Genomic DNA, 113,793 nt, shown 5'->3' with positions numbered 1-113,793 from the left:
TCGGCATTCAGAGTTTCAACGAAGCGCATCTAAAGGCGCTCGGCCGCATTCACGATGCGACGCAGGCGAGAAAAGCCGTCGAAATCGCCGCGAAGCACTTCGACAACTTCAATCTCGATCTGATGTTCGCGCTGCCGCAGCAGTCGCTCGACGAGTGCAGGCACGATATCGAGACCGCCATTTCGTTCGCGCCGCCGCATCTGTCGCTCTATCACCTGACGATGGAGCCGAACACGGTCTTCGCCAAGTATCCGCCCGCGCTTCCCGACGACGACGCCTCCGCCGACATGCAGGACTGGATTCACGAGCGCACGCGCGCGGCCGGCTACGGACGCTATGAAGTGTCGGCGTATGCGAAGCCGCATCGGCAAAGCAGGCACAACCTCAATTACTGGCGCTTCGGCGACTATCTCGGCATCGGAGCGGGCGCGCATACGAAGCTGTCGTTTCCGTCCAGGATTCTGCGTCAGGCGCGCTTCAAGCATCCCGCGAGCTACATGGACCACGCGCTTTCGCCCACCGAAACCGCTATTCAGGAAGAACGCGAAGTCGGACCGCGCGATCTGCCGTTCGAGTTCATGCTGAACACGCTGCGGCTCGTCGAAGGCTTTCCGGTGCATGCGTTCGTCGAGCGCACGGGACTGGCGCTGTCCGCGATCGAGCCCGCGCTCGTCGCAGCGGAGAAGCGCGGGCTCATCACGCGCGACATCGACCGCATTGCGCCGACCGAGCTCGGCCAGCGCTTTCTCAACGATCTGCAGGAGCTGTTCTTGAAGGATCCGCACAATTGAGCGCGCCGACGATGGCGCCGGGCTCGGTGATGCGGCATCGCCCGTTTGCGCTTTTCTGGAGCGCGCGGGTGATGTCGTCGGTGGCGTTCCAGATGATGTCGGTCGCGATCGGATGGCAGGTCTATTCGATCACGCATAGCGCCTATGCGCTCGGCCTCGTCGGACTCGCGCAATTCCTGCCGATGTTCGTGCTGACGCTCGTCGTCGGACACGTCGCGGATCGCTACGACAGGCGCGTGATCGCGTACGTCTGCCAGTCGATCGAAGGCGTCGCCGCGCTCGTGCTGTGTCTGGGCGCGTGGCACGGCTGGCACGATGTCGCTCCGATTTACGCAATCGCCGCGATCACCGGCGCGGCGCGCGCGTTCGAATCGCCGTCGATGGCCGCGCTCCTGCCCAATCTCGTCGCGCGCAATCAGTTGCAGCATGCGAGCGCGTGGTCGACGTCGGCGAACCAGACCGCGCAGATTCTCGGCCCCGCGATGGGCGGCGTGCTTTACGGGCTCGGCGCGCTGACGGTATACGGCGCGGTGGCGGTGGCGTTTCTGGTCGCGGCGTGCGCGGTTGCCGCGATCAGTATCGACGAAGCCGTGCGTATGCGCGCGCCGTTGTCGTTCGAGGCGCTTTTCTCGGGCATCGGTTTCATCCGCAGCAAGCCGGTGATTCTTGGCGCGCTGTCGCTCGATCTATTCGCCGTGCTGCTCGGCGGCGCGACCGCGCTCTTGCCGGTGTACGCGCGCGACATCCTCCATACCGGGCCGTGGGGACTCGGCGTGCTGCGCGCGGCGCCCGCGGTCGGCGCGCTCGCCGGATCGATCTGGCTCGCGCATTTTCCGCTGCGGCAGCGCGCGGGCACGGCGCTTTTCGGCGGCGTGATCGCGTTCGGGATCGCGACTATCGTGTTCGGGCTGTCGCGCGATATCTATGTGTCGCTGGTTGCGCTCGCGGCGCTGGGCGCATCGGATGTGATCAGCGTCGTCGTGCGCATGTCGCTCGTGCAGTTGCAGACGCCCGATGAAATGCGCGGGCGCGTCGGCGCGATCAATTCGCTGTTCATCGGCACGTCGAATCAGCTTGGCGAGTTCGAATCGGGGATGACGGCGGGGCTGTTCGGCGCGGTGCCGGCGGTGCTGATCGGCGGGATCGGCACGATCGCCGTCGCGCTGTTATGGATGCGCCTTTTTCCCGCGCTCAGGGCAACGAAAACGCTCGAAGGCTGAGCATTCCTGCACGCGATGAGTTGCGCTACAATACGCGCCTTGCTGGAGGTGTGGCCGAGTGGTTTAAGGCACCGGTCTTGAAAACCGGCGAAGGAGCGATCCTTCCGTGAGTTCGAATCTCACCGCCTCCGCCAGAACGACATAAAAGCCCCGTAAGTGCGCAAACTTACGGGGCTTTTGCGTTAACCGGCGCAGTCGCACCTTTTGCTTCGAAATCCTCATCGACTTCCACCCGCCGCCCAGAATTTAAGATAAAACGCCTTCCAGATGCGCCCGGACCCGCGTATCGTCCGCGTGCCTCCTTCCCGAGTTCCCCCATTCTCGATCGAAGGAGGGCTTCAATGGGTAAAGGTTGGACTTTGGCCTCGCAGCGAGCGAGGCCTTTTTTTGCCCTCGCGGCCGCGCCCTCGCGCGCGGGGGAAAATCGATATGAACACGGCGGCCGCAACGCCATCTAACCGCCTCATCGATAACAACGCGGAGAATCGCCCATGAAGCCAGGCCGAATCCTGCCCTTCCTCGTCGGCTGCGTCGCCGCTGCGAGCCTGCCGGCGCATGCCCAGCCTCAGCCCAACGCGCAGTGGCGCCCAACTGAAGCTACCCTTTTCGATCTGATTCAAAACGGCTATGGAATCGTCGGCGTGACGAGCGTCGCCGCGCGCAACTCCGGACTTCCCGAAGACACTTACGTGCTTCAGAAAAATAACAGCCTCTATCGATGCGTCGAAACGCGCGCAGCCGAAACCGGCGCGACGCGCTCGTCCGCGCCGATGCACTGCGCCGAACTCGTCAAACCGTACGTCGAATGACGCCGTTCAGTTGTCGTCGGATCTGACCGGCGGCCGAACATGCGGAACGGGTTCGGCACGCGCCGCGTCTGGCTTCACTGCGGCGCGTTTCGATTCGCCCCTCGACGGCGTCGAGGTAGCCGGCTGCTGTTGCCGCGCGGGCGCACCCGACGGCGCAGGTTGATTTCTGCGTGACATGACATTCTCCCGAGACTCGGGGACATCCCCTTCTTACGGTATCACTGTCGCAACTACGCCGCACAGGGGCGCGCGGCTCAACCCACCGGTGCTTCGCCTTCGCCCGATTGCTTGCCGGGCCGGTCATTCGGGCCTTGCTTGCGATTGTCGTCGTCGCGCTCGGGCAGCTTGCTTTTCTCGTTATCGCTATGCTCGGCGGTCTTGCCGTCTTCCGGTCGATTGGTCTCATTGCTCATGGCGCCCTCCTGGTGTCTTTCGTGCTCTCGAATGAAAGCATCGGCAGCAAGCGCCGCGCCCGAACGCGCGCAAGCGCACGTATTTGTCCCGCTTCCGCCGTCGCAGCGACTACCATTAATGTAACGACCTCTGCTTTTCCCCTGCGATGTACGCACCACGTTCTGGCTGGCTCGCCGTCGCGCTCATCGGCGTAATCATGATGAGCGCCTGCACGATCACGCCGCCGCCCGGCGGCGTGGCCGCGCGCACGCCCGCGCCGGCCGTCTCCGCACAGACGCTCGACGAATACAAGGCGCGCATCGCGCAGCGCATCTTCGAGCGCAATCCGTCGCTCGTCCTGAAAGGCACGCCGCAGGCAATGCTGCGCTCGTTCGTACTCGTGTCGTTCACGGTGGATCGCGGCGGGCGGCTCGTCGAATCGTCGGTGTATCGGACAAATGGCGACGACGAAGCCGAAGCCACCGCGCTCGCCTCGCTACGCCGCGCCGCGCCCTTGCCCGCGCCGCCCGCGCGACTCCTCGACGGCCACGGTCAGCTCGAACTCTTCGAAGGCTGGATGTTCAACGACAACGGCCAGTTCCAGTTGCAAACCTCGCATTCGCCTCAGGCGACGACCATCGATTGATTGGCGCTCGGACCGCACGCTCGTTATAATTTTTTGCACCCCGGCCGGACCCGCTTCCGGCGCGGCCTTCGCCTCGCGCACACCCTGCGCGCCGCGCGAAGCGCCTGAGCGCAGCCCACTGCGCCGTGACATCGCCCGCTACTCGCGCGCCGTCGAACTCTGGCTTTCCTGCCAGACGCATCGCAATCCCTACAAAAAGCCGACGCGCGCCGGGCGACGACATCGCCCGCCATTTCGATCGCTCTTGCCCGGCGATGCGCGCGACAATGCTTCGCACCACGGCAACACGACAACGGAGACGACATGTCCTCAACCTCGCTTTCCGCCGCAAAGCCCGGCGACGGATCACAAAGCGCTTCTCGCGTGATTTTCGCGAGCTTCATCGGCACCGCCATCGAGTTCTACGATTTCTATGTCTACGCGACGGCCGCCGCGCTCGTCATCGGACCGGTGTTCTTTCCGCACGACTCGCCCGCCGCGCAGGCGCTCTCGGCGTTCGTCACGTTCGGCATCGCATTCTTCGCCCGGCCGATCGGCTCGTTTCTCTTCGGTCACTTCGGCGATCGCATCGGCCGCAAATCGACGCTCGTCGCCTCGCTGCTCGTGATGGGCGTCTCGACGACGCTCATCGGCCTCGTGCCCGGCTACGATTCGATCGGCAGTCTCGCGCCGATCCTGCTGTGCATCCTGCGCTTTGGGCAAGGCATCGGTCTCGGCGGCGAATGGGGCGGCGCGGCGCTGCTCGCGACCGAATACGCGCCCAAAGGCAAACGCGGTCTCTTTGGCATGTTTCCGCAGCTCGGACCGTCGATCGGCTTTCTCGCATCGAATGGTCTCTTCTTCGGCCTCGCGCTCTCGCTCTCCGACGAGCAGTTCCGCAGCTGGGGCTGGCGCGTGCCGTTTCTCGTGAGCGCGGTGCTCGTCGCGCTCGGCCTCTACGTGCGGCTCAAGATCGCGGAAACGCCCGCGTTCCGCGCCGCCGTCGAGCGCGAGGAGCGCGTGAAGGTGCCCGTCGCGACGCTGCTGTCCAGCCATCTCGTGCCGATGCTGCTCGGCGCGTTCGCGATGGTCGTCTGCTACACGCTCTTCTATATCTCGACGGTGTTCTCGCTGTCCTACGGCGTCGCCAAGCTGCATTTCGCGCGCGAGACGTTCCTCGGCCTCTTGTGCTTCGCCGTGCTGTTCATGGCGATCGCCACGCCGATTTCGGCCATCGCGAGCGATCGCTTCGGACGCAAGCCGGTGCTGATCGCCGGCTGTCTGCTCGCCATTCTTTCCGGCTTCGCGATGGCGCCGCTTCTCGGCAGCGGCGACACGATCCAGGTCGCGCTGTTCCTCACCATCGAACTGTTCCTGATGGGCGTCACGTTCGCCCCGATGGGCGCGCTTCTGCCCGAGCTGTTCCCGACCAACGTGCGCTACACGGGCGCGGGCGTCGCCTACAACTTGGGCGGCATTCTGGGCGCGTCGGTGGCGCCTTACATCGCGCAACTGCTCGCGAATCGCGGCGGTCTGACGTGGGTCGGCGGATATGTGTCGGCGGCGGCGGCGGTCAGCCTGATCGCCGTGCTGTGCATGCGCGAGACGCGCCACATCGCGCTGGAGTGAGACGCGGAAGTACGGCGCGCTTGCTCAGCGATCGCGCCGGTTCGTGACATGCGCCGGAACCGGCCGGCGCTCGATGACGGGAAGGCGCGGCACGGGCCGTTCCGCGCTTTTCGCACGCGCGGCCTTCGCTGCCTTGCGATCGGCCCAGAAACGTGCGAGCGCGAGCAGGCTGACGATGGCGATGCCGTCGGCGATGAGTCCGAGAATCCAGTGCGACGGATAGCGCCCGAGCCCGAGCACGCCCATCGCGCGCAATGCCGAATCCAGCACGAGCGACACGCACGTGCCCGCGATGAAGCACACGAGTCCTTGTTGCCCGATCGTCACGATGCCCGGCAGCTTGCGCGCGAGCTTGCCGACCCAGCCCGCATACACGCCCCGCGCCACGATCCACGCGATCGCCGCGAAGCTGACGATGCGCAGTGTCGCCAGATTCTGCTTCAGGTATCCCGGCGGCGCCTGGGTTTCGAGGAACAGCTTGAAGAAAGCGAAAGTCAGCGCGACGGCGATCGCGCCCGCGGTCAGCCAGCGCGCGAGCTTGCCGGCGTGGAATTCGCCGCTGATCGGCTGCACGCGCGCGAGCACGCCGGTCACGAACATGAGTTGCCACGCGAACGGGTTGAACGACCACGCTTCGGCGTAGCTGCCTGGCAGGAAGCGCAAGAGCGGCATCGCCGCGAGCCACACGAGCAGGCTGCCGAATATCGCGACGACGGGCCGTTTCTGCGCAAGCGGCACGATCACCGGCACGGCGAGCGCGAACACGGAGTACATCGGCAAGACGGCGGAGAGATACGGCTGCTGGCGCAGCAGCGCGATATCGACGGCGAGACCGAACGGCCGCGTGAGGAAATTGGGCCATTCGGTGTACTGGACCATCGGCGTATCGATTTTGAGCGCCATCAGAAGCGCACCACCGATCAGCATCAGGAACGCCGTGAACAGATACGCGCGATAAATCTCCCAGCTGCGTTTGAAAAAGCGTCGGCGGGCGGCTGAATCGCTACGGCGAGTCGCAAGCGCCGTATAAGCCGCCGCCGACGCATAACCTCCGAGAAACACGAATACTTCCGCGGAATCGCAAAACGCATATTGATGCAGCGTAACGCGCGACAGGACGCTTCCCGTTATATGGTCCACCGCGATAATGAGCAGCACGATTCCTCGAAAGAAATCGACTTCGAGAGAACGTGTCGTCGGGGAAGTCATCTGGCGAATGCTCCACGAACCTGCGGTTTTGGCGCGGTGCCGGCCGGCTCGCGCACACACGGGGTTTGTACCTAGTCTAGAAAGAAAATTCCCTTAATCAACGAGTATTTAAATTAACACTCGATGGCAGTCGGCAAGCTGGCGGCAAAATGACTTTTTTGTCCGCTTTCCAGTAAATATGCCGCTGCCTATACTCGACGCACGTTCGACAAAAAAACGACTGGCGGAAACTTGTTCCGCGAATCTTCGGGAGGCCGGAAATGCGTATTCATCTGCAGAGCGCTCATCTCGTCGCAATCATCGGCATCGCGTTATTGACGGCCTTGCTGCTTGCAGTCAGATTCCGGCCCGCGACATGGCGCGGCGTCGTGTTCGAAGCGGTCATCGCGAACGTTGGCGCGTTCCTCGCCGTGCTTGCCTTCGAGATGCTCACGGCGTGACGCTGCGGCGAGTATCGAATCGGCAAAAAAATTTCAAGCCGGTTGAACTTTCTCCCATGCGCGCGCTCTGAGCAGGTATTGCTGTGCGTGCGGCTTCAGACAAGCCGCCCGGACGGCTCTCTTCTCCTCTCCGCTCCTGCGTATATCGGGAGCGTTTCCTGGGCGCCCGGCGAAAGCCTCGCGCCTGTTCTTTTTTCTGCTGCCCGATTCTTCCGCTTCGCAGTTGCGCGCGCACGATAGCGCCAATGAAAAAGCCAGAATCTCGCGATCCTGGCTTCTGGCTTTTCCGAACTCACGCGCGAGCGCAGCAGACACGCCGCCGCGCATGCACGCGTGTTGTTACGTCTGCGGAATTTCGATCTTTACTTCCAGCACTTCGAGATCGTCCTGACGTTCGAGGCTGACTCGAATATCGTCGTCGGAAATTTTCACGTACTTCGAAATCACGGCAACCAGTTCCCGTTGCAACGCCGGCAGATAATCGGCGGCGGCTTTGCCACCCGCGCGCTCGTGCGCAATGATCAGCTGCAAGCGTTCCTTCGCGACCGTAGCGGACTTCTTCTTTTCGCCCAGCAAAAACGAAAGAATCGACATTGCGTCCCCTTACTTGGTGCCGAAGATGCGTTGCAGCAAACCGGGCTTCTGGTAATCGGTGAAGCGCAGCGTCTTTTCCTCGCCGAGGAAACGCGACACCACGTCCTTGTACGATTCGGCGACATCCGTGCCGTCCAGATACACCGCCGGCAGACCTTGATTCGATGCATGCAGCACCGCTTCCGATTCCGGAATCACGCCGATAAGATCGATGCGGAGAATCTCCTGAATATCGGACAGCGACAGCATCTCGCCCTCGCTCACGCGCTTCGGGTTGTAGCGCGTGATGAGCAGATGTTCCTTGACCGGCTCCTTGCCTTCGATCGCGCGCTTGGTCTTCGACGACAGAATCCCGAGAATGCGGTCCGAGTCGCGCACGGACGACACTTCCGGATTCGTCACGATGAGCGCTTCGTCGGCGAAGTGCATCGCCATCAGCGCGCCGGATTCGATCCCCGCCGGCGAATCGCAGACGATGTACTCGAAGTCCATCTTGATGAGCTCGTTGATGACCTTCTCGACACCTTCGAGCGTGAGCGCGTCTTTATCGCGCGTCTGCGAGGCCGGCAGGATGTACAGCTCTTCGCACTTCTTGTCCTTGATGAGCGCCTGATGCAGGTTCGCTTCGCCCTGAATGACGTTGATGAGGTCGTACACCACGCGGCGTTCGCAACCCATGATGAGGTCGAGATTGCGCAGACCGACGTCGAAGTCGATCACGGCCGTCTTATGGCCGCGCAATGCGAGCGCCGATGCGAAGCTCGCGCTGGTGGTCGTCTTGCCGACGCCGCCCTTTCCCGAAGTCACCACAATGATTTTTGCCATACAAGTACCTTGTGTTCGTCAATAGGTCCGCTCGCGTTGCCTTCGAGCGCGCGCCGGGGCATCGGGCGCGCGTGTTGGTGCGACTCGTCAGGTCAGCCGCAGCGGTTCGATCATGAGTTTTTCTTCGTTCAGCCAGATCTGCACCGGCTTGCTGAGCACGTCGGCCGGCAGCGGGTTCTCGGTCGTCCGATAGATACCCGCGATGGAGATGAGTTCCGGCTCGAGACAGGTGCAGAAGATGCGCGCGTCGAGATTGCCATGCACGCCCGCGAGCGCGCGGCCTCGCAACGGCGCATAGATATGGATATTGCCTTCCGCGATCACCTCGGCCCCGTACGACACGAGCCCGAGCACGACGAGATCGCCCTTCGCGTAGACCTGCTGCCCTGAGCGCAACGGACGATCGATGATGGTCGCGGGCGCCGGCGGCGCGGGCGGCGGCGGCGTGTTCGCGACCGCGGCTTCGATCACGGCGGCGGCTTCGGTGTTGGGCTTCGCTTCATCGACCGATGGCTTGGGCGCGCCGCGCCGGTCGCGTGCTTCGAGAATCGGCAGGCCGCCCGCGTTCGCCCATTGAATCGCCCACGTCTGCGCGGGCAGCGCGACGATGCCGATGGGGCGCATACGCACGTCTCTAAGCACCTTCTCCAGTTCGGGCAGCGAGACGCGCTCGCCTTCAGCGAGACGGCGCACGTCGATCGCGACGACATCGCCTGCGAAGAATTCGGGAGTCGCTTCGAAGCGCCGCGTGAGTTCGTTGCGCAGGGCATCGAGGTCGGGAGTCTTGACGACGAAGAGAAGCGTGTCGACGGAGCCGCTGCGCAGTTCGAAGAAGGGCGTTTTGTTGAGCGACATAGGAACGGCCAAAAATTTTGCGTATTTTACAGGCGTTGTCGCACACGGCCATAATTTTTAGGGCCGATTTCAGCGAGCGGAAACGGAAAGTGCGCATGACGCGCGCGCAGGACGAAAGCGCGCGTGAAGATGAACGCCGCAGCCGATGCGCGTCAGGCGTCTTCGTCGGGATGGATGTGACGCACGAAGAGCGACTCGGCTTCTTGTTCGTGCGACGGCATCGCGCGGCGATCGCCCGTGGGACCGAAACCGAGGCGCTCGTAGAAGCGCACCGCGGTACGGTTCTCCTCGGATATCCACGCGTGCACTTCGGAGACGCCCTGCTGTGCGAGCCACTGCGACGCGACGTTCACGAGCAGTTCGCCGCCGCGCAGATGACGCACGGCCGGCGCGACCCACAACGCGTTCACGAAGGCGCGCCCGTTCGGCGCCTCTTCGATGTACGCGTGCACGAGACCGCAGGAGTGACCTTCCGTGTAGAGCAGAAATGTCGCGAGCCGGGGCGACGTGGCGTGCAACGCCGCGGTGTCGTCGAAGGACGACGGGTCGACGAGCAGCGTGTCCTCCAGCGTTTCGCCGAATGCGTACGGCGCTTCGCGCAGCGACGCCGTGCGAAGCTCGCGCAGAACCGAACCTTGATGCGCGGCGATGCGGCTGACGGTCAATGAGGGACTCATGCGTGCGCTCATGCAGACTATTTCTCTCTGGCTTGCAGGCTCTTGCGCGTGCGGCTCTGTCGGCCGGTGCGGCGCTTGGGGCCACTGGCATAGCTTCAACCGAACGGGCGAACCCGTCAATTCCTAAATCCCGGAAAGTGCTTTACAACGCACACGGCACGCGCACGCGCGCTCACGGCTCGGCGTAGCTGCCGATGCCGTCCGGCCACGCCGTCAGCACTTCGAAGCCATCGTCGGTGACGGCGATCATATGTTCCCATTGCGCCGACAGCGAGCGGTCCTTCGTCGTCACCGTCCAGCCGTCTCGCGACTGCTGCGTGGCGGCGCGGCCCGCGTTGATCATCGGCTCGATCGTGAAGACGAGTCCCGGCTTCAGGCGCAGGCCCGCGCCGCGCTGGCCATAATGCAGCACCTGCGGATCTTCGTGATAGACGCGGCCGATGCCGTGGCCGCAATACTCGCGCACCACCGAAAAGCCTTCGCGGTGCGCGACGCCCATGATCGCGAAGCCGACGTCGCCTAGCGTCGCGCCCGGACGCACTTCGCGGATGCCGGCGACCATCGCTTCGTAGGTCGTCTCGGTCAGACGGCGCGCCTGCTCGCTCGGCGTCCCGGCGTAGTACATGCGGCTCGTATCGCCGTAGTAGCCGTCCTTGATGATGGCGACGTCGATGTTGATGATGTCGCCGTCCTTCAATTCCTTCGGCCCGGGAATGCCGTGACACACGACATGATTCACCGACGTGCAGACGGTCTTTGGAAAGCCCATGTACCCGACATTCGCGGGGACGGCCTTCAGTTCGTCGACGATGAAGCGATTGCAGATGGCGTCGAGTTCGTCGGTGGTGACGCCCGGGCGGACGTGTTCGCCGATCATCGCGAGGACTTCGGCGGCCATGCGGCCGGAGATGCGCAACTTTTCGAGGTCGGCGGGTGTCTTGAGCGTGATGGCCATTGAGCAATGCGAATGGGTTCGTGCCGCCTCGCGCACGCGTTTTCGCCGGGATTCTAAGCGCTCGGCGCGCGAGGACAATGGGCCCGATGATAGCACTCCCGCGCAGGGTCTCCGCTTGGAAAGCCGCATGGGCACTGCATTTCGCGGCTTCGCACGCGTGGCTGCGCGCGCGCCGCGATGGTTCTTCGCCCTTGTGATGAAGGCGCGTTTATGTTTTAGTGGCCCGTTTTTGAACTTGCCGGAGCGCCATGAACTTGCATCGATGTGCCCTGTTTTACGCTGTGGTCGCGGGTGTCGCGACGCTTGCCGCCTGCGGCTCGACGAGCGATCCCGAGTTGCGCGCGTCGAAGCCAGTGATTCATGTGTCGTCGGCGCGGGCGGCGTCGGATATATCGAGTTGCCTGCAGCGCATGATTCCGTCGGCGCAGGCTAGACGCGATCAGGGATCGACGGAGTTGCTGGTCGGATCGAACGCCTGGCTCGTGACGCTCACGCCTTCGGCTTATGGATCGATCGTGAAGGTGCAGCAGTCATCGAACGACGATGGCGGCGTGCCGGAGCCGGAACTGCGCTTCGATATCGCGCGGTGCACGACTTGAGAATGTGCCCCTCTTCCGCTTCGTCTCACTGAAGCGGAAGCGCAAAAAAGGAAGCTCAAATGCAAAACCCCGCAAGTCTCGCGACTTGCGGGGTTTTTATGTTTTGGCGGAGAGGGTGGGATTCGAACCCACGGTACGGGAAAACCGTACGCCTGATTTCGAGTCAGGTACATTCGACCACTCTGCCACCTCTCCGTCTACCCTTGCGGGTCCTCGTCGGCTGGTCGGTGCTCAACGAAGAACGAAAGTATATCGAACCCTTTCGTGCTTTCCAAGCCCCTTTTTGAAAATAAACGTCACGCCGATGCGGAAACTTCGATTTTTTCCGCGCCGCGCATATACGGACGCAGCACCGCCGGAATCGTCACCGAGCCGTCCGCATTCTGGAAGTTTTCCAGCACCGCGACGAGCGTGCGACCGACCGCCAGACCCGAGCCATTGAGCGTATGCACGAACTCCGGCTTGCCCTGCGCGTTGCGAAACCGCGCCTGCATGCGGCGCGCCTGGAACGCCTCGGTGTTCGAGCAGCTCGAGATCTCGCGGTACGTGTTCTGCGCCGGCAGCCACACTTCGAGATCGAACGTCTTCGCCGCCGAAAAGCCCATGTCGCCCGTGCACAGCGTAATCACGCGGTACGGCAGTTCCAGCTTCTGCAGGATTGTCTCCGCCTGGCCGACCATCTCGTCGAGCGCGGCATACGAGTGTTCCGGCGACACGATCTGAACCATCTCGACCTTATCGAACTGATGCTGGCGGATCAGGCCGCGTGTATCGCGCCCGTACGAGCCCGCTTCCGAGCGAAAGCACGGCGAATGCGCGGTCAGCTTCACCGGCAGCGCGTCGGCTTCGAGGATGCTGTCGCGCACCGTGTTGGTGAGCGAGATTTCCGATGTCGAGATGAGGTACTGCGTGACCGTGTTCTCGTCGCCGCCCTTCTCGACGCGGAACATGTCATCGGCAAATTTGGGCAACTGGCCGGTGCCGTACAGAATCTCCGGATTCACGATGTACGGCGTGTACGCCTCGGTGTAGCCGTGCTGCTCCGTGTGCGTGTCGATCATGAACTGCGCGAGCGCACGATGCAGCCGTGCGATCGGCCCGCGCAGCAGCGTGAAGCGCGCGCCCGAGAGCTTCGCGCCCGTTTCGAAATCAAGACCGAGCGGCGCGCCGACATCGACGTGATCCTTGACCTCGAAGTCGAACGAACGCGGCGCGCCCCAGCGCCGCACTTCGACGTTCTGCGTCTCGTCGTTGCCGACCGGCACGCTCTCGTGCGGCAGGTTCGGCACCGTCAGCATCAGGTCCGACAGACGCTTCTGGATATCGTCGAGCTTCGCGGCCGATTCCTTCATCGTGTCGCCGATGCCGCTCACTTCCGCCATTACCGCCGATGTGTCCTCGCCGCGTCCCTTCATCGCGCCGATCTGCTTCGACAGGCTGTTGCGGCGCGCCTGCAGTTCTTCGGTGCGCGTCTGGATCTCGCGGCGCTCGGCTTCGAGCGCGGCGAAGGCGGCGACGTCGAGCGTATAGCCTCGATCGGCGAGACGTTTCGCGACGCCGTCCAGGTCTTTGCGGAGGGTTTGGATGTCGAGCATGGCGGGGGCTGCTTTATTAAGTAATCGGAAACGCCGATTTTAGCGCACGGTCATCGCGGGCCGGGCGGGAACGGCGAAACGCCGCCGGTCCGCGCGTGAAACGAACACCGGCGCTTTCAGCGCTTCTTATCGTCGCGATGCTCGCGCCGCCACGCATCGTCGAGCTCGGCAAGCCGCGCGAGCTTCTCGCCGATCTTGCCCTCGAGCCCGCGCGGCGTCGGCTTGTACCAGGTCGGATCGCGCATGCCGTCGGGCAAGTAGGTTTCGCCGGCGGCATAGGCATCAGGCTCGTCGTGCGCATAGCGATATTCGTGGCCGTAGCCGAGTTCCTTCATCAGCTTGGTCGGCGCGTTGCGCAGATGCACGGGCACGCCGCGCGACTGATCCTTGCCCACGAAGCGCCGCGCTTCGTTGTACGCGTTGTAACCGGCGTTCGATTTCGGCGCGACCGCCAGATAGATGAGCGCCTGCGCGAGTGCCAGTTCGCCTTCCGGCGAGCCGAGCCGTTCGTAGGTTTCGGCGGCATCGAGCGTGATGCGCGCGGCGCGCGGATCGGCAAGCCCGATGTCCTCCCACGCCATGCGCACGATGCGCCGCGCCATGTAGCGCGGGTCCGCGCCGCCGTCGAGCATGCGGCAGAACCAGTAGAGCGCGGCGTCCGGATTGCTGCCGCGCACCGATTTGTGCAGCGCGCTGATCTGGTCGTAGAACGCGTCGCCGCCCTTGTCGAAGCGGCGCAGGTTTTCAGCGAGCGCGCTGCCGAGCAAGGCGCCGTCGACATCCGTCTGCTTCTGCTGCGCTGCCGCGCGCGCGACGATTTCGAGGTTGTTCAGGAGCTTGCGCCCGTCGCCGTCGGCGGAACCGATGAGCGCGTCGCGGGCTTCGTCGGTGAACGTGAGGCCGCCGAGCTCCTTCGTCGCGCGTTCGAGCAGTTCCTTGAGTTCATCGGCATCGAGGCTTTTCAGCACGTACACCGCCGCGCGCGACAGCAACGCGCTGTTCACCTCGAACGACGGATTTTCCGTGGTCGCACCGACGAACACGAACAAGCCCGACTCCACATGCGGCAAGAACGCATCCTGCTGGCTCTTGTTGAAGCGATGCACTTCATCGACGAAGACGAGCGTCTGATGTCCGTTCGCGCGATGGATCTGCGCCGTTTCCACCGCCTCGCGGATATCCTTGACACCGGAGAGCACCGCCGAGAGCGAGATGAACTGCGCGTGGAAGGCATCGGCCATGAGGCGCGCGAGCGTGGTCTTGCCGACGCCGGGCGGACCCCAGAGAATCATCGAATGCGCCTCGCCCGATTCGAACGCGACGCGCAGCGGCTTCGCCTGCCCGAGCAGATGCTTCTGGCCGATCACGTCGTCGATGGTGCGGGGGCGCAGGCGTTCCGCGAGCGGAACGATGCCACGATTTTCTTCGAACATGTGCTGTGCGATGCAGGTTGACGCAGTTGGGTGGATCGCGGCGATAATCTCGCGCTTCACGAAGGCGCGGCCGCGGCCGCGGAATCGGATCATTATGACAGCCCGAGGGCCGCGACCCGCGCCGGCCATGCCTGAACAATCCATATAAGGACGCAATCCGATGGGGCAAGAGCACACCACGAACGCCGCAGCGCACGGCGAAACCTCCACTTACGCGCCGCTTACGCCGGTGCCGCCCGAACGGCGCGCATTCGGCACGAGCGATGCCTTCGCGCTCTGGTTCTCGCTCGGCATCGGCCTCCTGGTCGCGCAGGCGGGCGCGCTGCTGGTGCCGGGATTGTCGCTGCCGCACGCGCTCGCGGCGATCGCCATCGGCACGGCGATCGGCGTCGTGCTGCTCGCGCTCGCGGGCGTCGTCGGCACGGATACGGGGCTCGCGGCGATGTCGTCGCTGCGCCCGACGCTCGGCGTGCGCGGCGCCTCGGTGCCCGCGGTGCTCAACGCGATCCAGCTCGTCGGCTGGGGCTCGTTCGAGATCATCGTGATGCGCGATTCCGCCGATGCCCTTGCGAAGCAATCCTTCAATCTCTCGATGCCGCTCGTCTGGACGCTCATCTTCGGCGCGCTCGCCACCGCGCTCGCGGTGAGCGGCCCGCTCTCCTTCGTGCGCCGCTTTCTGCGGACCTGGGGCATCTGGCTGCTGCTCGGCGGCGCGGGCTGGCTCACTTGGAATCTGCTCGCGAAGCACGATCTCGCCGCGTTGATGGCGCGCCCCGGCACCGGCGAGATGGCGTTCGGCGCGGGCATCGATCTCGTCGTCGCGATGCCGCTCTCGTGGCTGCCGCTGATCGCCGATTACACGCGTTTCGGCAGGAGCGCGGGCGGCGCGTTTCGCGGCACGCTGTTCGGCTACGGCATCGCGAACCTGTGGTTCTACGCGCTCGGCGCGATCTACGGGCTCGCGGCGGGCGGCGGCGATGCGCTGCTCACGACCGCGTTCGCGCAGGCGGGCGGCGGGCTCGCGCTGTTCCTGATCCTGATCGACGAAACCGACAACGCCTTCGCCGATATCCATTCCGCCGCCGTATCGACGGGCACGTTCTGGGCGCGCGCCAGCGTGCCGATGCTCTCGTGCGCGTTCGGCGCGCTGTGCACGCTCGTTGCGCTCGTGGTCGAGATGGGCAAGTATCAGAACTTCCTGCTGCTGATCGGCTCGGTGTTCGCGCCGCTCTTCGGTGTCGTGCTGGCCGATCACTTCATCGTGCGCAAGCGCCGCATCGAAGCAGCCGTGCTCGCCGACGTCAACGGGCGCTACGGCTTTTCCGGCGGCTGGCACGTGAGCGCGTTCATCGCGTGGGGCATCGGCATCGCGGCGTACCACGCGATCAATCAATGGCTGCCGAATCTCGGCGCGACGCTGCCCGCACTCGCGCTCGGCGCGGTGTGCTATCTGCTGCTCGTGTCGGGCGGACGCCGCGCTTACGCGTAAGCGTTGCAGCACTATTTCGCCGCGCGATACTCGACGCCCGGCAGCACGCACAGCAGCTCGAACGCGAGGTTCGCGCCAAGCAGCGCGGTCGTGCCGAATGGGTCGTAAGGCGGCGCGACTTCCACCAGATCCGCGCCGACGATGTTCAACCCGCGCGCGCCGCGCACGATTTCCAGCGCCTGCGGCACCGTCAGCCCGGCGATTTCCGGCGTGCCGGTGCCGGGCGCGAACGCGGGATCGATGCCGTCGATATCGAACGTGATGTAGACCGGGCCATCGCCCATCTGCGCGCGCACTTCGTCCATCAACGGCGCGAGCGACTTGTTCCAGCATTCCTCCGTCTGCACGACGCGGAAGCCCTGCTCGCGGCACCAGTCGAAATCGCCGGCTTCGTAGCCCGTGCCGCGCAGTCCGATCTGCACGACGCGCGAGCAATCGAGCAAACCCTCTTCCACCGCGCGGCGAAACGGCGTGCCGTGCGCGATCTTTTCGCCGAACATCGTGTCGTTGACGTCCGCGTGGGCGTCGATATGAATCAGCCCGACCTTGCCGTGCTTCGCGTGAATCGCGCGCAGGATCGGCAGCGCGATGGTGTGATCGCCGCCGAGCGTAAGCGGTTTGCAGCCGTGCTCGAGAATCTCGCGATACGCCCGCTCGATACGGTCGATCGAATCGAGCAGGTTGTACGGATTGATCGCGACATCGCCGATATCCGCGACGCGCAGCGAATCGAACGGCGCGGCGCGCGTTGCCATGTTGTACGGGCGCAGCAGCACGGACTCGCTGCGCACCTGACGCGGGCCGAAGCGCGCGCCCGTGCGGTTCGACGTGCCGAGATCGAACGGCACGCCGACGAAACACGCATCCAGCCCTTGGGCCGATTGAACGTGCGGCAGACGCATCATCGTCGTGATGCCGCCGCAGCGCGGCATCTGGTTGCCCGAAAGCGGCTGGGGGCGCTCGGCGCGCTGTTCGAGGAAATGCGAATCGAAGTGTTCGGCGGGAGCAAACAACGAAGTTGTATTCATGGCGTCAGATGATTTCACGTTGCGATGCGGTCATTAATAGCCGCTTTCCGCCGAAGAAGAAATGGCAATGAAATTAACTTAACATCGATATTCATCGATGTTTGGCGGCGACCATGTTCACTCATCTTTCCGATCTCGACCTGCGCCTGATCCGCGTGTTCCTCGCCATCGTCGATGCCGGCGGCGTCTCGTCCGCGCAGGCCACGCTCAACGTCGGGCAATCGACCATCAGCACGCAGCTCGCGACGCTCGAAACGCGGCTCGGTTATCGGCTGTGCGAACGCGGGCGCGGCGGCTTCGCGCTGACGTCGCGCGGCGAGCAGTTCATCGAGGCGAGCCGTTCCTTGCTCGCGGCCATCGATACGTTCGATGCCACCGCGCGCAACGTCGGCAAGACGCTCGTCGGCACGCTCACGCTCGGGATGATCGGCAATACGCCGGTGAGCGCGAACGCGCGCGTCAGTCAGGCGATCGCGCGTTTCCGGCAGCGCGACGAATCCGTGCGTTTCGCCGTGCTCGTGCGCTCGCCGGGCGAACTCGAAGAGATGCTGCTGGCCGGGCGCATCCAGATGGCGATCGGGTATTTCTGGCATCGCGTGCCGTCGCTCGACTACACCGAAATCTTCGCGGAAGAACAGCTCGCGTATTGCGCGCGTGAGCATCCGCTATTCGCGCGGGCGGGACGCGTCTCCACGGCCCAGGCGTTCGAGCACGACTGGGCGTGGCGCAGCTATCCGCTGCCCGAAGCGGGCGAGCTCACGCCGCGTAACATCGGCGCGGTCGCGGACAACATGGAGGCGGTCGCGATGCTCGTGCTGTCGGGCCGGCATCTCGGCTATCTGCCCGAACACTTCGCCGCGCCGTACGTGAAGGATGGCTTGCTCGCGCCGCTGAATCCGAAAACGATGCGCTATCGCGTCGCGTTCCAGATGGTCACGCGCGCGCAGCGTTCGAGCAGCGCGCGCGGAACGAGGCGGGAAATCGTGGAGGCGTTTCTGGAGGACATGGCCGCGGCGCACGCGGCCATCGAATGAAACGGATGTCAGCCGTTGATGACGTCAGCGCCCTTCGGCACGGCGAACTTGAAGGTGTCGCTCTTGATCGGCGGGTTCTTCTGGATGTTCGAGAACGTCAGCAGCGTGACGTTGCCGAAGACGTCGTGCAGTTCCATCGCCTGGAGATTGCCGTCCTTGAAGCCGATGCCGACCGTCTCGAACTGCGTGTCCTTCGCCTTCGGCGTGAGTTCGAGCCAGTCGATGCCGCCCTTCTCGCCCGCATCGCGCAGATTGAAGTTCTTTTCCAGGTCGTTGCTGCCGAAGAGAATCGCGGCCGGGCTTGCACCGAGCGCGCCGCCGAGCGTGCGCACGGTGACCTGATTCAGATCTTTATCGTAGACGTAGAGCTTGTCGCCGTCGGCCTGAAGGATTTGCGAGTACGGTTTCTGATACGACCAGATGAACTTGCCCGGCCGCGCGAACATGAACGTGCCGCTGGAGGTTGCGCCCCTGGTCGGCACTTGCGTGGACGTCGCGCCGTTGTTCGTCTTGCCGGGCGCCTTGATTTCCTGCTGCGTGAAGTCGCCGCGCGCCGCGTGGACTTGCGACACGAACGCCTTCAATTGCTCCGTGCCGCTCGCGAATGCGTGCGATGCGACCAGCATCGACGCCGAAACCAGCGCCGTGCCGAATGCCTTGACGAAACTGCGCCCCGTAAACTGCTTCATGCTTGTGTTCTCCATATAACGCGCGGTCATTCCGCGTCGCGCGCCGGCGTGAGGATTTCGCGATTGCCGTTCGACGACATCGCCGAAACGAGACCGGAGTTCTCCATCTGCTCGAGCAGCCGCGCCGCGCGGTTGTAGCCGATGCGCAAGTGCCGCTGCACGAGCGAGATCGACGCGCGCCGGTTCTTGATGACGACCTCGACCGCCTGATCGTATAGAGGATCGGACTCGCCATCGGCGGCGCCGGTTCCGCCCGCGCCCGCCGAGCCTTCATCGCCGTCGCCCGCGAGGCCGCCTTCCAGAATGCCCTCGATATAGTTCGGCTCGCCGTGCTCCTTCAGCTTGTCGACGACGCGATGCACTTCCTCATCCGACACGAACGCGCCGTGCACGCGCACCGGCAGGCCCGAGCCCGGCGGCAGATAGAGCATGTCGCCCATGCCAAGCAGCGATTCGGCGCCCTGCTGATCGAGAATCGTGCGCGAATCGATCTTCGACGACACCTGGAACGCCATGCGCGTCGGCACGTTCGCTTTGATGAGGCCGGTGATGACATCGACCGAAGGGCGCTGCGTCGCGAGAATCAGGTGAATGCCCGCCGCGCGCGCCTTCTGTGCGATACGCGCGATCAGCTCTTCGACCTTCTTGCCGACGACCATCATCAGGTCGGCCAGCTCGTCGATCACGACGACGATATTCGGCAGGCGCGTGAGCGGCTCGGGCGCGTCGGGCGTGAGGCTGAACGGGTTCGGGATGGTCTCGTCGCGCTTTTTCGCGTCGTCGATCTTCGTGTTGAAGCTCGCAAGATTGCGCACGCCCATCTTGCTCATCAGCTTGTAGCGGCGCTCCATTTCGGCGACCGCCCAGTTGAGCGCGTGGCCCGCCTGGCGCATGTCGGTGACGACCGGACACAGCAAGTGCGGAATGCCTTCGTAGACGCTCATTTCGAGCATCTTCGGATCGATGAGGATGAGGCGCACCTGATCCGCGCTCGCCTTGTACAGGAGCGAGAGGATCATCGCGTTGATGCCGACGGACTTGCCCGAGCCCGTGGTGCCCGCGACGAGCAAGTGCGGCATCTTCGCGAGATCAGCGCAGACCGGGTTGCCGCCGATGTCCTTGCCGAGGCCCATCGTCAGCGGCGATGCGCCGTTCGCGTAGACCTCGGAGCCGAGAATCTCGGAGAGCTTGACCGTCTGACGGCGCTGGTTCGGCAATTCGAGCGCCATGTAGTTCTTGCCCGGAATCGTCTCGACGACGCGGATCGACACGAGCGACAGCGAACGCGCGAGATCCTTCGCAAGCCCGACGATCTGGCTGCCCTTCACGCCCGTCGCCGGCTCGATTTCATAGCGCGTGACGACCGGCCCCGGATACGCCGCGACCACGCTCACCTCGACGCCGAAATCCTTCAGCTTCTTTTCGATGAGACGCGACGTGTATTCGAGCGTATCGGCGGCGATGGTTTCCTGCGTCTTCGGCGGCGGATCGAGCAGCGCGAGCGGCGGCAAGGTGGAATCGCCCGGCAGGTCCTTGAAAAGCGGCACCTGCTTTTCCTTCTCGGCGCGCTCCGAGCGCGCGGGCGCGGGCGCGGCGGGCACGATCATCACCGGCTCGTGCTCCTCGCTCTTTTCGCGCGAGCGCACGACCTTGCCTTCGCGCTTGACCGCGGCCGCCTCGCCGAGCTTGCGATCGCGTCCGGCTTCGCGGCGCAGTTGCGCGCCGGTAATGGCGTTGAGAATGCCGTCGCCGACCTTCTCGCACACGGACAGCCACGAAAAGCGGAAATAGAGCGAGAGACCGATCGCGAGGGCGATCAGCAGGAACAGGGTCGCGCCCGTGAAACCGAGCGCATGCGACACGTGACGCGCGACCACATCGCCGACGACGCCGCCCGGTGCACGCGGCAGCTGCACCTTGAGCGACCACATGCGCAGCGCCTCGATGCCGTCGGAGGCTAGCAGCACGAGCACGAACGCAAAGGCTTCGGCGAGCCAGGTGCGATCCTTGGGCGCGTCGTCATCGACGACCGGCGGATGCGTGATCTTCCGATAATTCGCGACGATGCGCCGCGCGAGCAGCACGATCAGCCAGTAGGAAGACAGCCCGAAGACGAGCAGCAGGATGTCGGACGTGTATGCGCCGACGCGCCCCGCCCAGTTCGCGATGCGATCGACGCCGACCGCGTGGGTCCAGCTCGGATCCTTGCGGCTGTACGAGAGCAGCGCCATCACGAGAAAGAGTCCGAGCGCGACCTGGAGTATCCAGCGAATCTCGGTGAAGAGCCGCGACATGCGGTGCGGCAATGCCTGCGGGCTCGCGGAATAAGTAGCTTTGGCCATTGATTCGGTGTCGCTTGGTGTCGCTTGCTTGCGGCGCACGCGTCTCGCGCGAAGGGCCGCCTGAACGGTGGCCCATTGTAAACGCTGCGTTGCGGTGAAAGGCGCAAAACGGGCGGCTTCTTGCAACCTGTAACACTCGTCACGCACGCGTCATGGGGCGTTCCGCGCCCGGCGCGGCTATCAATCCCATTGAAAGGTTCATTCGGAAGGCTTTTTCCACCGCCTTTATAATCGTCGTTTTGCACCTAAATACGGTTCATCGGAAGCGTGGAGTCGGTATTGCTGCGTTGCGGGCATCGACCGGACGCTTTCCAGGCGCGCTTCCGACACCATCAATAACGGACCATCATCATGTCTTCGCCCAAACACGCCAAAGTGCTGATTCTCGGTTCCGGCCCCGCCGGCTACTCCGCCGCCGTTTATGCCGCGCGCGCGAACCTGTCGCCGCTGCTCGTCACCGGTCTCGCGCAAGGCGGCCAGTTGATGACCACCACGGACGTCGAGAACTGGCCAGGCGATCCTTCCGGCGTGCAGGGCCCGGAACTGATGCAGCGTCTCGAGGAACACGCGCGCCGCTTCAACACCGACATCGTCTTCGATCACATTCACACCGCGAAGCTCAACGAGCGCCCTTTCCGTCTGATCGGCGATTCGGGCGAGTACACGTGCGATTCGCTCGTCATCGCGACGGGCGCATCGGCGCAATATCTCGGCGTGCCGTCGGAAGAAGCGTTCATGGGCAAAGGCGTCTCGGCTTGCGCGACCTGCGACGGCTTCTTCTATCGCAACGGTGAAGTCGCGGTGATCGGCGGCGGCAATACGGCCGTCGAGGAAGCCATCTACCTCGCGGGCATCGCGAAGAAGGTGACGGTCGTGCATCGCCGCGACAAGTTCCGCGCCGAGCCGATCCTGATCGACCGCCTGCTCGCGAAGGAAAAAGAAGGCATCGTCGATATCAAATGGAATCACGTGCTCGACGAAGTCACCGGCGACCAGTCCGGCGTCACCGGCCTGCGCGTGAAGAACACGCAGTCGGGCGAGACGACAGACATCGCGCTGCAAGGCGTGTTCGTCGCGATCGGCCACAAGCCGAACACCGATCTCTTCGTGAACCAGTTGGAGATGAAGAACGGCTACATCATCACGAAGGGCGGCACGAGCGGCGATGCGACCGCCACGAGCATCCCCGGCGTGTTCGCCGCGGGCGACGTGCAGGATCACATCTACCGCCAGGCGATCACGAGCGCGGGCACGGGCTGCATGGCCGCGCTCGACGCGCAACGCTACCTCGAGACCATCGACGAGACGCCGACGCCGCATTCGATGAGCCACGAAGCGGATCGCTGATCGGACATCGCGACCCGCCGGCGTCAGCAACGACGGGCCGCGGCTCACGCCGCCGGCCCGTTTTCGTTTCGGCGCGCACGTGCCGCCGTTTCATGCGGCGGCGTCCGGTGCCAGGCCCGAGCGTGGCACAATCGGCGCGCCACGCGTCGAGTCCGAACCGACCCCGCCCCCATCCGCTCGCCGAACGATGCCGAAGAATCTTCCTCATCCGAACGAACCGAAAGTCCGCCGCAAGGAAGCGCCGCGCCCGGTCGCGCCCGCGCCGGAACCGGTCGATGCGCGCCATGTCGCCGCCGCCGTGAAGCGCGAAGGTCTGGCGGGTTTGTCGTCGCTCAAGAGCGCACTGAAAGCCGATGCCGAAAAGCGCGAAGTGCAGCGCGTCGCGGCGGCACGCGCGGAACGCGAAGCTGTCGAGGATGCCGGCGAGTTTCGTCGAGCGATCGGCGAAGTCGAGCCGCTCAAGACGCCGCCGCGCACGACCATCACGCGCATGCCGCCGCCGCCCGTGCCGCTGCAAAGCCGCCGCGACGAGGAAGCGGTGCTGCAGGAAGCGCTTTCCGACGAATACGATCCCGAAAGCCTGCTCGACATCGACGAAACGCTGTCCTTCTATCGTCCCGGCATCAGCCAGGAAGTGGTCAGAAAGCTGAGGCGCGGCGCGTGGATCGTGCAGGCACAGCTCGATCTGCACGGCATGCGCCGCGAGGAAGCGCGCGAGGCGCTCGCGGAGTTCATCCGCGAATCGGTGAAGCGCGGGCTGCGCTGCCTGCGCGTGATTCACGGCAAGGGGCTCGGCTCCATCGGCAAGGAACCGGTGTTGAAGGGCAAGGTGCGCGCGTGGCTCGTACAGAAGTCGGAGGTGATCGCGTTCTGCCAGGCGCGGCCGCACGACGGCGGCGCGGGCGCGGTGCTCGTGCTGCTGCAGCCGGGCGGCGCGCCGCGTCATCACAATCACCCGCAGGACAAGAGCCCGCGCAAGTTCCACCACGCGGGGCCGGACAGTGCATCCTAGACTGACCCTCGCCATCACCGTCATGGAGGCGCTCGCGATTTTCGCGTACGCGTTCTCCGGACTCATCGAGGCGCGCAAGCGCCGGCTCGACGCGGTCGGCGCGTTCCTCGTCGCGCTCGTGACCGCGTTCGGCGGCGGCACGGTGCGCGACGTGCTGCTCTCGCGCCGCCCCTTCTACTGGGTCGAGCATCAGGACTACGTGCTCTTCATCTTCGCGATGGCGATCTTCGCGCCGCTCTTTCTGCGCGTTACGTCACGCCTTTTCGACCAGCGCGCGCTCCTCGTCACCGATGCGATCGGGCTCGGCCTCTTCAGCGTGTCGGGCACGTCGATCGCGCTCGACGCGCAAATGCCCGCCTTCACCGCGACGATGATGGGCGTCGTCACGGGCGTGTTCGGCGGCGTGATGCGCGACGTGCTCTGCAACGAGATTCCGCTGATCCTGCGCGATTCACGTCCGTACGCCGTCTGCGCGTTCGCCGGCTGCTGGATTTATCTCGGACTGGAGCGGCTCGACGTCGACACGATCTACAACGTGCTCATTTCGACGGCGTTCATCCTGATCGCGCGGCTCATCACGTTCAAGCTCGACATCCGCTTGCCGCATTAGCCGCCTGGCAAGCGCGGCGCGCTGCGCGATACAGGCGGTAAAACCCTTCCATTTGCTACAATCGCGTAGTTTTCTAGCCCCGCATCCGGCCGCGATGCAGCCCGCTCCGGTCGCCATCACGCACACAGAACATGAACATCGAGCAAGCGCGTTTCAACATGATCGAGCAACAGATTCGTCCGTGGGAAGTGCTGGACCAGGACGTGCTGAACCTGCTCGCGATCGTCAAGCGCGAGAACTTCGTTCCCGCCGCGTACCGCAACATCGCTTTCGCGGACCTCGAAGTGCCGCTGGAAGGCGGCGAGCGCATGCTGTCGCCGAAGGTCGAAGCCCGCGTCCTGCAGGAACTCGCGATTCACAAGGGCGAAACCGTGCTGGAAATCGGCACCGGCTCGGGTTACATGGCGGCGCTGCTCGCGCATCGCGGCCGCAGCGTGACGACGGTCGAAATCTCGCCCGCACTCGCCGCTTTCGCGCAGCAGAATCTGGCCGCCAACGGCGTGACGAACGTGGAAGTCATCACCGGCGACGGCGCGCTCGGCTGGCAGCAAGGCGCACCTTACGACGTCATCTGCGTGTCGGGCGGTCTGCCGGTCATGCCGCAGGAATTCCTCGAGCAACTGAAGATCGGCGGGCGCATCGCGGCGTTCGTCGGCGCGGCGCCGGTCATGAAGGCGCAGATCATCACGCGTGTCGACGAAAAGCAGTTCCGCGTGTCGGATGTGTTCGAAACGCTCGTCGCGCCGCTGAAAAACGCGGTGCATCCGTCGCAGTTCAAGTTCTAAGCTGAAAGCGCGCCGCCGGCCATGCCGGCGCCGCGCGTCTTGCCGGAATCTCCATGCAAAACCTCACCGCATCCGACCTCGCCGCGTGGCTCGCCGATTCGTCGCGCCCCGCTCCCGTCCTGCTCGACGTGCGCGAGCCCTGGGAAATCCAGACGGCAGCGATGAACGGCATCGTATCGATTCCGATGCGCGACATCCCCGCGCGCAGCGAAGAACTCGACGACGAAGCGCAGATCGTCTGCATCTGCCATCACGGCGCGCGCAGCGCGCAGGTCGCGATGTTCCTCGAATCGCGCGGCTTCACGCAGATGTTCAATCTGTACGGCGGCATCGACGCGTGGTCGCGTCAGGTCGATCCGTCGGTGCCTACTTACTGATTTCGCGCGCGGCGCGAACGCTCATCCTTCGCTGGACCAGAGCGCCGTGCCGTTCGCCGAAAAGATCGCGAGATAGCCGTTCGGCAGGATGTACGCGTAGGCGCCCGGATTGCCCGAGGTGTGCGTCTGCCAGACCATCGCGCCGTTGCTGTCGTACATCGCGAGATTGCCGTCCTCCTGCATGCGGACTTCGATGCCCGGCGTGCCGCTCACCTTCGATGACCAGATCGTCGCGCCATTCCTGACCGCGACGAGATAACCGTCGCCCTGCAAGTTCAACTGCACATTCCCGCTGCACGCCGCGAGCGATCCGCCCGCCGCGATGCCCTCGCCCATCGCGATGCGCCCGCACGACGTCGGCGCGTTGATCGGCGGCAGCGCGGCGAACCAGCCGAGATCGACGGCATTGGCGATCGCCAGCATGCCGGCATCGTTCGGATGGAGGTCGTCGCCGCTGTTGAAGGCGCGCGCGAAAGCGGCGGAGTCGGTTGCGCCCACCGGATTGCCCAGCGCCGCAGCCAGATCGAGCACTGCGTCGCAGCCGCTTTCCCTGGTGCGCAGATACGCGTTCACGGTCTGCCGCGTGTTCTCGATCTTGGGCGTCCATTCGTCGAGACCCTCGAACGGCGTGAGCGTCGAGCAGATGAGACCCACTCTCGCCGCGGCCGTCTGCTGAACGAGTTGCTGATAAGCGGCGATCAGTTGCTGCGCGCTCGGCGGATTGCCGCTGATGAGATTGTTCACGGCGTCGTCGGAGACGATCACCCATTTGACGTTGGTCTGCGCGAGCACGTCGCGGTTAAAGCGCGTGAGCCCCGCCTGACCCGAGCCGTCCGTGAAGAAATTGTTGCCGCTGATACCCTGGTTCAGCACGCCGACCGTCATGCCCGCGCGGATCAGCCGTTCCGCGAGCCGGTTCGGCCAGCGCCGGTTCGCGTTGGGCGTCGATGCAAGCCCGTCCGTGATCGACGCGCCGAACGTGACCACCGCGCCCGTCGCGGCGGCGTTCATCACGTCGACGTTGGTGAGAAAGTAGTACGACTGCTCGCCCGCCGCGTTGACAACGCCACCGGTGAACGCCGGGTCCGCGCTGACATCGCCCGGTGCGATCCAGTTGTCCTGCAAGCCTTCGATATGTCCGGTCGATCCCGGCGGCGTACGCGACGGAATATGAAAGCTCACGGCGATATCGGCGAGCGCGGGCACCTGAAACGGGATTGCGTCGGTCTGCACCGTGCCGCCGGCGGGAATCGTCACGTAAGGCTGGCCGTTGAAGGTCGCGGCCTTGTCGGTTCCGGCGATCGTGCGCGCGCCGCTCGCCCGGCGCGCGATATGCACGTCGCCGAGCGTGACCGGCTGCGAGCCGAAAAGATTGGAGAAGGTCAGACGCGCGGCCGTGCCGCCGATGCTCGTATGCACGACATGGCGGATCGTCTGGTTGTTGAAGCCGCTATCGGCGGTGACGTCGGGCGCGGCCGACCACGTTCCGGTCCACGGTGCGCTCGTGATGACCCCCTGCGCGAAGTAATGCGACGTGTCCGGCCAGGACAGAAAGACGACGAGCGCCAGGCCGACGAGCTTGTGTAACCCTCGCTTCACGTCCGCCTCCTGTTTCGATCTTCGGATTGGTGGAAGGAAACTAGACCACGCCGCGCGCCCCGCCGTCGTGCGCTAACGTACAGACAACGTCAACCCGTAGCTCCCGCACCGCAAAAAAGAAAGCCGCATGAAAGCGTATCTTCATGCGGCTTTGTCCTGAACAGCGACGCAATGCGGATCAGAGAATCAGACGACGTTCATCGCCAGCGCGCTTGCGCGATAGTGTTCAGCGGCTTTCTCCGTGTCGCCGAGCTGCTCGTGCAGACGGGCGAGCGCGCGATGCGTGCGGATCTTGAGCGGCTCGTTATCGGCGAGTTTGAGCGCCGATTCAAGGAACGCCTGCGCCTTGCCCCACAACTGCTGATGCAGACACAGCCGGCCGAGCGTGAACAGCAGGTCGGCGTCTTCGGTGCGCTCCTTCTGCCACGCTTCGGCGCGCTGAATGAGCGGAAACGCGTCGCCGCCGACGATGCAATCCGGATAGCGCCGCAACAGCCGCGCGTCCCAGTTATGCGCGAGCGCATCTTCGACGATCTTCTTCGCTTCCGCGCGGCGATCCAGCGCGATCAGCAATTCCGCGGCGAGATCGGCGAGACGCGGCGACTGGCGCTCGGTCGCCGAAAGCGATTGCCAGAATTCCATCAGCGCATCGGGATTGTGACGGCGATCGCGCAGCAGGTTTTCCGCCGCGACCTGACGCAGCCGCACCGCGACGGCCGGATGCAGCGCCTCGCGCTTTTCCAGCATGCGCACGAGCTTGAGCACCTCGCCCCAGTTCTTCAACTGTTGCTGCGCGCGCAGCGCGATCTGCTGCGCGTGAATGCGACGGCCGCCCTGCGCCTGCATTTCGGTCAGCGCGACGAGCGCGCCGTCGGCGTCGCGGCCATCGGCGCGCATGTCGGCGGTCGCCATCAGACGCGCGTCCTGCCAGTCCGCGCCCGCGACTTGCGCGAGCCATTCGTCGCGGCGCGCGTATTCATGCAGACGATGCGCCGCGTTCGCACCGATGAGTCCCGCCGCGCCCTTGTTGTCATCGACGGACAACGCATCGCGCGCGGCCTTCTCGGCCTTCGAGAAGCGCCCGGCGTACAGATGCCCGATGGCATCGCGCAGCGACGCATTGGCCTTCGCGAGCTTGCTGCGCGCGCGATACGCAGCGACGCGCGACGGCATCTTCCACACGCCGCGCACCGCGCGAATGATCGCGTACAGCACGATGAACAGCACGACGAGCGCGACCGCGAACAGATTGAGCGACATGTCGACGCGATACGGCGGCATCACGAGCAAGATCTGCCCGCCGTTGAAGCCGCCGACCGTCGCGACGATCACCGCGACCGCGAACAGCAGCGCGAGCCAGATGAGTCCACGAATCGTCATCATCCGCCTCGCTTGAACTGATGGACGGCGGCGAGGCTGGCGTTCAGGTTCGGCACGGCGACGGCGAGCGACGCCTGATCGACCTGCTTCACGAGATCGCGCACGGCCTGCACTTTTTTGGACGACGCATCGAAGTAGCGGCCGAGCGCGGCGTCGGCGGCGCGCAGATCCGACTTGAGCGTCGGTTCGCTGCGCGAAAGCAGCGACAGACGCGCGGACAAGAGGCGCAGCTTCACGTTCTCGCGCACGAAGTAGCCTTGATCGGGCGACGCGAGCATCGCATCGGCGTTATCGATGCGGCGCACGGACACGAGGCTCGACAACTGCTGCCCGATGCCGTTCGTGATCTGATGCCACAGCACCTTCCAGCGCGGCTCGCCGGTGGCCGCCGCGATCGACGCGCTGTTCGCCGGCTCGGCGGCCTGCGCCTGGGCGCGGGCGATCGGCGCCTCGCCCGAGAGCGGCAACTGGTCGATCTGGTCGATGGCCGTGTCGAGTTTGATCGCGAGGCCGGTGAGATCGGTCGACGGCGTGGCTTTGAGCTTGTCGATGTCCTGCGCGATCGCCTTGCGGATCGCGACGACCTGCGGCCCGGTGGTGGCGGCAAGACGCGTGTCGGCGCTTTGCAGCGCGAAAAGCGCGAGTTGCACGTTGCCGGTGAGCTGCAACTGCTGGCTCGCGCTCGACAGAATCTGCTCGACTTCGGCGACGGTCCAGTCGTCGCGATTGCTCGCGAGGTCCTGATACTGCTGCTGCAGCGCCTGGCTGTGCGCTTCGGCATCGGCGAGTTTGCCTTGCAGCTGAATGATCTGCGTGTTGAGCGCGCCAGTCGCGCTCGCGGCCTGATCGGCCTTCGCGCGCAGATCGGCGTTCTGCTCGTCGGACTGCGCGAGGCGCTGGGACATCTCTGCGTCGGCGCGATCGAACTTGCGGTTCAGCACGAAGGCGCCCGCGCCCGCCGCCACCGCCAGAATGACGACGACCAACCACAACAACACGATGCCCGCGCCGCCGCCGCGCCGCTGCTGCTGCTCGAAAGGCGTGAAGGGCGTGTTCGGCGGCAAGGGCGGTGTCACGTTCGGCTGAGGTGAAGCTTTCTTGGAATCGTTCGAATCAGTCATGCGTGATTGAGCCGTTTCATAGGCCGTTTCATAGGCCGTTTGTTGGGCCGGTGCGGTGGCCGGATCGGCGTCCGTCGGCGCGGATGAGGTAGTGGTCGAAGCCGATGCGCTCGCGCTCGCGTGCGCGGTAGTCTCCGGATCGCGTTGGCGCGGGAACAGCGCTTCCAGCGCATGTGCGATGCGCTCGTCGCCCGCGCCGGACACCGTAATCCTATCAAAACCCGCTCCCCGCGCGGCTTCGGCGATGCGCGGGTGCGGGCAGACGAGCGGCGTGCGCTTGAGAAGGACGATTTCGTCGGCGGTGAGATGCTCGTGCGCGAGTTCGGCGAGATTGCGCACGCCTTCGGAACTCGTCAGCAGCCACGCGTGCGGCGCGCCTGCCAGCAGTTCGTGGATGCGCTCCCACTTTTGCATCGACGGTTCCGGCAGCACGCGGCGATACGCGGCGGCCTTCTCGACCTGCGCCCCCGCTCCGGCCAGCCGCTCGGCGAGCCATTCGCGCCCGCCGTCGCCGCGCACGATCAGCACGCGTTTGCCAGCAAGACCGTTCGTGCCGAAATGCGCGCCGATCGCGGCGTAGAGCGCTTCGGAATCGAAACGCGGATCGGCATCTTCGGCCGACGGACTGATCACGCGATGCGACGGCGCATGCACGCCCTGCCGCGAAAGCGCCGCGACCGAGCCGGGACCGACGACCGCAACGGGAAGATCGGCGGGCCACGGCGCGGCGAGCCGGGAGAACGCATGATCGATCGCATTCGGCGACACGAACACGACGAGCGCGTAACGCTCGGGCGCTTCGCGCGGCAGGAAGAGCTCGTCGAGCGCGGCGCGCAGCGGGGCATCGTCGGCAACGGGCGCGATATCGATGAGCGGAAACTCCAGCGTCTCGAAGCCCGCGCCCGCGAGCAGCGCGAGCAAGGCGGACGACTGCCCGTCCGGACGCGTGACGACGATGGTGGCGCGGCGCTCGCTCGCCATCAGGACGCGGGCCCCGAGGGCGCGGTGTTCGGACCGTCGGGGCGGAATATCGTCTTGAGTGCATCGACGATGTCGAATGCGCCTTGTGCCTCGAGATCGGCCGACACGCGCTGCCCGAGCGCGAGCGCGGCGGCGAGATCGGGCGCCTGCACGCTTTCTTCCGCGCGCAGCATGCGCTTGCCATCGGGCATCGATACCGCGCCGCGCAGATGCAGCGCGCCCTCGCGCCACACAGCATGCGCCGCGAGCGGCACTTCGCAACTGCCGCCGAGCGCGCGCGACACCGCGCGTTCCGCCTCGACCGCGAGCGCGGTGCGTTCGTCATGCAGAGGCGCGAGCCACGCGGCGAGATCGGCGCGATCCGCGCGAATCTCGATGCCGAGCGCGCCCTGCCCCGCCGCCGGCAAGCTCTCCGCCGGATCGAGCAGCGCACGGATGCGCGCTTCGAGACCGAGCCGCTTCAGACCGGCCGCCGCGAGAATGATCGCCGCGTACTCGCCGCGATCGAGCTTGGCAAGACGCGTATCGAGATTGCCGCGCAACGGGCGCACTTCGAGCGCGGGAAAACGCGCGCGGATCATCGCTTCCCGGCGCAGGCTCGACGTACCGACGATGCTTCCCGCCGGCAGCGCATCGAGCGATGCGTAATGCGCCGACACGAACGCATCGCGCGGGTCTTCACGCTCCATGATCGCGCCGAGCGTGAACCCTTCGGGCAGTTCCATCGGCACGTCTTTCAGTGAATGCACGGCGAGATCGGCGCGGCCGTCCGCGATGGCGGCTTCGAGTTCCTTCACGAACAATCCCTTGCCGCCGACCTTCGACAGCGTGCGATCCAGAATCTGATCGCCGCGTGTTGTCATTCCGAGGATTTTCACGTCGCAAGATGGATATAATTTGTGCAGCGCACACCGCACGTGCTCGGCCTGCCACATCGCCAGCCGGCTTTCCCGCGAAGCGATGACGATGCTCGCGGGCGGTGTCGTTGAATGCGTCTCGGAATTCATTGATGCTCGATCGAATGACGGGATGGATGAATAGACATTAGCGAATAATGGTAGCACGCACGCCACGGTCCACCGGTTCGCAGGCAGCGCGCGAGAGCCTTGTCCGATGCGCCTTTCGGGGCATCCGGCCGGCCGCATCGCAACGCTGTGCCCCGGCGTGACTTCGGCTTCGCAGCTTTCGAGAGGAACCCAACGTGACGTCTTCCGGATCGGCTCGCCCGGCGCGCCGCAGCGCCGCATTGCCCCAGTCTTCCGCCTCCGACGCGCCGCGCACGGCGTCGTCGCCCATCGTCGCGACGAAGGCCGCCACGGCCGCGAAGGCATCGAAAGCCGCCATCGCGCCGAAGCCGAGGCCGGGCATCAAGGCCGCGTCCCCGCGCGTCGCGGCCAAGACGAGAGCGCCGCGCGCAAACGGCGCGGCCGCCGCCGTCAAATCCGCGACTGCCGTTAAGTCAGCCAAGTCCGCGAAACCCGCGAGCCGCACGCGCGACGACAAGGACCGCCCGCTCTTCGAGGACATCCGCTTCCTCGGACGGCTGCTCGGCGAGGTGCTGCGCGAGCAGGAAGGCGACGCCGTGTTCGATGTCGTCGAGGCCATTCGTCAGACGGCGGTGAAGTTCCGCCGCGAGGACGATGTCGAAGCGTCGCAGACGCTCGAAAAGAAATTGCGCGCGCTGTCGCCGGAACAGACCGTCTCGGTCGTGCGCGCGTTCAGCTATTTCTCGCATCTTGCGAATATCGCGGAGGACCGTCATCACAACCGGCGCCGGCGCATTCACGCGCTCGCGGGCTCGGGTTCGCAGCCGGGCACCATCGCGTATGCCATAGAGCGCATGCGCGAGCACAAGAACATCAGCGCGACGCGCAAGCTGCTGGAAAAGTTTTTCGGCGATGCGCTGATTGTGCCCGTCCTCACCGCGCATCCGACCGAAGTCTCGCGCAAGAGCATTCTCGACGCGCAACACGATATCGCGCGTCTGCTCGCCGAACGCGATCAGGAACTGACCGCACGCGAACGCGCGCAGAACGAAGCCGTGTTGCGCGCGCGCGTGACGTCGCTGTGGCAGACGCGCATGTTGCGCGACGCGCGCCTGTCCGTCACCGACGAAATCGACAACGCGCTCTCGTACTATCGCGCCACGTTCCTCGCGGAAATTCCCGCGCTCTACGCCGATATCGAAGGTGCGCTCGCGGAGCACGGCCTGCCCGTGCGCCTGCCGCCGTTCTTCCAGATGGGAAGCTGGATCGGCGGCGATCGCGACGGCAATCCGTTCGTCACCGGCGAAACGCTCGAAACCGCGATCACGCGTCAGGCGATCGTGATCTTCGAACACTATCTGGAAGAGACGCACAAGCTCGGCGCGGAGCTGTCGGTGTCGGACCTGCTCGCCGGATCGAGCGAGGCATTGAAGGCGCTCGCCGATGCATCGCCCGATCAGTCGCCGCATCGCACGGACGAACCGTACCGGCGCGCGCTCATCGGCATGTACACGCGGCTCGCGGCAAGCGCGCGCGTGCGGCTCGGCGAAGGCGTCGTGACCGTGCGCAGCGCGGGGCCGGGCGCGCCGCAGATTCGCGCGAAGCCCTACGCCGATGCCTCCGAGTTCGTGCTCGACCTGCACGTGCTGATCGATTCGCTCGCGGAGCATCACGGCGCGTCGATGTCGAGCCTGCGCCTGTCGCCGCTCGTGCGCGCCGCCGAAGTGTTCGGCTTCCATCTGGCGAGCATCGACTTGCGGCAAAGCTCGGATATTCACGAGGCGGTGGTGACCGAACTGCTCGCGCGCGCGGGCGTGGTCGAGGAATACGCGGCGCTTTCCGAGGAGCAGAAGCGCGACGTGTTGCTGAAGGAACTGGCGCAGCCGCGTCCGCTGCGTCTGCCGTATGCGCAATATTCCGATCTGGCGAAGAGCGAACTCGGCGTGCTCGAAGCGGCCCGCGAAACGCGCGCGAAGTTCGGCGCGCGCGCGGTGCGCAACTACATCATCTCGCACACGGAAACCGTCAGCGACTTGCTGGAAGTCATGTTGCTGCAGAAGGAAACGGGCGTGCTGCAAGGCTATCTCGGCGCGAAGGACGATTCCCCGCGCGATGGCCTGATGGTGATTCCGCTCTTCGAAACCATCGCCGATTTGCGCAACGCGCCGGTCATCATGGGCGAGTTCTTCGCGCTGCCGGGCATCGACAGGCTCATCGAGAATCAGGGCAACGAGCAGGAAGTGATGCTTGGCTATTCGGACAGCAACAAGGACGGCGGTTTCCTCACGTCGAACTGGGAGCTGTATCGCGCGGAACTGGCGCTTGTCGCGCTCTTCAAGGAACGCGGCACGACGCTGCGCCTCTTTCACGGACGCGGCGGCACGGTCGGTCGCGGCGGCGGCCCGACGTATCAGGCGATTTTGTCGCAGCCGCCCGGCACCGTCGACGGGCAGATCCGTCTGACCGAGCAAGGCGAAGTCATCGCGAGCAAGTTCGGCAATCCGGAAATCGGGCGGCGCAATCTGGAGACGGTCGTCGCCGCGACGCTGGAGGCATCGCTGTTGCCGCACGAAAACGCGCCTGCGCAACTGCCGCAATTCGAAGCGACGATGCAAACGCTCTCCGATTCCGCGATGGCCGCGTATCGCGCGCTCGTCTACGAGACGCCGGGCTTCACCGACTACTTCTTTCTGTCGACGCCGATTTCGGAGATCGCGGAGCTGAACATCGGCAGCCGGCCGGCGTCGCGCAAGCTGCAGGATCCGAAGCAGCGCAAGATCGAAGACTTGCGCGCGATTCCGTGGGGCTTTTCGTGGGGCCAGTGCCGTCTCTTGCTAACCGGCTGGTACGGCTTCGGCAGCGCGGTGTCGGCGTATCTCGACCGCGCCGGTTCCGACGATGAACGCGCAAAACGCCTCGCGACGCTGCGCAAGATGCACAAGACGTGGCCGTTCTTCAAGAACCTGCTGTCGAACATGGACATGGTGCTCGCGAAGACCGACCTCGCGGTCGCGTCGCGCTATGCGCAACTCGTCACCGACAAGAAGCTGCGCAAGACCGTGTTCGACAAGATCGTCGCGGAGCATCAGCGCACGTGCGACGTGCTCGGCGAAATCACCGGCAAGAGCGATCGTCTCGCCGATAACCCGCTGCTCGCGCGTTCGATCAAGAACCGGTTTCCGTATCTCGATCCGCTCAATCACTTGCAGGTGGAGTTGCTGAAGCGCCATCGCGCGGGGGATCAGAATGTGCGGCTGCGGCGCGGGATTCATTTGACGATCAATGGGATTGCCGCGGGGTTGCGGAATACGGGGTGATTTTGCCGCGTGGCGAGGGGTTTTGATTCGGCGTGCGAAGCTGCCTTTGACTTGTGCTTAGGCTTTCGCCGGATCCCGGTTGCTTTGTGGTCTATTAGCACTGCCCCTGTGCGGGGCGGCAGTCACTTTCTTTGCTGCTGCAAAGAAAGTAACCAAAGAAAGCAGCTTTTCAGGCCCGCGGTCACACGCAGTTTGGGTAGTTCTCTCGCCCTAGGCGGCCCTCGCCTAAAGAGTGCCCTCGTAGGACCAAGCGGTCTTGGCTCGCGCACGGTCTGACGTGCCGTAACGCCAAGCGTGCTGGTTCAGCACGAAACGGTTCCGGCACAGCGCTACGCGCTGCCGCCGGGTGTGCGCGGGAAACCGATGGTACGCGTGCGCATCGAGATGGCGGCCTTAGGAAGAAGCACACGCAAACCCGATCAACCCATCGGCCGCGCAGCGGGCCGGAGCTATCTGGTGCTGAACCAGCGAGCCACGCGGCGCGATGTGACGGACCGTGCGCGATCCACGCCCGGTGATTGTGATGAGGGCACTCTTTAGGCGAGTGCCACGATGAAAGAGAGAACTACCCAACGTGCGTGTGACCGCGGGCGTATCAGAAGCTGCTTTCTTTGGTTACTTTCTTTGCAGCAGCAAAGAAAGTGACTGCCGCCCCGCACAGGGGCAGTGCTAATAGACCAAAAAGAAATCAGGATTCCATAAAAGAATCAAATAATGTGACCCGCGAACCAAAAAACTGCTTTCTTTGATCACTTCCTTTGCAGCAGCAAAGAAAGTGACATCCGGCGACGTCGACGGCATTCAATCTCGCCGCTTCGCCTCGATCATCAAAGCATCCAACTCGAACGAACAATCATCCTTCACGGCGAAGTACTGCCGCACTTCATCCGGCGCTCCGCTCCACATCGACCGGATAGCCGTAACACGCTCAGAAGGCGTTCGCATCCGCGTAACCCAAGCCTCGAACTCCAGCGGAATACGCCAGCGCTGCGTGATTTGCGCGTCGAAACCGGCGGCGTCGAGCATCGCGATCCATTCATCCGCGCGATAGTCGCGAATATGCGATGCATCGCGCAAAATTTCGATCGCCTGGATATGCGTGTCGTAAAGCGGATCGTCGATGCCCGCAATATCGATGAACTTGAGCCGCCCGCCCGGCTTCAACACGCGACAAACTTCCTTCAGCGCCGAGGAAACGTCGCGCCAGTGATGCGCGCTCATGCGGCTCACCGCCCAGTCGAACGATGCATCCTCGAACGGCAACGTTTCTGCCGCGCCCAGCCGTGTGCGGATCGTCGTCAGGCCGCGCTCCCTGGCGGCAGCTTCGACCGTCGCGAGCATCTGGGGCGCGATATCGTACACGACGATCTCACGCACGTGCGGCGCGATCGCAAAGCTCGCATGCCCCGCGCCACAGCCCATGTCCAGCACGCGCGCGTTGCCGCACGTGGCCTCGAAAGTCGCTGAAAGATTCTCCAGATCCGCGCCGCTCGCATGGACGGCGCTCGTGAGATAGGCGGCGGCAGTGCTGCCGAATGCATCTGCAACCTGGTCGTGATGTTTCATCGTGGGCTCCGGTTTTATCGTGGTCTCGTGTCGCTACAATAGAGCGCGTCTTGTACCAGTACAAGTTGTGCATTTATTCTGGTATGTACACCACCCGTTTCGCATGAATCACATCCACAAAAACGAATCCCTCGCCGAAACGTCCGCGCATGCGCTCGGCGAATTCATCCGCGCGCATCGCGAAAGGCTCTCGCCGCAAGCGGTCGGTCTCGCGCCCGGCCCGCGCCGCCGCACGCCCGGCCTGCGCCGCGAGGAAGTCGCGCAACTGTGCGGCGTGAGTCCGACCTGGTACACGTGGATCGAGCAAGGGCGTCCCGTGTCCGCTTCCGCCGATGCCCTCGCGCGCATCGCCGTCGCACTGCAACTGTCGCGCGCCGAACGCGCGTATCTGTTCGAACTCGCCGCCCAGCGCGATCCCGCCGAGCCCGACCCCGCCTCGCAGGACGCGCCCGCCGCGCTGCTGCGCACGGTCGGTCTGATCGGCGCGCCCGCCTATGTGCTCGATCGTCAGTGGAACGCGCTGCGCTGGAACGAGCACGCGTCGGCGCTGCTCGTCGGCTGGCTCGACGGCGAGCACGACCGCAATCTGCTCACGTACACGTTCACGTCGCCGGCGGCGAAGGCGTTGATCGTCGATTGGGACACGCGCGCGCGCCGTCTTGCCGCCGAATTTCGCGCCGATTCGATCCGCCATCTGAACGATGCGCCGACGCGCGCGCTCATCGACGATCTCTCCGCCGCGAGCGATGCCTTCGCGCGCTACTGGGCGTCGCAGGACGTCTTCGAGCGCGAGGGCGGCGAGCGCGCGTTCAATCATCCGTCGCGCGGGCGTGTCGTGTTCGACCAGATCACGTTCAAGCCCGCGCATCGCGAGGATTTGAAGCTCGTGATTTTGATCGGATCGGAATAGTGCCGAATGTTAAAATTCTCGACTTCCCGAAGCTCTCATCGTTGAGAACACCATGACGTCCCAACTCCACAAAAAAGGCGAAGCCTGGTCGGCTCGCTTCTCCGAGCCGATGTCGGAGCTCGTCAAGCGCTACACGTCGTCGGTGTTCTTCGACAACCGGCTCGCGCTCGTCGACATTCAAGGCTCGCTCGCGCACGCGTCGATGCTCGCGGCGCAGAAGATCATCAGCGCCGACGATCTCGCGGCCATCGAGCGCGGCATGGCGCAGATCAAGGGCGAAATCGAGCGCGGCGAGTTCGAATGGAAGCTGGATCTGGAAGACGTGCATCTGAACATCGAGGCGCGGCTGACCGCGCTGATCGGCGATGCGGGCAAGCGCCTGCACACGGGGCGCTCGCGCAACGATCAGGTCGCGACCGACATCCGCCTGTGGCTGCGCGGCGAAATCGACCGCATCGGCGAGTTGCTGAAGGAGCTGCGCGTCGCGCTCATCGACATGGCCGAAAAGCATGCCGACACCATCATGCCGGGCTTCACGCACTTGCAGGTCGCGCAGCCGGTGACGTTCGGTCATCACCTCCTGGCGTATGTCGAAATGTTCTCGCGCGATGCCGAGCGCATGCGCGATTTGCGTCGTCGCGTGAACCGTCTGCCGCTCGGCGCCGCGGCGCTCGCGGGCACGAGCTATCCGATCGATCGTCACGCGGTCGCTACGACGCTCGGTTTCGACGGCATCTGCGCGAACTCGCTCGATGCCGTGTCCGACCGCGACTTCGCGATCGAATTCACGGCGGCGGCCGCGCTCGTGATGACGCACGTTTCGCGCTTCTCCGAAGAACTCGTGCTGTGGATGAGCCCGCGCGTCGGTTTCATCGATCTGGCGGACCGTTTCTGCACGGGTTCGTCCATCATGCCGCAGAAGAAGAATCCCGACGTGCCCGAGCTCGCGCGCGGCAAGACCGGGCGCGTGAACGGTCATCTGATGGCGCTGCTCACGCTGATGAAAGGCCAGCCGCTCGCGTACAACAAGGACAATCAGGAAGACAAGGAGCCGCTCTTCGATACCGTCGATACGGTCGCGGACACGTTGCGTATCTTCGCGGAAATGGCGGCGGGCATCACCGTCAAGCCGCAGGCGATGCGCGCGGCTGCGCTACAAGGCTTCTCGACCGCCACCGATCTCGCGGACTACCTCGTGAAGCGCGGCCTGCCCTTTCGCGACGCGCACGAAGCGGTCGCGCACGCGGTGCGCATCTGCGACGATCGCGGCTGCGATATCGCGGACCTGTCGCTCGACGCGATGCGTATGGAATTGCCGAACGTCGCGCATCTGATCGGCGAGGACGTGTTCGAATATCTGACGCTCGAAGGCTCAGTCGCGAGCCGCAATCATCCGGGCGGCACCGCGCCGGATCAGGTGCGCGCGGCGGCAAAGGCGGCACGCGCGGCGCTTTGATCGCCTTGTCGCGTGGCTGATCTCGAAGGCTGTTCGCAAGAACAGCCTTTTTTCTTTCCGGACGCGGCTTCATGTCTCGCACGCGATGCGGCACATTTTCGAGATAATCAGGGATTCATCGCGCGTTCATTGCGTACTCATCGGCAAGTTCGGACATGATCATTCGCCCCAAGCTTCACTGGTTCCGGCTGCTGTTCGTGTGGCGCGGCTCGGTGCTGCCGCAGTTGCTGCCACGCCTCGGGCTGATTTTCGCGCTGTCGATCGCGGCGATCTTCATGCACGATCACATGCGCCACTATCCGATCGGGCTCGGCACGCCGCCGTTCGCGCTCGTCGGCATCGCGCTCGCGGTGTTTCTCGGCTTTCGCAATGGCGCGAGCTACGAGCGCTGGTGGGAAGGCCGCAAACTGTGGGGCGCGCTGCTCAATACGTCGCGCGCGCTGGCGCAACAGGTGTTGTCGTTGCAGGAGCCGCGCGAGCCCGCCGAATCGCGATGCTTCCTCGCCGCGCTGGGGGCGCTGCCCCACGCGTTGAGACATCAGTTGCGCAACACCGATGCACTCGCCGATCTCGCGCCGCGCCTGCCGCCCGAACTGCACGCCCGCGTCGCCGCCGCAACGTTTCGGCCCGCGCTGATTCTGCTCTGGCTCGGCGAATGGGTTGCCGCACGCCGACGCGAAGGCGCACTCGATGGCTATGCCGTGCTCGCGATTCAGCACAATCTGAATGCACTTTCCGATGTGATCGGCGGATGCGAGCGCATCGCGTCGACGCCGTTGCCGTTCTCCTACTCGGTGATGATTCACCGCACCATCTATCTCTTCTGCGTGATGCTGCCGTTCGGGCTCGTCGATGGCGCGGGCTTGCTGACGCCGCTCTTCGCACTGCTCGTCGCGTATGCGTTCATGGCGCTGGAGGCGATCGCGGCGCAGATCGAAGACCCGTTCGGGCTCGAAGAAAACGATCTTGCGCTCAACGCGATGTGCGGCGCGATCGAAGCCGCGCTGCACGACATGGCGGCCGACGCGGGGTTTGCAATGCCGCCCCGGCCCGCTGCGTCTTCGCGCGATTTCATTCTCGACTGATACGGCCGCACGAATTCGATCTTTCGTCGAACGACACAAATCGTTTCGCGATACCGGCTGCTTTGCGCGCACGACATCGTTCATAATCGTGCCGACTCATCCAGGAGAAATTGTTTTGAAACTGTTCTACAAGGCAGGCGCCTGTTCCCTCGCTTCGCACATCGCGCTCGAAGAATCCGGGCTTGCTTACGAAATCGAAACCGTCGATCTCAAGACCAAGCTCACCGCAAGCGGCGCGGACTTCACGAAGATCAACGCGAAAGGCTACGTGCCCGCGCTTCTGCTCGACAGCGGCGAACTGCTGACCGAAGGCCCGGCGATCATGCAATACATCGCCGATCAGGTTCCGGCCAGGCATCTCGCGCCGCTCAACGACGCGATGGCGCGCTATCGCCTGCAAAGCTGGCTCACGTTCATCGGCACGGAACTGCACAAGAACTTCTCGCCGTTCTTCAATCCGGCCGCGAGCAGCGACTGGAAAGCCGCGGCGATGGCCAACCTCGAACGACGTCTCGCTTACGTCGCGCAGCAAGTCGACGACAAGCAGTTCCTGCTCGGCAACGAGTTCAGCATCGGCGACGCGTATCTGTTCACAGTTTTGAGCTGGGCGAAGCACATCGATCTCGACCTCGGCAAGTGGCCGGCGCTCGTCGCGTATCAGGAACGTATCGGCGCGCGCCCCGGCGTGCAGGCCGCGCTCAAGGCCGAAGGCCTGATCTAAGTCGGCCAACGCGCTTCGGATGAAAAAACGGCCCTTTCGGGCCGTTTCGTTTTTGGATCGTCTCAGGTACGCACGCAATCGACGAAATACTCGATGCGCCCGTTGATCATCTCGCCGACGAGGCCGTGGATGTCCGTGTGGAAACCCGGGAAGCGCTCGTTGAACTCGCGCGCGAAGCGCAGATAATCGACGATCGTGCGATTGAAGCGCTCGCCCGGAATCAGCAACGGAATGCCCGGCGGATACGGCGTCAGCAAGATAGACGTCACGCGGCCTTCGAGTTCGTCGATGGGCACGCGGTCGATCTCGCGGTGCGCGAGCTTCGCGAACGCTTCGGACGGCTTCATCGCCGGTTCCATGCTCGACAGATACATCTCGGTCGTCAGACGCGCGATGTTGTTCGCGCGATAGACGCTGTGAATCTGCCCGCACAGATCGCGCAGACCGATGCGCTCGTACGACGGATGCTGCGCGACGAACTCCGGCAGCACGCGCCACAGCGGCTGATTGTTGTCGTAGTCGTCCTTGAACTGCTGCAGCTCGGTGACCATCGAGTTCCAGCGGCCCTTCGTAATGCCGATCGTGAACATGATGAAGAACGAGTACAGGCCGGTCTTCTCCACGATGATGCCGTGCTCCGCCAGATACTTCGTCACGATCGCGGCCGGAATGCCGCTCTCGCCGAACTCGCCGTCCACGTCGAGTCCCGGCGTGATGATCGTCGCCTTGATCGGATCGAGCATGTTGAAGTTTTCCGCGAGCGCGCCGAAGCCGTGCCAGCGGTCGTTGGGCTTCAGCATCCAGTCCTCGCGATCGCCGATGCCCTCTTCGGCCAGCGCGTCCGGGCCCCAGACCGTGAAGAACCAGTCGTCGCCGTATTCGGCGTCGACTTTGCGCATCGCGCGGCGGAAGTCGAGCGCTTCCGCAATCGATTCCTCGACGAGCGCCGTGCCGCCCGGCGGCTCCATCATCGCGGCGGCGACGTCGCACGAGGCGATGATCGCGTATTGCGGCGACGTCGACGTATGCATCAGATACGCCTCGTTGAAACGATGGCGGTCGAACGTGCTGTTCTCGCTGTCCTGCACGAGAATCTGCGATGCCTGCGAGATGCCCGCGAGCAGCTTGTGCGTCGAGTGCGTGGCGAACACGAGCGCGCCGGTGCGCGGACGGCCCGCGCCGATCGCGTGCATGTCCTGATAGAACGAATGGAACTCGGCGTGCGGCAGCCAGGCTTCGTCGAAATGCAGCGTGTCGAGCATGTCGCCGAGCAGGTCCTTGATCATCTCGACGTTGTAGATCACGCCGTCGTAGGTGCTTTGCGTGATCGTCAGGATGCGCGGCTTGACCTTCGGGTTCTTCGCGAGCGCCTCGCGCGCGAATGGATTCGCCTCGATCTTCTTGCGGATGTTTTCCGGCTTGAACTCGTCGCGCGGAATCGGCCCGATGATGCCGAAGTGATTGCGCGTCGGCGTGAGGAACACGGGGATCGCGCCGGTCATCGTGATCGCGTGCAGGATCGACTTGTGGCAGTTGCGATCGACGAGCACGATATCGCCCGGCGCGACGGTCGCGTGCCACACGATCTTGTTCGACGTCGACGTGCCGTTGGTCACGAAAAAGAGATGATCCGCGCTGAAGATGCGTGCGGCGTTACGCTCGGACGCCGCGACGGGGCCGGTGTGATCGAGCAGCTGGCCGAGTTCGTCGACGGCGTTGCACACGTCCGCGCGCAGCATGTTCTCGCCGAAGAACTGATGGAACATCTGGCCGAGCGGATTCTTCAGAAACGCGACGCCGCCCGAGTGGCCCGGACAGTGCCACGAATACGAGCCTTCTTCCGCGTACTGCACCAGTTCCTTGAAGAACGGCGGCGCGAGAGAATCGAGATACACCTTCGCCTCGCGGATCACGTGCCGCGCGACGAACTCCGGCGTGTCTTCGAACATGTGGATGAAACCGTGCAGTTCGCGCAGGATGTCGTTCGGCAAGTGACGCGAGGTGCGCGTTTCGCCGTAGAGGAAGATCGGGATATCGGCATTGCGGCGGCGCACGGCGTTGATGAACGCGCGCAGCGCGACGATCGCCGATGCGAGTTCCGGCGTGTCGCCCTCGACGACGACGTTATCGGCGTAAGGCAGCAGTTCGTCGTCATCGATCGACAAAATGAAGCACGACGCGCGGCTCGACTGTTGCGCGAATGCGGCGAGATCGCCGTAGCTCGTCAGGCCGAGGACTTCGGCGCCCTCTTTTTCGATCGCCTCGGCAAGCGCCCGGATGCCGGAACCCGAGATATTCTCGGAGCGAAAGTCTTCGTCGATGATGACGACGGGAAAGCGGAACTTCATGGGGCGAATCTCCAAATGGAAACGACCGCTGCCTTGGGACAGGAACAGCGGTCATTCGACAAGCTTAAGACGTACGCGGTTCGTTTCAGGTTTTGGGCAGCGTCACGCCGTGCTGTCCTTGATACTTCCCGCCTCGATCGGCGTACGAGGTCTCGCAGATTTCATCGCTTTCGAAGAAGAGGACCTGGGCGACGCCTTCGTTCGCGTAGATTTTCGCAGGCAAAGGTGTCGTATTCGAGAATTCGAGCGTCACGTATCCTTCCCATTCCGGCTCGAACGGCGTCACGTTGACGATGATCCCGCAGCGCGCATAAGTGGACTTGCCGAGACACACGGTCAGGCACGAGCGCGGAATGCGGAAATATTCGACCGTGCGCGCGAGCGCGAACGAATTCGGCGGAATGATGCAGACATCGCCCTTGAAGTCGACGAACGATTTTTCGTCGAACGCTTTCGGATCGACGATGGTGGAATTGATGTTGGTGAAGATCTTGAATTCGTCGGCGACGCGGATGTCGTAGCCGTAACTCGACGTGCCGTAGCTCACGATCTTGCGGCCGTCCTCGGCGATGCGCACCTGATCGCGCACGAACGGCTCGATCATCTTGTGCTCTTCGGCCATGCGGCGAATCCACTTGTCGGACTTGATGCTCATAGGGGACGCTACTCAACGGTGAACGGCTCGGTCTTGCGACCGCCGCCTGCGGTGAAACGGGCCCTGGGCCAGCGGCGGTTCGCGCGCGCCGGCCAGGCGAAAGCGGATATTTTACGCGATCGGGCAACCGCGGCGGCTAGCGCCGGATGACGCCGCACGCGAGCGCGGGACCGACGTTGTGCGGCGCGCTCGCGTACGGATCCATTGCTTCGCGATGCAGCATGATGGCGCGCGAGATGATGGACCGCACGCCGTCGAGCGAGACATCGGTCGCGACGATGAAGCCGGTCGCCGCGCCGATCGCGTCCGCGTGAATATTGCCGAGTTCGCCTTCGAGACGCGACGCGGTGCGCCTGCGATCCGAAGGCAGCGCGAAGATCGGACTCGCATCCTGTCCGTTGACCGCGATGCAGTCGCCGCGCTCGTGCACGGTAAGTGCGTGGTCGCTGTTCGGCGGCATGTCGGTGAGGCTGTAGGAAATCTGCACGCCGTCCGCGCGCTCGATCAGCGTGACGGTGCCCCGCGTCGCGTTGCCGGGCGTCGGCTGGAGCACCGCGTCCGCGCGTTTCTCGTGATTCTGGAAGATGAGGCCGCAACCGCTCAGCAAGATGCTGCAAGCGGCCATCGCGATCGAGGCGTGAAGCGCCCTTCCGTCGAATCTGTGTCTCATGCGATCCTCTCGGCGGCCCGCCGGCGCCCAGTGCGCCCACGCTGCCGCCCATCGAAGGCGACATGATACCGCGAGCCGCATCGCACAAGGCTCGCGCGGAATCGATCGTGTGCTCGAAATCAGGTGTTTTGCACGACGATGCTCGGAAACTTCGAGCTCATGTCGCGCTGACGTTCGGCAATCGAGATCGCGACGCGTCGCGCGATCGCCCGATACGTCTCCGCGATGCGGCTGTGCGGCTCCGACACGACGGTCGGCTGACCGGCGTCGGTGCGCTCGCGAATCGCGATATCGAGCGGCAAGGAGCCGAGCACTTCGACGCCGTACTCCTTCGCCATGCGCTCGCCGCCGCCCGCGCCGAAGATGTGCTCCTCGTGGCCGCAGTTCGAGCAGACATGCGTGCTCATGTTCTCGACGATGCCGAGAATCGGAATGCCGACCTTCTCGAACATCTTCAGGCCTTTCTTCGCGTCGAGCAGCGCGATGTCCTGCGGCGTCGTCACGATCACCGCGCCCGTCACCGGCACTTTCTGCGAGAGCGTGAGCTGGATGTCGCCCGTGCCCGGCGGCATGTCGACGACGAGGTAATCGAGCTCGCGCCAGTTGGTCTGCCGCAGCAATTGTTCGAGCGCGGACGTGACCATCGGGCCGCGCCAGACCATCGGGTTGTCCTGCTCGATCAGAAAGCCGATCGAATTCGCCTGGATGCCGTGGCCTTCGAGCGGATTCATCGTCTGGTTGTCGGGCGATTCGGGACGGCCGGAGATGCCGAGCATCATCGGCAGCGAGGGACCGTAGATGTCCGCGTCGAGCATGCCGACCGATGCGCCTTCCGCCGCGAGCGCGAGCGCGAGATTCGCCGCCGTCGTGCTCTTGCCGACCCCGCCCTTGCCCGATGCCACCGCGATGATGTTCTTGACGTTCGGCATCAATTTCACGCCGCGCTGCACGGCATGCGCGACGACCTGCGACGAAACGTCAACGCTCACGTTCGCGACGCCGGGCACGCGGCGCACTGCGCCTTCGACCAGTTCGCGGATCGCGCCGAACTGCGTTTTCGCCGGATAACCCAGCACGACGCTCACCGCGACGTTCGCACCGTCGACGCCGACATTACGGATGCTCTTCGTGTCGACGAACTTGCGGTTGGTATTGGGATCGGTCAGTGTGGCGAGTGCGGCGTCGATCGTCGCGCGGTCAATGCTCATCGAAACTCCATGGAACGCTTGTTGCTATCGGCCATCGGCGCGCCGCAACAAACTGAAGAAATTGAAAGTAATTGTTAGCGCCGTTGCGTTGTAAGGCTTACCCATTGCACTATCCCGCTGCAAATCTTTCCGGGGACGCATCCCGCCGGGCAGCCGGGCGCATTTCTCATTATTGTAGAGGCTCGCCCGGAGGCTCGTCCGAAGACCCTTTCGCACTGTCGGCGCTGCGCCGAATCGCTTGTTGAAACAAAGGAGCTCGAACATGAATACGAAGTTGATGACCCGCCTCTCCGTCGTTGCCCTGGTGGGCGCACTCCTCGCCGGCTGCCAGACGCAGCAGGGCACCAACGCCGCAGTCGGCACCGGCGCGGGCGCCGCAACCGGCGCGGCGATCGGCGCCATCTTCGGCGGCGGCAAGGGCGCGGCGATCGGCGCGGCGGCGGGCGCAGCGACGGGCGGCATCGTCGGCTACAACTGGCAGTCGATCAAGAACAAGATTTCGGGCGACTCGAAGGGCACCGGCACGCAGGTGACCGAGCAGCAGGACGGCTCGCTGAAGGTCAACATTCCCAACTCGATCTCGTTCGATACGAATAGCTACGCGATCAAGCCGTCGTTCGATCCGGTGCTGAATTCCGTCACGCAGACGATGCAGCAGCATCCCGAACTGATCGCGAGCGTCGTCGGCCATACGGACAACACGGGGCAGGCCGCCTACAACCAGACGCTGTCGCAAAACCGCGCGCAGAGCGTGGCTTCGTACATCTCGACGCACGGCGTCGCGGCGCAGCGTCTTGCAGCGTCGGGCATGGGCCAGACGCAGCCGATCGCGGATAACTCGACGGAAGCCGGCCGTGCGCAGAATCGTCGCGTGGAAATCTATCTGCGGGCTACGGCGCAGCCGGGTCAAGTGCAGTAAAGCTTCTGATTTGAAAGAGGAATTCGCCGCCGCATCTGCGGCGGCGTGAGTACGGCGGGAACGGCGTTCAGTCGTCTGAAAAAAATTTGAAACTTGGACGCAGTGCCGCTGTCTGTCTCTATGGTAGGTGGATGGCGAGGCCATCACCTGCCATTCTCCTCTTGTCGTTGTTGCTCCGGGGCCCGATTGGACCCCGGTTTTTTTTGTGCGCTCGAAACGCACGCTGCCCCGCCCATCCCCGCCGCCCGCACCCCGGCCCCGCCCGCCCTTCCCCGCCCTGCTAAAATCGAACTCCGCGTTTTTTTCAGAAACCCAAGCACTCCCACCGGGCCGCGCCTTTATGTCAGCACCGATTTCAGCCACTGCCACCGCCGCACCTGCCGCTCAAGCCTTTGAAGGCGGCCGCCGCCAGATCCTCGTCACGTCCGCGTTGCCGTATGCGAACGGTCAGATTCATATCGGCCATATGGTCGAATACATTCAGACGGATATCTGGGTTCGGACGCTGCGAATGCATGGCCATGAGGTCTACTACGTCGGCGCGGACGATACCCACGGCACGCCGATCATGCTGCGCGCCGAAAAGGAAGGCATCACGCCCAAGCAGCTGATCGAACGCGTATGGAAAGAGCACAAGCGCGATTTCGACAGCTTCGGCATTTCGTTCGATAACTACTATTCGACCGATGCCGAGGAAAACCGCGCCCTTTGCGATTCGATCTACGGCGCGCTCGAACAAGCCGGCCTGATCGAGTCGCGCGACATCGAACAAGCCTACGATCCGGTCAAGGAAATGTTCCTGCCGGACCGCTTCATCAAGGGCCAATGCCCGAAGTGCGGCGCGAAGGACCAATACGGCGACAACTGCGAGGTCTGCGGCTCGACCTATCAGCCGACCGAACTCATCAATCCGTATTCGGTCGTCTCCGGCGCGACGCCGATTCGCAAGACATCGACGCACTATTTCTTCAAGCTCTCCGATCCGCGCTGCGAGGAATTCCTGCGCGGCTGGGTCAGCGGCCTCGCGCAACCCGAAGCCACCAACAAGATGCGCGAATGGCTCGGCGACAAGGGCGAAGCCAAACTCGCCGACTGGGACATCTCGCGCGACGCGCCCTACTTCGGCTTCGAAATTCCCGGCGCGCCGGGCAAGTACTTCTACGTCTGGGTCGATGCGCCCGTCGGCTACTACGCGAGCTTCAAGAATCTCGCGGACCGCATCGGCGTGAATTTCGACGAATGGGTGAAGCCGGGCTCGAAGGCCGAGCAGTATCACTTCATCGGCAAGGACATCCTGTATTTCCATACGCTGTTCTGGCCGGCGATGCTGGAATTCTCCGGCCATCGCACGCCGACGAACGTGTTCGCACACGGCTTTCTGACCGTCGACGGCGCGAAGATGTCGAAGTCGCGCGGCACGTTCATCACCGCGCAAAGCGTGATCGACACGGGCATCAATCCCGAGTGGCTGCGCTACTACTTCGCGGCCAAGCTGAACAGCACGATGGAAGACATCGACCTGAATCTCGAGGACTTTCAGGCGCGCGTGAACAGCGATCTCGTCGGCAAGTACGTGAATATCGCGAGCCGCGCGGCGGGCTTTCTCATCAAGCGTTTCGACGGCCGCGTGCAGGACAGCGCGATGCATCATCCGCTCGTCGCGCAACTGCGTGCGGCGATTCCGCAGATCGCGGGCTTTTACGAGTCGCGCGAATACGGCCGCGCGCTGCGCACGACGATGGAACTCGCCGATGCCGTGAACGCCTACGTCGATACCGCGAAGCCGTGGGAACAGGCGAAGGACCCGGCGAACGCCGTCGCGCTGCACGAGACCTGTAGCGTGAGCCTCGAAGCGTTCCGTCTGCTGTCGCTTGCGCTCAAGCCGGTGCTGCCGAAGCTCATCGAAGCCGTGGAAGCGTTCCTCGGCGTCGCGCCGCTCGTCTGGGCCGATGCCGGCAAGCCGCTGTCGTCGGTCAATGCAATCAACGCGTACAAGCATCTGACGACGCGCGTCGATCCGAAGCAGATCGAGGCGCTGCTCGCCGCGAATCGCGAATCGCTCGCGCCGGCTGCGGAACCGGCCGCGGCTGCCGGGAAGGCCGCGGCGAAGGCGCCCGCGAAGAAAGAGGAAGAAGCGGGCGTAATCTCCATCGACGACTTCGCGAAGGTCGATCTGCGTATCGCGAAGATCGTCGATTGCAAGGCCGTCGAAGGTTCCGAGAAGCTGCTGCAACTCACGCTCGACGTCGGCGAAGAGAAGACGCGCAACGTGTTTTCGGGCATCAAGTCGGCGTATCAGCCGCAGGATCTGATCGGCAAGCTCACCGTGATGGTCGTCAATCTCGCGCCGCGCAAGATGAAGTTCGGTCTGTCGGAAGGCATGGTGCTGGCGGCGTCCGCCACGGATGAAAAGGCCGAACCGGGGCTGTACATTCTCGAGCCGCACAGCGGCGCGAAGCCGGGCATGCGCGTGAAGTAAAGCCTTCGGTCATCGGTCGGCGGTCGGACCGGAAGCTATCGGCGCAGTGACGCCGATCGTTTCCGGTCTGCTAAGAGAGCGTGCGAGCGGATTCTCCGCGCGTACAGCGCTGTGTCACTGATAACTCATCGTGAAGGTGGCCAGCGCGTTGACCACACCCGCGATCACGGTGCCGGTGGCGAGATACCGTGCGCTTAGTGGGATCGTCGTCAGCCCTTTTGAAGCCCCGACGAACCACTGGTTCATGTTTCCTGGGAGCGCCGAGGCCCGGCCATATCTGACGGGAACGTCCTGGCTGTTGAGCAGTTGCACGACCACACCAGAAGCGGTGGATCCGCTTGCCAGGCTCAAGTTGCTGGAAGTGTTGCTGGGCGCGGTGGAGTCAGTGAACGTCACGTGAACCGAAGAGCCGGGCTGACAGTCCAGATTGAGGTTGAACGGCGTTTTGCCCGCCGTCGAATTACTCGCCAGCATGGTCGCCGGAAGCGTCGGTAGCGTCACCGTCACGTTGGGCGTCGTCACGGTGCACGCGGATGCCGTAATGGTCGAGCTTGTTGAAGCCGAAGCAAGCAAGCCGGAGGTTGTGTTTCGTGGGACATCGTGGACCCACATCGAGTAAAAGTTGGTCAGATAGACCGGACCGCTATAGATCACCTGAGCGGCAGTCTTCACGAGTTGGAACGTGAACGTATAGACCTGACTGTATGCGGACGTTGTTGCGACCAACGGGCCGAAATCTACCGTACCGGTCGTGCCCGAAACTACCTGGTCGTTGAACGTCACGTCGATGACGCGAATGCCGATGCCGGCAGTGCCCGTCGCCGACACGCCGGCGACGGCGCTGTTCGCCAAAACAGTGGCAGACTGCAGATAGAAACCCCCATAGCCTCCCGGTGCAGGGTTCGCGGGACAATAAACGCTGACGTTCGCGGAGATCAACGGTCCAATTGCCGATCCAACGGGCGCGTCGCGAGGGACGACTACATTACCAAACGAAATGTTCGGAAATGCGCTGATGCTGCACACAGCCGCGCGTGCATCAAGGCCGAAACCGAGGGCCAAGGTACCGAGCAGGCTCAGCAAGCAGCGTCGGTGACGACGCCTGATTCCGAGGGTGATCTTGCACCACAGTTCATCAATCTTATTCACAATCAGCATTCGTCCAGAAAGTTGTAGGTGAGATACGCACCGCTCATGCGCGGCTGCCCAACTCGTCATGCTCCGGTTGGTATCCGGCTTCATTGGCAGTTCACGTCTGCGAAGCTCGTCGACGCAACGTTGTCCTTCTGCGCTGGCGGCAGGTCGTAACGCACCCTGCAACTCTGCTGCGCACCCGCTCCCCACTTGACCGTGAGATCGCCCGCTTGAGTTCTGCTGTAGAACATCGTGCGGCTGCCCTGACCGACGTTGCCTACGATATCGCCGTCCGCGCTCAACACGTCCGCGCCGAACGGCACCGCTTCCCCGCTCAGGCGGCGCAGGCGCATGACAACCGCCTGACCACGGTTTACGGTGTCGAACTTCACGCGCACCACTGAACCTGCCGTCGGTGCGAAACGCTGCTCCGTGCTCTTGATCTGAATGCCCATCGGCAAGCCCTTCGTGTCGATTTCCACCGTGTTGAGCGCGTACGGATCCATTCCCGAGATCAGCGCATGACCGGCGCTATCGACGCGCACGCCCGGCGAGGTCGCCACGCGCGCCCCCGCCGCGTCCTTCGCTTCGACAAGTGCGAACGTGTCGCCCGTCTGCGGCGAGAACACCACCCCGCCGCCATAGGCGACGACCGACCCCGTCAGCCCGCCGCCCCCTTGCTTGTAGCCGTTGGCGCTACCCGCGTTGGTACGGATCTGCGTGACCGGCGATAGGTAACCGGCGTTGGCGTTCAGGCTGGTGCCACTTGTACCGCCCCACTGTTTGCCAGCCGTGACGCCGTAGTTGAACGCGTGATCCTTGCCCGCGCTACCCGTCAAGGTCTCCTGAATCAGGTTGCTGTGGTCGCGCGAGTCATGTGTGTAGCTGGTTATCGAGTTGGCGGTGGTCGCGCCGATATCGAGCGGGATGCTCAGATTCAACATGAAGCGGTTGTCCCACCTGGCGGTTTTCGTATCCAGTTCGCGCGATGCCGACACGCCGAAGCCTACCCGGCCGAAGCTCGCGTTGTAGCCGACCGTAAAAGAGGTGTCGCGACTCTCCTTGTTCCAGTAGTTCTGCGTAAAGCCGGACGCATAGAGCGAGCCGTGCTGGCCCAGATTCTGGTTCAACGTGACCTGCAGACGCCCCTTCTGAATACCTTGATCCGTGAACGCGGTTCCCTGCATCGCGAGATCGCGCAGGGTCATTGCATCGTTGAGGCCCAGGAAGCCGCTTGTCGAATAGCGGTATGCGGCCAGCGTTACGTCAGTATCGGTCGGCGTGAAAGTCCGCGAATACGACAAGCGCATGCTCTGCCCATTTCGGCTGGGCAGGTTCCCCAGGTTCGCATCCGCCTGCGTCACGTCGAGGGCAAACGCGCCGACAGGCGTATTCAGCGCGACGCCGGCAGCCGCGGACACATAGTCCCTGGCGAGAATCGCACCTCCGTACAGGGTTACGAAATTGTTCAGACCGCGCGACACGCCCGCTTCGAACACGAACGGCTCGTGCCGTAGACGCGAATTGCGATACTGGCCGGCGGCGACGTTATAGCGCCAGCGCCCTGCGCGCAAAGCGTTGATCGGGGCCGCATATGGAACGGCCGTGACATGCTGGCTGCCGTCTGCTTCGGTCACGACCACCTGCAGGTCGCCGCCATACCCGGTCGGGTACAGATCGTCGATCTGGAACGGCCCCGGGGCAACCGTGGTTTCGTAGATGACGTTGCCGTTCTGCCTGACCTCGACCTTCGCGTTCGTGTTTGCGATGCCTCGCACCGTCGGCGCGTAACCGCGCTGCGACTCGGGGTACATGCGGTCGTCAGTGGCCAGCTGTACACCGCGCACGCCAAACGAATCGAAGATCGATCCATCGGTGTACGAATCGCCCGCCGTGAACTCGCTTTTGATCGGCGTAAAAGAGCGCTGCAGGTAGGTCTGCATGCTCTGAACGTGCGTGCCCGAACCCGTGCCGTTCGTGATGTTGCCGTTATAGCGAAAACGCCACGGACCGATATTGACACCGGTGTTCAGGCCGAGATAGCTCTCGGTGCTGGAGAATCCCTTTCCGCTCGAATGGTAGACGTTCGCGTTGTACTGCAGCACGGCGGCGGTTATGCCATTGTCCCAGAACTTCGGGTCGACCCAGCCACGCGCATTGCGGGCCATCACGGCCTGCGGCACGCTGACGTCCAGGCGCTGCTCGCCCATGTCGAACACGGCCGTCGCCTGCGGAATCACTTCCGACACCACGACACCACGCTCTCCCGCGGCATCCAACCTCGCGTTCGCTTCCGGACTCAGATGACTCATATCCACGCCGATACGCGTCAGCAGGTCGCGGTTGAACATCGGTTGTGCGGCCTTGCCTGGACCGTTGACATCACGCAGCGCGATGTCGGCACTTCCGATCCACGTTTGGTTGGCGTACAAGCCCGCGCGATAATTGCCTGCCGCGGCGATGTTCCCTCTGTCGAAGCGGCTGATGTCGAGGTTTCCCGCGCCGCTGCCCGAAAGAAAACTCGAGTTGAACCGTACAGTAACGGGCTCGGGCGGCTGCGGCGCAGCGAACGGCGCAGTATCGCGAGCAATCTTCGACACAAGATCGGACGCCGAATTGCGATTGCCCGATACCGCTGACTCCCCGGCATCGGACGGCTGTGCGTCCGTCAAAGCCATGGTGCCTTGCAGCGCCGGAACGGGCACGCTCAGCGCAGCATCTGCTCTTGCGTGTGCTGCGGCGAACGCTAGCAACACAGCCACGCTCGCCTGGCTCAGCGACGAGACGTCGCTGCTCAATAGCCTGGATTTCGATTTCAAGTATCGGTTATTCATATTGAGCCGGATTCGCAGGCAACGCTAGGCCGCTGCCGATGCGCAAACGCATTGGCATCAAGGCCTATTAGCTCGCGATAAATGGGATGCAGTTCCTCTTGGGGCAACGGGCATCTCCCCCGTTCGATCGATGCCTCGATCGCCTGAGAGCCCGTCTTGCTTTGAACTACTCAACGATCGATAGCTCGATGGCGACTCACCAAACGCTCAGTGCAAATGCGCTTCATGCTGCATCGCTCCGCCGTAGTCGTTCAATGTGGTGAAGGAGACCTTGCCGTCCTCAAGCGCCGCACCGGACAGCGGCAACAGGAGCTCGCCGCCGGGTGTGACCATGCCGCCTTCGTCGAACCTGGGCGCTTTGTCACCGGTACCGACTCGTGCTTCAGTGATCGTGACGTGGTAGGGCGTGGGGTTCGAGACCTTCAGTGCAGACTTGCCGTTCTCAGTCGTCAGCTTCCATAGGAGCTTGTCCGGCGCCGCATCGGCGGTTCCGGGTAATCCGGTCGGACGAAAAAAGAACTTGATGCGTGAGCGAAACGCGAGCTGCATGTAATTCGTGCCCGCCTCGGCCTGTTCGGGCTTCGGTGGCACCTCGAGCAAGTTGAACCAAAGCACGCTTTCACGGTTCTTCGGCAACGCCTCGCCGGTGTATGAGATGCGAACGGTTTGCGACTTGGCGGGATCGATGCGCGCGAGCGCCGGGGTCAGCATGAAAGGCAGATCGATCTTGGCCGGATCTTCTTTTGCATCACCTTTGTCGAGCCACACCTGGGTTAGCGCCGGATGCTTGCCCACATTGGACAGCTTGAGCGTGACCTCACTATCCGCGGCGTTGTACACCACACGCGTACCGGCGATGACGACAGAAGCAGGACTCGAGATCGAGCACGAAATGCCAGCGGAAAGTACGCCCGCCGTCAATAATCTGGATACGACCTTTCGAATATTCATGGAACTCAGCCGCAGAAGAAACAGCATTCGGTGACATTGGCCACAGTTTCGACATCAAACGCACCGACGACAGCACGAAGAACTGCGCATGGGGTAATTTGCGCCGCCCTGGAAGAGCTCATGATGTGTCGGACTTTTTATATGTCGCACTGCTTAGTTATTTTCGGATTCGAAAATACCTCTGACTTATCCGATCGCGGCGGCACACGCGTGCCACCGCCCATCAGACGAGCGTTATCAGCAAGACAATGATTACTCGTACACGATCGAATACGTGACGTTGGTCGTCACGCTACCTGCACCCGCGCCTCCTCCCGGCGACACATATTGCGCGGCATACTGGAGGCCAGCCTTGCCGCTCGCGATTGCAACACTCTGCGAACCTTGTGCGCCGTCGGCCTTGCTCACATCCACGACCCTTTTCGAACCGTTGTAGTCAAGGAGCTGAACCTCGACAGCGGTAGCCGTGCCGCTGTTCTTCAGGTTGCCGTCGGCAAGCGTATTCACGCCGTATTCCCAGAACGTGTGCACGTTGCCCGATGACGGCGTGCAGTTCGAAAGCGCGATATTGAAACCCGTGGCACCGGCGGTCGAGCCAGCAGCCGACAAAGCGGAAGCGGAGAGGGACGGCAGGGTAACCGTGAAGTTGGTTCCTTGACCGTTTCCGCTTACATCGCACGTATTGGCCGTCAGCTTGCCGTTGATAGTCACGACACCACCGTTGCTCGACGAAGCTGCGTGTGCTACGCCAGCCACAGCCATCGACGCGGCGATCAGCGAAACAGCAATTTTCTTCATATCAAAGTTGTCCTAATCAAAGCGAGGTTTTTAACGAAAGGCGGGGAAGCCGGTCTGGTTCTAACTCGAACCGGACTACCTTCCCTTTTGTTGTTCGACAGTGAGCTGACGGATTCAGTACGAGCGCACTAGCCTTCACACCATAGAGAATCTTCAGGTAGTGATCGCCTGTGAAATTCCAAAGAGACTTGTGTCTCTTTTGATTCTCGGATCGAATCTTAAAGACAATGGAGAACAGCGAGGTGATGATCAGCCACTACTCTTCCTGTTAACCAAGCATTGCTGAGTAAATGACCGAATGCGACCTTAGCCTTCGATGAATCGCGTAAGCCGTTTCACTATCTCGATGGACACACGTGGACATGGTCAAGCCGGTACTGAACGACCGGTTGTGGACACGCGTCGAACCGTTGCGCGCTAACCGCTCAAAATGGTGCGGCGCTCGCCATGAACAAGGCCCCCGAAGGTCGGATCGGTATCCAACTTTTTGGGGTGCAGTTCCAGACCGTGGCTTTTTTATCGAACGAAAGCGGCGCTCAGTCCGACTCGATTTCCGTCGCCGATGCCCCAAACGGTGCGCTCACGCCCGACGCTCCCGACGCCGCCGATGGCTGCACGGCCGTCGTCGACGATGACGAGGACGATGACAGTCCCCACAGCCGCGCCCACGAATTGAAGCGCCGCGTATAGGACAGATCGACGCCCTGATACGTGCCGCCATATGCCGTCACGGCCCAGAACCGAGACAGGTTCAGCGTCGCCTTGACCGCGTTGCTCGCCGATTGCAAGCCTTGCTCGTAGCCGATCACGAGCCGCTCGTTGATCGCTTTCGACAAGAGCACGACTTGCGGATCGGTCAGACCGACTTCGCTCGAACCGACGGTGAACTCGTCCAGCCCGACCGTCTGCGCAATCTTCGCGCCGCCCCGGCTGCCGAGCAGCGCGAGCGCGCTCGTCATCGCGCTCTGCTGGCCGACGTTGTTGCCCTGGTCCGTGCCGTGTCCAAAGAGCAGCCACGAGAGCTTCTCGTTATCGGTCACGCTCGGCTCGGAAATCAGCTTGGCGACCGGCGCCTGCACGGTGCCCGTCACCTGCACGCCCGCCTCGACTTCCTGATTGCGCCGCATCGCGAGGATATTGATGCCCGGATTCGCCACCGGCCCGTTGAACGTGAAGTAACCGTTTTCGATGTTCAGCTTGCGCCCGAACGCCGTGTACGACGAACCCGGCGTCGTCACGCGCACGTTGCCGACCGCGCGCAGCGGCATGTTCGGCGCGCTCATCGCGGTGATCGTGCCGGCGAGGCCGAGGTCCGCGCCCGCGCCCTTGAAGCGGAACTTCTGGCCCAGATTGATCTCGATGTTCGCGCGCGGCGTGAACGGCCCGACCGGCTTGCCCGTCGCCGCCGTCAGTTGCTGGTTGTCGCCCTTGATCGTGCCGTCGGGACGCTCGATCACCACGTCGTCGCCGAGCGAGGGCGCGGACGATTCCGGCAGATCGATGAGCGCGTGATCGACGGTGAACTTGCCGTCGATCGCCATGCCGCCCTGCAAGCCCGCATTGGCGATCGTCGCGCTGCCCGAGAGCATCAGTTCGCGATCCGGCGACGCGAACAGCTCCAGCTTGTCCGCGATGATGCTCGCGGTCAGATCGGGCTGCTGCTGGTCGAGCCGCACCTTGCCGGTCGCGCGCAGCGTGCCGCTCGCGCCATGAAACTCGACGCGCTGGAAATCCACCAGATTCTCCGACAGCGCGATGCGGATGATGCCGTCCTTCAGTTGCACGCCCTGGTCGACGACCGTCGCGGAGAGATTGTCGCCCGTGAGCGAGCCCGACAGATTCGGCTTCGCGACGATGCCCGCGATCACCAGCTTCAGCGCGATCCTGCCGCCAAGCAGATAGTTCGCGCCGAGCAGCCCGCCCGTCGTGCGCAGTTCGGGAATGTTCGCGTCGACGGCGCCGGTGAGCGGCGCGTTGTCGTCGATGGTTAGCATGCCGTCGCGATTGACGAGCGGCGTGTGCACCTTCGCATCGATCACGCCGATACGGCTCGCCTGCGCATGCAGCGACGCGTTCAGCCGGTTGCCGCCGGTAAAGTCCGCGCGCGCGGCGATATCGGTGATGCCGAGCGCGGAGAGGCCGCGCGTGCCGTCGATCGTCACGTCGCCGGCGCGGCGCTTGATCTGCGCATAGCCCGTCGCGGTGGATCCGAGCGTGAAATTCCAGTCGCCGTCGAAGACGAGGTCGGTGCGGATCGGCGGCTCCGCGCCCGTCAGTTCCTGACGCACGTCGAGCAGATGCGGCACCGACAGATTCGTGAGCGCGCCCGCCGATTGCAAGCGGCCGTTTTCCATCGCGAACGATTTCAGATTAAGCACCGCGCCTTCCGCGACGAGCCGGGTCGCGCCGAGCACGAGCCGCTTCGGGCCGTAGCTCACCGAGAGCGGCGATTCGAGATTCAGCGACGGCGTGCCCTTGTTCGACAGCTTCGTGATCGAGCCGTCCCAATGCGGGCCGTCGGGCGCATCGGTGAACTTGCCGTTCGCGCCGAGCGCGAGATTCACCGGCTGGCCGCGCACCTTGCCGGTTGCGGTCACGTCGAGCGTGTGATGCGCGCGCGTGCCGTTCAGATTCGCGTCGAGACTGGCGATGTCGATGCCTTCCGTGCTCGCCTCGCGCGCCTTCAGCGTGAAGAGCAGCGCGCCGTTCGCGCCGTCGCGGATATCGGCGCGGCCTTCCGCGTGACCGAGCCGGTTCGCGCCGAACACGACGCCATCGGCCTGATAATTCGCCGCGATATTCGGATGCGCGATCGAGCCGGTCAGATCGCCGTCCGCCTTCACCGTGCCCGCGATGCCGAAGCCGAGCCGCTCGAGCGCGGGCGCATCGATGTTGAAGCGCAGCCGGTCGCCGGGCGCGCCGAAGCTGCCGTTCAGATCGACGTCGTTGCCCGCCACCGACAGCGCCGCCTTGCTCGGCAACAGACGCGTGCCCGCGATCTGCACGGTGCCCTCGCCCGTCAGCGGCAGGTTGTCGTACATGCTGTCGGTGAGCTTGAAGGTCGCCCTGGTCGTGAGCGTCGGCGCGAGTTGCCCGGATGCGGCGAGCGTGCCGTTCACCCGCGCCTCCACGACGCGCGGCGCGGCGGCGGGCTTGTTCGCCGGCTTCGCGCCCTTCTTCACCGGCGCGGGCTTCTGCGCGATCAACTGCTGCTGCAGCAAGAGCGGATTGAAGTCGACGATCTTCGCCTTCAGGTCGTAGCTCGAATTGGCGTCCTTCTTCAGCACGCCGCTTGCCTCGACCCGACCCTTGCCAACCGTGAGCTTCACGTCGTCGAGGGTGGTTTGCTTCGGATCGAGCTTCACTTTGGCTTGCGCGCGGATCGCGGCTTTCGGATCGTTGAGATCGGCGGCGATGCTTTGCGTGTCGCCATCCAGCACGATGCCGACCGGTCCCGCGAAATCCGTCGGGCGCAGCGTCGGCTCGATCGCGTTCAGATCGAGCTTCGCCACTTTCAGGTCGAACTTGCCCTTGCCGCCCTTCAGCGCGCCGCCGCCCGTCACGGTCGCGTTTTTCAGAAGACGCACGTCGAGATCGGTGATGCTTTGCGCGGACGCGTCGAGCCGCACGTTCGCGTGCGCGTCGATGAGCGGCAGCAATTTCTTGTCGATGGAACCGGGCTTCGCATTCATGATCGACACGGGCCCCGCCACGATGAACGCCTTCGGGTCCGCGCCTTCGACCGGCTTCACTTCGGCGCGCGCCGCGAGATCGGCCTCGGGCGCGCCCGGCGCGAATGCCTGCGGATTGACGTGATCGAAGGTGACGAGCGCGGATTTGAGCGGCACGTCGGCGAACGGCAGCGCTTCGACGTGGGCGCGTCCGTTGAGTTTCATGCCGCTCGCGTCGACGTCCGCGATCAGGTCTTCGAGCGAGCCGGAAAGCCGCGCGCTCACGTTCACCGTTTCGTTGTTGACCTTGCCGGAGTAGCCCGCGTCGCCGGAAAGCGGAAACGGGCGCGCGCCACCGTCGAGTTTCGCCGATGCCGTCACCGCGCCGAACGGCGTATCGAGGCGCTGGACGGTCGCGTCGTGATGCTGGCCGTCGCTATGACCGTTGAAGAGCAGGCGCGAGAATTCGGTCGTCGTCGTGCCCTGATGCAGGCGCAATTTATCGACGGCGAGATCGTTGATCGCGAGCTGGATCGGTATGCGCAGGTCCTTCGGCAACGCCGTCTTCTTGCTCGGCTCGTTCGACGGCGCGATGCGCGCATCGACCGTCCCGATATGCAGATAGTCGATCGTGAAGCGCAGCGGCTCGCGAGTAAGCGCCCAGCGGCCCGAGACGCTGTCCACCGCGATATCCGTGCCCTTGCCGTCTTTCCAGCGCACGTCGCGCAGTTGCAGGCCGGTCGCGATCGCGCCGCCGTCGAGCTTGCCGGTGAGCTGCCCTTTGAGCACCGAGGTCGCCGCGTTCCATGCGTAGCGCGTGCCGCGTTCGGTCGTGAGCACATAGAAGACCGTGCCGACGGCGATCCCCGCGATCAGCACGACGACGAGCACGAGCACGCCGATCCAGCGCGCGAGACGGCGCCAGCCGCTTCTGCGCGGCGGCGGTTGCCGAGCGCCGCCATCGCCGCCCTTGCCGCCGGGCTGCGGTGCTTCAGCGTCCGCCTGTGTAGTCGGGTCCGTCATGCCGGTTCAAAGTCCTTCATCGTTCTCACGCCCGTCAGAACGCGATGCCGAGCGTCAGATACGGCTTGATGCTCTTGTTCTTCAGTCCATACGCCAGGTCGACGTTCACCGGGCCGACCGGGCTGCGCCAGCGCGCGCCGACGCCCACGCCCGGATCGAACACGCGCTCGCTCCAGTTGTCGGTTGCGGTGCCGATATCGAAGAACACCGCGCCGCCCCAGTCGTGCGTGAACCAGTGCTGATATTCGCTGCTGCCGGTCACCATATATTTGGTCGGCAGGATCGAGCCGGCCACATTGTTGCCGATACTCAGATAGCTGTAACCGCGCACCGAATTCGCGCCGCCCGCGCGGAACAGCAGCGAGGCCGGCACGCCGCTCGACGGCCCGCTCGTGAACACGCCGCCGAACTCCGCGCGGAACACGAGCAGGTCGTTCTTGCCAAGCGGCACGTATTGCAGCGCGTTGGTGTAGAGGCGCGCGAAGGTCTGATCGGACATCACGCCCTTGACGGCGAAGCCCGCCTCCGCGCGCACGATGTTGCCGCGGCGCGGAAAGAGCGGATCGTCGACGTCGCGGCGCACCCAGCTCCACGCGGGCACGAGCGCGCGCGCCGTCGACGGATTCGGCTCGTTTTGCGTGAGGCGGTCGTCGTAGAAGGTCAGCGAATAGGTCGTGTCGATGTTCTGTCGCGACCGCGTGCGCTGTACGCCCACGCGCGCGCTGTAGATTTTCGTGCTCGAAACATCCGTGATCGTGTACGAGCCGAACACGGCGTTCACCCAGCCGTGCGAATCGGGCGGCATCGCGAGCTGCACGCGGCCGTACTGCTGCGTCTGGTCGAGCCGTCCGGAAATGGTGAACGGATACGCCGAGTTGAACGTGTTGAGATAGCTGTACGCGCCCTGGATGTGAAAGCCGGTATCCGTCGCGTAGCCCACGCCGTAGCGGATGCTGTTGTACGGATACTCGCTCACCTTCACGTGCAGCGGCGTATCGAGCGGCTTGGCGGCGTCGCTGTCCGCGTCGATGGCCACGCTTGCGTAGTACGGCGTGTTTTGAATCTGCCGCTGCAATTCGTTGATGCGCGCGACATCGTAGATCTCGCCTTCCTGAATCGGATTCACGTGATCGATGATCCACGCCGGATAACGCTTCGGGCCGCTCACGTCGAGCTTGCCGAGCGTGAAGGTCGGGCCGCTGTCGAAGGTCACGGAGAGGTCGGCCAGATGCGCGCGCGGATTGATGCGCGCCTGCGAGCGCACGATCTTCGCGCCGAGATAGCGCTTCGATTGCAGCGCCCGCAACGCGGCGGTCTTCGCGTCGTCCCAGCCGCTCTGCGTGAAAGGATCGCCTTCGTTGACCGAAAACGCGAAACGCGCCGCGTTTTCCTGCGCGCGGTCTTCGGTCGTCACCGCGCCCGTGAAATGCAGTTGCACCGAGGCGATCATCGTGCGCGGGCCCGGATCGACACTCACCTTGACGCTGCGCTTGCCGTCGTCGGTCGTGACGTCGGTGCGCACGACGGGCGTGAAATAGCCTTCCGTCGACACGAGATCGCGCACGTCTTTCGGCGTCGCGGTGACGAGGAACTGGAACTGATCGTCGCTCACGTCGTCGCGCTTGGCGAAGCGCGCGATGTCGAGGTTCTCCTTGAGCAGCTTCCTGACACTGCGCGGCGCGTCGATGTCGACATCGTATTTGGCGAACGCAGGCGTGGCGAAGCCGAACGCGACGATAGCGACGAACGCGACGATTGCGACGCTCGGGACCGGCCAGCGGCCCGCGCATGGCGGCATTGCGCGCAACGCGCGCAGCGGATAAAACGAACGCCCCGCCAAACGTGACCTCCGGCATCGGGATGAGTGGGATCGAAAGGTAAAGTGCAGCCGACGCGTTTTCGGGCGCAGGCGCTATTTCACCACATCGGCATGGGCGCACGCCGCAAAAGCGCCCGTCGCGCCGGCAAGTGGGCCTTTGGACGGCTTCCCGCCGTCCGGGTTCCGCGAAAACGCGCACACGCGTGCGCGTTTCGCGAATGGCCGCGCGCCGGTATCGTTGCCGCCGCACGCTTGCGGTAAAATTGCGCGCACAGACTCAGACACAGGCGTATCGCGCCCGCCGCGCGCGCCGACATCGACACGAGAGGCGCCCGCCTCGCCCCCAACGGAAGCCGGATCATGTATCAGTCGGATATCACCCAGTTCATCAATCAGTTGAAGACGCAAAAGCCCTCGCTGGAAGAAGAACAGCGCCGCGGCCGCGCGCTTTTGTGGGACAAGCAGCCGATCGACCTCGACGAGCGCGGCCAGCAACAGCAATCGCGCGTGAACCAGACGCCCTACGTCTACTACCAGAACTTCTGAACGTGAGCGCAGACGGCCGCGCGCCGCAATTGCCGGCTCATCCGCCGGCCGAGGGCAAGCGCGACGAAGCACAGAAAGACCGCGCCGTGGCGCTCGCCACGCCCGCGACCGATTCGACGCCCGACACCATCGACGGCGTCGCGATCGCGCATCTGTACGGCGAGCCGCTCTGGAAGCTGCCGACCGACCTGTACATCCCGCCCGACGCGCTCGAAATCTTTCTCGAAGCGTTCGAAGGCCCGCTCGACCTGCTGCTCTACCTCATCCGCAAGCAGAATTTCAACGTGCTCGACATCCCGATGGCGGATGTCACCGCGCAATATCTCGGCTATGTCGATCAGATTCGCGAATCGAATCTGGAGCTTGCTTCGGAATATCTGCTGATGGCGGCGATGCTGATCGAGATCAAGTCGCGCATGCTGCTGCCGGTCAAGAAAGCGGACACCGGCGAGGAAGCCGAAGACCCGCGCGCCGAACTCGTGCGCCGCCTGCTCGAATACGAGCAGATGAAACTCGCGGCGCAGAAGATCGATCAGTTGCCGCAGCTCGGCCGCGACTTCCTGCGCGCGGACATTCATATCGAGCAGGCCGCCGAGCAGCGTTTTCCCGACGTCGACATGAACGACCTGCGCGCCGCGTGGGCCGACGTCATCAAGCGCGCGAAGCTCGTGCAGCATCACAAGATCTCGCGCGAGGAGCTTTCGGTGCGCGAGCACATGAGCGTGATCCTGCGGCGCCTGCAAAACGCGCGCTTCATGGAGTTCACCGAGTTGTTCGACACCACGCGCGGCGTGCCCGTGGTCGTCGTGAACTTCATCGCGATGCTGGAGCTCTCGCGCGAATCGCTGCTCGAAATCACGCAGGCCGAGCCCTACGCGCCGATCTACGTCCGGCTCGCGTATTCACCTGCCTAGTTTTTTCTACCTTTTCCGCGTGGCGGCGACACGACCCGCCCGACAGGAGACACCCGCTCGATGAAAGTCATCAGCTCCATCCATGAACTGCGCGACCAGTTGCGCGGCCAGAACCGAACCGCCTTCGTCCCGACGATGGGCAATCTGCACGAAGGCCATCTCTCGCTGATGCGCCTCGCGCGCCAGCACGGCGATCCCGTGGTTGCGAGCATCTTCGTGAATCGTCTGCAGTTCGGTCCGAACGAAGACTTCGACAAATATCCGCGCACGCTGCAGGCCGACATCGAAAAGCTGCAGAAAGAAAACGTCTACGTGCTCTTCGCGCCGACCGAGAAGGACATGTATCCGGAGCCGCAGGAGTATCGCGTGCATCCGCCGCACAATCTCGGCGACATTCTCGAAGGCGAATTCCGCCCCGGGTTCTTCACAGGCGTGTGCACCGTCGTGATGAAGCTGATGTCGTGCGTGCAGCCGCGCGTCGCGGTGTTCGGCAAGAAGGACTATCAACAGTTGATGATCGTGCGCGCCATGTGTAACCAGTTCGCGCTGCCGACCGAGATCGTCGCGGCGGAAACCGTGCGCGACGAAGACGGCCTCGCGCTGTCGTCGCGCAACCGCTTTTTGTCAGCCGACGAACGCGCCGAAGCGCCGCAACTCGCCGCCGCGTTGCAGCGCGTGCGCGAAGCCGTGCTCTCGGGCAATCGCGATCTCGCCGCGCTGGAACGCGATGCAATGAACGCGCTCGCCGAACGCGGCTGGAAGCCCGACTACATCAGCGTGCGCAAGCGCTCGAATCTGATTGCGCCGTCCGCCGACGAAGCCGACGCGCCGCTCGTCGTGGTCGCGGCGGCCAAGCTCGGCGCAACGCGTCTCATCGACAACCTGGAAATCTGAAGGAAGGAAGCACCATGCAGCGCACCATGCTGAAATCGAAGATTCACCGCGCGACGGTCACGCACTGCGAGTTGCACTACGAAGGCTCGTGTGCGATCGACGAAGACCTGCTCGAAGCGGCGAACCTGCTGGAAAACGAGCAGATCGACATCTGGAACGTGAACAACGGCGAGCGCCTGACGACCTACGCGATCAAGGGCGAACGCGGCAGCGGCATGATCTCGCTGAACGGCTCGGCCGCGCGCCGCGCGCAGCTCGGCGATCTCGTGATCATCGCGGCGTTTGCGTCGGTGGATGAAGATGAGATCAAGGCGGGCTGGAAGCCGAATCTCGTATTCGTCGACGACGACAACCGCATCAAGGGCAGCCGCGATCACGTTCCGACGCAGAACTGGACGTAATTTCGCGCTTCCACGCCCGACAAAGCCGGCGATTCCCGAGCGGAACGCCGGCTTTTTTCATTTCTTCGACACCCAGTCGATGATGGGCTCCCACTGCTCCAGGTCCTTTTCGACGCGGCTTTTGGCGACGTCCCAAACCGTGAGGCCGTGCGCGGCGAGCTGCACGTAGTTCTGCGTGTCGCGCAAAAAGCCGAGCACCGGCAGATCGAGCCCTTCGACGAAGCGATGCAGCTGATCCGCCGAGCGCGTGCGCGCATCGACGCGCATGCCGACCACGCCGACCTGAATCGCGCCCTTGCGCACCGCCTTTTCTTTCGCCAGTTTCGCGAGAAAATCCTGCGTCGCGAGGATGTCGAACATCGACGGCTGGAGCGGCACGATCACCTTGTCGGCGAGTTCCAGCGCAAGCGACAGGCGGTTGCCATGCACGCCCGCCGGGGTATCGACGACGGCTTTCTCCAGACCTTTGGGCGGTTTCGCGGGCGAATCGACGTCGAGGGCCCATTCCTCGATTTTCGGCAGCGTATCGACACGCAGCGCAAGCCAAGCGTGCGACGAGCGCTGCTTGTCGAGATCGGCGAGCGCGACCCATTCGCCTTGCGCCGCGAAATAACCGGCCAGATTCGTCGCGAGCGTGCTTTTGCCAACGCCGCCTTTTGGATTTGCCACCACGATCACGGTCATGAAGTGTCCTGGATTTTGTTGGGCGCGATAGCGCAGAGTGCCGCGCCGCGCACGATTTCGTCGTTACGAGAACAGGTGCATGATTTCGAGCGTTGATATTATCGGCAAAACTGGCGCGGCCGGCATCTATCCCGAACGGCCGTACAGCTTTCTTCCATCCATCCGACTGAAACCTCATGACGCCTCTTCGCCCCGATGTCACGCTCGATTTCCTGCGCAACCGTCAAAAAGGCCGCCTGCCCGATCTGCTCGGCGTACAGTTGATCTCGCTCGACCAGGGCGAGCTGAGCGGCGAACTCGTGATCCGCCCGGAACTGCTCGCGCCGAACGGCTTTCTGCATGCGGCGACGGTCGTCGGTCTCGCGGATACGTGCTGCGGCTATGCGTGCATCGCGCATCTTCCAGAGAACGCGCAGAACTTCACGACGCTCGAACTCAAGAGCAACCACGTTTCGACGGCGCGCGAAGGGAAGATCGCCGCAAAGGCGACGGCGGTGCATCTCGGGCGCAGCACGCAGGTCTGGGACGCGACGGTCACGAACGGCGACGGCAAGCTGATCGCCATGTTCCGTTGCACGCAGATGATTCTTTATTGAGCGAAAGCGGCTTCCAGCGCGTCCATGTCGAGCGATTGCGCGAACGAATCGGCCAACCGATCCAGCGACGCCTCGCGCAGCGCCGGATAATCGAGCGGCTCGGCATCTTGCACGCCTGCCCACGCGAGCAGCGCGGCGCATGCTTGCGGCGTATCGAAGACGCCATGCAGATACGTCGCGGCGATCTGTCCATCGTCCGACACGGCTCCATCGATACGTCCGTCATCAAGTGCAACGAGCGGCCGCGCCAGCGCCGCGCCGTGCGTGCGGCCCATGTGGATTTCGTAGCCGCGCACGGCCGCTTGTCCATCGCCGATAGTCAAGCGTCCCGTCACATTCTCCAGTTGCTTCTGCGCCGTGAGCACCGTGCGAAGATCGAGCAGGCCGAGCGCGTTCACGCATCCCGTCGCGCCTTCGACGCCTTCCGGATCGTCGATCTCGCGTCCCAGCATCTGCATGCCGCCGCACACGCCGAGCACTTTGCCGCCGTATCGCAGATGCCGGACGATTGCGCGATCCCAGCCGTTTTCTCGCAGCCACGCCAGATCGCGCTGCACGCTTTTCGAACCCGGCAGCACGATGAGATCGGCGGGCGGCGGCGTAACGCCCGCACGCACGTAGCTGAAATCGATCTGCGGATGCGCGCGCAGCGCATCGAAATCCGTGTGATTGCTGATTCTCGGCAGCGCCGGCACGATCACTTTTAGCGCAGCCGAATCGCGGCGCACGTGCGGCTGGCTCGGCAGCATGTCTTCGGCGTCGAGCGTGAGGCCGTGCAGATAGGGCAGCACGCCGAACACCGGCTTGCCCGTTTGCGCCTCCAGCCAGTCGAGCCCCGGCTTCAGCAAGCCGATATCCCCGCGAAACCGGTTGATGACGAAGCCGCGCACACGCGCCCTTTCGCTCTCCGACAAACACGCGAGCGTGCCGACGAGATGCGCGAACACGCCGCCGCGATCGATATCGGCGACCAGCACGACCGGGCAATCGACGCGCTCCGCAAAGCCCATGTTGGCGATATCGCCGTCGCGCAGATTGACTTCGGCGGGACTGCCCGCGCCTTCGACGATCACGGCGTCGAAATCGCCTTGCAGGCGTTCGTACGACGCGAGCACGGCATCGAACGCGATGCGCTTGTACGCGTGATACGCGCGCGCATCGAGGTTCGCGTGCGCGTGACCGTGGATGATGACCTGTGCGCCGCGATCGCTCGTCGGCTTGAGCAGGACTGGATTGAAGTCGATGCGCGCATCGACGCCCGCCGCGACCGCCTGGAGCGCCTGCGCGCGCCCGATCTCGCCGCCATCGACGGTCACCGCGCTGTTGAGCGCCATGTTCTGCGGCTTGAACGGCGCGACGCGCACGCCGCCGCGCCGCGCGAGACGGCACAATCCGGCGACCAGCGTGCTCTTGCCGGCATCGGACGTCGTGCCCTGGATCATCAGCGTGCCGCGTGGCGTGAATGGCATCGGAGGATTCTCATGAAGATCGACGCGCTATCTTAGCCCGTCAGTACAATATCGCGATGACCCCCGATCTCACTTTCATCCTCGGCGGCGCGCGCTCCGGCAAAAGCGCGCACGCCGAACGGCTCGCCATCGAAAGCGGCTTGCCCGTAACGTATATCGCGACCGCTCGCATCGAAGACGCGGAGTTCGCCGAACGCGTCACGCTGCATCGCAAGCGCCGGCCCGCGCACTGGACACTCGTCGAAGCGCCGCTCGATCTTGCGGGCGCGCTGCGCAAAGCGGATCGCGCGGGACATTGCGTGCTGATCGACTGCCTCACGCTGTGGCTCGCGAATCTGCTGTTTTCGGACGAGACCGCGAGCGACGACATCGCGGTCTTGCCGCACGCCGCGCGCGATGCCTTCGCGCAATTCGACGCCGCGCTTGCCGAAACACGAGGCAAGGTCATCGTCGTGAGCAACGAGATCGGCCTGGGCGTCGTGCCGCTCGGCTCGGTGACGCGTCTTTACGTCGACGAACTCGGCCGGCTGAATCAGCGTGTCGCGGCCGCGAGCGCGCGCGCGACGCTGATGGTCGCGGGCCTTCCGCTCGCGCTGAAAGGCTAGCGCGATGCTCATCCTCTCCGCTTATGCGATGGCCTTGCTCGCGGTGCTCGGCATGATCGTCGATCGTCTTTTTGGCGAGCCGCGCGCGCGGCATCCGCTCGTCGGCTTCGGCACGCTCGCGACGCGGCTCGAAGCGCGTATGAACACAGGCCGTCGCGCGCGGCCCGCGGGCATACTCGCGTGGTTCGCGTTGATTGCGCCGCCGGTGGGCATCGCGTGGTTGCTGGTCGAGGCGCTGCCGTTCGCGTATGCGTGTCTCGTTCATGTGCTGTTGCTGTGGTTCGCGCTCGGCGCGAAGAGTCTGCGCCAGCACATTGCGCCGATCGCGCGCGCGTTGAGCCTCGGCGATATCGATCATGCGCGCGTGCTCACGTCGCGCATCGTGTCGCGCGATACGTCGCACGCCGATGAAAACGCGCTGTCGCGCGCGGCGGTCGAATCGGCGCTGGAGAACGGCAACGACGCGATCTTCGGCGCGCTCTTCTGGTTCGCCGTCGCGGGCGGTCCGGGTGCGCTGATGTTCCGCCTTGCCAACACGCTCGACGCGATGTGGGGTTATCGCACGCCGCGCTATCTGCGCTTTGGCTGGGCGGCCGCGCGCTTCGACGATGTCCTCAACTTCGTTCCCGCGCGCCTCACCGCCGCGACCTACGCCCTCGCCGGCGATACGCAGATGGCCTGGCACTGCTGGCGCACGCAGGCGAGCTCCTGGGACAGCCCGAACGCCGGGCCGGTGATGGCCGCGGGCGCGGGCAGCCTAAACGTGCTGATCGGCGGCGCGGCGGTGTATCACGGCGTGCTCGAAACGCGGCCGACGCTCGGCGCGGGCCATACGGCGACGCCGCGGCATGTCGTCGCGGCGTTGCGGCTCGTCGAGCGCGCGACGCTCATGTGGCTCGCGGCGCTGCTGATTCTTGCGATTCTCACCGCGACGACTGGCTGACGATATGACCCAATCCATCCGGCACGGCGGCAATCTGGGCGAGGCGGCGCGCCGCTACGCGATTTCTCTCGACGACTGGCTCGATCTGTCGACGGGCATCAATCCGCGCGGCTATCCGGTGCCGCCCGTTGCGCCCGATGCATGGCGGCGTCTGCCCGAAGACGACGACGGCCTCGCCGATCTTGCCGCGCGCTATTACGGCGCGCCGCACGCGTTGCCGGTGGCGGGCTCGCAGGCGGCGATCCGCGCGCTGCCCGCGCTTTTGCGTCGCGGCACGGCGGCCGTCGCGCCGCTCACCTACGGCGAATACGCGCCCGCGTTCGTGCGCGCGGGCCACACGATCGCCACGCTCGACATCACACAGCACGATCTGCCCGATACGTTCGATCACGTCATCATCGGGAATCCGAACAATCCGACGGCAGAGCGCGTGGCGCGCGACACGCTCTTGCGCTGGCACGAGCAGCTTGCTTCGCGCGGCGGCACGCTGATCGTCGATGAGGCGTTCGCCGATACCGATCCCGCATCGTCGCTTGCGAGCGAAACCGCGCGCGACGGTCTCGTCGTGCTGCGTTCGGTCGGCAAGTTCTTCGGGCTCGCGGGCATACGCGCGGGCTTCGTGCTGGCCGCACCATCGATCATCGATGCGTTGCGCGACGCGCTCGGCACATGGACCGTAAGCGGCCCCGCGCGCCACGCGGTCGCCGCCGCTTTCGCCGATACCGCGTGGCAGCGCGATACGCGCGAGCGGCTGCATCGCGATGGCGCGCGCCTCGCCGCATCGATCGCGATCTACGGTTTCGACGTGCGCGCGACGCCGCTTTTCGCGTGGACATCGACGGCAAGAGCGCCCGAACTGCACCACGCGCTCGCGTTGCGCGGCATCTGGACGCGCCTTTTCGATGTGCCCGGCACGACGCCGAGCCTGCGCGTCGGATTGCCGGGCGCCGAAGGCGACTGGGCGCGGTTATCGCTCGCGTTGCGGGAGATTTGCGCGTGATGTTGCGTCGTGCAGTTGCGTTGATGTTCGCCTTCGCGGTGACGCAAGCGCATGCAATCACCGTTACCGACGACAGCGGCGCGTCAGTCACGCTTGCGAAGCCTGCCGAACGTGTCGTCAGTCTCGCGCCGCACGTCACGGAGTTGCTGTTCGCGGCAGGCGGCGGCGGGCGCATCGTCGGCGCGGTGACGTTTAGCGATTATCCGAAGGAAGCGCAGGCGATTCCGCGCGTCGGCGATAACAAGGCGCTCGATCTGGAGCGCATCGTCGCGTTGCATCCGGATCTGATCGTCGTGTGGCGGCATGGGAATGCGTCGCGTCAGATGGATCGGCTGCACGCGCTGGGCGTGCCGATCTATTTCAGCGAGCCGAAGCATCTCGACGACATCGCGGCGAGCATCGGCAAACTCGGCGCGCTGCTCGGCACGCAGGAACAGGCGCACGCATCGGCCGATGCCTTCACGCGCGATATCGCGCAACTGCGCGCGCGTTATGCGCAACGGCCGCGCGTGAGCGTGTTCTATCAGGTGTGGGACGATCCGCTGATGACGCTCAATCGCGACCATGTCTTCGATGAAGTGATCGGACTGTGCGGCGGCGTGAACGTCTTCGCGACTGAAAAGCCGCGCGTGCCGACGATATCGACCGAAGCCGTGCTCGCGGCGAATCCCGAGGCAATCGTCACGTCGACGCCTGGTGCGACGCAGCCGGATCGTCAGTTGCCGGGGCTGGAGAGATGGAAGCGCTGGACGTCGATGACGGCGGTGGCGCGCGGCAATCTCTTCGGCATCGACGGCGATCTGATCAACCGGCCGACGCCGAGGCTTGCGTCGGGCGCGGAGGCGTTGTGTCGCGATCTGGAGGTGGCGCGTGGGCGACGGGGGAAATGACGTTTCGTAGGAGAGTTTCAGTGATTATCGTTTTCAACCGGCGCATCGACAAATTCGATTGACTCGATGACCTTAAGTACCATAGGTAGCACTCCGACCTTGTCGTGAAAGGGTATTGCTACCACGGGTGCGCTGCCACACAATGCCACCGGAGGATGAAGCAAGCAGAACCCTAATGACGTGCTCCGGATCTCGGGATCTCCGGTGACAAGGTCCTGAAGCGCACCGAATCCGGAGCTATTCACTGCTTCCACAGAAAGCCACTTCGTAACAGGCGCCAACAAGTTTCTATCACTTTCAGATAGCCCTGAAAAATCAGCTTCCCAGCGCTGCTCCTGCTGGTCGTATCTAGCTACGGTGTAGGCGCGGATTAGTTTAGTGTCGGCTGAGCTAATGCACTCGAAATTAATCGAAAAATTCCCAATACGTGTTTTGTTGTATGGCAGATTATAGGCAACGTAATCGTTTCCAGACATCCACCCTCTATAAGGGTCGATAAAATCGAAAGAACAGTTCTGTGCCCCGTTGCGTATTAATGCGTGTTCGCGCTGACCCGGCAAAGACTTTGCATACAGAACACCTTGCAGTCCAAGTGCGATGATACAAATGCCCATCCCCGTCAAGAATTTTTTTTCGTCTACCAAGCGACGTAGCAGTCGGATCCAGCTAGCCATATCACCCCCTCCTCAGAATACCGTATTCCGGCATATCAGATAGCTCCCCCGACGCCAAAGGGAATTTCATCTCAGTCAAAACTGAAAGCGACACGTATAAGCCATGCAACGCGCTTCGAATCCGTTCAGACGGACCGAATACAAGCTATCGATCGCCCCAGGTAGGTTCACCGATGCAGATACTTTCCAAAAGCTCTCGCTGCGGTAGTAGTTGTGCGCTCGACCGCCTGCTGTGATCGTAACTTGCTCCAACACATGCGGCCTGTCAGCGTAGCGGGCCATGCCCAAGCTCACCCAATAATAGCCCGCGCTTAAAGCAGCATCAGCCCCACGAGGAGTGGACGGCTTATCTCGCCAACTAAGCATATCGCGAGTGAGGGCCGCTTCAGATGACCGCCATGCTGCGTTACTGCGAGAATGATCTGCCTCTTTCTGAGCGTCAAGTAGCTTGGCACGTATAGCAGCAGGTATCTGTGAGCCGCTCCCCTGAAAATCCCAGTAGTTCAGATAATTGCTTGCCCAGGTCAGTTGGAGGAATCCCCGCCCATGCCAAGGGTAATATCTTTGAGCCGTCGGAGAGCCTTCCTCCAGCAACTGCAACCATTGAGATTCTTGAATTGCATTGCCGAAAAAACTCGCCATACGAAGCGGCGTATTGATACCGTACGTGAGCATCATACGATTAAGTGGGCCGCGCTGCTGTCTGAAAATGCCCTTATCAACGAAGTTACCTGGAACTTGTTCCCAAAGCATCTGTCCGGAATGCCTGGGTATCGCAAATGATGGCACTAACTGCTTGAACTCTATTTCGCTCAACCACCCGCACTTTCTAAAATGCCGGATGAACGCCATCGGATGAAAGAACCAAAGCTTCTTCCCTTCACCCAACGGCGTTTGCCCCATGAACTGATACTGCTTCACAAACTTGATGAAGTTCTCGTAACCATGTGGATCCGCGTCCTTGCGCTTGCCGAAGAACCCTTCGGGTTCATTCAGCCCGCGATACCGCTCGTCGTTGTTGCTCGCATCCCATTCACTCTTCGCGTGACAGATAAAGCCCTTGAGCCGCGCCCGCACCTCGGCCTTGCCTTGCACATAAGCGGCCAATCGCTGATCGTGACTGAACTCAGTGGGCATTGAACCTTCGGAAGACGTCTGCGTCTCGCTCACGCCTGTGATGCTGCACAACTCATCATAGCCACACGGTCCATCCTGATTGAATGGCGTATTGCCGTCCTCAATCTTTTGCCAATCCCTGAAGAGCGGGAAATTCGCGTCCGAGAGCTTCTGAATCCCGCTCGAGTTGATGTCGATGTAGCCGGCTTTGCCTTCCGCAAACGGCACCGCGACCCACGTTTCCCGCTTGTCCGCAGGTAACGTTGGCGTATCCGTGCTCAGAATACGTCCAAAGCGCAACAATTCATAACCGTCGCTCGGGCACGCTTCGTACAGCGTGGTCGCCCGCTCGTAGAGGTTGTATTCATATTCCTCGAACTTGTCCTGCACGGGGGTCGATGTCAGAGAGATCAGTTTTCCATCGCCTTTATCGAGCCATGCGCGCATGAAACGCTCGCCACGGCTGAAGTACGCTTCCACATACAAAGTGCTGTTGGCGTCCAGTGAGCCTTCGTCCAAGGCTGGAAAAAATGGCTTGGGTGAGCGTCCCTTCGTCTTTAAATCTCCCTTACCCGGCGGCACGCGAACGAACGCAGAACCTTTGGGAATGACGAGGTAAGTACTTCCCCAATAGTCCGTCGAAGAGGGTGTTTTCGGCTGCCTCTCGCCTAACCCGACTTCGTGTCCGGCCTGCTCGAAATAGGCCGTGAAATCTCCTTCGGTCATAAAAATCTCGAAGTGCAGATGCGCTTCACCATGGTTCTTGCCCACGGAGCCTAGCCGATCTTTCCGATACACCTTCTTGCCGCCACCTGCTTGCACGCCACCGGTGTCCCGCAGCAACCACGCGGGCAACGCGTTGGGTGAGCTCTGCGGCGCAGGATCGTTCGGTTGCGGCACGAGCGCGTTCGTGTTCACGAGGTCGAGCAGGTGCATATAGAGCGAATAAAACGTGATTGTGCGGCCATCACCGGTATCGGTCGTGTGCTTGAGCAGCACGAAGCCGGTGTTGCTATTGAGCGCAGTCGTGCCATCGGCGTTCTTCTGTCCGTCAGAAATGGCGTTCTTCGCCACGCGATAGGCGACGACGTCTCCATCGGCGATGGCGCGCACCGGCTCAAGCTGGCCCGCGCCGCCGAACGGCACCAGGTGCATGCCGCAATGCCAGCGACGATCGAAAGCGATGGGGAACACGCCGCTGTGCGACAACTCGAATTCGTCGACCTTATCCATCATCGGGTCGGTCTTCCACTTCTCGGCGGGCATGCTGGCGCCTTCAGCCGGAAGGAACGGCGGGCTGATAATCATGATCTAGCGTGACTGAATTTATTTGTCAGCGAACTTGCGATCGCTTTTGGGTAAGTTCGGCAAGGTAACTGAGTCGTCGCTTCAAATCCTTTGCCTCGGTGGAGCTTCTTACTGTTCAGCAGACAACCCTGGTTGCATGCCGTTTGGCCATACACCGTCGCGATGCGCGCGCTTTCCTTGCCCGTCAGATCGTTGAACACGTTCCCAATTCGGGTAATACCCCGGTGGTCACGATCATCTCGACCTTATAGTCATCACACAGTCCCGCCTTGACCTTATATTCGATATATCAAAATCAATGTCGAGCGTGCCGATCCATAAGCTCAGATGCTGGGTCAGACGCGCGCTTGGATGACGTAGCGCTTCAATCAATTCCTTGGTCACTGCGTTCATACGTACGCCTATTCAATCAAACGGGACGATGAGGCAGCGTTTCGTCCGAACCTTTCCCGGGGGGAATCCACGGCGGCAACAAGAGGACGTCGTTCGATTCGGCAGACCAAGTTTCAAATAGGATTACTTTCTACTACAATGCCGATCCGATGGGCAACAGCCGTTCACTTCCTTCTTCGTCATGAAGTGTTCGGTACGCAAATGAATTATCCTGCGAGCATACGAGGGAATAGAAACAGTGCAATGGAACGACGCTAAGCAATCATCAAATTAAACAAATTTTGACGACACCGAAAAAGTGAACGACGCGCGACGGCCAAAAAACTAGACATTCCACCTCACAACCACCCACTGATCCCGCACCCGCCTGAACCACACGATCCCGCCGAATTCCAGCGGCCATTGCAATGCGCTCTCGCGCGCGATGCCCAGAAGATGCGCCGCGAGCACGCGCACCACGCCCGCATGCGCGACCACATGCACCGCCGGCCGATCACCACACGTTTCATCGAACCACGCGATCACGCGTTGCGCGAACTGCGCGAGACTTTCGCCGCCGTGCGGACGCGCGTGCTGGATATCGTCGGCCCATGCGTCGATGAGCGCGCGATCGATCAGGTCCCACGCGCGCCCTTCCCACGCGCCGAAGTTCATCTCGGCAAGACGCGCGTCGATATGCGCGACGCCGCCCAACGCCTGCGCGATCGAAGCGCATCGCGCGAGCGGGCTCGCATGCCATCCATCGACGCACGCGGGCACATTCAAGGCGTTCATGCGCGCCGACAACGCGCTCGCAAGTCCGTGCGCATCGTCCCGCAAGGGCACATCGGTTTGCCCGTAGCACACACCCGCATCGACCGCGACTCGCGGATGCCGGATCAGGACGAGATCCATGCAAGCCCCATCAGGTAAATCGCGATCTCGAAAACTTGCTGAGCGAAGCCGAGACAATCGCCGGTATAGCCGCCGATGCGCCGCACGAAGTATCGTCCGATGAAGAAACGCAGCACGATCAACGCGACGATCGTGAAGCCTGCAAGCCGCCAGTCGATCGCCACGACCCAAGGCAAGCCGAACACGAGCGCAAGCGCGAACGACGCGACGCTCATGCGCTGCGCGACCGGCTTCGCCTTGCCTTCGGCGCGCACGTAATCGAGCGTGACGAGATAGCTGATCGCGAACGCGCGGCTCGCGGCGTGCGCGGCGATCATCGTCCACGCTGCACGTTGCGGCGGCAATGCGGCGAGCGTCTGCCACTTCAACGCGAGCGCGACGATCAACGCAATCGCGCCGAATGCGCCGATACGCGAGTCGTGCATGATGCGTAATGCGTCTTCACGCGTGTACGCGCCGCCGAAGGCATCGACACAATCCGCGAGGCCGTCTTCGTGGAATGCGCCGGTCAGGACGAGCGTCGCGGCCATCGAAAGCAGCACCGCCACGCTCGATGGAAACACGCGCAACGCCGCGAGATACACGAGCGCAGCAACGCCGCCGACCATCGCGCCGACGAGCGGAAAGTAACGCGCCGCCGCGTTCAGATACGCGGGCTCGAACCCGACCCAGCGCGGCACCGGCACCCGCGTAAAGTAGCCGAGCGCAGTGAAGAAGTAGCGCAGTTCGTCGAGCGGACGCATGTCAGCCGGCTTTGTTCGACACGCCCGCCGATTCGAAGCTCGCCATTTCGTCGACGAACGCGACGGCCGCGCGCAGGATCGGCAACGCGAGCGCCGCGCCCGTGCCTTCGCCCAGACGCAGGTCGAGTTGCAAGAGCGGCGCGGCGTCGAAGTACGCGAGCATGCGGCGATGCCCCGCCTCATCCGATGCATGCGCGAACACGCAATAGTCCAGCACGTCGGGCGTGATCTTCGATGCAATCAGCAACGCCGATGTCGCGATGAAGCCATCGACGAGAATCGTCATGCCTTCGCACGCGGCGGCGAGATACGCGCCCGTCATCATCGCGATCTCGAAGCCGCCGAAAGTCGCGAGCGTGTCGATCGCATCGGCGTCATCGCGATGCAGCGCGAGCGCCTTCGACAATACATCGCGCTTGTGTGCGAGGCCACGATCGTCGAGACCGGTGCCGCGCCCGACGCACTCGTCGATCGGCAACTCGCACAGCCGGCTCATCAGGCACGCCGCCGCCGACGTATTCGCGATGCCCATCTCGCCGAAGCCAATGACATTCGTGCCGAGCGACGCATGATGGCGCACGCGCGCCGCACCACGCGCGATACCTTCGAGCGCGGTCTCACGCGACATCGCGCGTTCGTGCGCGAAGTTGCGTGTGCCGAGTCCGAGCGACAGACGTTCGTATCCGTGATCGATGGGAATCGGCGTGGCAACGCCCGCATCGACGACTTCGAGCGTCATGCCGACCGAACGCGACAGCGCATTGATCGCCGCGCCGCCCGCCAGAAAATTGGCGACCATCTGCGCGGTCACTTCCTGCGGATACGAGCTCACGCCCTCTTTCGCGATGCCGTGATCGCCCGCGAAGACGATCATCGCGGGACGCTCGATGCGCGGCTTCGTCGTGCGCTGAATCAGGCCCATTCGAAGCGCGATCGCTTCGAGCCGGCCGAGGCTGCCGGGCGGCTTCGTCTTCATGTCGACGACGCGGCGCAGCTCGTTTTCGATCGCACGGTCGAGCGCGCGCGGCATCGGGATGTCGTGGTTCGTGGACATCGATATTCCTTTCATGAGCGAGGGATGGATGGCACGAGCGCTTCGTGCGCACCGTCGCGGATCAACGCGAGCGGATAGCCGAAGGCAGCGCTCGCGCGTTCGGCAGTGAGAACGTCGGCGACGAGGCCCGCGTGCGCGCCGCCGTGGCCATCGAGCAAAAATGCGTGCGTCGCGAAACGGCGCGCGAGATTCAGATCGTGGCACGAGAAGATTACGGCGCGCTTGTGTTCCCGCGCCGCATCGCGCAACACATGCAGACAAGCGATCTGATGATGCAGGTCGAGATGCGACAGCGGTTCGTCGAGCAACAAGAGCCCCGCGTTCTGGCATAGCACGGCGGCAAGCGCGACACGCTGGCGTTCACCGCCGGAAAGCGTCAGCACGTCGCGCGATGCGAACGATGCAAGGCCCAGGGTATCGAGCGCGGCGCGTGCGGCGGCGCGGTCTTCGTCGCTTTCCCAACCCCAGCCGGCGAGATGGGGAAAGCGGTTGAGCAGCACGGTATCGAGCACGCTCGCGCTGAAGGCATCGTGCGCGGCTTGCGGCATCAATGCGCGCGCGCGCGCGAGGTCTGCCGCGCGCCATGACGCGAGCGCACGCCCATCGAGCGACACGCTGCCCGACGCCGCCTTCGCCAATCCCGCGAGCACGTTGATGAGCGTCGTCTTGCCCGCGCCGTTCGGCCCGGCGATGCACCACACTTCGCCTGCATCGATCGACTGCGTGAGACCGTCGACGAGCGTGCGCGCGCCCGCGCGAAGCACGATGGCGTCGAGATGCAACGTCATCGCGGCCTCCGCAGCAGCATCCACAGGAACATCGGCACGCCGATCAATGCGGTGACGACGCCGACCGGCAATTGCGCGGGCGCGATCACCGTGCGCGCGAGGAGATCCGCGGCCATCACCGCGAGCCCGCCCGCGAGCGCGGCGGCGGGCACGAGCATGCGCTGATCGTTGCCGAACGCAAGGCGCAGCAGATGCGGCACGACGAGCCCGACGAAGCCGATGGTTCCCGATGTCGTCACCGCAGCCGCCGCCGCGATCGATGCGGCGAGATACACGCGCACGCGCAGCCGCGCAACCGGCACGCCGAGCGCGCGCGCGGCCGTGTCGCCGCGCAGCAGCACGTTCAGTTGCGGCGCAACCGGAACGATGGCGACGAGCGCGAGCACGAGCGCGATCAATGCGGGCCACGGCGTAGCCGCGCCGTTGAGATCGCCCGTCAGCCAGAAGATCATGCCGCGCAGCCGGTTCTCGGGCGCGATACTCAGAATCAGCGTAATCAGCGCGCCCCATCCGGACGCGATCACGACGCCCGTCAGCAAGAGCCTCGGCGATGCTTCCTGCGCGCTTTGCCAAAGGTCGCGGCGCGCGAGCCCGAGCACCAGAACGATCGATGCGAACGCGCCTGCGCATGCCGCGATATCGACGCCCCACCACGGCATCGACGCGAGCATCGCGGCAAGCGCGAAGGTCGCCGCGCCGCCGGACACGCCGAGCACATAAGGTTCCGCGAGCGGATTGCGCAACAGCACTTGCAGCAGCGCGCCGGCAAACGCGAGCAGCGCGCCCGATGCGAAGCCCGCGAGCGCGCGCGGCAGGCGCAGCGCGAGCACGATGTCACCGGCGATATCGGGTGTCGTCGTATTCGCGTGAAAGAGCGCGCCGAGCGCACGCGATACGGGCAACGCAACACTGCCCATCGCGAGCGACGCGACGAGCACGGCGAGCGTCGCCAGGCCGAGCGCGATCCATATCGCGGTGGCGCGGCTCGCGTTCATCGCCCGCAACGGTTCAGCCGCGCGGCTCACGACGGATGCCAGCCCAAGGTGATGTACGCGCCGCGCCGTGGCGTGTTGTACGAGTACGCAAGTTCATAGTCCTTGTCGAACAGATTGTCGATGCGCGCCGTGACGTACCACGACTTCGATATATCGTAGCGCGCCGACAGATTCACGATGCCGTAGCCCGCGAGCGTCGAATCGTAATCGCGGCGCTCTCCGCTCACGATCCATTCGCCGCCGACGCGCCACGGCCCGATCGTGCGATGCGCCGTCAAGGTCGCGAAATGCCGCGCGCGCCGCGTCAGGTCTTCGTGATTCGTTTCGTCGACGGGATTCTGGAACGTGACGCCCGCGCGCACGTCCGTTGCGCCGACGTGCCCCGCCCACGATCCCTCGATGCCCTGCACCTTCGCGCGCCCGACGTTCTGCGCGACATAGTAGAAGCCGCCGTCGGACACGTAATCGATCAGATTCGAATAGCGCGTCTGGAAGAGCGTCACGCGCATCACACCGAGCGCATTCGATGCGTACTGCAACGCGGCCTCGACGGAATGACTGCGCTCCGGCTGTATCGACGAATTGCCGCTCAGCGGATAGTAGAGATCGTCGAAGCTCGGCGCGCGAAACGATCCCGAATAGCTCGCGCTCGCCTTCCAGTGCGTATCGAAGTTGTATGCGTAGCCGAGATAGTAGCTGTTCGCGCCGCCGAAATCGGAATACTGATCGTGACGCAGATTCGCCTGCAAGTCATTCGCGCCGATATGTCCCACGTAGCCCGCAAAAATCGAGTTCACGTGTCGATCGGGCGCGCGGAACTGGTCGGAATCGAGCGTCTGATCGAGATGCTCGTAGCCGAGAAAGAGCTTGTGGTCAGCGTCGATCCTGAGATCGTTCTGCCACGTGTATTGCCGGTTCTCCGAGTTGAAGCGGCTCGTATAGACGCCGTTCTGCTCGATGTTCGCGCGGTCCTGTCCCTGTGCGATCGTGAAGTGCGTCGTCCAGTTGTCCGTGATGCGGCCGTTCGCGAAAACCGACGCCGAGCGCACGCGGCTATGCGTTTCGTTGATGTCGGTCGGCAGGCCGTAGGCATCGTCGAAACTGTTGATGCCGTTCGATTGCAGGAAGCGCACGCCCGCGTCCCACTTGTCGGTGAACGTGTGGCGCAGCGTCGCCGCGACGCTCTCGTTCAGATAGCCGTTCGCATTCGGATTCGCGCCGGGCGCGAGATTCGGATCGATCGCCGAGAAACCGTCGGTCTTCTCGCGCGAGACGTTGATGCTGAAGGTCGTGCGCCCGTCCTTGTCGAGCGCGCCGTTCACGCCCGCCGCTTGCCGCTGCGTGTGATAGCTGCCGTATTCGGCCTCGAAGTTGAAGCGCGGCGGATGCGGCTCGCCTTCCTTCGTGAAGATCTGCACGACGCCGCCGATTGCGTTCGAGCCATACAGCGCCGACACATTGCCGTTCACGACCTCGACGCGTCCGGTCTGATCGAGCATCAGTTGCGATAGCTGCGCCGCGCCGAGCGAGGCCGATTCGACGCGCACGCCATCGATCAGCACGAGCGATTGCGATGACGCCGCGCCGCGTATGAAAAGCCCCGAGTTCGCGCCCGGCCCGCCGTTGCGCGTAATCTGCACGCCGGGCGCAAGCGCGATGAGGCCGAGCACATCGTCGGCGTTGGCGTCGGCGATGTCCTGTTCGTCGAACACGGATGTCTGCGGGATCGATGCGGCGAGCGGCTGCGGCGCGCGCGTCGCGGTGACGACGACGGGCGCGAGCGTCTGCGATGCATCGTCGGCTGCATGCGCCGCGCCGGCGAACGGCAACGCGCCGATGGCAGCAGCGAGCACGCCATGACGGGAGAGACCGCTCTTGAGCGCGGCCAGTGGCAATACCATGAGTGAAGTGTTCCGTTTCGCGTGAGCGCGACCCCGCTCCCCGCGAGGACGATGCGCGACGAACGCATCGCGCGCTATACGCCGATGCGTCGAACTACGGCCGGTATCCGGGCTGACGACGGATCGTCTCGCCTTCCCGCGCATCGTGCGCAGTGGCGTCGACACGTTTCTTGCAGTCGCGTGCGTGCGATGAAATTCGACACGCTCGCGCGCCATGAACGCGCATGAGACGACTTGCAACTTGCGTTGCGGTCGCTTACCGTTGCGGGGGCAGCACAGGTTGGCTCGTTGCCGGTTCCGGCAACGCCGCGCCCTGTTTCCCGTTTGACTGCATCCGCGAGATCCGCGGAGGCGAGCACCAAAAGTGCGGCAAGTGTAGGAGCGCGGTCAGGGATCGTCAAGAAAACCGCAGAGGCAGCGCGGCGCACCACGAATCGAACGAGAAGCGGGCGCGGGCTGTCTCCATGAGCGTTGCGGGGCGCTCGCGTTTTCTGCACACGAATGCATTGCGACGCACGTCGATTCGAAGGAATTAGGCGCGAGATCGCGTGTTGTTACGTCTCGAAACGAGACATTTATCGGAAGCTCCGTTGAACCGCGCTAAAATGCGAGGTCTTTAGAGGACGCAGCACATGCTCAACGAACTCGAATCACTGTCAGGAAATATCGGCCGGCTGATCCAGATCAGCGAGCGCCACAAGCAGGCGCATCAGGCGCTGCAGGAACAACTGGAACAACTGCGCGCCGATTATTCGAACGTGCAGGCCGAACTGGCGCAAGTGCGCGAAGAGCGCGACACGCTGCAGTCCGAACGCGATTCGCTCTCCGCGAAAATCGACGACGCGCAAGTGCGCCTCAACGCGATTCTCGAGAAGCTGCCGCGCGCGAAGTCGGGACAACATGCCGAGTCCGACAATCAACTCGATCTCCTCGAAGCCGATTCCCGCGAAGCACACGAAGCGGAATTGCACGGCGAGCATCATCAGGGAGAGAAGGCATGACGACCACGCAGATCGAAGTATCCATTCTCGGCCAACCGTATCGTCTCGCCTGTTCGCCGGAAACGGAAGGCGCATTGCGCGAAGCCGTCGCGCGCGTCGATGCCGAGATGAACAAGGTGCGCAATGCAAGCAGCGTGCGCGGCACGGACCGCATCGCGGTGATGGCGGCGCTTTCGCTGGCGTCGGAATTGCTTAAGCTGCAGGACAGCGTGCGTCACGGCGAAGCCTTCCCTGCCGAAGAAATCCGCCGCACCATGCATTCGATGAACGAACAGCTCGGTGCCGTCATTGCGCAATACGAAGCGCAATGACGAGACGCGCGCCGCAGTAATCGGCGAGTCAATCGGCGCGCGATGTCGATGAAAAAAAGAAACCTTGGCGGGGCTGCAGAAGCCAGATGATTGGTGTAGAGTGACGTTTCCCTGCCTGGTTCGCCAAGGTCATATATTCCTTGAACCAATGCTACATTGGCACGGTTGCGGAACCTTGCAGCACGGGCGCGCGCGTCGCTAGTCCGATGTACCCGAAGTGTTGCTTACCGCGACCAATCTTGAACCCAGGTTCAGGATGCCGGCCTAGCGGCTGTGGCGGGGACCTCATCAAAGAACGGCATCGGTTTTTCCGATGCCGTTTTCGTTTGTCGCGGCCGTTCGCCCTTCCACTCATGCACACGACCATGCGCTACTGGCTGATGAAGTCCGAGCCGGACGAAGCGAGCATCGATCATCTCGCGCACGCGCCGAAGAAAACCTTGCCGTGGACGGGCGTGCGCAACTATCAGGCGCGCAACTTCATGCGCGATCAGATGCAGATCGGCGACGGCGTGCTCTTCTATCATTCGAGCTGCCCGGAGCCAGGCATCGCGGGCATTGCGAAGGTGTGCTCGACGGCCTATCCGGATCCCACGCAGTTCGATCCGAAGAGCGATTACTACGATCCGAAATCGACGCGGGAAACGCCGCGCTGGATGCTCGTCGACGTGAAGTTCGTAAAGAAGACGCCGCTCGTTTCGCTTGCGGCGCTGCGCGAGCACGAAGAACTCGCGGACATGCTGGTGCTCGCGCGCGGCAACCGGCTGTCGATCACGCCGGTCACCGAAGCGCAATGGCGATTTATTACCGAGCATCTCGTCTAACAAGGAACTTACGACTTCACGACCGCGACTAAATCCGGTCGCAAGTACGCGATGTCCTGGAGTCCTTCGATGATCGATAAAAAAACTGCCGCCGCCCTCGCGCTCCTCGCGATGTCGGGCGCCGCGCTCACTTTCTCTCACGTCGCCGCCGCGCAAACGGTGATCACGCAGCCGCAGCCTTCGGGCGTGCTCTCGCTTTCGGCTCAGGCAAGCGCGCAAGTGCCGCAGGATGTCGTCGACATCACGCTCTTCTACGAGCAGGAGGCGGCCGATCCTTCTTCGCTCACCAATACGCTCAATCAGCGCGCGGATGCCGCGCTGCGCGAAGCGAAAGGCGTCGACAACGTGACGGCGAAGAGCGGCTCGTTCACCGTATATCCGTCCACCGATCGCGACGGCAAGATTTCCGCGTGGCGCGGCCGCACGGAAGTCGTGCTCGAATCGCACGACTTCGCGGCGGCATCGAAGCTCGCGGGCAAGATGAGTTCGTCGATGCAAGTAGGCAGCGTCGCGTTCTCGCTATCGCCCGAGGCGCAGCGCGCCGCCGAGCAGAAGCTCGTCGCGCAAGCCATCGACTCGTTCCGCAAGCAGGCGCAAACCGCCGCGCAAGGCTTCGGCTACAGCAATTTCACGATTCGGGAAGTGAATGTCGGACACAGCGGCGCGCAGCCGCGTCCCGTCATGATGATGCAATCGCGCGCAATGAGCGCCGATGCGAAGATGGCCTCGCCCATCGCGATGGAAGCCGGTACGACGACAGTGACCGTCGACGTATCGGGTTCGGTGCAGATGGGCCGCTGAATCGATGCGGGGCGCGCGCCCCGCGTCGCTCATACTTTTGCAGACTGAGGCGGCAGCCGCAGATTGCGCTTGTATGCCCACACCATCATCACCACGCCCGCGAGGATCATCGGCAGCGAAAGCCATTGGCCCATCGAGAGGCCGAGCGCGAGCAAGCCGAGGTAATCGTCCGGCTCGCGTGCAAATTCCACCGTGAAGCGCGCGAGTCCGTAGCCGATCAGAAACAGCGCGGAAATCGCGCCGACCGGGCGCTGCTTGCGCGAGAACCTCCAGATCACGACGAACAACACGAGTCCTTCCAGCGCGATCTCGTACAGCTGCGACGGATGGCGCGGCAGCATGTGATAGCGCTGGAAAATTTCCGTGAGGTGATACTGCGCGTCGAGCTGCGGATTTTTCGAGAGCCAGACGGCATCGTCGTTCGTCGAGTTCTGGAAGAGCATCGCCCACGGCGCGTTCGGATCGGTCACGCGGCCCCACAGTTCGCCGTTGATGAAGTTGCCGAGCCGCCCTGCCGCGAGGCCGAGCGGCACCATCGGCGCGACGAAATCCGTCACTTGCAGCCAGGTGCGCTTGCGGTGGAACGCGAACAGCACCATCGCGAGCGTCACGCCGAGAAAGCCGCCGTGAAACGACATGCCGCCTTCCCAGACCTTGAAGATATCGAGCGGATGCGCCGCGTAATAGCTCGCCTTGTAGAACACCACGTAGCCGAGCCGCCCGCCGAGAATCGTGCCGAGGACACCGTAGAACAGCATGTCGTCGATGTCTTTCGCCGTCCAGCCTTGTGCCGCGACATACGGCAGCCGCAGCCGCAACCGGCCGATCACGATGGCCGAGACGAACGCCACCAGATACATGAGGCCGTACCAGCGCACGGCGAGCGGTCCGAGATGGATCGCGATGGGATCGAAATTGGGATGTATGAGCATTCTGAAGTGGAGAGCTGAGCAACTTTCAAAGGCGAATCATACCGAAGTGGCGCTGTCGGCCCGCGAACGGACGATCTCGATGAATCCGGCGAGCACGGGACTCACCTCCGCCGTGCGCCATACGAGCCCCGTTTCGACGACGGGACCCGCATCGCGCAGCGGACGATACACGACGCCCGTGCGCCGCAGATGACGCAGCGATTGCGGCACGAGCGCGACGCCCATGCCGGCGGACACGAGGCTCACGATCGTCTGCATCTGAATCGCTTCCTGGCCGATGCGCGGCGCGAGACCAGCCGCGCCGTAGCAGCCCATGATCGTGTCGTGCAGGCCGGGCGCAAGCCGCCTCGGGAAGACGACGAGCGGCGCGGCGGCGAGATCGCGCAAATCGACCGGTTCATCTTCGTTCGATGCGAGCGCTTCTGCCTGCTGCGTGGACATCGCGATCATCAGCGGCTCGCGCGCGATCGGCACATACTCGAGCGACGACACGTAACGCGGCGGCAGCGGCGGAATCACGAGTCCGGCATCGATGCGCCCCGCGACGAGTTCTTCGATCTGCACGTCGCTCGTCGCTTCGGTGAGTTGCAGGCGCACACCCGGATAACGCGCGCCGAAATCGCGCAGCAGCGCCGGCAGCAGCCCGTAATCGGCGGTGGAGACGAACGCGAGCGACAGCACGCCCGCCTCGCCGCGCGCGAGCGACTGTGCGAGCGGACGCAGCGCATCGGCGGATGCGAGCAGGCGGCGCACTTCCGGCAGCAGATCCTTGCCGACCGGCGTCAGCTCCACGGTCCGTTTCGTGCGCACGAAAAGCGCGACGCCGAGCGCGTCTTCCAGCGCGCGGATCGCTTGTGAGAGCGGCGGCTGCGTCATCGCGAGACGCGCGGCGGCGCGGCCGAAGTGCATCTCCTCGGCGACCGTCACGAAGTAACGCAGAAGTCGTAGATCCATTGATATGTTTTGCGACCTAATAAGCCCTGAATAATATATTGGACGGGCATATCGCGTCCGCTGCATGCTTGCCGGACTAAACGAAGAAAGTCCCCTTCAGGAGCACACCATGGCCTTCAATCGCCGCTCGAAGCACATCACCCAGGGCGTCGCGCGCTCGCCCAACCGTTCGATGTATTACGCCCTCGGCTACAAGGAGGAAGACTTCGACAAGCCGATGATCGGCGTCGCGAACGGCCACTCGACCATCACGCCATGCAATGCCGGTCTGCAGCCGCTCGCCGATGCCGCCATCGAATCGATCCGAAAATCCGATGCGAATCCGCAAATCTTCGGCACGCCGACGATCTCCGACGGCATGTCGATGGGCACCGAAGGCATGAAGTACTCGCTCGTGTCGCGCGAAGTGATCGCGGACTGCGTCGAGACCGCCGTGCAGGGGCAATGGATGGACGGCGTCGTCGTGATCGGCGGCTGCGACAAGAACATGCCCGGCGGCATGATCGGCATGGCGCGCATGAACGTGCCGTCGATCTACGTGTACGGCGGCACGATCCGCCCAGGCAACTGGAAGGGCAAGGATCTGACGATCGTGTCGTCGTTCGAGGCGGTCGGTGAGTTCACGGCGGGCCGCATGTCGGAGGAAGATTTCAAGGGCGTCGAGAAGAACGCGTGCCCGTCCACCGGCTCGTGCGGCGGCATGTACACGGCCAACACGATGAGCTCGTCGTTCGAGGCGCTCGGCATGTCGCTGATGTATTCGTCGACGATGGCGAACCCTGATCAGGAAAAGGTCGATTCGGCGGCGGAATCGGCGCGCGTGCTCGTCGAAGCGGTGAAGAAGGATCTGAAGCCGCGCGACATCATCACGAAGAAGTCGATTGAAAACGCGGTCGCGCTCATCATGGCGACGGGTGGCTCGACCAACGCCGTGCTGCACTATCTGGCGATCGCGCACGCGGCGGACGTGGAATGGAGCATCGACGACTTCGAGCGCATGCGCAAGAAAGTGCCGGTCATCTGCAATCTGAAGCCGTCGGGTCAGTATGTCGCGACGGACTTGCACAAGGCCGGCGGCATCCCGCAGGTGCTGAAGATCCTGCTCGACGCGGGTCTACTGCACGGCGACTGCGTGACGATCACGGGCCGCACCATCGCGGAAGAACTGAAGGATGTGCCGGGCAAGCCGCGCGCGGATCAGAAGGTGATTTTCCCGATCGATCAGGCGCTCTACAAGGAAGGGCACCTGGCGATCCTGCGCGGCAATCTCGCGGAAGATGGCGCGGTCGCGAAGATCACGGGCCTCAAGAATCCGGTCATCACCGGCCCGGCGCGCGTGTTCGACGACGAGCAGAGCGCGATGGAAGCCATTCTCAGCGACAAGATCAAGGCCGGCGATATTCTCGTGCTGCGCTATCTCGGACCTGTCGGCGGTCCGGGCATGCCCGAGATGCTCGCGCCGACATCGGCGATCATCGGCAAGGGGCTGGGCGAATCGGTCGGCTTCATCACCGACGGCCGTTTTTCGGGCGGCACCTGGGGCATGGTGGTCGGCCACGTCGCGCCGGAAGCGTTCGCGGGCGGCACCATCGGGCTCGTGCAGGAAGGCGATTCGATCACTATCGACGCGCACAAGCTGCTGCTGCAATTGAACGTCGACGACGCCGAAGTCGCGCGCCGCCGCGCCGCGTGGAAGCAACCGGCGCCGAAGTACACGCGCGGCGTGCTGGCGAAGTTCGCGGCGCTCGCCGGGCCGGCGAACAAGGGCGCGGTGACGGGCTGATCCCGAAGCGTCGCGGTGAAACGAAGGGGCGCGCGTGCGCCCCTTTTTCTTACTCCCCGCGCTGGCGGCGCAACTCGTGCTCGACCGCGTCACGCACCCATTCGCTCATCCGGCCTTCGAGCGCCATCGCGACTTCGCGCGTGATTGCAGAAACGAGTTGCGTCGAATGCTCGCGCAGCACGTCGCGGCAGCGCTCTTCGATCAGCACGCGCGCGTCGCCCGTCAGAAAGCTCGTGAAGCGGCCGCGCAGACGTTCGGCGATCAGCGCGGCATCGTATTCGATCGCGGCTTCATCGGCGGATGGCGCGCGTGCGTATTCCGGCTTGCCGGGCACGACGACATCGGTCAGCGTGGGAATGGAAGGATCGAAGGATTCGGGCTTGTCGGTCATATGGGTGGTCTCCTGTGTTGCTGCGAGCGTAGCGCGCCGAACGCGCGCCGTCTGTTCGCTCAACCGCCCTGATTGTGCGTGTCGATCACATAGCCGCGATCGCGATAGAAGCGATAACGCTCGCGGCCCGCGGCGAGTTCATCGCCATCGCTGCCGACGATCTCGACGAGCCGCTCGAAGCGCGCAAACTGCGCGGTCACCGGCGCGCCCAGATTGACGAGCACGTGATGATGCGGCGCTTCATCGAGATTCGACGTGAGCACGACAGGCGTGTCCTGCGCGAGCGCGCTTTTCGCCATGCAGTGCGGGACGAATTCGAGCGGCTGGAAGCTCCACAACTGCTCGTCGAACGCGGCGAGACGCTGCGCCTCGGCGAGCACGACGAGCGGCTTGCCGCTCGCATACACCTTGCGCGCGAGGCGGCAGGCGTAAGCGACCGTATCGCCGACATTCGTATGGAAGTCGATGCGCGTCATGCGTACTTCACGCGCCCGCGCGGTCGATCAGGAACTGCGAAAGCAGCGGCACCGGACGGCCCGTCGCGCCTTTCGCCGCGCCGCTTTTCCAAGCGGTTCCGGCGATGTCGAGATGCGCCCACGGATACGCCGTCGCGAAGCGCGACAGGAAGCACGCCGCCGTCACGCTGCCCGCCGGACGGCCGCCGATATTCGCGACATCCGCGAAATTCGATTTGAGCTGATCCTGATATTCGTCGTCGAGCGGCAGACGCCACGCCGGATCGGACGCTTCTCGCGATGCGTCGAGCAGCTCGCCCGCGAGCGCGTCGTCCTTCGAGAAAAGGCCCGTGTTGTGATGCCCCAGCGCGATGATGCACGCGCCCGTCAACGTCGCGATATCGACCACGGCTGCCGGCTTGAAGCGCTCCGCGTAGGTCAGCGCGTCGCACAGGATCAGACGGCCTTCGGCGTCGGTGTTGAGCACTTCAATGGTCGTGCCGTTCATCGCCGTGACGATGTCGCCCGGCTTCAACGCGTTGCCCGCGGGCATGTTCTCGCACGTCGGGATGACGCCGATCACGTTGAGCTTCAGGCCCATTTCGGCGACCGCGCGCATCGTGCCGAACACCGAGCCCGCGCCGCACATGTCATATTTCATCTCGTCCATCGCCTCGCCGGGCTTGATCGAGATGCCGCCCGAATCGAACGTGATGCCCTTGCCGACCAGCACGACCGGCGCATTCTTGCCCTTGGTCTTGGCGGTATCGGCGCCCGCGCCCAGGTAATGCATGACGATGAACTGCGGCGGTTCGACGGAGCCCTTCGCCACCGACAAGAACGAGCCCATCCCGAGCGCCTCGATCTGCTTCTGGCCGAGCACTTCGACCTTGAGCTTGAAGTCGCGGCCGAGCTTCTTCGCGGTCTGGCCGAGATAGGTCGGCGTGCAGACGTTCGGCGGCAGGTTGCCCAAATCGCGCGTGAGGTCCATGCCGTTTGCGATCGCGACGCCCTGCTTCACCGAGACCTTCGCGGCTTTCTCGTCGGCGGAATCGACGCTGAAGACAATCTTCTTGAGCGAGCGCGCGCCGTTGTCGGGCTTGCTCTTCATCTGCGTGAACTTGTAGGTCAGTTCGCGCAGCGCGAGGATCGCGGCGCGCACGGCCCAGACGGCGTCGCGTTCCTGAACAGGCAATTGCGCGAGCGTGAAGGTCGCCTGGCCGATCTTCGAGCCGAGCACCACGCGCCATGCGGCGCGCACGGCTTCGCCATACGCTTTCTGATTGAAGGCGTCCTGCTTGCCGAGACCGACGAGCAGCACGCGCGATGCGCCGATGCCGGTCACTTCGGGCACGAGCAGCGTCGTGCCGGCGCGCCCGCTCATGTCGCCCGCTTTCACGACGCGCGAAATCAGGCCTTTGGTGGCGACATCCATGTCGCGCGCGGCGCCCGTGAGCGTCTGCGCTTCGAAGATGCCGAGCACGATGACATCCGACTTTCCGGTAAGGAAACCATTTGCCTCGCCTTTGCTCCAATCACAGGCTTTTATGCTAAAGTCCATCGCGCTTATCCTCGGATAAAATCTTGGCTGAAGGATGAAAGCCGCAATTATCCGCTATTTTTTCCGCGGCGGTCACAGGCTGGCGGCGTGAGGGTAAGCGAATACCCTTCCCGCAAGCCACGCGATGCGCGCATGATTTCCGCATCGCCGCCGGCTCCAAGCAAAAATTCAATGATCTTCGAACGCTCCCTGCAGCGCGAACTCGCGTACACGGCCGGCGCCGTGTTCATGGTGCTGCTCACGATCATGCTCACGACGATGATGATCCGCATCGTCGGCTTCGCGGCGCAAGGTCAGATCGACCCGAAGGACGTCGTCGTGCTGATCGGGCTCACCGTCATCGGCTATCTCGCGGTCATGCTGATCGTGACGCTCTTCGTCTCCATTCTCTTCGTGCTCACGCGCTGGTATCGCGATTCCGAAATGGTCGTGTGGCTCGCCTCGGGTGTGAGCCAGACGCAACTCATCAAGCCGGTTGCGGTGTTTTCCACGCCGATCATCATCCTCATCGTCTTCTTCGCGTTCGTCGGCTGGCCGTGGTCGAATCAGCAGAGCAAGCTCATCAAGCAGCGCTTTCAGCAGCGCGATGAAGTGTCGCTGCTCGCGCCGGGGCAGTTCCGCGAATCGCCGTCTAGCCATCGCGTGTTCTTCATCGAGAAGATGTCGCCGGATCAGGCTCAGGTGCAAAACGTATTCGTCACGAGCACCGAGGGCGGCAAGGTCAACGTGATCGTCTCGCAGACCGGCCACACGGAAACGCGCGAGGACGGCGACCGCTTCATCGTGCTCGACAACGGCCGCCGTTACGACGGGCTTCCCGGGCAGCCGAACTTCCGCATCATGGAATTCGAGCGCTATGGTGTGAAGATCATGAGCCGCCAGGTCGTGAATACGCCCACGACGACAGGCATCTACACGCCCGATCTGCTCGCCGATCCCACCAAGGAAAATCTCGCGGAATTCGCCTGGCGCATGGGCCTGCCGCTCATCGCAATCAATCTGATGCTGCTCGCCATTCCGCTCTCGTATCAAAACCCGCGCCGCAGCCGCACGATCAATCTCGTGATGGCCGTGCTCATCTATCTCACTTACTCGAATCTGCTGAACGTCGTGCAGTCGTGGATCGAGCAGGGCAAGCTCTCGTTCGGCGTGGGGATAATCGGGCTGCATATTGTCGTGGGCGCGCTCGTCGCCTTCATCTTCTGGCTGCGCATCCGCAACCGGCCGCTTTTCAGGCTCTCGTCGCTGACGGGATCGAAGAAGGGAGCCTGACATGTTGCGCATCTACGAACGATACTTCGCGCGCCAGATCTATCTCGCGTTCATCTTCATCCTCTTCGCGTTCTCGGGCCTGTTCTTCTTCTTCGACCTGATCAACGAACTGAACACGGTCGGGCACGGCAACTACAAGTTCACGCTCGCGGTGCTGCGCGTCGCGTTGCAGACGCCTTCGCGCTTCTACGAAATCATTCCGGTGGCCGCGCTCATCTCGGCCATCTACGTCTTCGCGCAGATGGCGGCGGCGTCCGAGTTCACCATCTTCCGCGTGTCGGGGCTGTCGACCGGCGCCGCGCTGCGCTCGCTGCTGAAGATTGGCGTGCCGCTCGTGGTCATCACTTATCTGATCGGCGAAGTGGTCGGGCCGTACACCGATCAGTTGTCCGAACGCGTGCGGCTGGAGGCGCTCGGGTCGTCGGTGTCGTCGAATTTTCAGTCGGGCGTGTGGGTGAAGGACACGTTGACGGCGAAGGAGAATGGCGAGCAGGTCACGCGCTTCGTCAACGTCGGCACGCTGAATCCCGACTCGACGATCGCCAACGTGCGCATCTACGAATTCGACTCCAAGTTCCGGCTGACCAACGTGCGCATCGCGCAGAGCGGCGTGTATCAGCCGCCGGGGCACTGGAGGCTCACTGGCGTGACCGACACGCGTCTCTCCGACGCGCCGCCGCAAGCCGTCAATCCGGGCGATACGCTGAACCCGGTCTATCGCGCGACGCAGACGACGCTGCCCGAATACTCGCTGCGCTCGGAGCTCACGCCGCAGATTCTGTCGGTGCTGCTGGTGTCGCCCGACCGCATGTCGATGTTCAATCTGTTTCGCTACATCCAGCATCTGACCGAAAATCATCAGGATGCGCAGCGTTATCAGATCGCGTTCTGGCGCAAGATCCTGTATCCGTTCGCGGTGTTCGTGATGCTGATTCTGTCGCTGCCGTTCGCGTATCTGCATACGCGTGCGGGCGTGGTCGGCGTAAAGGTGTTCGGCGGCATCATGATCGGCATGAGCTTCCAGTTGTTCAACACGCTGTTCTCGCATATCGGCAATCTGAACACGTGGCCCGCGCCGATCACGGCTGCGGCGCCCGCTCTCGCCTATCTCGCGATCGGGTTGATCGGGCTGAAGTGGGTCGAGCGGCACTGACGTTTCTTCTCTCACGGAGAACGCTATGAACAAGCACGGCATCATCCTGTTCGGTCACGGCGCGCGCGATCCGCGCTGGGCCGAGCCGTTCGAACGGCTTGCGGCGAAGTTGCGCGGCGCGCGCGGCGATCAGCCCGTGACGCTGGCGTTTCTCGAGTTGATGTCGCCGGATTTGCCCGCCGCCGTGGCCGAGCAAGCCGCCGCCGGCTGCGATGCAATCACCGTCGTGCCCGTGTTCTTTGGGCAAGGCGGACATGTGCGGCGGGATTTGCCGAAGATCGTCGATCGGTGCCGGGCAGCGCATCCGGATGTCGTTATTTCCTGCGCGACGGCGGTCGGGGAGGATGATGCGGTGCTGGAGGCGGTGGCGGGATATTGTTTGCGGGAGGTGGGCTGACAGCTGGCGTTGGCTGTTTGGCCGAGTGGCGGCAGCGAATTCGGGCACCTATAATTGGATATACGTTTTCGTATATCCAGTCGAGTCCCGCATGAATTTGCTCATTTCCAAATGGGGCAATAGCCTCGCAGTACGCATACCCGCCGATTATCTGCGGCACACGGGCCTGTCCGAGGGCGATCAGGTGCAGGTGAGTCTCACCGTCGACGGTGGAATCTGCCTCCGGCCTGCCAGATGGGACCGTCGGGCGTTCGCGGCAGAACTAGCCGAAGTGCGCGACGCCATGCCGATGACCGACTCCGTCATCGACGAACTCCGGCGCGGAGCGCGTTACTGATGATCTACGTCGACACCAGTGTTCTGGTCGCGTTGTGCGTCCGCGAACACATGACCGCCGCGGTTTCGCGATGGTATGCGTCCGTCAAGGACGATCTGATCTCCGGAGCATGGTGCGTCACCGAGTTTGCCAGCGCGCTCGGCATCAAGCGGCGAACCGGACAGATGAATGAAGAGCAATCCGCTTTTGCGTGGCGCAGCTTCGAAAGAATCTGTTCGAGCGACCTGCAACTCACGCCGATCGAACCGCCGGTTTTCCATCACGCGGCCGTTCTCGCGCTGGACGCATCGACCGGACTGCGCGCGGGAGACGCGCTTCACCTCGCTACCGCGCTCGACTGCAAGGCCAAGACGATGGCGACTCTCGATACCATCCTTGCGAACAATTCGAAGCAAAAGAAAATCAGGCTGGTCGACTTCTGAATTTCCGGGATTCAAAGCAAAAGAGCGCACCGTCTCCGATGCGCCCTTTCGATTATTCCAGCCAGGCCGACATCAAGCCGCCGCCTGCATCCCCTTCAGATGCACCTTCGGCTTCACCGCCGATGCCCTTTCGCGAAACGCCTCACCGATCATCAGCAAACTCGGCTGCGACGGGTCCAGCCATTCCTGCGCCTCGCCCAGCGCCATGCGCGCCAACGTCAGCGTCAGCGTGCGCTCGCGCGGCGTGCTGCACGCCTCGACGATCGCCACTGGCGTCGAACCGGGACGCCCCGCATCGATCAATTGCTGGGCAATATCCGGCGCGCTGTCGCGGCCCATGTAGAACACGAGCGAATCGGCTTTCGCGTGCTCGCGGATTTCGTCGCTGTCCGCCGCGCGCGAATGCGTCGCCAGCGCAACGCTGCGCGCCACGCCGCGCAAGGTCAGCGAACGCTTGAGCGTCGCCGCGCTCGCGAGCGCCGCCGTGATGCCAGGCACCACTTCGAACTCGATACCCGCCGCTTCGAGCGCGCGCATCTCCTCGTCCGCGCGGCCGAACAGCATCGGATCGCCGCCCTTCAGACGCACGACGACGCCATGCTCCAGCGCCGCATCGACGATCTGCTTGTTGATGAAGTGCTGCGCCGTCGAACGCTGTCCGCAACGCTTGCCGACAGCAATCTTCTTCGCGTTCGGCGCGTAGTCGAGCATCGCCGCTTCGACGAGCGCGTCGTGCAGAACGACGTCCGCCTGTTCGAGCAGACGCATGCCGCGCACGGTGATGAGGTCCGCCGCGCCCGGTCCCGCTCCGATCAGATAGACCTTGCCCATATCTTTCATCCGTCGATTAGCCAGATATCGCACGAATCATACCGGCCGCGACCGTGTGATGCGTCGCTTCATCGATCAACACGAACGCGCCGGTGCCCTGATGCGTATCGTACTCGTCCGCGACGAGCGGCTTCTGCAATGTGAGCGCCACGCGGCCGATATCGTTCATCGCGAGCGTGCTGCGATCGACCGAATGCGACAGCGTATGCACGTCCAGCACCTGCTTCACCGCGCCGATGCGTGCGAACACCGTGTTCGTCGTCTGCTTCAGCAGATACTTGCGCTGCGGCGAAAGCGGCTCTTCGTCGAACCAGCAGAGATCGGCTTCCAGCTTCTTCGCCGGCTCGACCTTCGCCGCGGCGGGAACGAAGGTATCGCCGCGCGACACGTCGACGTCTTCCGTCAGGCGAATCGTCACCGTCTGGCCGGCGAACGCGCGATCCACCGGCGCGACGCCGCCCGGCACCGGCGCGATGATCTCGGCGACCGTCGCTTCCCGTCCGGCGGGCAGCACGGTCAGCGCATCGCCGACGCGCACTTCGCCTGCTTCCACACGGCCCATGTAGCCGCGGAAATCGTCGGCCTGCGCTCCATCCTGGCGCGCGACCCACTGCACCGGGAAACGCAGCGCCTGATCGGTGGGCTGCGCCACGGGCAGCGATTCGAGCAGATCGAGCAGCGGCTCGCCCGCGTACCATGGCATGCGCTCGCTGGCCGTCACGATGTTGTCGCCCTTGAGCGCCGACACCGGCACGAAGCGCACGTTCGACAGCCCGAGCTGACGCGCGAGCACGACATACGCATCGCGAATCTCGTTGAAGCGCGCTTCGCTGTATTCAACCAGATCCATCTTGTTGATCGCGACGATCACGTGTTGCAAGCCGAGCAGCTTGACGATCGCGCTGTGGCGCTTCGTCTGCGGCAGCAGTTGCGCGACGCCATCCTCGAACGTGACGCGCGTCGCGTCGACGAGAATGATCGCGGCGTGCGCCGTCGATGCGCCCGTCACCATGTTGCGCGTGTACTGCTCGTGGCCCGGCGTATCGGCGATGATGAACTTGCGCTTCGCCGTCGCGAAATAGCGATACGCGACGTCGATGGTGATGCCCTGCTCGCGTTCGGCTTCGAGGCCGTCGGTGAGCAGCGACAGATCGATTTCATCGCCGACGGTGCGCTTGTTCTTCGCGCGCGAAATGGCGGACAACTGATCCGACAACACCGCCTTGCTGTCGTACAGCAGACGGCCAATTAGCGTGCTCTTGCCGTCGTCGACGGAACCCGCGGTGATGAAGCGCAACACGCCCAGATCTTCAGCTTGATAGATGCTCATGACTCGTTTCTTCCTCTGGCGTGTCGCTTAGAAATAACCTTGCTTCTTGCGCTGTTCCATCGCGGCTTCGGATGCCTGATCGTCCATGCGCGTCGCGCCGCGTTCCGTGATTTCCGTCACGGCCGTCTCGGCGATGATCTTCTCGACGTCATCGGCGTCGCTCGCGACCGGGCACGTGCAACTGATATCGCCGACAGTACGAAAACGCACTTGCGCGATCTCGGCGGTCTCGCCTTCGCGCACCGGCGTAAGCGGCGTCACCGGCACGAGCAGCCCGTTGCGGCGCACGATCTCGCGGTCATGCGCGTAATAGATGTTCGGCAGTTCGAGCTTCTCGCGTGCGATGTACTGCCACACGTCGAGCTCGGTCCAGTTCGAGATCGGAAACACGCGAAGATGCTCGCCGTTGTGCAGACGCGCGTTGTAGATGCTCCACAGTTCCGGGCGCTGCGCTTTCGGATCCCACTGGCCGAATTCGTCGCGGAACGAGAAGATGCGCTCTTTCGCGCGCGCCTTCTCTTCGTCGCGGCGCGCACCGCCGATCATCGCCGTATAGCCGTATTCCTCGATGGTTTCGAGCAGCGTCACCGCTTGCGCGGCATTACGCGAATCCGTTTCGCGGCGCAGACGCACCGTGCCCTTCCGGATCGAATCCTCGACATGACCGACGACGAGCTCCGCGCCGATTTCGGCCGCGCGACGATCGCGAAAATCGATCACTTCCTGGAAGTTGTGACCCGTGTCGATATGCACGAGCGGGAACGGCAGCGTCGTCTTCCGATTGCCGCCGAGGCCGAACGCCTTCAACGCGAGCGCCAGCACGACGACCGAATCCTTGCCGCCCGAGAACAGAAGCGCGGGCTTGCTGCATTCCGCGACGAGTTCGCGGATGATGTGGATCGATTCGGCTTCGAGCCAATCCAGGTGATCCATGCGAGTCGCCGTGTTGACGACCGGTGCGGTGACGTTAGAGTCGAGCGTCGTGCTCATGTTCGTCGATCCTTTTCTTGGCGGCGCTTCTTCGAGCGTCGCGTTCAGTGACAGGGTTTGCTGCTTCAGATCGCGGAGCTTGGCGCTTCTTCGACGATCTTGATGTTCGTGATGTGCAGGCCGCATTCCTTCGTATCGCGCGATTCCCACCACCAGCGTCCGGCGCGGCTGTCCTCGCCGGGGCGCACGGCGCGCGTACAGGGTTCGCAGCCGATGCTCGGATAACCGCGAGCATGCAGCGGATTCACGGGCACATCGAAGGCTTTCAGGTAATCCCACACATCGGTTTCGGTCCAGTCCGCGAGCGGATTGAACTTCGCGATGTTGCGCGGTTCGTCGTGCTCTTCCTCGTGCAATTCGGCGCGCGTCACCGACTGCTCGCGGCGCTGTCCCGTCACCCACGCGGATACATCCGACAGCGCGCGATTGAGCGGTTCGACTTTGCGGATATGGCAGCAGTTCTTGCGCAAATCGATGCTTTCGTAGAACGCGTTCAGCCCGTGATCGCGCACGTAGGCATCGACGGCGTCCTGCTGCGGATGGAACTGCTCGATGTCGTAGCCGTAACGCGCCTTGACGGTATCGAGCATGCCGAGCGTTTCCGCGTGCAGACGGCCCGTGTTCAGCGAGAAGATGCCGATCTTCACACCGCGCGACAGAATGGCGTGCGTCAAAACCATGTCTTCGGCGGCGAGGCTGCTGGCTAGCTTGACGTTCTGGTGGCGCGCCGCGATCGAATCGAGCAGCGCATCCAGACGTTCAACCTTGGCTTGCAATTCAGGCGTCATACATCACGCTCCAAGCGCGGCGACGAGCGCCGAGCGGCGGCGGAACAGCGGCTCCGGGTTATCGGTCGCGCCCTGATACAGATTGGTGAATTCGGTGAACGCGTTGAGCGCGTCGTTGATGTCCTTGTCGGCGCGCACGGCGAACGCATCGAAGCCGCAGCGCGCGTGGAACGCGACCTGATCGCGCAGCACGTCGCCGATGGCGCGCAATTCGCCCGTCCACTGATAACGCTCGCGCAGCAATCGGCCGATGGAAAAGCCGCGGCCATCGCGGAACACCGGGAAATCGACGGCGATGACGGAAAGCGCGTCGAAGTTCGGCGCGAGGTCGGCGGGTTCGTCGTCGGGCGCGAGCCACACGCCGATGTCCTCTTTCGCACGCGATGCGACGATCGCCGACTTGTGCTCTTTCCACAGCGCGAACGGCACGATGATCTTGCCGGCCGGCAGCGCATCGACAGCCGGCAGCGTGCCGTCTTCGGCGGCACGCACGACGGCAAAACTGTCTTCCACGACCGCGCGGTTCTTGATAATCAACGTCATTTGCAGATCCTTAAGCGTGAGCCTGGCGCGATGCGTACACGCGCTCCTTGAACGGCGCCATGCCGATGCGGCCGAACGTCTCGATGAAGCGCTCGCCTTCGATGCGGTTATCGACGAAGGTGTCGATCACTTGCGAAATCACGTCGGGCATCTCTTCGGCCGAGAACGACGGGCCGATCACCTTGCCGAGATGCGCGCCGGTCGCGCCCGAGCTTTGCTCGCCGCCGAGCGTCACCTGATACCACTCGGAGCCGTCCTTATCGACGCCCAGAATGCCGATGTTGCCCACATGGTGATGACCGCACGCGTTGATGCAGCCCGAGATGTTCAGCGACAGGTCGCCCAGGTCGTGCACGTAATCGAGATCGTTGAAACGGTCCTGGATGGCGAGCGCGATCGGAATCGACTTCGCATTCGCGAGCGAGCAGAAGTCGCCGCCCGGGCACGCGATGATGTCCGTCAGCAAGCCGATGTTGGCCGTCGCGAAACCGAGCGCCTTCGCACGCTCCCAAACGGTGTGCAGATCGCGCTTCTTCACGTTCGCGAGAATCAGGTTCTGCTCGTGCGACACACGGATTTCGCCGAACGAAAATTCGTCGGCGAGCGCGGCGACATCGTTCATCTGCTGATCGGTCGCGTCGCCCGGCGCGATATGGCGCTGCTTGAGCGACAGCGTCACCGCCGCGTAGCCCGGCACCTTGTGCGGACGCACATTGCGCTCGACCCAGCGCGCGAACGGCTTGTTGTCGATCAGATGCTTTTCATACGATGCGTCGGTGTCCGCCAGCTTTTCGTAGACCGGCGGCGCGAAAAACGCCGACACGCGATCGACTTCTTCCTGCGTCAAGGTCGACGGGCCGTCCTTCAGATGCTGCCATTCTTCCTCGACCTGCTTGCTGAACTTCTCCGGCGACAGCGCCTTCACGAGAATCTTGATGCGCGCCTTGTACATGTTGTCGCGGCGGCCGTAGCGGTTGTACACGCGCAGCACGGCTTCGCAATAGGTAAGCAAGTGTTGCCATGGCAGATCGCGCTTGATGATGGCGCCGACGATCGGCGTGCGGCCGAGCCCGCCGCCCGCGAGGATGTCCGTCACGACTTCGCCCTGCGCGTTCTTCTTGAGATACACGCCGAGATCATGGACCTGCACGGCCGCGCGGTCTTCCGCCGAGCCGTTCACCGCGATCTTGAACTTGCGCGGCAGCCACGCGAACTCCGGATGGAACGTCGACCATTGTCGAAGAACTTCCGCCCACGGGCGCGGATCGACCTGCTCGTCAGGCGCGACGCCAGCAAATTGATCTGCGGTGATGTTGCGGATGCAGTTCCCCGATGTCTGGATCGCGTGCATCTGCACCGACGCGAGCTTGCGCAGGATTTCCGGCGTTTCTTCGAGCTCGACCCAATTGAACTGGATGTTGGTGCGCGTCGAGAAGTGGCCGTAGCCGCGATCGTGCTCGCGCGCGATGGTCCCGAGCATGCGCAACTGGTCGCTGCGCAGGTTGCCGTACGGAATCGCGATGCGGTGCATATACGCGTGGCGCTGCATGTACAGGCCATTCTGCAGACGCAGCGGACGGAATTCTTCTTCGCTCAATTCGCCCGACAAACGGCGACGGACCTGGTCGGTATACTGCGCGACACGTTCGTCGACGATGCGTTGGTCGATCTGATCGTATTGGTACATTCGGGGGCCCCAAGTTCTTGTAAGGCGCCGCGTCCTGGCTCGGTGTTCCGGACCCGCGGCGCGTCTCGTCCATCGAATATCCATTGAGTCGCTGTCGCGCGCAGCGTTCAGACGGAACGCTCATTTGCTTATGACAGATAGAGATATGGATATTGGAAAAATTGGACTGATAGTAAAGAACCTGCTATATATTGCAAACGACTGAAAAATTACTTTGATATGCCCGGCAGTAATAAACAAAGGCGATAAATGAATCTGCATCAGTTCCGCTTCGTGCGCGAGGCCGTCCGGCAGAACTTCAACCTGACGGAGGCCGCGAAGGCGCTGTATACGTCGCAGCCGGGCGTGTCGAAAGCGATCATCGAGCTCGAGGACGAATTAGGCGTCGAAATCTTCACGCGGCATGGCAAGCGCGTGCGCTCGCTGACCGAGCCGGGGCGCATCATCCTCGCGTCGGTCGAAAAGATCCTTCAGGAAGTGGAAAGTCTCAAGCGGGTCGGCAAGGATTACGCGGCGCAGGATCAGGGTAATCTCGTCATCGCCGCGACGCACACGCAGGCGCGCTACTCGCTGCCGTCCGCTATCGCCGAATTCAAGAAGCGCTTCCCGAAAGTCCACCTTTCGATATTGCAAGGCAGTCCGACGCAGGTCGCCGAGATGGTGATCCACGATCAGGCGGATATCGCCATCGCGACCGAGGCGATCGCCAACTACAAGGAACTGGTGTCGCTGCCCTGCTTTCAGTGGCAGCATCTCGCCGTCATGCTGCCGGATCATCCGCTGCTCGAACGCAAGACGCTCACGCTCGACGATCTCGCGCCGTATCCGATCATCACGTACGAGGCGTCGTTCGCGGGGCGCACGAAGATCAATCAGGCGTTCGCGCTGCGCAATCTGACGCCGGACATCGTGCTCGAAGCCATCGACGCGGACGTCATCAAGACTTATGTCGAACTGGGACTCGGCATCGGAATCATGGCGGACATCGCGTTCAATCCGGAGCGCGACCGTCATTTGCGCGCAATGCCCGTCGGGCATCTGTTCGGCACGAACGTCACGCGGCTCGCGCTGAAACAGGGCGCGTATCTGCGCAGCTATGTGTATACGCTCGTCGAACTGCTGTCGCCGTCGCTCAATCGCAAGCTGATCGAGCAGGCGCTGTCCGGCGAGCACGAGAGTTACGAGCTTTGAACAACGGCGGCACGCGCCGCCGAGAAAAAATCCGCCTTTTGGAGACCATCCGATGACGTTGTCGAAGTTCACGCGCCGGCTCGCTGCCGGCGTCGCCTTGTCCGTGATTGCCGCCGCCGCGCACGCGCAGTTGAAGGTCGGCATCGATCTGTCGAGCACGGGTCCTGCCGCCGCCATCGGCATCACCAGCAAGAACGCGATGCTCATGTGGCCGAAGACCATCGCCGGTCAGAGCGCGGAGTACATCATTCTCGACGACGGATCGGACCCGGGCGCCGCCGTGCGCAACATCCGCAAGCTCATTAGCGAGGACCATGTCGACGTGATCGTCGGTCCGAACATCACGCCGGCGGCGCTCGCCGCGCTCGATCCGGTCGCCGAATCCGAAACGCCGATGATTACGCTGATCGGCTCGGCATCGGTCGTGGAGCCGCAGGAAGGCAAGAAGGTGTGGGCGTTCAAGATGGCGCAGACCGATCGCGCGATGGCCGACGTGATGACACGCTACATGGCCAATCACGGCGTGAAGACGGTGGGTTTCATCGGCTTCGCGGACAGCTACGGCGATAGCTGGCTCAACGAGTTCACCAAGTTCGCCGATCTTCGGCATATCAAGATTGTCGCGAGCGAGCGCTTCAACCGCACCGATGCGAGCGTGACCGGCCAGATTCTCAAGCTGATGGCGGCGAAGCCGGACGCGGTGCTGATCGCGGGCGCGGGCACGCCGACGGTGCTGCCGCAGCGCACGCTCGTCGAGCGCGGCTACAAGGGCGCGATCTACCAGACGCACGGCATCGCGACGCCGGAGTTCATCAAGCTCGGCGGCAAGGACGTGGAAGGCACGCTCTTTCCGACGCAGCCCGTGGTCGTCGCGCGCACGCTGCCGGCGGATCATCCATCGAAGAAGGCGGCGCTTGCGTTCGCGAATGCTTACGAGGACAAGTACGGCAAGGGCACGGTCACGCAGTTCGCGGGCGATGCGGCGGGCGTTTATCCGCGCCTGCAGGACGCCGTGGCGCGCGCGCTGAAGACGGCCAAGCCGGGCACGAAGGAGTTTCGCGCGGCGCTGCGCTCGGAACTCGAGCACGCGCATGAACTGGTCGTGCCGAACGGCGTGGTCAACACGAGCGCGACGGATCACGTCGGACTGGATCAGCGCGCGAGCGTGATGGGCGTGATCAAGAATGGCGCGTTCACGTATCTCGCGCAGTAACGTCCTTTGTTCTGAAAACGCCTTCGCCGATGCTTGCCGGCGACGGCCTTTTCAGTCATAATGGCCGACTCGATTGGCTCGTTGGCTCGCCTTACCGCGCAACGCGTCATTCAGGCCCAGGTGGTGAAATTGGTAGACGCAGGGGACTCAAAATCCCCCGCCGCAAGGCGTGCCGGTTCGATTCCGGCCCTGGGCACCAGGATTGTTTGAGAAAGCCGCTCCTCGAGAGCGGCTTTTTTGCGTTTGGGGTGCAAGAACGGCTATTTCGACGCCTCGTCCGCATCATCGGGCCATAGCTTTTCGGTCATGCGCGCCAGCCACTTCCCCATGACCGGAGCGCCGTACCAGGCAAACGCGGACGCGAACACGGCAGGCCAGTACTCGCGAAAAAAACCCAACACGAAGTTCATCATCTTGAGGTCCAAGCCTTCCATTCGTTTAATAAGATCGAAAATATGTAGTATGCCGAAGCATCCCGCAGCGGATGCATCGACAAGATCGCCCTGACTTCCTCACTAAAGGAAGCGACGAGCAAGTATATCCACAGGAGCAGGCCAATCAGAGAGGCGAAAATTCCCATATTCGCGATAAGCACCGCTCGGCCGATCCGCGCGCTCGATATCCATCGAGAGGAGCCATCGCGATGATCGCCTGGCAGTATCGTCAGCGCGAGATTCAGGCTCACGCTCGACGCGACAAGCGAAATCGGAAAGAAATCGTCCTTGCCAGGCTGCTTCAGCGCCACGCGCAAGACGTACTCGATCGCGCCCATGAAAAGCGGCAGCCCGACAATCAATTGCCGCGCCGTCGCGTCGAAGCCCTTCGATTGCATCGTCATCGTCCTTGTGTGTGATGACACACAATTTCGCCGATGACGTGAACGCGCGGCAGTCGTCCGTTCGGCCATCGACATGGCCGCTTGCCCGCCGAATGTGCGCCATCGCGTAGACGGGCCGCGCCGCGCTTCGCAACAATACGGTCCATCGGCATTCGGAATCCCGGCGTGCGGAGCATCACGGGGATGCTCGCGCGCGCAACGCCCGCGTTTCGGGTTGTTCAGGACTGTCTCGATGTCGTGACCCGCTCGCGCGATGCGTCGAGCCATAACTCGAAGAAGGGTACGACATGAATCGACCTGATATCTCGCTGTCTCTCGACTCCGTCATCTGCAAGCGCTGCAACACCGTTTCAGCGGCTTCGGAAGACACCTGCCCGTCCTGCGGCGCGGATCGTCAGGGGGCGATTTTCACGAGCCGCACGGAACCCGAACCGCCCGCCGCCGTGCATGCGTCCGTGCCCGCGCAACTCGATATCCTCGACTGGGACGACAGTCACTGGCTGCAGCGCCTCGTGCGACGCAGGATGCTGACGTCGTATCCGAACTTCGTCGAGCCCGAATCGCAGGAGCAGAAGAAGCCCGCGCGCACGGGCATCGCCGTGCTGGTCAGCGGCGTGGTTGCGAGTATCGCCGTTGGCGGATATTTCTATGCGCGTCTGGACGACAACGCGCCGCCGCCGAGCGCCGATCCCGGCATCAGCGTCGCGGGTTCGGTGCGCGACAACGCGCTCGCCGCAAGGAACGCGGACGCCGCGCGGCACGCATCGCTGACGCGGTCGAAGGCCGATTCGACGAACGGGCAGGCGGCCGCGCCAGCGGCGCGCGCGGCGACGGTTCCAACGCGCGTTGGCGCGGCGGTCGCGTCTGCGTCGCCGGCGCCTATGAAGTCCGACACGCCATCGATCAAACCGGCGACGCCGATAGTCGCAGCGGCACAGAAGCCGGAATCGCACGTTCTCGCCGCAGTTTCGCCAGCGCCGACGAAGCCCGAGACGCCGACCATCTCAGCGCCGCAGAAGCCGGAATCGCACGTTCTCGCCGCAGTTTCGCCAGCGCCGACGAAGCCCGAGGCGCCGAGCGTCGCCTCGGCACAGAAGCCGGAAACGCGCTCGCTCGCCGCAGTGTCTACGGCGCCGACGAACACGGAAGCCGCCGCACCATCGATCAAACCGGCAACGCCGACGATCGCATCGTCGCAGAAGCCGGAAGCGCGCGCGCTCGCCGCAGTTCCTACAGCACCGACGAGCAAGACTCCCGCCGCGCCATCGATCAAGCAAGCGGCACCCACCATCGCATCCGCGCAGAAGCCCGACCCACGCGCTCTCGCCGCAACCGCGCCCGCGTCATCGAAGCCGGTCGAGCAAACCCAAAGCGCCCCAACCATCGCCTCGATTCAAAAGCCCGCGACCCCGCCGGCCCCTGAGCCACTCCCGCCGTCCGTCGCGCGCAGCATCGCCTCGGTTCAGCAAGCGCTGGCAAGCCGCGATCTCGCGTCCGCGCGCCGCAACATGCGCGGTCTCTACGCGAGCGAGACGCGCAGTCCGGAAATCCAGCAACTGGCGGCCGAATTGTCGCGTCAGGAGCGCGCGCGCGATGGCGCGATGGCGACCGCCCGCGCATGCGTCGCGAACATGGAAGCAGGCTGTGCGCTGCGCAACGCGCGCCGCGCTGTGGCGCTCGACCCGCGCAACGGACAGGCGCAGGCCACCCTGCGCCGCGCGCTCGCCGTGCAGAACGAGACCAACACCGAGTACTTCCGGCAAGCGAGCGGCATCCCGAAGCCGGTCGTCCCGACGATGACCTTCGGCGGACACTGGAGCCCCGGCACGCGCCACGCAGGCATGTCCGGCGACGACGACGATTCCCGCTTCACGCTCTTCGGCATGGGCGTGCCGGCCGTATCGAAGGGACGCGGCGACGCCCACTGACACGCGCATCGAAACAAACGGAATAAGCGGCGACACGAATCCGTTTAGAGGTGACGAACGAACTGACGGCGAAGCGCTGCCGAAGGAGTCACCATCATGCAAACCGGATCGTGGAGCCGTCTCATCGCGTGCGCGGCCGCGCTCGTCGCGCTCGCGGCCCTCGTCTCGTGCGGCGGCGGATCGGGCGACGACATGCCCGCGCCGACGCGCTTCAAGATGTCGATCGTCGTATCCGACGGCGCCGTGTCCGCACCGCACACTGACACCAACCTGAAGAACGGCTGGGGCGTCGCGTTCAATCCGAATGGCTTCGTCTGGGTCGCCAACAACGGCACGCAGACGGCCACGCTCTACGACGGCAACGGCGTTGTGCAATCGCTCGTCGTATCGATTCCCGCAACCGCGACGGGCCCCGCCAATCCGACCGGAATCGTCTTCAACAAAGGACCGGATCTCACGCTCGCGCGCAACGGAAAGTCGGGCGTCGCGGCGTTCGTCTTCGCGGGCGAAGGCGGCTCGATCAGCGCGTGGGCGCCCGCCGTCGACATGACGCACGCGTTCACCGTCGTCGATTCGAGCGCGTCCGGCGCGATCTACAAGGGACTCGCGATCGCGGCGACATCCACGGGCGCGCATCGCCTTTATGCGACCGACTTCCATGACAGCAGAGTCGATGTCTTCGATGGCACGTTCACGAAGATCGCCGTGCCGGGCGGCTTCAGGGACGCGCAGATTCCGGCAGGCTTCGCGCCCTTCGGCATTCAGGCGATCGGCTCGAAGATCTACGTCACCTACGCGAAGCAGGACGGCGACGCCGAGGACGACGTGCCGGGCGCGGGCCAAGGCTTCGTCGACGTATTCGACATCGACGGCAACCTGATGCAGCGCCTCGCCGCGAACGGGCCGCTCAACGCGCCGTGGGGCATCGCGCAGGCGCCGGGCAACTTCGGCACCTTCAGCAACGACATCCTCGTCGGCAATTTCGGCGACGGTACGATCAACGCGTTCGATCCGTCGAGCGGCGCGTTCGTCGGCCAGTTGATGAACGCCGACGGCACGCCGCTCGTGCAGCGCGGTCTGTGGGGCATCGCGTTCGGCAACAACCTGAACGCGCAGCCGTCGAACACGCTTTTCTTCGCCGCCGGGCCGAACGACGAAGCCGATGGCGTGTACGGCCGCATCGACATGCAATGACGCGCGCGCCGCGCCGTTTCCCTGGGCGATGACGCCGGCCACGGACGCAAGTCGTCCGACAAGCGCATCGCCACGCTCGGCGCCGCCCGCGGTTCGGGCGGCGCTTTTTTTCCATCGCCGATGCGACGCGGCCGTAAAAGCGCTGCTTGCTAAAATGCGCGCTTCAACTCCGCTCATACGATGGACCTCGAAACCCTCCTCTTCTCCCAAGGCTTCGGGTCGCGCCGCCAGTGCCGCGGCATCGTGTCCGAAGGCCGCGTGCGCGTCGCGGGCGTCGTGCACGACGATCCGCACGCCGATCTGCCCGTCGCGCCGGGCCTCGCATTCGACGTCGACGAGCAACGCTGGACGTATAGGGAAAAGGCGTATATCGCGCTCAACAAGCCGCCGGGCTACGAATGCTCGCGCGATCCGCAGCATCATCTGAGCGTGTTTCATCTGTTGCCGCCGCAACTCGCCGAACGCGGCGTGCAGTCGGTCGGCCGGCTCGATCAGGACACGACTGGACTGCTGCTTCTATCCGACGACGGCGCGTTCCTGCACGCTTTCACATCGCCGAAACGCAAGGTGCCGAAGGTTTATGTGGCCACCGTGCGTCATCCGCTCGACGACACGCAGCTCGCGAAACTGCGCGAAGGCGTGCTGCTGCACGGCGAATCGAAGCCGAGCGCCGCGCTCGCAGCCGAGCCGCGCGGCGAGCGGCTGCTCGCGCTCACCGTGCTCGAAGGCAAATACCATCAGGTGAAGCGCATGGTCGCAGCGGCGGGCAATCGCGTGGAACAACTGCATCGCGAGCGCGTCGGCGGTTTCGCGTTGCCCGACACGCTCGCCGAAGGCGCATGGCGCTGGCTCGACGAAGCCGATCTCGCCTCGCTGCGAGACGCGTCGCTTTGAACATGCAAATCGGTGAATATCCTTACAGATGAACGCTGCGGCGCAGCATGCCTTCCGCTTTCCGCCCTCATATACTGATCTGACGGATACCAAAATGACTATCAAAAAAGCAGGAGGGCATCATGGTCTCCCATTCGATCGTCGCGCTGATTTCGTTCGTCGCGCTGAGCGTCGTCCTCATCGGGGTGCTGGGCTTCGTCATGCACGTGCGGCATAAATATTCGCCGAATCTCATCGGCGCATTGATTGGCGCGCTGATGTGCTTCGTCCTGCTCGAAACCATTCCGGCACTAATCTAGCGCCGCACGTCCGTTTTCAGTCCGCCTTCGATTCACCGTTCAGGAAGTCGTCGACGGTCGGATGGCGCAGCGCGTAGCCCAGTTCGCGCTTCAGGCGCGCATTGGACAGCCGCCGCGATTCACGCATGAACGACAGCGTGACCGGTTCCAGACGCGTCTGCGCTTCCTGCCACGAGATGCGCGGCACGCGCGGCAGGCCGTATGCGTCGGCCACGCGGTCGAAATAGTCCGCCATGCGCAGGTCGGTGTCGTCCGAGGCGTTGATGACGCGCTGCGCCCGGCCGCGCGACAGCATGCGCACGAGGATCGCGGCGAGATCGTCGGCGTGGATGTGATTGGTATGCACATCGTCGGATTCGACGAGCGCCGGCATCCCCTTTTCGATCCGCGCGATCGGCAGCCGCGTCGCCGCGTAAATGCCCGGAATCCGCGCGATCGACACACGCCACGCGCTCTCCACGCCCGCAGCCCGCAGCTGCGTCTCCGCCGACACGCGCCGCCGCGCGCGTTCGTTTTCCGGGCGCGCGGGCCGCGTCTCGTCGATCCACGCGCCGGCGCAGTCGCCATACACGCCGGTCGTGCTCGCATAGACGAAACGCATGCGCGGCCCGGCCCGGCGCTTCGTGGCCGCGCGAAGGCCGTCGGGTACAATGAAAGACGTTTTTCCGGCCCGATCCGCATGCAGCCAGCGGCTTTTGGCGGCGCGCGCCACCGAGCGTCGCGGTCGGCGCAGCGCGGCGATCAGCGCGCGCGTGCGGCGGTCGCCATCGCCGTCGCGCTGGGGCGGCGCGAGATGCAGCACGTCGCGCGCGAGGCCCGCGAGCCTCGTCAGGCTGCGGCGCAGATCGAGATCGCCGGAAATGGGCGTCGCGCCGGCCGCGCGCAATTCGCCCGCGCGCTCGGGATGATGCGTGAGCGCGACGATGCGAGGTGCGGCGGCACGCGCCTGCAGAAGCGGCAGCGCGCGCATGCCGACATCGCCGCATCCGACGATGAGCACGCGCGCGCGGCGAAGGTTTCGAGTGGCGATCATCCGGGCATTCTATCCGCCGCCCGAAACGCGCGTGCGGCATCAAGCGGACGCACGGCAGACGAACGAGACAACTCCACACATCGCAGAAATCGATCTATGGCTTTCAACGTAACGCTCCGGCAAAGCGGCCGGCAGTTTCAAGTAGAACCCGACGAACCGGTGCTGAGCGCCGCGCTGCGCCAGGGCATCGGGCTGCCGTACGGCTGCAAGAACGGCGCGTGCGGCTCGTGCAAGGGCGCGGTCGTGAGCGGCGAGGTCGAGCAGGCGCCGCATTCGTCGTCGGCGTTGTCGAACGACGAAAAAACGCGCGGCATGGCCCTCTTCTGCTGCGCGACCGCGCAGTCGGATCTGACCATCGACGTGCGCGAGGTCGCGGGCGTCGGCGACGTGCAGGTGAAGAAGCTGCCGTGCCGCGTGAACGCGCTCGAACGCTGCGCCGACGACGTCATCGCGCTGAAACTGCAATTGCCCGCGAACGAACGCCTGCAGTATTACGCGGGGCAATACATCGAATTCATTTTGAAGGACGGCAAGCGCCGCAGCTATTCGATGGCGAGCCCGCCACATCATGAAGGCCCGCTCGAACTGCATATCCGTCACATGCCCGGCGGCACGTTCACCGACCACGTGTTCGGCGCGATGAAAGAGCGCGACATCCTGCGCTTCGAGGGCCCGCTCGGCACCTTCTTCCTGCGCGACGAATCCGACAAGCCGATCGTGCTGCTCGCATCGGGCACGGGTTTCGCGCCGATCAAGGCGATCATCGAACATGCGGTGTTCAAGAATCTGAATCGCCCGATGACGCTCTACTGGGGCGGCCGCCGCAAGAAGGACTTGTACATGATGGAACTCGCCGAGCAATGGGCGCGCGAGATCCCCAACTTCAAGTTCGTGCCGGTGCTCTCCGAACCCGACGCGAGCGACGCGTGGACGGGCCGCACGGGCTTCGTTCATCGCGCTGTCATCGAGGATCTGCCAGACTTGAGCGGCCATCAGGTGTACGCATGCGGCGCGCCGGTGATGGTGGAGTCGGCGCAGCGCGATTTCACGCAGCATCATCGTCTGCCGGAGGACGAGTTCTACGCGGATTCGTTCACGAGCGCGGCCGATCTCGCGCATCCCGTGTGATGTTGCACGTAACGTGCACGCGGCCAGAAAATCCGCGTGCACGGTTTACATGCGGCAACCGCTTAACGTATCCTTCGCGAATGATGAGAATCCTGAACGCACTTCGACGTCGCCGCTCGCCGCTTCCCTAGGGATGCCGCTGGCTCGTCATGCATTGCGCTCACGGTTCGGTCTTGCCGAAACGTACGAAATGAAGCCACGGACATTCCGTGGCTTTTGTTTTTCCGCACCACTTCCTTTTTGCCTTCGTGGAGCCCGCTGTCATGAATTTCAATGAGTACCCCGTTGATTCGCTGATGTACATCACGAACCGTCCCGAGATCGTGTTCACGCGCGGCAAGGGTTCCTGGCTCTACGACAACACGGGCAAGCGCTATCTCGACTTCATTCAGGGCTGGGCCGTGAACTCGCTCGGCCACTGCAACGAAGGCATGATCGAGGCGATGGAAAAGCAAGCGCGCACGCTCATCAACCCGTCGCCCGCGTTCTACAACGCGCCGATGGCGCAGCTCGCGCAACTGCTCACCGCGAACAGTTGCTTCGACAAGGTGTTCTTCGCCAACAGCGGCGCCGAAGCGAACGAAGGCGCGATCAAGCTCGCGCGCAAGTGGGGCAAGAAGTTCAAGGACGGCGCGTACGAGATCATCACGTTCGATCACAGCTTCCACGGCCGCACGATCGCGACGATGTCCGCGAGCGGCAAGGCCGGCTGGGATACGATCTATGCGCCGCAAGTGCCGGGCTTCCCGAAGGCCGATCTGAACGACATCGCGTCGGTGGAGAAGCTCATCAACGAGAAGACGGTCGGCGTAATGCTCGAGCCGATTCAGGGCGAAGGCGGCGTGATTCCCGCGACGCGCGAATTCATGCAGCAACTGCGCGAGCTGACGAAGAAGCACAACATCCTGCTGATCGTCGACGAAGTACAGAGCGGATGCGGCCGCGCGGGAACATTGTTCGCGTACGAACTGTCGGGCGTCGAGCCGGACATCATGACGCTCGGTAAGGGCATCGGCGGCGGCGTCCCGCTCGCGGCGCTTTTGTCGAAGGCGGATGTCGCGTGCTTCGACGCGGGCGACCAGGGCGGCACCTACAACGGCAATCCGTTGATGACGGCAGCCGGTTACTCGGTGATCTCGCAGCTCGTCGCGCCGGGCTTTCTCGAAGGCGTGCGCGAGAAAGGCGAATATCTGAAGCAGGAACTGTTGAAGCTGTCGGCCGAGCGCGGCTTCAAGGGCGAACGCGGCGAAGGTCTCCTGCGCGCGTTGCTGCTCGACAGCGACAAGGGTCCGCAGATCGTCGAGAAGGCGCGTCTGATGCAGCCGGACGGCCTGCTGCTCAACGCGGCGCGCCCGAACCTGCTGCGCTTCATGCCGGCGCTCAACGTGACGAAGGACGAGATCGACCAGATGATGACGATGCTGCGTTCGGTGCTCGATTCGCTATGATCATCCGCACGTTCGACGCAGGCGATCGCGATGCGGTGATCGCCCTGTGGCGCGATGTGTTCCCGGAGTACGCGGACGCATCGCGGCCGCAGCGCGATCCGGCTCTGTCGATCGACAACAAGATGCGGACGCAGCCGGAGCTGTTCTTCGTCGGTTTGGTCGACGGCGTCGTGATCGGCACGGTGATGGCCGGCTACGACGGGCATCGCGGCTGGGTGTATTCGCTCGCCGTCGCGTCTTCGCTGCGTGGCCGCGGCTTCGGCAGCGCGTTGATGAAACACGCGGAAGCCGCGCTGAGCGTGTTGGGATGCCCGAAGGTGAATCTGCAGATTCTGTCGTTCAAGACGGAACTTCGCGGGTTCTATGAGCGGTTGGGTTATCGGATGGATGAAGTGGTGAGTCTGGGGAAGCGGCTATAAAAAAACCGGCTGTCTTCCGACAGCCGGTTTTCCTTCAGCGCGAACATCTGACGGCATCACTCGCCCAGATAAGCCGCTCGCACCTTCGGATCGTCGAGCATGGTCTTCGCGTCGCCGGTCATCGTCACCGTGCCCGAATCCATCACGTAACCGCGATTCGCCGCCTGCAACGCGAGACGCGCGTTCTGCTCCACGAGCAGCACCGTCAGCCCTTCCTTCGAAATTTCACGCACCACTTCGAAGATCTTCTCGACCATGATCGGCGAGAGACCCATCGACGGTTCGTCGAGCAACAAGAGCTTCGGACGCGAGAGCAACGCACGCGCCATCGCCAGCATCTGCTGTTCGCCGCCCGAGAGCGTCCCCGCATACTGCGATGCGCGCTCCTTCAGACGCGGAAAGAAGCCGAACATGCGCTCGGTGTCCTTCTGGATCTCGGCGGTATCGTTGCGCAAGTACGCGCCCATCTGCATGTTCTCGAGAATCGACATGCGCGCGAAAATCCCGCGGCCTTCCGGCACCATCGCGAGGCCGCGTTTCAGCAATTCGTGCGTCGGCACGCCCTTGATCGACTGGCCCATGTACTCGATATCGCCGCCCGAGTACGGCTTGAGCCCCGTGATGGCCTTCATCGTCGTGGTCTTGCCTGCGCCGTTCGCGCCGATCAGCGTGACGAGTTCGCCCTGACCCACTTCCAGATCGACACCCTTCACCGCCTGGATTCCGCCGTAATTCACCTGCAGACCCTTGACCTTCAACATCGCGTTCGTGGTCGCCATTTAGTGCACCCCCGCACCCAGATATGCCTCGATCACCTTCGGGTCCTTCTGCACGTCCTGCGGCAGACCCTCGGCGATCACCTTGCCGTAATCGAGCACCGTCATGCGGTTGCACAATCCCATCACGAGTTTCACGTCGTGTTCGATCAACAGAATCGTCTTGCCGTCCGAGCGAATCTTGTCGAGCAGGCGCGTCAGTTCGACCTTCTCCGTCGCGTTCATGCCGGCCGCCGGTTCGTCGAGCGCGAGCAGCTTCGGATCGGTCGCGAGCGCGCGCGCGATTTCCAGCCGACGCTGATGCCCGTACGACAGATTGCGCGACGTGTAATCCGCGTACTGCAACACGCCGACGTACTCGAGCAGTTCGAGCGCGCGCTCCTTGATCTCGCGTTCTTCGCGGCGTTCGGCCGGCGTCTGGAATACCGCGCCGATCAGACCGTGCTTCGTGCGCACGTGACGGCCGACCATCACGTTCTCCAGCGCGGTCATGCCGCCGAAGAGACGAATGTTCTGGAACGTACGCGCGATGCCCGCCTTCGCCACCTGATACACGGCGGTCGGCGTGTAGGCCTGACCGTCGAGCTTGAACTCGCCGGAATCGGGCGTGTAGAGACCGGTAATCACGTTGAAGAACGTCGTCTTGCCCGCGCCGTTCGGACCGATCAGGCCGTAGATCTCGCCTTCCTTGATTTGGAGGCGCACATCGGACAACGCCTGCAGGCCGCCGAAGCGCTTGTTGACGCCCGTGACGGAAAGTCGTGTTTGCTTGTCGCTCATGTTCATTCCCCGCCTTTAAGCGCGCACCGGCTTCTTGCCGCCGCGCTTCGCGATCTTCGCGATCTTGTCTTCGTGTTTCGCGGCCGGCCACAGACCTTCCGAGCGATACAGCATGATGAGCACCATCGCCAGGCCGTACAGCAGCTGACGGATGACTTCGGTATCGACGATCTGATGGCCGAAGATCGCGTTCTGCAGCGGGCCCATCGTCGAGCGCAGGAATTCGGGGAACACGGCGAGCAGCACCGCGCCGAGAATCACGCCCGGAATGTGCCCCATGCCGCCCAGCACCACGCACGCCAGCACGACGATCGACTCCCAGAACGTGAACGATTCCGGCGACACGAAGCCCTGGAACGCGCCGAACATCGCGCCCGACAGACCGCCGAACGACGCGCCCATCGCGAACGCGAGCAGCTTGACGTTACGCGTGTTGATGCCCATCGCCTTCGCGGCGATTTCGTCCTCGCGGATCGCGGCCCACGCGCGGCCGATGCGCGAGTGCTGCAGACGCGTACACACCCAGATCACGATCAGCGCGCCGATCACGAACAGGTAGTAATACATGTAGACCGACGGAAACTTCATGCCGAAGAACTCGTGCGTCTGCGACAGGTTGAAGCCCGCCACCGTCACCGGATCGATGCCCGTGATGCCCTTCGGACCGTTCGTGATGTTGACCGGACGATCGAGGTTGTTCATGAAGATCCGGACGATTTCCCCGAAGCCGAGCGTCACGATCGCGAGATAGTCGCCGCGCAGACGCAGCGTCGGTGCGCCGAGCAGCACGCCGAAGGTTGCCGCGAGCGCCATCGCGACCGGCACGATGATGAGAAACGGCACGTGCAGTCCGCCGGGCGCGAGATGCGCGATCCACTCGAACTGCGTCGTCAGTTGCGGCGACGAGAGCAGAGCAGCCGTGTAGGCGCCGACCGCGTAGAACGCGATGTAACCGAGATCGAGCAGGCCGGCGAAACCGACCACCACGTTCAGGCCCAGCGCGAGCATCACGTACAGCATCGCGAAGTCGAGCACGCGGACCCAGTAGTTGCCGCCCGCCGCGCCGATGACCATCGGTGCGGCGATCACGAAGATCGCGGTGATGACGCCGACGACGAGCGTCTTCGTCATGTTCTTTTCGGGGATGAGCGTCGTGGACGGCTCAATCGGTTGAATCGAAGTCATTTTTTTGAGCTCCTCACGTTCTTTAAGCGCGGTCCGCGACACGTTCGCCGAGCAGACCCGACGGACGGAACACGAGCACGATGATCAGCACGATGAAGGCGAACACGTCCTGGTAGTTCGACCCGAAGACGCCGCCCGTCAGGTTGCCGATATAACCGGCGCCCAACTGTTCGATGAGACCGAGCAGCACGCCGCCGACCATCGCGCCGCCCAGGTTGCCGATCCCGCCCAGCACCGCCGCCGTAAATGCCTTCAGACCGGGAATGAAGCCCATGTAGAAGTGCGCGTTGCCGTATTCGGAGGCGATCATCACGCCCGCCAGCGCCGCCAGCGCCGAGCCGATCATGAAGGTCGCGGAAATCACGAAGTTCGGGTTCACGCCCATCAGCGACGCGACGCCCGGATTCTCGGCGATGGCGCGCATCGCGCGGCCGAGCTTGGTCTTGTGCACGAGGAGCAGGAGGCCGCCCATCACGAGGAACGCAACCACGATGATGACGATTTCGGTCATCGAGATCACCGCGCCCGGACGGGTTTCGTCGGCGGCGATGACGTTGATCGGATCGGTCGGCAGAAGCTGCGGGAACGCGAGCGGATTGCGGCCCCAGATCATCATCGCGATGGTCTGCAGGAGAATGGACACGCCGATCGCGGTGATCAGCGGCGCAAGACGCGGCGCCTTGCGCAACGGCCGGTACGCAACGCGTTCGATCGTGTAGCCGACGAGCGCGCAGACGATCGCCGCGATGACGAGCGCGATCGTCAGCATGATCGGTCCGGGCAAGCCCGGCACGTGATTCTGCATGACGCCGATGGCGGAGAGCGCAACCATCGCGCCGACCATCAGCACGTCGCCGTGCGCGAAGTTGATGATGCCGAGAATGCCGTACACCATCGTGTAAC

105 protein-coding genes, 3 tRNA genes, 1 other RNA gene and 1 riboswitch (2 of these 110 running past the window's edge) are annotated in these 113,793 nt (G+C 63.6%); of the genes, 52 read left to right on the top strand and 57 right to left on the bottom strand.

Translation table 11 applies throughout. The features are described 5' to 3' along the window. The 4 genes from hemW to AWB77_RS16945 form a co-directional block, all read left to right on the top strand. Positions 1–791: the 3' portion of a radical SAM family heme chaperone HemW gene (gene hemW, locus AWB77_RS16960; RefSeq protein WP_061135603.1), read on the top strand. 433 nt of this gene lie to the left of the window's left edge; only the last 791 of its 1,224 coding nucleotides appear in the window; its start codon lies beyond the left edge, outside the window; it ends in the stop codon at positions 789–791. An 11-nt stretch (positions 792–802) separates the two neighbouring features. Continuing rightward, positions 803–2,011, top strand: a complete 1,209-nt coding sequence (locus AWB77_RS16955; protein ID WP_208601530.1) for an MFS transporter — start codon at positions 803–805, stop codon at positions 2,009–2,011. A 44-nt stretch (positions 2,012–2,055) separates the two neighbouring features. Further along, positions 2,056–2,145, top strand: a tRNA-Ser gene (locus AWB77_RS16950). 357 nt (positions 2,146–2,502) lie between these two features. Then, positions 2,503–2,820: a hypothetical protein gene (locus tag AWB77_RS16945; RefSeq protein ID WP_061135601.1), complete on the top strand. Its 318-nt coding sequence runs from the start codon at positions 2,503–2,505 to the stop codon at positions 2,818–2,820. A 254-nt stretch (positions 2,821–3,074) separates the two neighbouring features. On the opposite strand, the gene AWB77_RS36380 is transcribed toward AWB77_RS16945, so the two are convergent. Beyond that, positions 3,075–3,233: a hypothetical protein gene (locus tag AWB77_RS36380; RefSeq protein WP_167354148.1), complete on the bottom strand. Its 159-nt coding sequence runs from the start codon at positions 3,231–3,233 to the stop codon at positions 3,075–3,077. Positions 3,234–3,379: 146 nt separating this feature from the next. Between AWB77_RS36380 and AWB77_RS16940 the strand changes: the two genes are divergently transcribed. Then, the gene (locus AWB77_RS16940) at positions 3,380–3,859 is read left to right on the top strand and encodes a TonB family protein (RefSeq protein ID WP_061135600.1); all 480 of its coding nucleotides are present in this window, start codon (positions 3,380–3,382) and stop codon (positions 3,857–3,859) included. Positions 3,860–4,162: 303 nt separating this feature from the next. After that, positions 4,163–5,467 (top strand): MFS transporter, encoded by a 1,305-nt coding sequence (locus AWB77_RS16935; RefSeq protein ID WP_061135599.1) that lies wholly within the window; start codon positions 4,163–4,165, stop codon positions 5,465–5,467. A 24-nt stretch (positions 5,468–5,491) separates the two neighbouring features. On the opposite strand, the gene AWB77_RS16930 is transcribed toward AWB77_RS16935, so the two are convergent. After that, positions 5,492–6,676 carry an OpgC domain-containing protein gene (locus AWB77_RS16930; protein ID WP_061135598.1) on the bottom strand — a complete coding sequence of 395 codons (1,185 nt, stop codon included), beginning with the start codon at positions 6,674–6,676 and terminating at the stop codon, positions 5,492–5,494. Positions 6,677–6,936: 260 nt separating this feature from the next. Between AWB77_RS16930 and AWB77_RS16925 the strand changes: the two genes are divergently transcribed. Next, entirely contained in the window at positions 6,937–7,116 is a 180-nt protein-coding gene (locus AWB77_RS16925; protein WP_061135597.1) for a hypothetical protein, read from the top strand. A gap of 339 nt (positions 7,117–7,455) precedes the next feature. Here the strand turns inward: AWB77_RS16925 and minE are convergent, their stop codons facing one another. The 5 genes from minE to map form a co-directional block, all read right to left on the bottom strand. Beyond that, positions 7,456–7,710 carry a cell division topological specificity factor MinE gene (minE, locus tag AWB77_RS16920; protein ID WP_061135596.1) on the bottom strand — a complete coding sequence of 85 codons (255 nt, stop codon included), beginning with the start codon at positions 7,708–7,710 and terminating at the stop codon, positions 7,456–7,458. A gap of 9 nt (positions 7,711–7,719) precedes the next feature. Beyond that, complete coding sequence (minD, locus tag AWB77_RS16915; protein ID WP_061135595.1) at positions 7,720–8,535, bottom strand: septum site-determining protein MinD; 816 nt, start codon at positions 8,533–8,535, stop codon at positions 7,720–7,722. Between the two features lie 87 nt (positions 8,536–8,622). Then, entirely contained in the window at positions 8,623–9,390 is a 768-nt protein-coding gene (gene minC / locus AWB77_RS16910; protein ID WP_061135594.1) for a septum site-determining protein MinC, read from the bottom strand. Positions 9,391–9,542: 152 nt separating this feature from the next. Beyond that, entirely contained in the window at positions 9,543–10,067 is a 525-nt protein-coding gene (locus AWB77_RS16905) for a GNAT family N-acetyltransferase (protein ID WP_061135772.1), read from the bottom strand. 172 nt (positions 10,068–10,239) lie between these two features. Further along, the gene (gene map / locus AWB77_RS16900; RefSeq protein WP_061135593.1) at positions 10,240–11,022 is read right to left on the bottom strand and encodes a type I methionyl aminopeptidase; all 783 of its coding nucleotides are present in this window, start codon (positions 11,020–11,022) and stop codon (positions 10,240–10,242) included. Positions 11,023–11,270: 248 nt separating this feature from the next. Here map and AWB77_RS16895 point away from each other — a divergent pair, with 248 nt between their 5' ends. After that, entirely contained in the window at positions 11,271–11,621 is a 351-nt protein-coding gene (locus AWB77_RS16895; RefSeq protein ID WP_061135592.1) for a hypothetical protein, read from the top strand. Positions 11,622–11,725: 104 nt separating this feature from the next. Here the strand turns inward: AWB77_RS16895 and AWB77_RS16890 are convergent. The 3 genes from AWB77_RS16890 to AWB77_RS16880 form a co-directional block, all read right to left on the bottom strand. Further along, positions 11,726–11,816, bottom strand: a tRNA-Ser gene (locus AWB77_RS16890). A gap of 101 nt (positions 11,817–11,917) precedes the next feature. After that, positions 11,918–13,216 carry a serine--tRNA ligase gene (serS, locus tag AWB77_RS16885; RefSeq protein WP_061135591.1) on the bottom strand — a complete coding sequence of 433 codons (1,299 nt, stop codon included), beginning with the start codon at positions 13,214–13,216 and terminating at the stop codon, positions 11,918–11,920. Positions 13,217–13,332: 116 nt separating this feature from the next. Next, entirely contained in the window at positions 13,333–14,649 is a 1,317-nt protein-coding gene (locus AWB77_RS16880; protein WP_061135590.1) for a replication-associated recombination protein A, read from the bottom strand. Positions 14,650–14,809: 160 nt separating this feature from the next. Here AWB77_RS16880 and cytX point away from each other — a divergent pair, with 160 nt between their 5' ends. Then, on the top strand, positions 14,810–16,138 hold the full coding sequence (gene cytX / locus AWB77_RS16875; RefSeq protein ID WP_061135589.1) for a putative hydroxymethylpyrimidine transporter CytX: 1,329 nt from the start codon (positions 14,810–14,812) through the stop codon (positions 16,136–16,138). A gap of 11 nt (positions 16,139–16,149) precedes the next feature. Here the strand turns inward: cytX and speB are convergent, their stop codons facing one another. Next, complete coding sequence (gene speB, locus AWB77_RS16870) at positions 16,150–17,166, bottom strand: agmatinase (RefSeq protein ID WP_061135588.1); 1,017 nt, start codon at positions 17,164–17,166, stop codon at positions 16,150–16,152. 113 nt (positions 17,167–17,279) lie between these two features. On the opposite strand from speB, the gene AWB77_RS16865 reads away from it, so the two are divergent. Then, positions 17,280–18,200 (top strand): LysR family transcriptional regulator, encoded by a 921-nt coding sequence (locus tag AWB77_RS16865; protein ID WP_061135587.1) that lies wholly within the window; start codon positions 17,280–17,282, stop codon positions 18,198–18,200. A gap of 8 nt (positions 18,201–18,208) precedes the next feature. On the opposite strand, the gene lolA is transcribed toward AWB77_RS16865, so the two are convergent. After that, positions 18,209–18,904 carry an outer membrane lipoprotein chaperone LolA gene (gene lolA, locus AWB77_RS16860; RefSeq protein WP_374728697.1) on the bottom strand — a complete coding sequence of 232 codons (696 nt, stop codon included), beginning with the start codon at positions 18,902–18,904 and terminating at the stop codon, positions 18,209–18,211. Positions 18,905–18,915: 11 nt separating this feature from the next. After that, positions 18,916–21,231 carry a DNA translocase FtsK gene (locus AWB77_RS16855; protein WP_061135585.1) on the bottom strand — a complete coding sequence of 772 codons (2,316 nt, stop codon included), beginning with the start codon at positions 21,229–21,231 and terminating at the stop codon, positions 18,916–18,918. Between the two features lie 351 nt (positions 21,232–21,582). On the opposite strand from AWB77_RS16855, the gene trxB reads away from it, so the two are divergent. From trxB to AWB77_RS16830, 5 genes are all read left to right on the top strand, one after another. Then, positions 21,583–22,578, top strand: a complete 996-nt coding sequence (gene trxB, locus AWB77_RS16850) for a thioredoxin-disulfide reductase (RefSeq protein ID WP_061135584.1) — start codon at positions 21,583–21,585, stop codon at positions 22,576–22,578. Positions 22,579–22,765: 187 nt separating this feature from the next. Further along, positions 22,766–23,590, top strand: coding sequence for a Smr/MutS family protein (locus tag AWB77_RS16845; RefSeq protein ID WP_061135583.1), 825 nt, complete (start codon positions 22,766–22,768; stop codon positions 23,588–23,590). Then, positions 23,580–24,200: a trimeric intracellular cation channel family protein gene (locus tag AWB77_RS16840; protein WP_061135582.1), complete on the top strand. Its 621-nt coding sequence runs from the start codon at positions 23,580–23,582 to the stop codon at positions 24,198–24,200. Before AWB77_RS16845 ends, AWB77_RS16840 begins: the two co-directional genes overlap by 11 nt. A gap of 131 nt (positions 24,201–24,331) precedes the next feature. Next, positions 24,332–24,985, top strand: coding sequence for a protein-L-isoaspartate O-methyltransferase family protein (locus tag AWB77_RS16835; protein WP_061135581.1), 654 nt, complete (start codon positions 24,332–24,334; stop codon positions 24,983–24,985). Positions 24,986–25,038: 53 nt separating this feature from the next. Continuing rightward, positions 25,039–25,362, top strand: coding sequence for a rhodanese-like domain-containing protein (locus AWB77_RS16830; protein ID WP_061135580.1), 324 nt, complete (start codon positions 25,039–25,041; stop codon positions 25,360–25,362). Between the two features lie 21 nt (positions 25,363–25,383). Here AWB77_RS16830 and AWB77_RS16825 read toward each other — a convergent pair whose 3' ends face one another. The 4 genes from AWB77_RS16825 to hemC form a co-directional block, all read right to left on the bottom strand. Continuing rightward, positions 25,384–26,961, bottom strand: coding sequence for a GDSL-type esterase/lipase family protein (locus AWB77_RS16825; protein ID WP_061135579.1), 1,578 nt, complete (start codon positions 26,959–26,961; stop codon positions 25,384–25,386). A 186-nt stretch (positions 26,962–27,147) separates the two neighbouring features. Further along, positions 27,148–28,341, bottom strand: a complete 1,194-nt coding sequence (locus AWB77_RS16820) for a heme biosynthesis protein HemY (RefSeq protein WP_208601528.1) — start codon at positions 28,339–28,341, stop codon at positions 27,148–27,150. Beyond that, positions 28,341–30,443, bottom strand: a complete 2,103-nt coding sequence (hemDX, locus tag AWB77_RS16815; RefSeq protein ID WP_061135577.1) for a fused uroporphyrinogen-III synthase HemD/membrane protein HemX — start codon at positions 30,441–30,443, stop codon at positions 28,341–28,343. Before hemDX ends, AWB77_RS16820 begins: the two co-directional genes overlap by 1 nt. Continuing rightward, the gene (gene hemC, locus AWB77_RS16810) at positions 30,443–31,450 is read right to left on the bottom strand and encodes a hydroxymethylbilane synthase (protein ID WP_061135576.1); all 1,008 of its coding nucleotides are present in this window, start codon (positions 31,448–31,450) and stop codon (positions 30,443–30,445) included. Before hemC ends, hemDX begins: the two co-directional genes overlap by 1 nt. Positions 31,451–31,644: 194 nt before the next feature. Here hemC and ppc point away from each other — a divergent pair, with 194 nt between their 5' ends. Beyond that, positions 31,645–34,746: a phosphoenolpyruvate carboxylase gene (ppc, locus tag AWB77_RS16805; RefSeq protein WP_061135575.1), complete on the top strand. Its 3,102-nt coding sequence runs from the start codon at positions 31,645–31,647 to the stop codon at positions 34,744–34,746. Positions 34,747–35,547: 801 nt separating this feature from the next. Here ppc and AWB77_RS16800 read toward each other — a convergent pair. Then, entirely contained in the window at positions 35,548–36,312 is a 765-nt protein-coding gene (locus AWB77_RS16800; RefSeq protein WP_061135574.1) for a class I SAM-dependent methyltransferase, read from the bottom strand. Between the two features lie 103 nt (positions 36,313–36,415). Here AWB77_RS16800 and AWB77_RS16795 point away from each other — a divergent pair, with 103 nt between their 5' ends. From AWB77_RS16795 to gstA, 4 genes are all read left to right on the top strand, one after another. Next, positions 36,416–37,222, top strand: coding sequence for a helix-turn-helix transcriptional regulator (locus AWB77_RS16795; RefSeq protein ID WP_061135573.1), 807 nt, complete (start codon positions 36,416–36,418; stop codon positions 37,220–37,222). Between the two features lie 52 nt (positions 37,223–37,274). Then, positions 37,275–38,678 carry an argininosuccinate lyase gene (argH, locus tag AWB77_RS16790; RefSeq protein ID WP_061135572.1) on the top strand — a complete coding sequence of 468 codons (1,404 nt, stop codon included), beginning with the start codon at positions 37,275–37,277 and terminating at the stop codon, positions 38,676–38,678. 155 nt (positions 38,679–38,833) lie between these two features. Next, a complete protein-coding gene (locus AWB77_RS16785; RefSeq protein WP_061135571.1) occupies positions 38,834–39,763 on the top strand; it encodes a bestrophin family protein in 930 nt (309 codons plus the stop codon). Positions 39,764–39,878: 115 nt separating this feature from the next. Next, a complete protein-coding gene (gene gstA / locus AWB77_RS16780; protein ID WP_061135570.1) occupies positions 39,879–40,484 on the top strand; it encodes a glutathione transferase GstA in 606 nt (201 codons plus the stop codon). 62 nt (positions 40,485–40,546) lie between these two features. Here gstA and AWB77_RS16775 read toward each other — a convergent pair whose 3' ends face one another. The 4 genes from AWB77_RS16775 to apbC form a co-directional block, all read right to left on the bottom strand. Then, the gene (locus AWB77_RS16775) at positions 40,547–42,832 is read right to left on the bottom strand and encodes an arginine/lysine/ornithine decarboxylase (protein ID WP_061135569.1); all 2,286 of its coding nucleotides are present in this window, start codon (positions 42,830–42,832) and stop codon (positions 40,547–40,549) included. Between the two features lie 85 nt (positions 42,833–42,917). Continuing rightward, positions 42,918–43,487 (bottom strand): dCTP deaminase, encoded by a 570-nt coding sequence (gene dcd / locus AWB77_RS16770; protein ID WP_061135568.1) that lies wholly within the window; start codon positions 43,485–43,487, stop codon positions 42,918–42,920. Between the two features lie 136 nt (positions 43,488–43,623). Continuing rightward, positions 43,624–44,157, bottom strand: coding sequence for a superoxide dismutase family protein (locus tag AWB77_RS16765; RefSeq protein WP_061135567.1), 534 nt, complete (start codon positions 44,155–44,157; stop codon positions 43,624–43,626). A 119-nt stretch (positions 44,158–44,276) separates the two neighbouring features. Beyond that, positions 44,277–45,365, bottom strand: a complete 1,089-nt coding sequence (apbC, locus tag AWB77_RS16760) for an iron-sulfur cluster carrier protein ApbC (RefSeq protein WP_061135566.1) — start codon at positions 45,363–45,365, stop codon at positions 44,277–44,279. A 262-nt stretch (positions 45,366–45,627) separates the two neighbouring features. Between apbC and AWB77_RS16750 the strand changes: the two genes are divergently transcribed. Beyond that, positions 45,628–46,284, top strand: coding sequence for a YiaD family glycine zipper/OmpA-like lipoprotein (locus AWB77_RS16750; protein WP_061135564.1), 657 nt, complete (start codon positions 45,628–45,630; stop codon positions 46,282–46,284). Positions 46,285–46,624: 340 nt separating this feature from the next. After that, complete coding sequence (gene metG / locus AWB77_RS16745) at positions 46,625–48,763, top strand: methionine--tRNA ligase (RefSeq protein WP_061135563.1); 2,139 nt, start codon at positions 46,625–46,627, stop codon at positions 48,761–48,763. Between the two features lie 114 nt (positions 48,764–48,877). Here metG and AWB77_RS16740 read toward each other — a convergent pair whose 3' ends face one another. The 6 genes from AWB77_RS16740 to AWB77_RS16715 all read right to left on the bottom strand — a co-directional run bounded on the left by AWB77_RS16740 (position 48,878) and on the right by AWB77_RS16715 (position 60,972). Beyond that, positions 48,878–49,921, bottom strand: a complete 1,044-nt coding sequence (locus AWB77_RS16740; protein WP_061135562.1) for a fimbrial protein — start codon at positions 49,919–49,921, stop codon at positions 48,878–48,880. An 80-nt stretch (positions 49,922–50,001) separates the two neighbouring features. Beyond that, positions 50,002–52,575, bottom strand: coding sequence for a fimbria/pilus outer membrane usher protein (locus AWB77_RS16735; RefSeq protein WP_244158561.1), 2,574 nt, complete (start codon positions 52,573–52,575; stop codon positions 50,002–50,004). A 363-nt stretch (positions 52,576–52,938) separates the two neighbouring features. Further along, positions 52,939–53,709 (bottom strand): fimbria/pilus periplasmic chaperone, encoded by a 771-nt coding sequence (locus tag AWB77_RS16730; protein ID WP_244158560.1) that lies wholly within the window; start codon positions 53,707–53,709, stop codon positions 52,939–52,941. 225 nt (positions 53,710–53,934) lie between these two features. Further along, positions 53,935–54,480 carry a fimbrial protein gene (locus AWB77_RS16725; RefSeq protein ID WP_063936513.1) on the bottom strand — a complete coding sequence of 182 codons (546 nt, stop codon included), beginning with the start codon at positions 54,478–54,480 and terminating at the stop codon, positions 53,935–53,937. Between the two features lie 536 nt (positions 54,481–55,016). Next, positions 55,017–59,174 (bottom strand): translocation/assembly module TamB domain-containing protein, encoded by a 4,158-nt coding sequence (locus tag AWB77_RS16720; RefSeq protein ID WP_061135560.1) that lies wholly within the window; start codon positions 59,172–59,174, stop codon positions 55,017–55,019. Between the two features lie 34 nt (positions 59,175–59,208). Then, complete coding sequence (locus AWB77_RS16715) at positions 59,209–60,972, bottom strand: autotransporter assembly complex protein TamA (RefSeq protein WP_374728699.1); 1,764 nt, start codon at positions 60,970–60,972, stop codon at positions 59,209–59,211. Between the two features lie 378 nt (positions 60,973–61,350). Between AWB77_RS16715 and AWB77_RS16710 the strand changes: the two genes are divergently transcribed. The 4 genes from AWB77_RS16710 to panD all read left to right on the top strand — a co-directional run bounded on the left by AWB77_RS16710 (position 61,351) and on the right by panD (position 63,748). Further along, on the top strand, positions 61,351–61,539 hold the full coding sequence (locus AWB77_RS16710; RefSeq protein ID WP_208601527.1) for a DUF3460 family protein: 189 nt from the start codon (positions 61,351–61,353) through the stop codon (positions 61,537–61,539). An 86-nt stretch (positions 61,540–61,625) separates the two neighbouring features. Beyond that, complete coding sequence (locus AWB77_RS16705) at positions 61,626–62,453, top strand: segregation and condensation protein A (RefSeq protein ID WP_061135769.1); 828 nt, start codon at positions 61,626–61,628, stop codon at positions 62,451–62,453. Between the two features lie 60 nt (positions 62,454–62,513). Further along, the gene (gene panC, locus AWB77_RS16700) at positions 62,514–63,347 is read left to right on the top strand and encodes a pantoate--beta-alanine ligase (RefSeq protein ID WP_061135557.1); all 834 of its coding nucleotides are present in this window, start codon (positions 62,514–62,516) and stop codon (positions 63,345–63,347) included. Positions 63,348–63,361: 14 nt separating this feature from the next. Continuing rightward, entirely contained in the window at positions 63,362–63,748 is a 387-nt protein-coding gene (gene panD / locus AWB77_RS16695; RefSeq protein ID WP_061135556.1) for an aspartate 1-decarboxylase, read from the top strand. Between the two features lie 57 nt (positions 63,749–63,805). On the opposite strand, the gene AWB77_RS16690 is transcribed toward panD, so the two are convergent. Beyond that, positions 63,806–64,432, bottom strand: a complete 627-nt coding sequence (locus AWB77_RS16690; protein WP_061135555.1) for a nucleotide-binding protein — start codon at positions 64,430–64,432, stop codon at positions 63,806–63,808. Positions 64,433–64,608: 176 nt separating this feature from the next. On the opposite strand from AWB77_RS16690, the gene AWB77_RS16685 reads away from it, so the two are divergent. Beyond that, on the top strand, positions 64,609–65,028 hold the full coding sequence (locus tag AWB77_RS16685; protein WP_061135554.1) for a PaaI family thioesterase: 420 nt from the start codon (positions 64,609–64,611) through the stop codon (positions 65,026–65,028). On the opposite strand, the gene AWB77_RS16680 is transcribed toward AWB77_RS16685, so the two are convergent. After that, positions 65,022–66,497 carry a cobyric acid synthase gene (locus tag AWB77_RS16680; protein ID WP_061135553.1) on the bottom strand — a complete coding sequence of 492 codons (1,476 nt, stop codon included), beginning with the start codon at positions 66,495–66,497 and terminating at the stop codon, positions 65,022–65,024. The genes AWB77_RS16685 and AWB77_RS16680 overlap by 7 nt on opposite strands. 56 nt (positions 66,498–66,553) lie before the next feature. On the opposite strand from AWB77_RS16680, the gene cobU reads away from it, so the two are divergent. From cobU to AWB77_RS16660, 4 genes are read left to right on the top strand one after another with little or no spacing between them, the layout of a single operon-like run. Next, complete coding sequence (gene cobU / locus AWB77_RS16675) at positions 66,554–67,102, top strand: bifunctional adenosylcobinamide kinase/adenosylcobinamide-phosphate guanylyltransferase (RefSeq protein ID WP_061135552.1); 549 nt, start codon at positions 66,554–66,556, stop codon at positions 67,100–67,102. Between the two features lie 4 nt (positions 67,103–67,106). Beyond that, positions 67,107–68,045, top strand: coding sequence for an adenosylcobinamide-phosphate synthase CbiB (gene cbiB, locus AWB77_RS16670; RefSeq protein ID WP_061135551.1), 939 nt, complete (start codon positions 67,107–67,109; stop codon positions 68,043–68,045). 4 nt (positions 68,046–68,049) lie between these two features. After that, on the top strand, positions 68,050–69,045 hold the full coding sequence (gene cobD / locus AWB77_RS16665; RefSeq protein ID WP_061135550.1) for a threonine-phosphate decarboxylase CobD: 996 nt from the start codon (positions 68,050–68,052) through the stop codon (positions 69,043–69,045). After that, the gene (locus AWB77_RS16660; RefSeq protein WP_061135549.1) at positions 69,045–69,935 is read left to right on the top strand and encodes a cobalamin-binding protein; all 891 of its coding nucleotides are present in this window, start codon (positions 69,045–69,047) and stop codon (positions 69,933–69,935) included. The genes cobD and AWB77_RS16660 overlap by 1 nt, the downstream gene beginning before the upstream one ends. A gap of 17 nt (positions 69,936–69,952) precedes the next feature. On the opposite strand, the gene AWB77_RS16655 is transcribed toward AWB77_RS16660, so the two are convergent. The 9 genes from AWB77_RS16655 to AWB77_RS16620 all read right to left on the bottom strand — a co-directional run bounded on the left by AWB77_RS16655 (position 69,953) and on the right by AWB77_RS16620 (position 79,801). Continuing rightward, positions 69,953–70,609: a hypothetical protein gene (locus AWB77_RS16655; RefSeq protein ID WP_157694824.1), complete on the bottom strand. Its 657-nt coding sequence runs from the start codon at positions 70,607–70,609 to the stop codon at positions 69,953–69,955. Between the two features lie 75 nt (positions 70,610–70,684). Next, entirely contained in the window at positions 70,685–72,991 is a 2,307-nt protein-coding gene (locus tag AWB77_RS16650) for a hypothetical protein (RefSeq protein ID WP_167354147.1), read from the bottom strand. Between the two features lie 38 nt (positions 72,992–73,029). Then, positions 73,030–73,233: a type VI secretion system Vgr family protein gene (locus AWB77_RS35830; protein WP_279616185.1), complete on the bottom strand. Its 204-nt coding sequence runs from the start codon at positions 73,231–73,233 to the stop codon at positions 73,030–73,032. Between the two features lie 517 nt (positions 73,234–73,750). Further along, positions 73,751–74,320 carry a histidine phosphatase family protein gene (locus tag AWB77_RS16645; protein WP_061135546.1) on the bottom strand — a complete coding sequence of 190 codons (570 nt, stop codon included), beginning with the start codon at positions 74,318–74,320 and terminating at the stop codon, positions 73,751–73,753. Further along, positions 74,305–75,063, bottom strand: a complete 759-nt coding sequence (locus AWB77_RS16640; RefSeq protein ID WP_061135545.1) for an adenosylcobinamide-GDP ribazoletransferase — start codon at positions 75,061–75,063, stop codon at positions 74,305–74,307. The genes AWB77_RS16645 and AWB77_RS16640 overlap by 16 nt, the downstream gene beginning before the upstream one ends. 1 nt (position 75,064) lies before the next feature. After that, complete coding sequence (gene cobT, locus AWB77_RS16635; RefSeq protein ID WP_208601526.1) at positions 75,065–76,093, bottom strand: nicotinate-nucleotide--dimethylbenzimidazole phosphoribosyltransferase; 1,029 nt, start codon at positions 76,091–76,093, stop codon at positions 75,065–75,067. A gap of 35 nt (positions 76,094–76,128) precedes the next feature. Beyond that, positions 76,129–76,905 (bottom strand): ABC transporter ATP-binding protein, encoded by a 777-nt coding sequence (locus AWB77_RS16630; protein ID WP_061135767.1) that lies wholly within the window; start codon positions 76,903–76,905, stop codon positions 76,129–76,131. After that, the gene (locus AWB77_RS16625) at positions 76,902–77,900 is read right to left on the bottom strand and encodes a FecCD family ABC transporter permease (RefSeq protein WP_061135766.1); all 999 of its coding nucleotides are present in this window, start codon (positions 77,898–77,900) and stop codon (positions 76,902–76,904) included. Before AWB77_RS16625 ends, AWB77_RS16630 begins: the two co-directional genes overlap by 4 nt. 26 nt (positions 77,901–77,926) lie before the next feature. After that, positions 77,927–79,801 (bottom strand): TonB-dependent receptor plug domain-containing protein, encoded by a 1,875-nt coding sequence (locus AWB77_RS16620; RefSeq protein ID WP_061135544.1) that lies wholly within the window; start codon positions 79,799–79,801, stop codon positions 77,927–77,929. Positions 79,802–79,882: 81 nt separating this feature from the next. Further along, a riboswitch (cobalamin riboswitch) is annotated at positions 79,883–80,180 on the bottom strand. 253 nt (positions 80,181–80,433) lie between these two features. Between AWB77_RS16620 and AWB77_RS16615 the strand changes: the two genes are divergently transcribed. The 5 genes from AWB77_RS16615 (at position 80,434) to AWB77_RS16595 (ending at position 82,738) form a co-directional block, all read left to right on the top strand. Beyond that, positions 80,434–80,802, top strand: coding sequence for a hypothetical protein (locus AWB77_RS16615; protein ID WP_061135543.1), 369 nt, complete (start codon positions 80,434–80,436; stop codon positions 80,800–80,802). Beyond that, positions 80,799–81,113 (top strand): cell division protein ZapA, encoded by a 315-nt coding sequence (locus AWB77_RS16610; protein WP_061118796.1) that lies wholly within the window; start codon positions 80,799–80,801, stop codon positions 81,111–81,113. The genes AWB77_RS16615 and AWB77_RS16610 overlap by 4 nt, the downstream gene beginning before the upstream one ends. A gap of 105 nt (positions 81,114–81,218) precedes the next feature. After that, positions 81,219–81,400: non-coding RNA, 6S RNA (gene ssrS / locus AWB77_RS16605), on the top strand. A gap of 78 nt (positions 81,401–81,478) precedes the next feature. Next, positions 81,479–81,937, top strand: a complete 459-nt coding sequence (locus AWB77_RS16600) for an EVE domain-containing protein (protein WP_061135765.1) — start codon at positions 81,479–81,481, stop codon at positions 81,935–81,937. Between the two features lie 111 nt (positions 81,938–82,048). Then, complete coding sequence (locus AWB77_RS16595) at positions 82,049–82,738, top strand: SIMPL domain-containing protein (RefSeq protein WP_374728698.1); 690 nt, start codon at positions 82,049–82,051, stop codon at positions 82,736–82,738. Positions 82,739–82,767: 29 nt separating this feature from the next. On the opposite strand, the gene lgt is transcribed toward AWB77_RS16595, so the two are convergent. Next, positions 82,768–83,670 (bottom strand): prolipoprotein diacylglyceryl transferase, encoded by a 903-nt coding sequence (gene lgt, locus AWB77_RS16590; RefSeq protein ID WP_061135542.1) that lies wholly within the window; start codon positions 83,668–83,670, stop codon positions 82,768–82,770. Between the two features lie 36 nt (positions 83,671–83,706). Continuing rightward, positions 83,707–84,624: a LysR family transcriptional regulator gene (locus tag AWB77_RS16585; protein WP_061135541.1), complete on the bottom strand. Its 918-nt coding sequence runs from the start codon at positions 84,622–84,624 to the stop codon at positions 83,707–83,709. 109 nt (positions 84,625–84,733) lie between these two features. On the opposite strand from AWB77_RS16585, the gene ilvD reads away from it, so the two are divergent. Then, positions 84,734–86,407: a dihydroxy-acid dehydratase gene (ilvD, locus tag AWB77_RS16580; RefSeq protein ID WP_061135540.1), complete on the top strand. Its 1,674-nt coding sequence runs from the start codon at positions 84,734–84,736 to the stop codon at positions 86,405–86,407. Positions 86,408–86,456: 49 nt separating this feature from the next. Here the strand turns inward: ilvD and AWB77_RS16575 are convergent, their stop codons facing one another. The 3 genes from AWB77_RS16575 to AWB77_RS16565 are packed head-to-tail and all read right to left on the bottom strand — an operon-like array spanning position 86,457 to position 88,814. Further along, complete coding sequence (locus AWB77_RS16575) at positions 86,457–86,798, bottom strand: DUF2486 family protein (RefSeq protein WP_061135539.1); 342 nt, start codon at positions 86,796–86,798, stop codon at positions 86,457–86,459. Between the two features lie 59 nt (positions 86,799–86,857). Further along, positions 86,858–87,274 carry a DNA polymerase III subunit chi gene (locus AWB77_RS16570; RefSeq protein WP_061135538.1) on the bottom strand — a complete coding sequence of 139 codons (417 nt, stop codon included), beginning with the start codon at positions 87,272–87,274 and terminating at the stop codon, positions 86,858–86,860. Positions 87,275–87,281: 7 nt separating this feature from the next. Next, a complete protein-coding gene (locus AWB77_RS16565) occupies positions 87,282–88,814 on the bottom strand; it encodes a leucyl aminopeptidase (RefSeq protein ID WP_061135537.1) in 1,533 nt (510 codons plus the stop codon). Between the two features lie 171 nt (positions 88,815–88,985). Here AWB77_RS16565 and lptF point away from each other — a divergent pair, with 171 nt between their 5' ends. The 5 genes from lptF to AWB77_RS16540 all read left to right on the top strand — a co-directional run bounded on the left by lptF (position 88,986) and on the right by AWB77_RS16540 (position 92,395). Continuing rightward, the gene (gene lptF / locus AWB77_RS16560) at positions 88,986–90,086 is read left to right on the top strand and encodes an LPS export ABC transporter permease LptF (RefSeq protein WP_061135536.1); all 1,101 of its coding nucleotides are present in this window, start codon (positions 88,986–88,988) and stop codon (positions 90,084–90,086) included. A gap of 4 nt (positions 90,087–90,090) precedes the next feature. Then, positions 90,091–91,239, top strand: coding sequence for an LPS export ABC transporter permease LptG (gene lptG, locus AWB77_RS16555; RefSeq protein ID WP_061135763.1), 1,149 nt, complete (start codon positions 90,091–90,093; stop codon positions 91,237–91,239). Between the two features lie 25 nt (positions 91,240–91,264). Continuing rightward, entirely contained in the window at positions 91,265–91,636 is a 372-nt protein-coding gene (locus AWB77_RS16550) for a sirohydrochlorin chelatase (RefSeq protein WP_061135535.1), read from the top strand. Positions 91,637–91,727: 91 nt separating this feature from the next. Next, the gene (locus AWB77_RS16545; RefSeq protein WP_061135534.1) at positions 91,728–91,973 is read left to right on the top strand and encodes an AbrB/MazE/SpoVT family DNA-binding domain-containing protein; all 246 of its coding nucleotides are present in this window, start codon (positions 91,728–91,730) and stop codon (positions 91,971–91,973) included. Beyond that, entirely contained in the window at positions 91,973–92,395 is a 423-nt protein-coding gene (locus tag AWB77_RS16540; RefSeq protein ID WP_063936512.1) for a type II toxin-antitoxin system VapC family toxin, read from the top strand. The genes AWB77_RS16545 and AWB77_RS16540 overlap by 1 nt, the downstream gene beginning before the upstream one ends. Before the next feature lie 72 nt (positions 92,396–92,467). Here the strand turns inward: AWB77_RS16540 and cobA are convergent, their stop codons facing one another. From cobA to AWB77_RS16510, 6 genes are all read right to left on the bottom strand, one after another. Next, entirely contained in the window at positions 92,468–93,226 is a 759-nt protein-coding gene (gene cobA, locus AWB77_RS16535) for a uroporphyrinogen-III C-methyltransferase (RefSeq protein ID WP_061135533.1), read from the bottom strand. Between the two features lie 16 nt (positions 93,227–93,242). Continuing rightward, positions 93,243–94,556: a sulfate adenylyltransferase subunit 1 gene (locus AWB77_RS16530; RefSeq protein ID WP_061135532.1), complete on the bottom strand. Its 1,314-nt coding sequence runs from the start codon at positions 94,554–94,556 to the stop codon at positions 93,243–93,245. Positions 94,557–94,583: 27 nt separating this feature from the next. Continuing rightward, a complete protein-coding gene (cysD, locus tag AWB77_RS16525; RefSeq protein ID WP_061135761.1) occupies positions 94,584–95,546 on the bottom strand; it encodes a sulfate adenylyltransferase subunit CysD in 963 nt (320 codons plus the stop codon). Positions 95,547–95,611: 65 nt separating this feature from the next. Then, positions 95,612–96,334 (bottom strand): phosphoadenylyl-sulfate reductase, encoded by a 723-nt coding sequence (locus AWB77_RS16520; RefSeq protein ID WP_061135531.1) that lies wholly within the window; start codon positions 96,332–96,334, stop codon positions 95,612–95,614. A 3-nt stretch (positions 96,335–96,337) separates the two neighbouring features. Beyond that, positions 96,338–96,877 carry a DUF934 domain-containing protein gene (locus AWB77_RS16515; RefSeq protein WP_061135530.1) on the bottom strand — a complete coding sequence of 180 codons (540 nt, stop codon included), beginning with the start codon at positions 96,875–96,877 and terminating at the stop codon, positions 96,338–96,340. A gap of 10 nt (positions 96,878–96,887) precedes the next feature. After that, positions 96,888–98,564, bottom strand: coding sequence for a nitrite/sulfite reductase (locus AWB77_RS16510; RefSeq protein WP_061135529.1), 1,677 nt, complete (start codon positions 98,562–98,564; stop codon positions 96,888–96,890). Between the two features lie 249 nt (positions 98,565–98,813). On the opposite strand from AWB77_RS16510, the gene AWB77_RS16505 reads away from it, so the two are divergent. From AWB77_RS16505 to AWB77_RS16495, 3 genes are all read left to right on the top strand, one after another. Then, positions 98,814–99,755 (top strand): CysB family HTH-type transcriptional regulator, encoded by a 942-nt coding sequence (locus AWB77_RS16505; protein ID WP_061135528.1) that lies wholly within the window; start codon positions 98,814–98,816, stop codon positions 99,753–99,755. Positions 99,756–99,807: 52 nt separating this feature from the next. Further along, positions 99,808–100,968, top strand: a complete 1,161-nt coding sequence (locus tag AWB77_RS16500) for an ABC transporter substrate-binding protein (RefSeq protein WP_061135527.1) — start codon at positions 99,808–99,810, stop codon at positions 100,966–100,968. A gap of 114 nt (positions 100,969–101,082) precedes the next feature. Then, positions 101,083–101,167, top strand: a tRNA-Leu gene (locus AWB77_RS16495). 61 nt (positions 101,168–101,228) lie between these two features. Here the strand turns inward: AWB77_RS16495 and AWB77_RS35825 are convergent. Together AWB77_RS35825 and AWB77_RS16490 are read right to left on the bottom strand one after the other, a co-directional pair. Continuing rightward, positions 101,229–101,393, bottom strand: a complete 165-nt coding sequence (locus AWB77_RS35825; RefSeq protein WP_157694823.1) for a hypothetical protein — start codon at positions 101,391–101,393, stop codon at positions 101,229–101,231. Next, the gene (locus tag AWB77_RS16490) at positions 101,378–101,800 is read right to left on the bottom strand and encodes a hypothetical protein (protein WP_061135760.1); all 423 of its coding nucleotides are present in this window, start codon (positions 101,798–101,800) and stop codon (positions 101,378–101,380) included. The genes AWB77_RS35825 and AWB77_RS16490 overlap by 16 nt, the downstream gene beginning before the upstream one ends. Positions 101,801–102,093: 293 nt before the next feature. Between AWB77_RS16490 and AWB77_RS16485 the strand changes: the two genes are divergently transcribed. The 4 genes from AWB77_RS16485 (at position 102,094) to AWB77_RS36375 (ending at position 106,121) form a co-directional block, all read left to right on the top strand. After that, entirely contained in the window at positions 102,094–103,734 is a 1,641-nt protein-coding gene (locus AWB77_RS16485; RefSeq protein WP_061135526.1) for a hypothetical protein, read from the top strand. Positions 103,735–103,830: 96 nt separating this feature from the next. Further along, positions 103,831–104,928: a TIGR03118 family protein gene (locus AWB77_RS16480; RefSeq protein WP_061135525.1), complete on the top strand. Its 1,098-nt coding sequence runs from the start codon at positions 103,831–103,833 to the stop codon at positions 104,926–104,928. A 180-nt stretch (positions 104,929–105,108) separates the two neighbouring features. Continuing rightward, complete coding sequence (locus tag AWB77_RS16475) at positions 105,109–105,822, top strand: pseudouridine synthase (RefSeq protein WP_061135524.1); 714 nt, start codon at positions 105,109–105,111, stop codon at positions 105,820–105,822. Positions 105,823–105,944: 122 nt separating this feature from the next. Then, the gene (locus AWB77_RS36375) at positions 105,945–106,121 is read left to right on the top strand and encodes a hypothetical protein (protein ID WP_167354146.1); all 177 of its coding nucleotides are present in this window, start codon (positions 105,945–105,947) and stop codon (positions 106,119–106,121) included. Between the two features lie 16 nt (positions 106,122–106,137). Here the strand turns inward: AWB77_RS36375 and AWB77_RS16470 are convergent, their stop codons facing one another. Beyond that, positions 106,138–107,154 carry an NAD-dependent epimerase/dehydratase family protein gene (locus AWB77_RS16470; RefSeq protein ID WP_061135523.1) on the bottom strand — a complete coding sequence of 339 codons (1,017 nt, stop codon included), beginning with the start codon at positions 107,152–107,154 and terminating at the stop codon, positions 106,138–106,140. A gap of 96 nt (positions 107,155–107,250) precedes the next feature. On the opposite strand from AWB77_RS16470, the gene AWB77_RS16465 reads away from it, so the two are divergent. The 3 genes from AWB77_RS16465 to AWB77_RS16455 all read left to right on the top strand — a co-directional run bounded on the left by AWB77_RS16465 (position 107,251) and on the right by AWB77_RS16455 (position 110,149). Further along, positions 107,251–108,282, top strand: a complete 1,032-nt coding sequence (locus tag AWB77_RS16465) for a CDP-6-deoxy-delta-3,4-glucoseen reductase (RefSeq protein WP_061135522.1) — start codon at positions 107,251–107,253, stop codon at positions 108,280–108,282. Positions 108,283–108,545: 263 nt separating this feature from the next. Continuing rightward, complete coding sequence (locus AWB77_RS16460) at positions 108,546–109,730, top strand: acetylornithine transaminase (RefSeq protein WP_061135521.1); 1,185 nt, start codon at positions 108,546–108,548, stop codon at positions 109,728–109,730. Further along, positions 109,727–110,149 (top strand): GNAT family acetyltransferase, encoded by a 423-nt coding sequence (locus AWB77_RS16455; protein WP_061135520.1) that lies wholly within the window; start codon positions 109,727–109,729, stop codon positions 110,147–110,149. The genes AWB77_RS16460 and AWB77_RS16455 overlap by 4 nt, the downstream gene beginning before the upstream one ends. 56 nt (positions 110,150–110,205) lie before the next feature. On the opposite strand, the gene AWB77_RS16450 is transcribed toward AWB77_RS16455, so the two are convergent. The 4 genes in view from AWB77_RS16450 to AWB77_RS16435 are tightly spaced (at most 22 nt apart) and all read right to left on the bottom strand, a layout consistent with a single transcriptional unit that may run on beyond the window. Continuing rightward, on the bottom strand, positions 110,206–110,928 hold the full coding sequence (locus tag AWB77_RS16450; RefSeq protein WP_061135519.1) for an ABC transporter ATP-binding protein: 723 nt from the start codon (positions 110,926–110,928) through the stop codon (positions 110,206–110,208). Then, the gene (locus AWB77_RS16445) at positions 110,929–111,705 is read right to left on the bottom strand and encodes an ABC transporter ATP-binding protein (protein ID WP_061135759.1); all 777 of its coding nucleotides are present in this window, start codon (positions 111,703–111,705) and stop codon (positions 110,929–110,931) included. Between the two features lie 15 nt (positions 111,706–111,720). Next, on the bottom strand, positions 111,721–112,890 hold the full coding sequence (locus tag AWB77_RS16440) for an ABC transporter permease subunit (protein WP_061135518.1): 1,170 nt from the start codon (positions 112,888–112,890) through the stop codon (positions 111,721–111,723). Positions 112,891–112,912: 22 nt separating this feature from the next. Beyond that, on the bottom strand, positions 112,913–113,793 hold the 3' portion of the coding sequence (locus tag AWB77_RS16435) for a branched-chain amino acid ABC transporter permease (protein WP_061135517.1). The gene runs 70 nt beyond the window's last position; the window shows 881 of its 951 coding nt (coding positions 71–951); its start codon lies off the right edge, out of view; its stop codon occupies positions 112,913–112,915.

Origin of the sequence: Caballeronia fortuita (assembly GCF_001544835.2) — a bacterium.
Classification (GTDB): Bacteria; Pseudomonadota; Gammaproteobacteria; order Burkholderiales; family Burkholderiaceae; genus Caballeronia; species Caballeronia fortuita.
This window is presented reverse-complemented; position numbering and strand designations above follow the sequence as displayed.

Bases quoted from the DNA above. Each gene is read 5' to 3' on its own strand.
- AWB77_RS16880 (WP_061135590.1), bottom strand. From the start codon at position 14,649: ATGTTCGAAGAAAATCGTGGCATCGTTCCGCTCGCGGAACGCCTGCGC.
- metG (WP_061135563.1), top strand. From the start codon at position 46,625: ATGTCAGCACCGATTTCAGCCACTGCCACCGCCGCACCTGCCGCTCAA.
- AWB77_RS16720 (WP_061135560.1), bottom strand. From the start codon at position 59,174: ATGACGGACCCGACTACACAGGCGGACGCTGAAGCACCGCAGCCCGGC.
- AWB77_RS16645 (WP_061135546.1), bottom strand. From the start codon at position 74,320: ATGGATCTCGTCCTGATCCGGCATCCGCGAGTCGCGGTCGATGCGGGT.
- AWB77_RS16750 (WP_061135564.1), top strand. From the start codon at position 45,628: ATGAATACGAAGTTGATGACCCGCCTCTCCGTCGTTGCCCTGGTGGGC.
- ilvD (WP_061135540.1), top strand. From the start codon at position 84,734: ATGGCCTTCAATCGCCGCTCGAAGCACATCACCCAGGGCGTCGCGCGC.
- AWB77_RS16820 (WP_208601528.1), bottom strand. From the start codon at position 28,341: ATGACGATTCGTGGACTCATCTGGCTCGCGCTGCTGTTCGCGGTCGCG.
- AWB77_RS16475 (WP_061135524.1), top strand. From the start codon at position 105,109: ATGGACCTCGAAACCCTCCTCTTCTCCCAAGGCTTCGGGTCGCGCCGC.
- lgt (WP_061135542.1), bottom strand. From the start codon at position 83,670: ATGCTCATACATCCCAATTTCGATCCCATCGCGATCCATCTCGGACCG.
- AWB77_RS16615 (WP_061135543.1), top strand. From the start codon at position 80,434: ATGCTCAACGAACTCGAATCACTGTCAGGAAATATCGGCCGGCTGATC.
- AWB77_RS16625 (WP_061135766.1), bottom strand. From the start codon at position 77,900: ATGAACGCGAGCCGCGCCACCGCGATATGGATCGCGCTCGGCCTGGCG.
- AWB77_RS16485 (WP_061135526.1), top strand. From the start codon at position 102,094: ATGAATCGACCTGATATCTCGCTGTCTCTCGACTCCGTCATCTGCAAG.
- AWB77_RS16830 (WP_061135580.1), top strand. From the start codon at position 25,039: ATGCAAAACCTCACCGCATCCGACCTCGCCGCGTGGCTCGCCGATTCG.
- argH (WP_061135572.1), top strand. From the start codon at position 37,275: ATGACGTCCCAACTCCACAAAAAAGGCGAAGCCTGGTCGGCTCGCTTC.
- AWB77_RS16690 (WP_061135555.1), bottom strand. From the start codon at position 64,432: ATGACCGTGATCGTGGTGGCAAATCCAAAAGGCGGCGTTGGCAAAAGC.
- AWB77_RS16795 (WP_061135573.1), top strand. From the start codon at position 36,416: ATGAATCACATCCACAAAAACGAATCCCTCGCCGAAACGTCCGCGCAT.
- hemC (WP_061135576.1), bottom strand. From the start codon at position 31,450: ATGAATTCCGAGACGCATTCAACGACACCGCCCGCGAGCATCGTCATC.
- AWB77_RS16545 (WP_061135534.1), top strand. From the start codon at position 91,728: ATGAATTTGCTCATTTCCAAATGGGGCAATAGCCTCGCAGTACGCATA.
- AWB77_RS16725 (WP_063936513.1), bottom strand. From the start codon at position 54,480: ATGAAGAAAATTGCTGTTTCGCTGATCGCCGCGTCGATGGCTGTGGCT.
- cobA (WP_061135533.1), bottom strand. From the start codon at position 93,226: ATGGGCAAGGTCTATCTGATCGGAGCGGGACCGGGCGCGGCGGACCTC.
- AWB77_RS16940 (WP_061135600.1), top strand. From the start codon at position 3,380: ATGTACGCACCACGTTCTGGCTGGCTCGCCGTCGCGCTCATCGGCGTA.
- cobT (WP_208601526.1), bottom strand. From the start codon at position 76,093: ATGCCGCGCGCGCTCGACCGTGCGATCGAAAACGAGCTGCGCCGCGTC.
- AWB77_RS16655 (WP_157694824.1), bottom strand. From the start codon at position 70,609: ATGGCTAGCTGGATCCGACTGCTACGTCGCTTGGTAGACGAAAAAAAA.
- AWB77_RS16905 (WP_061135772.1), bottom strand. From the start codon at position 10,067: ATGAGTCCCTCATTGACCGTCAGCCGCATCGCCGCGCATCAAGGTTCG.
- AWB77_RS16785 (WP_061135571.1), top strand. From the start codon at position 38,834: ATGATCATTCGCCCCAAGCTTCACTGGTTCCGGCTGCTGTTCGTGTGG.
- lptF (WP_061135536.1), top strand. From the start codon at position 88,986: ATGATCTTCGAACGCTCCCTGCAGCGCGAACTCGCGTACACGGCCGGC.
- map (WP_061135593.1), bottom strand. From the start codon at position 11,022: ATGGCCATCACGCTCAAGACACCCGCCGACCTCGAAAAGTTGCGCATC.
- AWB77_RS16895 (WP_061135592.1), top strand. From the start codon at position 11,271: ATGAACTTGCATCGATGTGCCCTGTTTTACGCTGTGGTCGCGGGTGTC.
- AWB77_RS16490 (WP_061135760.1), bottom strand. From the start codon at position 101,800: ATGCAATCGAAGGGCTTCGACGCGACGGCGCGGCAATTGATTGTCGGG.
- minC (WP_061135594.1), bottom strand. From the start codon at position 9,390: ATGTCGCTCAACAAAACGCCCTTCTTCGAACTGCGCAGCGGCTCCGTC.
- AWB77_RS16930 (WP_061135598.1), bottom strand. From the start codon at position 6,676: ATGACTTCCCCGACGACACGTTCTCTCGAAGTCGATTTCTTTCGAGGA.
- cysD (WP_061135761.1), bottom strand. From the start codon at position 95,546: ATGAGCACGACGCTCGACTCTAACGTCACCGCACCGGTCGTCAACACG.
- AWB77_RS16855 (WP_061135585.1), bottom strand. From the start codon at position 21,231: ATGGCCAAAGCTACTTATTCCGCGAGCCCGCAGGCATTGCCGCACCGC.
- AWB77_RS16845 (WP_061135583.1), top strand. From the start codon at position 22,766: ATGCCGAAGAATCTTCCTCATCCGAACGAACCGAAAGTCCGCCGCAAG.
- AWB77_RS16835 (WP_061135581.1), top strand. From the start codon at position 24,332: ATGAACATCGAGCAAGCGCGTTTCAACATGATCGAGCAACAGATTCGT.
- AWB77_RS16925 (WP_061135597.1), top strand. From the start codon at position 6,937: ATGCGTATTCATCTGCAGAGCGCTCATCTCGTCGCAATCATCGGCATC.
- AWB77_RS36375 (WP_167354146.1), top strand. From the start codon at position 105,945: ATGGTCTCCCATTCGATCGTCGCGCTGATTTCGTTCGTCGCGCTGAGC.
- minE (WP_061135596.1), bottom strand. From the start codon at position 7,710: ATGTCGATTCTTTCGTTTTTGCTGGGCGAAAAGAAGAAGTCCGCTACG.
- AWB77_RS16740 (WP_061135562.1), bottom strand. From the start codon at position 49,921: ATGCTGATTGTGAATAAGATTGATGAACTGTGGTGCAAGATCACCCTC.
- minD (WP_061135595.1), bottom strand. From the start codon at position 8,535: ATGGCAAAAATCATTGTGGTGACTTCGGGAAAGGGCGGCGTCGGCAAG.
- AWB77_RS16440 (WP_061135518.1), bottom strand. From the start codon at position 112,890: ATGACTTCGATTCAACCGATTGAGCCGTCCACGACGCTCATCCCCGAA.
- AWB77_RS16630 (WP_061135767.1), bottom strand. From the start codon at position 76,905: ATGACGTTGCATCTCGACGCCATCGTGCTTCGCGCGGGCGCGCGCACG.
- AWB77_RS16530 (WP_061135532.1), bottom strand. From the start codon at position 94,556: ATGAGCATCTATCAAGCTGAAGATCTGGGCGTGTTGCGCTTCATCACC.
- AWB77_RS16465 (WP_061135522.1), top strand. From the start codon at position 107,251: ATGGCTTTCAACGTAACGCTCCGGCAAAGCGGCCGGCAGTTTCAAGTA.
- AWB77_RS16610 (WP_061118796.1), top strand. From the start codon at position 80,799: ATGACGACCACGCAGATCGAAGTATCCATTCTCGGCCAACCGTATCGT.
- AWB77_RS16470 (WP_061135523.1), bottom strand. From the start codon at position 107,154: ATGATCGCCACTCGAAACCTTCGCCGCGCGCGCGTGCTCATCGTCGGA.
- AWB77_RS16935 (WP_061135599.1), top strand. From the start codon at position 4,163: ATGTCCTCAACCTCGCTTTCCGCCGCAAAGCCCGGCGACGGATCACAA.
- AWB77_RS16455 (WP_061135520.1), top strand. From the start codon at position 109,727: ATGATCATCCGCACGTTCGACGCAGGCGATCGCGATGCGGTGATCGCC.
- cobD (WP_061135550.1), top strand. From the start codon at position 68,050: ATGACCCAATCCATCCGGCACGGCGGCAATCTGGGCGAGGCGGCGCGC.
- AWB77_RS16515 (WP_061135530.1), bottom strand. From the start codon at position 96,877: ATGACGTTGATTATCAAGAACCGCGCGGTCGTGGAAGACAGTTTTGCC.
- speB (WP_061135588.1), bottom strand. From the start codon at position 17,166: ATGAATACAACTTCGTTGTTTGCTCCCGCCGAACACTTCGATTCGCAT.
- AWB77_RS16865 (WP_061135587.1), top strand. From the start codon at position 17,280: ATGTTCACTCATCTTTCCGATCTCGACCTGCGCCTGATCCGCGTGTTC.
- AWB77_RS16685 (WP_061135554.1), top strand. From the start codon at position 64,609: ATGACGCCTCTTCGCCCCGATGTCACGCTCGATTTCCTGCGCAACCGT.
- cbiB (WP_061135551.1), top strand. From the start codon at position 67,107: ATGCTCATCCTCTCCGCTTATGCGATGGCCTTGCTCGCGGTGCTCGGC.
- lolA (WP_374728697.1), bottom strand. From the start codon at position 18,904: ATGGAGAACACAAGCATGAAGCAGTTTACGGGGCGCAGTTTCGTCAAG.
- serS (WP_061135591.1), bottom strand. From the start codon at position 13,216: ATGCTCGACATCCAAACCCTCCGCAAAGACCTGGACGGCGTCGCGAAA.
- AWB77_RS16650 (WP_167354147.1), bottom strand. From the start codon at position 72,991: ATGCCCGCCGAGAAGTGGAAGACCGACCCGATGATGGATAAGGTCGAC.
- AWB77_RS16570 (WP_061135538.1), bottom strand. From the start codon at position 87,274: ATGACGCGCATCGACTTCCATACGAATGTCGGCGATACGGTCGCTTAC.
- AWB77_RS16800 (WP_061135574.1), bottom strand. From the start codon at position 36,312: ATGAAACATCACGACCAGGTTGCAGATGCATTCGGCAGCACTGCCGCC.
- AWB77_RS16575 (WP_061135539.1), bottom strand. From the start codon at position 86,798: ATGACCGACAAGCCCGAATCCTTCGATCCTTCCATTCCCACGCTGACC.
- AWB77_RS16730 (WP_244158560.1), bottom strand. From the start codon at position 53,709: ATGCTGTTTCTTCTGCGGCTGAGTTCCATGAATATTCGAAAGGTCGTA.
- panC (WP_061135557.1), top strand. From the start codon at position 62,514: ATGAAAGTCATCAGCTCCATCCATGAACTGCGCGACCAGTTGCGCGGC.
- AWB77_RS16540 (WP_063936512.1), top strand. From the start codon at position 91,973: ATGATCTACGTCGACACCAGTGTTCTGGTCGCGTTGTGCGTCCGCGAA.
- AWB77_RS16505 (WP_061135528.1), top strand. From the start codon at position 98,814: ATGAATCTGCATCAGTTCCGCTTCGTGCGCGAGGCCGTCCGGCAGAAC.
- dcd (WP_061135568.1), bottom strand. From the start codon at position 43,487: ATGAGCATCAAGTCCGACAAGTGGATTCGCCGCATGGCCGAAGAGCAC.
- AWB77_RS16450 (WP_061135519.1), bottom strand. From the start codon at position 110,928: ATGGCGACCACGAACGCGATGTTGAAGGTCAAGGGTCTGCAGGTGAAT.
- cytX (WP_061135589.1), top strand. From the start codon at position 14,810: ATGGGGCAAGAGCACACCACGAACGCCGCAGCGCACGGCGAAACCTCC.
- AWB77_RS16945 (WP_061135601.1), top strand. From the start codon at position 2,503: ATGAAGCCAGGCCGAATCCTGCCCTTCCTCGTCGGCTGCGTCGCCGCT.
- AWB77_RS16955 (WP_208601530.1), top strand. From the start codon at position 803: ATGGCGCCGGGCTCGGTGATGCGGCATCGCCCGTTTGCGCTTTTCTGG.
- AWB77_RS36380 (WP_167354148.1), bottom strand. From the start codon at position 3,233: ATGAGCAATGAGACCAATCGACCGGAAGACGGCAAGACCGCCGAGCAT.
- AWB77_RS16660 (WP_061135549.1), top strand. From the start codon at position 69,045: ATGTTGCGTCGTGCAGTTGCGTTGATGTTCGCCTTCGCGGTGACGCAA.
- cobU (WP_061135552.1), top strand. From the start codon at position 66,554: ATGACCCCCGATCTCACTTTCATCCTCGGCGGCGCGCGCTCCGGCAAA.
- AWB77_RS16735 (WP_244158561.1), bottom strand. From the start codon at position 52,575: ATGGCTTTGACGGACGCACAGCCGTCCGATGCCGGGGAGTCAGCGGTA.
- AWB77_RS16500 (WP_061135527.1), top strand. From the start codon at position 99,808: ATGACGTTGTCGAAGTTCACGCGCCGGCTCGCTGCCGGCGTCGCCTTG.
- AWB77_RS16765 (WP_061135567.1), bottom strand. From the start codon at position 44,157: ATGAGACACAGATTCGACGGAAGGGCGCTTCACGCCTCGATCGCGATG.
- AWB77_RS16480 (WP_061135525.1), top strand. From the start codon at position 103,831: ATGCAAACCGGATCGTGGAGCCGTCTCATCGCGTGCGCGGCCGCGCTC.
- AWB77_RS16585 (WP_061135541.1), bottom strand. From the start codon at position 84,624: ATGGATCTACGACTTCTGCGTTACTTCGTGACGGTCGCCGAGGAGATG.
- AWB77_RS16680 (WP_061135553.1), bottom strand. From the start codon at position 66,497: ATGCCATTCACGCCACGCGGCACGCTGATGATCCAGGGCACGACGTCC.
- AWB77_RS16595 (WP_374728698.1), top strand. From the start codon at position 82,049: ATGTCGGGCGCCGCGCTCACTTTCTCTCACGTCGCCGCCGCGCAAACG.
- hemDX (WP_061135577.1), bottom strand. From the start codon at position 30,443: ATGGCGAGCGAGCGCCGCGCCACCATCGTCGTCACGCGTCCGGACGGG.
- AWB77_RS16600 (WP_061135765.1), top strand. From the start codon at position 81,479: ATGCGCTACTGGCTGATGAAGTCCGAGCCGGACGAAGCGAGCATCGAT.
- panD (WP_061135556.1), top strand. From the start codon at position 63,362: ATGCAGCGCACCATGCTGAAATCGAAGATTCACCGCGCGACGGTCACG.
- apbC (WP_061135566.1), bottom strand. From the start codon at position 45,365: ATGAGCATTGACCGCGCGACGATCGACGCCGCACTCGCCACACTGACC.
- AWB77_RS16640 (WP_061135545.1), bottom strand. From the start codon at position 75,063: ATGCGTCCGCTCGACGAACTGCGCTACTTCTTCACTGCGCTCGGCTAC.
- AWB77_RS16445 (WP_061135759.1), bottom strand. From the start codon at position 111,705: ATGAGCGACAAGCAAACACGACTTTCCGTCACGGGCGTCAACAAGCGC.
- AWB77_RS16520 (WP_061135531.1), bottom strand. From the start codon at position 96,334: ATGACGCCTGAATTGCAAGCCAAGGTTGAACGTCTGGATGCGCTGCTC.
- AWB77_RS16565 (WP_061135537.1), bottom strand. From the start codon at position 88,814: ATGGACTTTAGCATAAAAGCCTGTGATTGGAGCAAAGGCGAGGCAAAT.
- AWB77_RS16775 (WP_061135569.1), bottom strand. From the start codon at position 42,832: ATGAAGTTCCGCTTTCCCGTCGTCATCATCGACGAAGACTTTCGCTCC.
- AWB77_RS16550 (WP_061135535.1), top strand. From the start codon at position 91,265: ATGAACAAGCACGGCATCATCCTGTTCGGTCACGGCGCGCGCGATCCG.
- AWB77_RS16460 (WP_061135521.1), top strand. From the start codon at position 108,546: ATGAATTTCAATGAGTACCCCGTTGATTCGCTGATGTACATCACGAAC.
- trxB (WP_061135584.1), top strand. From the start codon at position 21,583: ATGTCTTCGCCCAAACACGCCAAAGTGCTGATTCTCGGTTCCGGCCCC.
- AWB77_RS16510 (WP_061135529.1), bottom strand. From the start codon at position 98,564: ATGTACCAATACGATCAGATCGACCAACGCATCGTCGACGAACGTGTC.
- AWB77_RS16715 (WP_374728699.1), bottom strand. From the start codon at position 60,972: ATGCCGCCATGCGCGGGCCGCTGGCCGGTCCCGAGCGTCGCAATCGTC.
- AWB77_RS16620 (WP_061135544.1), bottom strand. From the start codon at position 79,801: ATGGTATTGCCACTGGCCGCGCTCAAGAGCGGTCTCTCCCGTCATGGC.